This is a genomic window from Agrobacterium burrii (assembly GCF_017313405.1).
Taxonomy (GTDB): Bacteria; Pseudomonadota; Alphaproteobacteria; order Rhizobiales; family Rhizobiaceae; genus Agrobacterium; species Agrobacterium burrii.
The window spans coordinates 171,006-282,922 of sequence record NZ_JAFLNA010000003.1 but is presented as its reverse complement, the minus strand read 5'-3'; the positions used below and the strand labels follow the sequence as shown (position 1 = coordinate 282,922).

The 111,917-nt window shown below is 60.2% G+C and carries 117 protein-coding genes, 1 tRNA gene and 1 pseudogene (1 of these 119 only partly in view); 63 read left to right on the top strand and 56 right to left on the bottom strand.

The features are described 5' to 3' along the window. Positions 1–439, top strand: partial view of a polysaccharide biosynthesis UDP-hexose transferase UppJ gene (gene uppJ / locus JZX89_RS08095; protein WP_207133753.1) — the 3' portion only. Its footprint begins 506 nt before the window's first position; 439 of the gene's 945 nt are visible here — the last part of the coding sequence; its start codon lies beyond the left edge, outside the window; the stop codon is at positions 437–439. Between the two features lie 24 nt (positions 440–463). On the opposite strand, the gene JZX89_RS08090 is transcribed toward uppJ, so the two are convergent. Both JZX89_RS08090 and uppL read right to left on the bottom strand, forming a co-directional pair. Then, complete coding sequence (locus JZX89_RS08090) at positions 464–709, bottom strand: hypothetical protein (RefSeq protein ID WP_149899931.1); 246 nt, start codon at positions 707–709, stop codon at positions 464–466. A gap of 226 nt (positions 710–935) precedes the next feature. Beyond that, entirely contained in the window at positions 936–1,730 is a 795-nt protein-coding gene (uppL, locus tag JZX89_RS08085; protein WP_174373642.1) for a polysaccharide biosynthesis UDP-hexose transferase UppL, read from the bottom strand. 246 nt (positions 1,731–1,976) lie between these two features. On the opposite strand from uppL, the gene JZX89_RS08080 reads away from it, so the two are divergent. Beyond that, a complete protein-coding gene (locus JZX89_RS08080; RefSeq protein ID WP_174373270.1) occupies positions 1,977–2,186 on the top strand; it encodes a hypothetical protein in 210 nt (69 codons plus the stop codon). 19 nt (positions 2,187–2,205) lie between these two features. Here JZX89_RS08080 and uppM read toward each other — a convergent pair whose 3' ends face one another. Then, a complete protein-coding gene (gene uppM / locus JZX89_RS08075) occupies positions 2,206–3,831 on the bottom strand; it encodes a polysaccharide biosynthesis protein UppM (protein WP_207133752.1) in 1,626 nt (541 codons plus the stop codon). A 258-nt stretch (positions 3,832–4,089) separates the two neighbouring features. Here uppM and uppO point away from each other — a divergent pair, with 258 nt between their 5' ends. The 5 genes from uppO to JZX89_RS08050 all read left to right on the top strand — a co-directional run bounded on the left by uppO (position 4,090) and on the right by JZX89_RS08050 (position 7,103). Next, entirely contained in the window at positions 4,090–5,505 is a 1,416-nt protein-coding gene (uppO, locus tag JZX89_RS08070) for a polysaccharide biosynthesis phosphomannomutase UppO (protein WP_207133751.1), read from the top strand. Positions 5,506–5,541: 36 nt separating this feature from the next. Continuing rightward, positions 5,542–5,838 carry a nucleotidyltransferase family protein gene (locus tag JZX89_RS08065; protein WP_149899929.1) on the top strand — a complete coding sequence of 99 codons (297 nt, stop codon included), beginning with the start codon at positions 5,542–5,544 and terminating at the stop codon, positions 5,836–5,838. Beyond that, the gene (locus JZX89_RS08060) at positions 5,838–6,191 is read left to right on the top strand and encodes a HepT-like ribonuclease domain-containing protein (RefSeq protein ID WP_149899928.1); all 354 of its coding nucleotides are present in this window, start codon (positions 5,838–5,840) and stop codon (positions 6,189–6,191) included. The genes JZX89_RS08065 and JZX89_RS08060 overlap by 1 nt, the downstream gene beginning before the upstream one ends. Positions 6,192–6,294: 103 nt before the next feature. Then, on the top strand, positions 6,295–6,696 hold the full coding sequence (locus JZX89_RS08055) for a group II truncated hemoglobin (protein WP_207133750.1): 402 nt from the start codon (positions 6,295–6,297) through the stop codon (positions 6,694–6,696). Next, the gene (locus JZX89_RS08050; protein WP_153516527.1) at positions 6,693–7,103 is read left to right on the top strand and encodes a DUF423 domain-containing protein; all 411 of its coding nucleotides are present in this window, start codon (positions 6,693–6,695) and stop codon (positions 7,101–7,103) included. Before JZX89_RS08055 ends, JZX89_RS08050 begins: the two co-directional genes overlap by 4 nt. 6 nt (positions 7,104–7,109) lie before the next feature. Here the strand turns inward: JZX89_RS08050 and JZX89_RS08045 are convergent, their stop codons facing one another. The 3 genes and pseudogenes from JZX89_RS08045 to JZX89_RS08035 all read right to left on the bottom strand — a co-directional run bounded on the left by JZX89_RS08045 (position 7,110) and on the right by JZX89_RS08035 (position 8,594). Continuing rightward, positions 7,110–7,394 (bottom strand): hypothetical protein, encoded by a 285-nt coding sequence (locus JZX89_RS08045; RefSeq protein WP_207133749.1) that lies wholly within the window; start codon positions 7,392–7,394, stop codon positions 7,110–7,112. After that, positions 7,375–7,698: pseudogene (locus JZX89_RS08040) on the bottom strand (DUF2325 domain-containing protein); the annotation flags it as partial. The pseudogene JZX89_RS08040 and the gene JZX89_RS08045, both read right to left, overlap by 20 nt. Before the next feature lie 254 nt (positions 7,699–7,952). Further along, positions 7,953–8,594 (bottom strand): TetR family transcriptional regulator C-terminal domain-containing protein, encoded by a 642-nt coding sequence (locus tag JZX89_RS08035; RefSeq protein WP_149899924.1) that lies wholly within the window; start codon positions 8,592–8,594, stop codon positions 7,953–7,955. A gap of 260 nt (positions 8,595–8,854) precedes the next feature. Between JZX89_RS08035 and JZX89_RS08030 the strand changes: the two genes are divergently transcribed. The 11 genes from JZX89_RS08030 to JZX89_RS07980 all read left to right on the top strand — a co-directional run bounded on the left by JZX89_RS08030 (position 8,855) and on the right by JZX89_RS07980 (position 22,445). Beyond that, entirely contained in the window at positions 8,855–10,102 is a 1,248-nt protein-coding gene (locus JZX89_RS08030; protein ID WP_207133747.1) for a Zn-dependent hydrolase, read from the top strand. A gap of 188 nt (positions 10,103–10,290) precedes the next feature. Next, a complete protein-coding gene (locus tag JZX89_RS08025) occupies positions 10,291–10,719 on the top strand; it encodes an endonuclease domain-containing protein (protein WP_174373264.1) in 429 nt (142 codons plus the stop codon). 2 nt (positions 10,720–10,721) lie between these two features. Then, positions 10,722–12,179, top strand: coding sequence for a dihydropyrimidinase (gene hydA / locus JZX89_RS08020; protein ID WP_207133746.1), 1,458 nt, complete (start codon positions 10,722–10,724; stop codon positions 12,177–12,179). Between the two features lie 2 nt (positions 12,180–12,181). Then, on the top strand, positions 12,182–12,619 hold the full coding sequence (locus JZX89_RS08015; protein ID WP_153516524.1) for an NUDIX hydrolase: 438 nt from the start codon (positions 12,182–12,184) through the stop codon (positions 12,617–12,619). Continuing rightward, positions 12,616–13,410: an ABC transporter ATP-binding protein gene (locus tag JZX89_RS08010; protein WP_207133745.1), complete on the top strand. Its 795-nt coding sequence runs from the start codon at positions 12,616–12,618 to the stop codon at positions 13,408–13,410. The genes JZX89_RS08015 and JZX89_RS08010 overlap by 4 nt, the downstream gene beginning before the upstream one ends. 249 nt (positions 13,411–13,659) lie before the next feature. After that, the gene (locus JZX89_RS08005; protein ID WP_153516522.1) at positions 13,660–14,535 is read left to right on the top strand and encodes an ABC transporter permease; all 876 of its coding nucleotides are present in this window, start codon (positions 13,660–13,662) and stop codon (positions 14,533–14,535) included. Further along, positions 14,532–15,404 carry an ABC transporter permease gene (locus JZX89_RS08000; RefSeq protein WP_207133744.1) on the top strand — a complete coding sequence of 291 codons (873 nt, stop codon included), beginning with the start codon at positions 14,532–14,534 and terminating at the stop codon, positions 15,402–15,404. The genes JZX89_RS08005 and JZX89_RS08000 overlap by 4 nt, the downstream gene beginning before the upstream one ends. Positions 15,405–15,425: 21 nt before the next feature. Continuing rightward, positions 15,426–16,418, top strand: coding sequence for an ABC transporter substrate-binding protein (locus tag JZX89_RS07995; protein ID WP_149899918.1), 993 nt, complete (start codon positions 15,426–15,428; stop codon positions 16,416–16,418). 364 nt (positions 16,419–16,782) lie between these two features. After that, complete coding sequence (locus tag JZX89_RS07990) at positions 16,783–17,976, top strand: efflux RND transporter periplasmic adaptor subunit (RefSeq protein ID WP_207133743.1); 1,194 nt, start codon at positions 16,783–16,785, stop codon at positions 17,974–17,976. 13 nt (positions 17,977–17,989) lie between these two features. Beyond that, positions 17,990–21,310, top strand: coding sequence for an efflux RND transporter permease subunit (locus JZX89_RS07985; RefSeq protein ID WP_153516518.1), 3,321 nt, complete (start codon positions 17,990–17,992; stop codon positions 21,308–21,310). A 445-nt stretch (positions 21,311–21,755) separates the two neighbouring features. After that, positions 21,756–22,445, top strand: a complete 690-nt coding sequence (locus JZX89_RS07980; RefSeq protein ID WP_207133851.1) for a Crp/Fnr family transcriptional regulator — start codon at positions 21,756–21,758, stop codon at positions 22,443–22,445. A 71-nt stretch (positions 22,446–22,516) separates the two neighbouring features. Here the strand turns inward: JZX89_RS07980 and aidB are convergent, their stop codons facing one another. From aidB to urtE, 16 genes are all read right to left on the bottom strand, one after another. Beyond that, positions 22,517–23,341 carry an AidB family quorum-quenching N-acyl homoserine lactonase gene (aidB, locus tag JZX89_RS07975; protein ID WP_207133742.1) on the bottom strand — a complete coding sequence of 275 codons (825 nt, stop codon included), beginning with the start codon at positions 23,339–23,341 and terminating at the stop codon, positions 22,517–22,519. Positions 23,342–23,344: 3 nt separating this feature from the next. After that, complete coding sequence (ureG, locus tag JZX89_RS07970; protein WP_046797824.1) at positions 23,345–23,956, bottom strand: urease accessory protein UreG; 612 nt, start codon at positions 23,954–23,956, stop codon at positions 23,345–23,347. A 262-nt stretch (positions 23,957–24,218) separates the two neighbouring features. After that, a complete protein-coding gene (locus tag JZX89_RS07965; RefSeq protein ID WP_207133741.1) occupies positions 24,219–24,890 on the bottom strand; it encodes an urease accessory protein UreF in 672 nt (223 codons plus the stop codon). 3 nt (positions 24,891–24,893) lie between these two features. Beyond that, complete coding sequence (gene ureE, locus JZX89_RS07960; RefSeq protein WP_207133740.1) at positions 24,894–25,376, bottom strand: urease accessory protein UreE; 483 nt, start codon at positions 25,374–25,376, stop codon at positions 24,894–24,896. A gap of 146 nt (positions 25,377–25,522) precedes the next feature. Continuing rightward, on the bottom strand, positions 25,523–26,059 hold the full coding sequence (locus JZX89_RS07955) for a peroxiredoxin (protein ID WP_153516515.1): 537 nt from the start codon (positions 26,057–26,059) through the stop codon (positions 25,523–25,525). A 163-nt stretch (positions 26,060–26,222) separates the two neighbouring features. Further along, a complete protein-coding gene (locus JZX89_RS07950) occupies positions 26,223–26,855 on the bottom strand; it encodes a TIGR02117 family protein (RefSeq protein ID WP_207133850.1) in 633 nt (210 codons plus the stop codon). A gap of 45 nt (positions 26,856–26,900) precedes the next feature. Beyond that, entirely contained in the window at positions 26,901–28,610 is a 1,710-nt protein-coding gene (ureC, locus tag JZX89_RS07945; protein ID WP_207133739.1) for an urease subunit alpha, read from the bottom strand. A 4-nt stretch (positions 28,611–28,614) separates the two neighbouring features. Continuing rightward, on the bottom strand, positions 28,615–29,259 hold the full coding sequence (locus tag JZX89_RS07940; protein WP_207133738.1) for a Urease operon accessory protein: 645 nt from the start codon (positions 29,257–29,259) through the stop codon (positions 28,615–28,617). A gap of 5 nt (positions 29,260–29,264) precedes the next feature. Then, a complete protein-coding gene (locus JZX89_RS07935; protein WP_207133849.1) occupies positions 29,265–29,687 on the bottom strand; it encodes a lysozyme inhibitor LprI family protein in 423 nt (140 codons plus the stop codon). Between the two features lie 3 nt (positions 29,688–29,690). Further along, on the bottom strand, positions 29,691–30,047 hold the full coding sequence (locus JZX89_RS07930; RefSeq protein ID WP_149899908.1) for a GFA family protein: 357 nt from the start codon (positions 30,045–30,047) through the stop codon (positions 29,691–29,693). 1 nt (position 30,048) lies between these two features. Then, on the bottom strand, positions 30,049–30,354 hold the full coding sequence (locus tag JZX89_RS07925) for an urease subunit beta (protein ID WP_153516512.1): 306 nt from the start codon (positions 30,352–30,354) through the stop codon (positions 30,049–30,051). A gap of 20 nt (positions 30,355–30,374) precedes the next feature. Beyond that, positions 30,375–30,632, bottom strand: a complete 258-nt coding sequence (locus JZX89_RS07920) for a DUF1272 domain-containing protein (protein ID WP_153516511.1) — start codon at positions 30,630–30,632, stop codon at positions 30,375–30,377. Positions 30,633–30,642: 10 nt separating this feature from the next. After that, on the bottom strand, positions 30,643–30,945 hold the full coding sequence (locus JZX89_RS07915) for an urease subunit gamma (RefSeq protein ID WP_006315002.1): 303 nt from the start codon (positions 30,943–30,945) through the stop codon (positions 30,643–30,645). A 110-nt stretch (positions 30,946–31,055) separates the two neighbouring features. Beyond that, entirely contained in the window at positions 31,056–31,907 is an 852-nt protein-coding gene (locus JZX89_RS07910; RefSeq protein ID WP_207133737.1) for an urease accessory protein UreD, read from the bottom strand. Then, positions 31,814–33,067 (bottom strand): CE1 family esterase, encoded by a 1,254-nt coding sequence (locus JZX89_RS07905; protein ID WP_207133736.1) that lies wholly within the window; start codon positions 33,065–33,067, stop codon positions 31,814–31,816. Before JZX89_RS07905 ends, JZX89_RS07910 begins: the two co-directional genes overlap by 94 nt. A gap of 254 nt (positions 33,068–33,321) precedes the next feature. Beyond that, positions 33,322–34,017 (bottom strand): urea ABC transporter ATP-binding subunit UrtE, encoded by a 696-nt coding sequence (urtE, locus tag JZX89_RS07900; protein WP_207133735.1) that lies wholly within the window; start codon positions 34,015–34,017, stop codon positions 33,322–33,324. 236 nt (positions 34,018–34,253) lie between these two features. Between urtE and JZX89_RS07895 the strand changes: the two genes are divergently transcribed. Then, positions 34,254–34,538: a GIY-YIG nuclease family protein gene (locus JZX89_RS07895; protein WP_207133734.1), complete on the top strand. Its 285-nt coding sequence runs from the start codon at positions 34,254–34,256 to the stop codon at positions 34,536–34,538. Between the two features lie 149 nt (positions 34,539–34,687). Here the strand turns inward: JZX89_RS07895 and urtD are convergent, their stop codons facing one another. The 5 genes from urtD to JZX89_RS07870 all read right to left on the bottom strand — a co-directional run bounded on the left by urtD (position 34,688) and on the right by JZX89_RS07870 (position 40,373). Next, positions 34,688–35,449, bottom strand: coding sequence for an urea ABC transporter ATP-binding protein UrtD (gene urtD, locus JZX89_RS07890; protein ID WP_207133733.1), 762 nt, complete (start codon positions 35,447–35,449; stop codon positions 34,688–34,690). 4 nt (positions 35,450–35,453) lie between these two features. Continuing rightward, entirely contained in the window at positions 35,454–36,626 is a 1,173-nt protein-coding gene (urtC, locus tag JZX89_RS07885; RefSeq protein ID WP_207133732.1) for an urea ABC transporter permease subunit UrtC, read from the bottom strand. After that, the gene (urtB, locus tag JZX89_RS07880; RefSeq protein WP_207133731.1) at positions 36,623–38,236 is read right to left on the bottom strand and encodes an urea ABC transporter permease subunit UrtB; all 1,614 of its coding nucleotides are present in this window, start codon (positions 38,234–38,236) and stop codon (positions 36,623–36,625) included. Before urtB ends, urtC begins: the two co-directional genes overlap by 4 nt. A gap of 286 nt (positions 38,237–38,522) precedes the next feature. Then, on the bottom strand, positions 38,523–39,812 hold the full coding sequence (gene urtA, locus JZX89_RS07875; RefSeq protein ID WP_153516504.1) for an urea ABC transporter substrate-binding protein: 1,290 nt from the start codon (positions 39,810–39,812) through the stop codon (positions 38,523–38,525). Between the two features lie 354 nt (positions 39,813–40,166). Continuing rightward, complete coding sequence (locus JZX89_RS07870; RefSeq protein ID WP_207133730.1) at positions 40,167–40,373, bottom strand: DUF2735 domain-containing protein; 207 nt, start codon at positions 40,371–40,373, stop codon at positions 40,167–40,169. Between the two features lie 481 nt (positions 40,374–40,854). On the opposite strand from JZX89_RS07870, the gene JZX89_RS07865 reads away from it, so the two are divergent. The 5 genes from JZX89_RS07865 to JZX89_RS07845 all read left to right on the top strand — a co-directional run bounded on the left by JZX89_RS07865 (position 40,855) and on the right by JZX89_RS07845 (position 47,972). Beyond that, positions 40,855–41,889, top strand: a complete 1,035-nt coding sequence (locus tag JZX89_RS07865) for a glutamine synthetase beta-grasp domain-containing protein (RefSeq protein ID WP_153516503.1) — start codon at positions 40,855–40,857, stop codon at positions 41,887–41,889. A gap of 157 nt (positions 41,890–42,046) precedes the next feature. Then, positions 42,047–42,817, top strand: a complete 771-nt coding sequence (locus JZX89_RS07860; protein WP_207133729.1) for an SDR family oxidoreductase — start codon at positions 42,047–42,049, stop codon at positions 42,815–42,817. 31 nt (positions 42,818–42,848) lie between these two features. After that, positions 42,849–46,247, top strand: coding sequence for a hybrid sensor histidine kinase/response regulator (locus tag JZX89_RS07855; RefSeq protein ID WP_207133728.1), 3,399 nt, complete (start codon positions 42,849–42,851; stop codon positions 46,245–46,247). Next, on the top strand, positions 46,244–47,173 hold the full coding sequence (locus JZX89_RS07850) for a response regulator (RefSeq protein WP_207133727.1): 930 nt from the start codon (positions 46,244–46,246) through the stop codon (positions 47,171–47,173). Before JZX89_RS07855 ends, JZX89_RS07850 begins: the two co-directional genes overlap by 4 nt. Before the next feature lie 265 nt (positions 47,174–47,438). Continuing rightward, the gene (locus JZX89_RS07845) at positions 47,439–47,972 is read left to right on the top strand and encodes an AAA family ATPase (RefSeq protein ID WP_207133726.1); all 534 of its coding nucleotides are present in this window, start codon (positions 47,439–47,441) and stop codon (positions 47,970–47,972) included. A 203-nt stretch (positions 47,973–48,175) separates the two neighbouring features. Here the strand turns inward: JZX89_RS07845 and JZX89_RS07840 are convergent, their stop codons facing one another. The 6 genes from JZX89_RS07840 to JZX89_RS07815 form a co-directional block, all read right to left on the bottom strand. Further along, positions 48,176–49,294, bottom strand: coding sequence for a branched-chain amino acid ABC transporter substrate-binding protein (locus JZX89_RS07840; RefSeq protein WP_153516498.1), 1,119 nt, complete (start codon positions 49,292–49,294; stop codon positions 48,176–48,178). 117 nt (positions 49,295–49,411) lie between these two features. Next, a complete protein-coding gene (locus JZX89_RS07835; RefSeq protein WP_149899890.1) occupies positions 49,412–49,765 on the bottom strand; it encodes a DUF6867 family protein in 354 nt (117 codons plus the stop codon). A 170-nt stretch (positions 49,766–49,935) separates the two neighbouring features. After that, positions 49,936–50,664, bottom strand: a complete 729-nt coding sequence (locus JZX89_RS07830; protein WP_153516497.1) for an ABC transporter ATP-binding protein — start codon at positions 50,662–50,664, stop codon at positions 49,936–49,938. Next, the gene (locus JZX89_RS07825; protein WP_149899892.1) at positions 50,664–51,554 is read right to left on the bottom strand and encodes an ABC transporter ATP-binding protein; all 891 of its coding nucleotides are present in this window, start codon (positions 51,552–51,554) and stop codon (positions 50,664–50,666) included. The genes JZX89_RS07830 and JZX89_RS07825 overlap by 1 nt, the downstream gene beginning before the upstream one ends. Continuing rightward, a complete protein-coding gene (livM, locus tag JZX89_RS07820; protein WP_149899893.1) occupies positions 51,554–52,951 on the bottom strand; it encodes a high-affinity branched-chain amino acid ABC transporter permease LivM in 1,398 nt (465 codons plus the stop codon). The genes JZX89_RS07825 and livM overlap by 1 nt, the downstream gene beginning before the upstream one ends. 4 nt (positions 52,952–52,955) lie before the next feature. Then, positions 52,956–53,858, bottom strand: coding sequence for a branched-chain amino acid ABC transporter permease (locus tag JZX89_RS07815; protein ID WP_046797796.1), 903 nt, complete (start codon positions 53,856–53,858; stop codon positions 52,956–52,958). Positions 53,859–54,191: 333 nt separating this feature from the next. Between JZX89_RS07815 and cysQ the strand changes: the two genes are divergently transcribed. The 4 genes from cysQ (at position 54,192) to JZX89_RS07795 (ending at position 57,335) form a co-directional block, all read left to right on the top strand. Then, positions 54,192–54,980, top strand: a complete 789-nt coding sequence (gene cysQ, locus JZX89_RS07810; RefSeq protein WP_153516494.1) for a 3'(2'),5'-bisphosphate nucleotidase CysQ — start codon at positions 54,192–54,194, stop codon at positions 54,978–54,980. A 340-nt stretch (positions 54,981–55,320) separates the two neighbouring features. After that, a complete protein-coding gene (locus tag JZX89_RS07805) occupies positions 55,321–56,364 on the top strand; it encodes a DUF2793 domain-containing protein (RefSeq protein WP_207133725.1) in 1,044 nt (347 codons plus the stop codon). 191 nt (positions 56,365–56,555) lie between these two features. Further along, a complete protein-coding gene (sciP, locus tag JZX89_RS07800) occupies positions 56,556–56,831 on the top strand; it encodes a CtrA inhibitor SciP (protein WP_004430042.1) in 276 nt (91 codons plus the stop codon). A gap of 222 nt (positions 56,832–57,053) precedes the next feature. Then, positions 57,054–57,335, top strand: coding sequence for a GNAT family N-acetyltransferase (locus JZX89_RS07795; protein WP_174373236.1), 282 nt, complete (start codon positions 57,054–57,056; stop codon positions 57,333–57,335). 248 nt (positions 57,336–57,583) lie between these two features. Here the strand turns inward: JZX89_RS07795 and JZX89_RS07790 are convergent, their stop codons facing one another. Together JZX89_RS07790 and JZX89_RS07785 are read right to left on the bottom strand one after the other, a co-directional pair. Further along, positions 57,584–57,787: a DUF1059 domain-containing protein gene (locus JZX89_RS07790; RefSeq protein WP_142840532.1), complete on the bottom strand. Its 204-nt coding sequence runs from the start codon at positions 57,785–57,787 to the stop codon at positions 57,584–57,586. Between the two features lie 286 nt (positions 57,788–58,073). After that, positions 58,074–58,424, bottom strand: a complete 351-nt coding sequence (locus JZX89_RS07785; RefSeq protein ID WP_149899887.1) for a flagellar export protein FliJ — start codon at positions 58,422–58,424, stop codon at positions 58,074–58,076. A 479-nt stretch (positions 58,425–58,903) separates the two neighbouring features. On the opposite strand from JZX89_RS07785, the gene ctrA reads away from it, so the two are divergent. Together ctrA and JZX89_RS07775 are read left to right on the top strand one after the other, a co-directional pair. Continuing rightward, a complete protein-coding gene (gene ctrA / locus JZX89_RS07780) occupies positions 58,904–59,608 on the top strand; it encodes a response regulator transcription factor CtrA (protein ID WP_006314973.1) in 705 nt (234 codons plus the stop codon). A 139-nt stretch (positions 59,609–59,747) separates the two neighbouring features. Further along, entirely contained in the window at positions 59,748–60,263 is a 516-nt protein-coding gene (locus JZX89_RS07775) for a GNAT family N-acetyltransferase (protein WP_207133724.1), read from the top strand. A 71-nt stretch (positions 60,264–60,334) separates the two neighbouring features. Here the strand turns inward: JZX89_RS07775 and JZX89_RS07770 are convergent, their stop codons facing one another. From JZX89_RS07770 to chpT, 3 genes are all read right to left on the bottom strand, one after another. Next, positions 60,335–61,381, bottom strand: a complete 1,047-nt coding sequence (locus tag JZX89_RS07770; protein ID WP_207133723.1) for an alpha/beta hydrolase family protein — start codon at positions 61,379–61,381, stop codon at positions 60,335–60,337. 106 nt (positions 61,382–61,487) lie between these two features. Beyond that, positions 61,488–62,027: a GNAT family N-acetyltransferase gene (locus tag JZX89_RS07765; protein WP_207133722.1), complete on the bottom strand. Its 540-nt coding sequence runs from the start codon at positions 62,025–62,027 to the stop codon at positions 61,488–61,490. A gap of 87 nt (positions 62,028–62,114) precedes the next feature. Then, complete coding sequence (chpT, locus tag JZX89_RS07760; protein WP_149899883.1) at positions 62,115–62,762, bottom strand: histidine phosphotransferase ChpT; 648 nt, start codon at positions 62,760–62,762, stop codon at positions 62,115–62,117. Positions 62,763–63,013: 251 nt separating this feature from the next. Between chpT and JZX89_RS07755 the strand changes: the two genes are divergently transcribed. Both JZX89_RS07755 and JZX89_RS07750 read left to right on the top strand, forming a co-directional pair. Continuing rightward, entirely contained in the window at positions 63,014–63,610 is a 597-nt protein-coding gene (locus JZX89_RS07755) for a DUF1134 domain-containing protein (protein ID WP_174373231.1), read from the top strand. A gap of 310 nt (positions 63,611–63,920) precedes the next feature. Next, positions 63,921–65,156, top strand: a complete 1,236-nt coding sequence (locus tag JZX89_RS07750) for a coiled-coil domain-containing protein (RefSeq protein WP_207133721.1) — start codon at positions 63,921–63,923, stop codon at positions 65,154–65,156. A 280-nt stretch (positions 65,157–65,436) separates the two neighbouring features. Here the strand turns inward: JZX89_RS07750 and JZX89_RS07745 are convergent, their stop codons facing one another. Continuing rightward, complete coding sequence (locus JZX89_RS07745; protein WP_207133720.1) at positions 65,437–66,297, bottom strand: TrmH family RNA methyltransferase; 861 nt, start codon at positions 66,295–66,297, stop codon at positions 65,437–65,439. Then, complete coding sequence (locus tag JZX89_RS07740) at positions 66,287–66,679, bottom strand: hypothetical protein (protein WP_207133719.1); 393 nt, start codon at positions 66,677–66,679, stop codon at positions 66,287–66,289. The genes JZX89_RS07745 and JZX89_RS07740 overlap by 11 nt, the downstream gene beginning before the upstream one ends. 38 nt (positions 66,680–66,717) lie before the next feature. Between JZX89_RS07740 and JZX89_RS07735 the strand changes: the two genes are divergently transcribed. The 3 genes from JZX89_RS07735 to rpoH all read left to right on the top strand — a co-directional run bounded on the left by JZX89_RS07735 (position 66,718) and on the right by rpoH (position 69,921). Beyond that, a complete protein-coding gene (locus JZX89_RS07735; RefSeq protein ID WP_149899878.1) occupies positions 66,718–67,740 on the top strand; it encodes an RluA family pseudouridine synthase in 1,023 nt (340 codons plus the stop codon). A 286-nt stretch (positions 67,741–68,026) separates the two neighbouring features. Further along, positions 68,027–68,851, top strand: a complete 825-nt coding sequence (locus tag JZX89_RS07730) for a class I SAM-dependent methyltransferase (protein WP_207133718.1) — start codon at positions 68,027–68,029, stop codon at positions 68,849–68,851. Positions 68,852–69,018: 167 nt separating this feature from the next. Then, positions 69,019–69,921, top strand: coding sequence for an RNA polymerase sigma factor RpoH (rpoH, locus tag JZX89_RS07725; RefSeq protein WP_149899876.1), 903 nt, complete (start codon positions 69,019–69,021; stop codon positions 69,919–69,921). Between the two features lie 304 nt (positions 69,922–70,225). On the opposite strand, the gene JZX89_RS07720 is transcribed toward rpoH, so the two are convergent. Both JZX89_RS07720 and JZX89_RS07715 read right to left on the bottom strand, forming a co-directional pair. Further along, a complete protein-coding gene (locus JZX89_RS07720) occupies positions 70,226–72,517 on the bottom strand; it encodes a hypothetical protein (RefSeq protein ID WP_207133717.1) in 2,292 nt (763 codons plus the stop codon). Between the two features lie 70 nt (positions 72,518–72,587). After that, on the bottom strand, positions 72,588–73,886 hold the full coding sequence (locus tag JZX89_RS07715) for an adenylosuccinate synthase (protein ID WP_207133716.1): 1,299 nt from the start codon (positions 73,884–73,886) through the stop codon (positions 72,588–72,590). Positions 73,887–74,127: 241 nt separating this feature from the next. On the opposite strand from JZX89_RS07715, the gene JZX89_RS07710 reads away from it, so the two are divergent. Then, on the top strand, positions 74,128–75,015 hold the full coding sequence (locus JZX89_RS07710) for a DMT family transporter (RefSeq protein WP_207133715.1): 888 nt from the start codon (positions 74,128–74,130) through the stop codon (positions 75,013–75,015). Positions 75,016–75,069: 54 nt separating this feature from the next. On the opposite strand, the gene JZX89_RS07705 is transcribed toward JZX89_RS07710, so the two are convergent. After that, positions 75,070–75,603 carry a transglutaminase-like cysteine peptidase gene (locus JZX89_RS07705; RefSeq protein ID WP_207133714.1) on the bottom strand — a complete coding sequence of 178 codons (534 nt, stop codon included), beginning with the start codon at positions 75,601–75,603 and terminating at the stop codon, positions 75,070–75,072. A gap of 673 nt (positions 75,604–76,276) precedes the next feature. On the opposite strand from JZX89_RS07705, the gene JZX89_RS07700 reads away from it, so the two are divergent. Then, positions 76,277–76,861: a transglycosylase SLT domain-containing protein gene (locus JZX89_RS07700; RefSeq protein WP_153516481.1), complete on the top strand. Its 585-nt coding sequence runs from the start codon at positions 76,277–76,279 to the stop codon at positions 76,859–76,861. Between the two features lie 73 nt (positions 76,862–76,934). Here JZX89_RS07700 and JZX89_RS07695 read toward each other — a convergent pair whose 3' ends face one another. The 5 genes from JZX89_RS07695 to JZX89_RS07675 all read right to left on the bottom strand — a co-directional run bounded on the left by JZX89_RS07695 (position 76,935) and on the right by JZX89_RS07675 (position 81,201). After that, on the bottom strand, positions 76,935–77,549 hold the full coding sequence (locus JZX89_RS07695; RefSeq protein ID WP_207133713.1) for an alpha/beta hydrolase: 615 nt from the start codon (positions 77,547–77,549) through the stop codon (positions 76,935–76,937). 256 nt (positions 77,550–77,805) lie between these two features. Continuing rightward, entirely contained in the window at positions 77,806–78,750 is a 945-nt protein-coding gene (locus JZX89_RS07690; RefSeq protein ID WP_207133712.1) for a VOC family protein, read from the bottom strand. Between the two features lie 164 nt (positions 78,751–78,914). Further along, entirely contained in the window at positions 78,915–79,991 is a 1,077-nt protein-coding gene (locus JZX89_RS07685) for a DUF2218 domain-containing protein (RefSeq protein ID WP_207133711.1), read from the bottom strand. 70 nt (positions 79,992–80,061) lie between these two features. Beyond that, a complete protein-coding gene (ung, locus tag JZX89_RS07680; protein ID WP_207133710.1) occupies positions 80,062–80,775 on the bottom strand; it encodes a uracil-DNA glycosylase in 714 nt (237 codons plus the stop codon). Between the two features lie 30 nt (positions 80,776–80,805). Beyond that, positions 80,806–81,201: a VOC family protein gene (locus tag JZX89_RS07675; RefSeq protein WP_149899867.1), complete on the bottom strand. Its 396-nt coding sequence runs from the start codon at positions 81,199–81,201 to the stop codon at positions 80,806–80,808. A gap of 253 nt (positions 81,202–81,454) precedes the next feature. Between JZX89_RS07675 and JZX89_RS07670 the strand changes: the two genes are divergently transcribed. Continuing rightward, a complete protein-coding gene (locus tag JZX89_RS07670) occupies positions 81,455–81,811 on the top strand; it encodes a YbaN family protein (RefSeq protein ID WP_207133709.1) in 357 nt (118 codons plus the stop codon). A gap of 11 nt (positions 81,812–81,822) precedes the next feature. Here the strand turns inward: JZX89_RS07670 and JZX89_RS07665 are convergent, their stop codons facing one another. From JZX89_RS07665 to JZX89_RS07655, 3 genes are read right to left on the bottom strand one after another with little or no spacing between them, the layout of a single operon-like run. Further along, positions 81,823–82,605 carry a heme ABC transporter ATP-binding protein gene (locus JZX89_RS07665; RefSeq protein WP_149899865.1) on the bottom strand — a complete coding sequence of 261 codons (783 nt, stop codon included), beginning with the start codon at positions 82,603–82,605 and terminating at the stop codon, positions 81,823–81,825. Continuing rightward, a complete protein-coding gene (locus tag JZX89_RS07660; protein ID WP_207133708.1) occupies positions 82,602–83,690 on the bottom strand; it encodes a FecCD family ABC transporter permease in 1,089 nt (362 codons plus the stop codon). Before JZX89_RS07660 ends, JZX89_RS07665 begins: the two co-directional genes overlap by 4 nt. Then, positions 83,687–84,580 (bottom strand): heme/hemin ABC transporter substrate-binding protein, encoded by an 894-nt coding sequence (locus JZX89_RS07655; RefSeq protein WP_207133707.1) that lies wholly within the window; start codon positions 84,578–84,580, stop codon positions 83,687–83,689. Before JZX89_RS07655 ends, JZX89_RS07660 begins: the two co-directional genes overlap by 4 nt. A 196-nt stretch (positions 84,581–84,776) precedes the next feature. Between JZX89_RS07655 and hmuQ the strand changes: the two genes are divergently transcribed. From hmuQ to JZX89_RS07610, 9 genes are all read left to right on the top strand, one after another. After that, complete coding sequence (gene hmuQ / locus JZX89_RS07650) at positions 84,777–85,124, top strand: heme-degrading protein HmuQ (protein ID WP_149899862.1); 348 nt, start codon at positions 84,777–84,779, stop codon at positions 85,122–85,124. Between the two features lie 10 nt (positions 85,125–85,134). Further along, the gene (gene hutX, locus JZX89_RS07645) at positions 85,135–85,659 is read left to right on the top strand and encodes a heme utilization cystosolic carrier protein HutX (protein ID WP_149899861.1); all 525 of its coding nucleotides are present in this window, start codon (positions 85,135–85,137) and stop codon (positions 85,657–85,659) included. 193 nt (positions 85,660–85,852) lie between these two features. Further along, positions 85,853–86,239 (top strand): hypothetical protein, encoded by a 387-nt coding sequence (locus JZX89_RS07640; protein ID WP_236776570.1) that lies wholly within the window; start codon positions 85,853–85,855, stop codon positions 86,237–86,239. Between the two features lie 141 nt (positions 86,240–86,380). Beyond that, complete coding sequence (locus tag JZX89_RS07635) at positions 86,381–86,920, top strand: DUF2975 domain-containing protein (RefSeq protein WP_149899860.1); 540 nt, start codon at positions 86,381–86,383, stop codon at positions 86,918–86,920. Between the two features lie 9 nt (positions 86,921–86,929). Continuing rightward, on the top strand, positions 86,930–87,172 hold the full coding sequence (locus JZX89_RS07630) for a helix-turn-helix domain-containing protein (protein WP_174373217.1): 243 nt from the start codon (positions 86,930–86,932) through the stop codon (positions 87,170–87,172). Positions 87,173–87,255: 83 nt separating this feature from the next. Then, the gene (locus JZX89_RS07625) at positions 87,256–88,032 is read left to right on the top strand and encodes a YbaY family lipoprotein (RefSeq protein ID WP_207133706.1); all 777 of its coding nucleotides are present in this window, start codon (positions 87,256–87,258) and stop codon (positions 88,030–88,032) included. A gap of 205 nt (positions 88,033–88,237) precedes the next feature. Beyond that, on the top strand, positions 88,238–89,122 hold the full coding sequence (gene purU / locus JZX89_RS07620; RefSeq protein WP_149899857.1) for a formyltetrahydrofolate deformylase: 885 nt from the start codon (positions 88,238–88,240) through the stop codon (positions 89,120–89,122). Positions 89,123–89,167: 45 nt separating this feature from the next. Continuing rightward, on the top strand, positions 89,168–89,464 hold the full coding sequence (locus JZX89_RS07615) for a type II toxin-antitoxin system RelE/ParE family toxin (protein WP_149899856.1): 297 nt from the start codon (positions 89,168–89,170) through the stop codon (positions 89,462–89,464). Positions 89,465–89,468: 4 nt separating this feature from the next. Then, entirely contained in the window at positions 89,469–89,774 is a 306-nt protein-coding gene (locus JZX89_RS07610) for an addiction module antidote protein (protein WP_149899855.1), read from the top strand. 12 nt (positions 89,775–89,786) lie between these two features. Here JZX89_RS07610 and JZX89_RS07605 read toward each other — a convergent pair whose 3' ends face one another. Beyond that, entirely contained in the window at positions 89,787–91,181 is a 1,395-nt protein-coding gene (locus JZX89_RS07605) for a sensor histidine kinase (protein ID WP_207133705.1), read from the bottom strand. Further along, the gene (locus tag JZX89_RS07600; protein ID WP_046801523.1) at positions 91,178–91,858 is read right to left on the bottom strand and encodes a response regulator; all 681 of its coding nucleotides are present in this window, start codon (positions 91,856–91,858) and stop codon (positions 91,178–91,180) included. Before JZX89_RS07600 ends, JZX89_RS07605 begins: the two co-directional genes overlap by 4 nt. Positions 91,859–91,939: 81 nt before the next feature. Here JZX89_RS07600 and JZX89_RS07595 point away from each other — a divergent pair, with 81 nt between their 5' ends. The 12 genes from JZX89_RS07595 to JZX89_RS07540 all read left to right on the top strand — a co-directional run bounded on the left by JZX89_RS07595 (position 91,940) and on the right by JZX89_RS07540 (position 102,217). After that, a complete protein-coding gene (locus tag JZX89_RS07595) occupies positions 91,940–93,007 on the top strand; it encodes an ABC transporter substrate-binding protein (protein ID WP_246670627.1) in 1,068 nt (355 codons plus the stop codon). A gap of 444 nt (positions 93,008–93,451) precedes the next feature. Further along, positions 93,452–94,396 (top strand): Bug family tripartite tricarboxylate transporter substrate binding protein, encoded by a 945-nt coding sequence (locus JZX89_RS07590; RefSeq protein WP_149899852.1) that lies wholly within the window; start codon positions 93,452–93,454, stop codon positions 94,394–94,396. Next, positions 94,393–94,887, top strand: coding sequence for a tripartite tricarboxylate transporter TctB family protein (locus JZX89_RS07585; protein WP_153516468.1), 495 nt, complete (start codon positions 94,393–94,395; stop codon positions 94,885–94,887). The genes JZX89_RS07590 and JZX89_RS07585 overlap by 4 nt, the downstream gene beginning before the upstream one ends. A 106-nt stretch (positions 94,888–94,993) precedes the next feature. Further along, positions 94,994–96,511: a tripartite tricarboxylate transporter permease gene (locus JZX89_RS07580; protein ID WP_149899850.1), complete on the top strand. Its 1,518-nt coding sequence runs from the start codon at positions 94,994–94,996 to the stop codon at positions 96,509–96,511. Positions 96,512–96,641: 130 nt separating this feature from the next. After that, positions 96,642–96,902 carry a hypothetical protein gene (locus tag JZX89_RS07575; protein WP_174373212.1) on the top strand — a complete coding sequence of 87 codons (261 nt, stop codon included), beginning with the start codon at positions 96,642–96,644 and terminating at the stop codon, positions 96,900–96,902. 262 nt (positions 96,903–97,164) lie between these two features. Continuing rightward, the gene (locus JZX89_RS07570; protein WP_174373211.1) at positions 97,165–98,100 is read left to right on the top strand and encodes an ABC transporter substrate-binding protein; all 936 of its coding nucleotides are present in this window, start codon (positions 97,165–97,167) and stop codon (positions 98,098–98,100) included. A 76-nt stretch (positions 98,101–98,176) separates the two neighbouring features. Next, positions 98,177–99,142 (top strand): ABC transporter permease, encoded by a 966-nt coding sequence (locus JZX89_RS07565; RefSeq protein ID WP_149899848.1) that lies wholly within the window; start codon positions 98,177–98,179, stop codon positions 99,140–99,142. Beyond that, complete coding sequence (locus JZX89_RS07560) at positions 99,135–100,103, top strand: iron chelate uptake ABC transporter family permease subunit (protein ID WP_207133704.1); 969 nt, start codon at positions 99,135–99,137, stop codon at positions 100,101–100,103. Before JZX89_RS07565 ends, JZX89_RS07560 begins: the two co-directional genes overlap by 8 nt. Next, positions 100,100–100,858 (top strand): iron ABC transporter ATP-binding protein, encoded by a 759-nt coding sequence (locus JZX89_RS07555; RefSeq protein WP_207133703.1) that lies wholly within the window; start codon positions 100,100–100,102, stop codon positions 100,856–100,858. Before JZX89_RS07560 ends, JZX89_RS07555 begins: the two co-directional genes overlap by 4 nt. A 122-nt stretch (positions 100,859–100,980) precedes the next feature. Then, a complete protein-coding gene (dps, locus tag JZX89_RS07550; protein WP_149899845.1) occupies positions 100,981–101,469 on the top strand; it encodes a DNA starvation/stationary phase protection protein Dps in 489 nt (162 codons plus the stop codon). 80 nt (positions 101,470–101,549) lie between these two features. Next, positions 101,550–101,786 (top strand): hypothetical protein, encoded by a 237-nt coding sequence (locus tag JZX89_RS07545; protein ID WP_207133702.1) that lies wholly within the window; start codon positions 101,550–101,552, stop codon positions 101,784–101,786. 356 nt (positions 101,787–102,142) lie between these two features. Then, positions 102,143–102,217, top strand: a tRNA-Gly gene (locus JZX89_RS07540). A 151-nt stretch (positions 102,218–102,368) separates the two neighbouring features. On the opposite strand, the gene JZX89_RS07535 is transcribed toward JZX89_RS07540, so the two are convergent. Together JZX89_RS07535 and JZX89_RS07530 are read right to left on the bottom strand one after the other, a co-directional pair. Further along, positions 102,369–103,202 (bottom strand): aldo/keto reductase, encoded by an 834-nt coding sequence (locus JZX89_RS07535; RefSeq protein ID WP_207133701.1) that lies wholly within the window; start codon positions 103,200–103,202, stop codon positions 102,369–102,371. 65 nt (positions 103,203–103,267) lie between these two features. Further along, on the bottom strand, positions 103,268–104,449 hold the full coding sequence (locus JZX89_RS07530; protein ID WP_207133700.1) for an MFS transporter: 1,182 nt from the start codon (positions 104,447–104,449) through the stop codon (positions 103,268–103,270). Positions 104,450–104,608: 159 nt separating this feature from the next. On the opposite strand from JZX89_RS07530, the gene JZX89_RS07525 reads away from it, so the two are divergent. After that, positions 104,609–105,508 carry a LysR family transcriptional regulator gene (locus tag JZX89_RS07525; RefSeq protein WP_207133699.1) on the top strand — a complete coding sequence of 300 codons (900 nt, stop codon included), beginning with the start codon at positions 104,609–104,611 and terminating at the stop codon, positions 105,506–105,508. Between the two features lie 9 nt (positions 105,509–105,517). Here JZX89_RS07525 and JZX89_RS07520 read toward each other — a convergent pair whose 3' ends face one another. Beyond that, entirely contained in the window at positions 105,518–106,417 is a 900-nt protein-coding gene (locus tag JZX89_RS07520; protein WP_207133698.1) for a LysR family transcriptional regulator, read from the bottom strand. A gap of 134 nt (positions 106,418–106,551) precedes the next feature. Between JZX89_RS07520 and JZX89_RS07515 the strand changes: the two genes are divergently transcribed. The 3 genes from JZX89_RS07515 (at position 106,552) to JZX89_RS07505 (ending at position 111,902) form a co-directional block, all read left to right on the top strand. Next, positions 106,552–107,349, top strand: a complete 798-nt coding sequence (locus tag JZX89_RS07515) for an alpha/beta hydrolase fold domain-containing protein (protein ID WP_153516459.1) — start codon at positions 106,552–106,554, stop codon at positions 107,347–107,349. A gap of 53 nt (positions 107,350–107,402) precedes the next feature. Continuing rightward, positions 107,403–108,593: an efflux RND transporter periplasmic adaptor subunit gene (locus JZX89_RS07510; protein ID WP_149899838.1), complete on the top strand. Its 1,191-nt coding sequence runs from the start codon at positions 107,403–107,405 to the stop codon at positions 108,591–108,593. Positions 108,594–108,707: 114 nt separating this feature from the next. Continuing rightward, the gene (locus JZX89_RS07505; RefSeq protein WP_149899837.1) at positions 108,708–111,902 is read left to right on the top strand and encodes an efflux RND transporter permease subunit; all 3,195 of its coding nucleotides are present in this window, start codon (positions 108,708–108,710) and stop codon (positions 111,900–111,902) included. The last annotated feature ends 15 nt before the right edge of the window (positions 111,903–111,917 follow it).

Genomic DNA, 111,917 nt, shown 5'->3' with positions numbered 1-111,917 from the left:
TTCACGGAAAGTTTTCGAAAGCTTGCCGAAACCGGAATTCGACGTGCGGTTCAATTTCCTCGGCGGCGGCGATATGGATTTCTTCACTCGCTGCCGCAAGGCCGGTTTCAAATTCGCCTGGAGCGCTCAAGCCCTCATCATCGAATATGTGCCGGAAAACCGCATGGCGCCGCGCTGGATCATGGAGCGCTCGCTCAGAACCGGTATCATCAATTACAGCATCGACCGCGCTCGCCGTCCCGGCCTCAAGGGCGGACTGCTGCTTGCCGCCAAAAACATCGTCAGCCTGGGCCTGTCGCTTATCCGCGCCGTTGCCGCTTTCCTGAAAACCGGAGCGCTGCTGCCCGCCACCCATCCGCCGCTAATGTCCATCGGCCGCGTGATGGCGAGCCTCGGCATCACGCTCACGCCCTATAAGGCGCCGGTGAAAAAGGCCTGATACCCCTGATTACGGGCGCCAGTGTCAGCCCAGCGTTTTTTCCCTGCCCAGCGAAATCGTATTCATGCGCTTCTGGAAACCGAGGGAGGAAAAGACGGCTGCAAGGATGAGAAGCGGAACCAGAACCGGCCAGAAGAAACAAAGAACGATACCGGTCACCCGATAAAAATCCCAATCCCTGTCGCGGCGGGCGCCTTCAATATAGGTCATGGCGAGAGAGGTAACGGTGCCAATCCCATAAACAAAAAGAGAAATGGACGTAATGACCATTGCTGCCCTCAAATATCTCTGATTCGAATAAATTTATAATATTTCCCCAGTGTAACGCCGTTGCGGCCAGTTGCAACGAATTTCAGCGGCGAGACGCATTGTTTCAATACGTTAGGGTGATCTCATATAGATTGGCGAACGCGGCTTTCAAAAAATCCGCTGAACAGTCAAAACTGAGAAGGGCAAAACCGAGGACGGCGAAACTGCCGTTTTCCTCTCCGCCTTGTCAGCGTCCCGAAGCCCGGTAGCTGTGTTTCAGAAGCGAATATATAGCGATCGGATTGGTCAGCAGGTAACGTTTGCCGAGACGTCTCGGCTCAAGCATCGCCCGGTAGAGCCATTCCAGCCCCATATCCTGCATCCATTGCGGCGCGCGGCTGTTCTTGCCGGCGAGAAAATCAAACAGGCCACCGCAGGTCTTGACCACGGCAATGCCGGAAAGCCTGTCCAGATTGCGCGAAACGAAGCGTTGCTCCAGCGGAATGCCGAAACCGACCCAGAGAATATCGGTCTGCGATGCGACGACATCGGCCAGGATCGCCTCTTCTTCGTCCCGGCTGAAATAACCGTTGCGTCGCCCGGAAAAAACCAGACGCGGATAAAGCCTCTGCATTTCCTCGACTGCGGCGCGGTTGACCTCTTCGGAGCCACCGAGGAAATAAAACCGCGCGCCCGTCTCTTCGGCCCGGCGGGCAACCGCGTGGACGAGATCCGTCGTTGCGACGCGTTCGCGCAGCGCACTCGGGCAGAACTTGCGGGAAAAGATTACCAGGGACATGCCGTCGGCGTGAATCTGGTCCGCCTGCCGCAGCATGGCGTCAAATTCCCTGTCGTGATGGCAGAGCGCGATGACCTGACCGTTCGCCGAGGTCGAATAGAACGGCCTTGCGCCGGCAGCGCGCACGCGCACCGACCGCAGGATGAAATCCTCAGCCGTTTCTTCAATCGTCACGTCAGTGATGGGTAAAGCCGCAAGCGGAATGACGGGCCAGGTCTTGTTCGGCCCTTTCGCATCCGGCATTTCGCTCCCTGTCATAATCTGTCCGGTGTCCAAGATAGGCATCGTTTCATTGTTATAGTCACACATATGCTTAGAGTATAAGGCTTCAAACACTACGAAGAACTATCATTAATATTTTTATAAACCCGCCGCTTGAAGTCGACAATTTACACGCCCGCAGGTTGAGACCGCTCTTTCCGCCTATTCCGGTTTGCCCACCGATGGGTTAAGGAACCGCGAACCCACACCACAGAAAAGGTCAAGGCCATGGAAACTATCTCGATCGACAACCGCGGCGATTTCGGCCTCTGGGCAATAGAACGGGCAAAGGAAATCGTCGCCAACGAAGCGTCCGATCTCGCCGTTTCGGTGCGCGACGGCGACGAGGCCGGCATTCGGGATGCGGGCAATGCGCTGGGTGCCGCCATCGCCGCTGCCCTGCTCGAAGTTTATGACGGTCTGACGTCGGAAGAATAAGCGCCGCGGGTCAGCCCCGTCAGGCGTAGCGCGCAGCACTTTCATCGTGATCGTTGCGACGCAGATAACCCCAGAGCCCGAGCGCCACGGCAATGCCGAGACCAAGGAAAAGACCGCCTGCGCCACCGGCAATCAGGAAGGTCAGCTTGCCCGGCGGCCAGCTTCTGGAATTCGGCGCAACGGGCTGCGAAATCACCCGCACATTGGTGGAATCGATCGACTGCTGTTCGGCAAGCTGGCGTGAGCGGGTGAGATAGGTCTCGTAGATTGCGGCGGCCGAATTGGCGTCGCGCTCCAGATCCCTGAGCCGCACCTGCGCCTCGTTATCGGTGAAGACGTTGGCCCGTTCCGCCACCGCCTTCAATCTGAGGGCATCAAGCGAGGAGCGGGCCTCGGCGACATTTGTCTTGGCCGCCTGCAGGATGCGCCGCGCTTCATCCGCCATGCCGCGTTCCAGCATGGCGCGCTCCGCCCCTGCGGTTGCCAGGCGCGGATGCCGCGCACCATAGGTCAGCGTCATCGCGCCGATCTGCTGCTGCAGGGTGCTATATTGCGCACGGATGGTGTTCATGGTCTGGCTATCGAAGATGGCGTCGCTCTGCGTGCGGTTCTGGGCAATCGCCGCTTCCATCTGCTTCAGACGTGATTCTTCCTGAATGACACGCTGCTGTGCCGCAAGAACCTGCGCATTCAGTTCGCCGGAGGCGAGATTGCTGACCAGCTGGCCATTATTTTCCTGCAACCCGTTTTCACGACGGAAATCCGCCACCCGTTTTTCGGCAACGGTCACGTTCTCACGCATTTCCTCAAGCCGCTTTTTGAGATCGTCGACAACGCGCTGGCTGCTGTCGGAGGTCGTCTGGAACAACTCGCTTTCAAAGGCTTTGACGATGGCCTTGGAAACCGCCACGGATTTTTCCGCGTCGTTGGTCCAGACCGACAGCGTCACCACGAAGGAACGCGGATCGCGTTCCGCCGCTACCCGGTCGCCGAGGGAACGGAGCGCGCCCACCCGGTTGTCGCCATCTTCCGGCTTCGACGAAAACATCGCCTTCAGCCGGGCAAGCGGCGGCGGATTGATGAATTCGCCGTCCTGATCGAGTTTCAGCTCATCCACCACCCGTGCCAGCACGTTGCGCGAGGTGATGGTGCGCAGCTTGCTTTCCACTTCGAGGATCTGGGTGTCGCGCTGCTGGCTCGGCGAAAACACGCCGTCATTGACGACGTTGAGATTGGAGGGATTAACGACGATATCCGTATAAGCGGTGTAACGCGGCGGCGTCATGGAAGCATAGGTAAGCGCGGCGGCGACGCAGAGAATGATCGCCAGCACAATCCAGACAATGCCGTTCCGCAGCCAGATGATCACATCGTCCACACCGATCCTGTCGATATGCTTCAGGCCCGGCAGTGCGGTCGCCAGATTACCGGTCGGCGAGGATGGTTTCACCGGCTTCTCGGCCGGGGTCGGCTCGGCGGCGGCGACCGGTTTCGGCTCCAGATGCTCTTTCAGCACCGTGCGTTCGAAAACCTCGTCCTCATCCACCAGATCGTCCAGCAGGGAACCGTGGGGTCTGGCGGCGGGCGCCGTTTTTTCATCAAGCGGACGTGCCTGCTTATGTCCCGCCTTTTGAAGCCTGTACATTAGCCAATCCAACTCGAATGAACCACAAAAAAGGCCGGCAACATATGGTTTCCATCGTCGCCAGAGCCGCTATCGACAGACAAGTTTAAATATGACGGGTGAATTTTAGGTTACCCGCTTCATCCCCGTAATCATCGCCCATTCGTGGCCGCCATGAAAGAGATGATTGACCTGAATGGATCAATACGGTTCTTTCAGCCGTTATATTTTTATATTATCCATTTGAACCTCAAAGATTTTATCGAAACGGAGTTTGGCATGAGCCTGAAATTTGGAACGAGCGGCCTTCGTGGTCTCTCTGTCGATCTGAAAGGAAAAGCCTCGGCCGTCTATGCGACGGCATTTGCAAGGCACCTTCTCACATCGGGTCAGGCAAAGGCCGGCGACCCCATTCTTGTGGCCCGCGATTTCCGCGACTCGAGCCCGGATGTTTCCGCCACCTGTATCGCCGCTCTGAAAAAGGCCGGTCTCACCCCGCTCGATTGCGGCACGGTGCCGACACCGGCTCTGGCGCTTTACGGCCTGTCGCTGAAAGCAGGCGCGCTGATGATCACCGGCTCGCATATTCCGGCCGATCGCAACGGCATCAAATTCTATCGCCCGGACGGCGAAATCGACAAGCAGGATGAAACGGCAATCGCCGCCCTTGCAGTCGAAGTCGAAGCGGAAGGTGTGAGTGACGAGGCCGCGACGGCGGAAGACCATTCCGCAATTGCAGCCGAACTGTTTTACGAACGCAACATCGCGCTGCTGCCGGAAAAGGCGCTCTCGGGCCTCAAGATCGGCGTTTACCAGCACAGCACCGTGGCGCGCGATCTCTTCGTCGACGTTCTCGCCCACTATGGCGCCGACGTCGTGGCGCTCGGCCGCTCGGAGACCTTCATTCCTGTTGATACCGAGGCGGTCTCGCCGGAAACGCTCACGCTTCTCAAGAAGTGGGCGCCGGAACATGGTCTCGATGCCATCGTTTCCGCTGACGGCGACGGCGACCGCCCGCTGCTTGCCGATGAAAACGGCGTGCCGCTGCGCGGCGACCTGATCGGGCTTATCACCGCGAATTTCCTCGATGCCGGCGTGGTCGTCACCCCCGTCACCTCCAATTCCGGCATTGAAGCCAGCGGTTCCTTCGAGGTCGTCCGCACCAGGGTCGGCTCGCCTTTCGTCATCGCCGGCATGGCAGAGGCGCTTGCCGCCGGCAGAAACGGCGTCATGGGCTTCGAGGCCAATGGCGGCCTGCTGACCGCTTCCGCCTTCACCCTCAACGGCAGGGCAGTCTCGCCGCTGCCGACGCGTGACAGCTTCCTGCCGGTTCTCGCCGTGCTGCTTCTGTCGGCCGAGCAGAAAAAGCCGCTGTCGGAGATCGCCGCCGCCTATAATCTGCCGGTCGCCGCCGCCGATCGTCTGGAGAATTTCGCCCAGGAAAAAAGCGCCGCCCTGATGACGCATCTGCGCGCTTCGCGCGACAATCTTGAGGCTTTCCTCGCTCCGGTCGGCAAGGTCAAGACGCTCAGCGACATCGACGGCCTGCGCGTGGCGCTCACCGACGGCAGCACCATCCACTTCCGCCCTTCCGGCAACGCGCCCGAAATGCGCTGCTACGTCGAAGCCGCCAATCAGGACGAAGCCGAAACGCTGCTGAACAAGGGGCTCGATCTCATCCGCAATTTTGGATGAGTGGATGGCGCATGCGGGATGATATAAGCTGAACGCATGAAGAGAACGGACGCGATCAGAAAACTCAGGCGACACGCCCATGCGGTGAAAAGCATGGGCGCAACGTCGCTCTATCTTTTTGGATCGACGGCCCGCGATGAAGCCCTTGGCTCAAGCGATCTGGACATCTTCATCGACTATGATCCGGACCGCCGTTTCTCATTGCTCGATCTCGTCGGTATCAAGCAGTTTCTGGAAGAAGAGTTGGCGGTGGAAGTGGACGTGACGACACGCAACAGCCTCCACCCGCTGCTTCGCAATGACATCGAACAATCCGCAGTCCGGATATTTTGATGATTAAACGCAGGGTCGGACCAGTTCTCTCCGAAATTCTGGAGGCCATAAACGGCATTGAGACCCACACCGCAGGCCTGTCACTTGCTGATTTCCAGCAGAATTGGCTCCTCAAGCTTGCTGTACAGCGTGCCTTGGAGATCGTTTCCGAGGCATCACGGCACATTCCGGAGGACTTGCTGGACCTCGCACCGGACATTCCATGGAAACAAATTCGCGGGATCGGCAATATTCTCCGCCATGAATACCACAAGATCGCGGACGATGTGGTTTGGGCCGTGGTTACCGAACATGTCGCACCACTCAAAATCGCCGTTCAGGCTATTCAACGATCCATCAGATCCGAAAACTGAGGGGTCTATCGGCACAATGTCCCAAATGTCGCATCCCGCCTTTCCCTGTTGCTCTTCCCGCTTGAGAAAGCGATAAGGACCGCAGGGCCAGAAGAGGCGGACGATGAGCGGCGAGACCACTACCCTTTATGAAGCGATCGGCGGCGATGCGACCGTCAAGGCCCTGACCCGGCGCTTTTATGAATTGATGGCCACCCTGCCGGAGGCGGCGCATTGCCGTGCCATTCACCCGGCCGATCTTTCCGGCAGCGAAGCGAAGTTTTACGATTATCTGACGGGATATCTTGGCGGACCGCCCGTCTATGTCGAGAAACACGGCCATCCAATGTTGCGCCGCCGCCATTTCGTCGCGCCCATCGGCCCTGCCGAGCGGGACGAATGGCTGCTCTGCTTCCGCCGCGCCATGGACGAGACCATCGAGAACCCGAAGCTGCGCGAGATCATCTGGGCGCCGGTGGAGCGGCTGGCCTTTCACATGCAGAACCAGGAGGCGGACAGCCCATGAGCAATTCAAGCGTGAGCAACGGAAGTTCGACAGGCGCAACAGTGCCGCGCGAACGGCTGCGATCCTTCATTTTGCTGCTGGGCGGTTTGCTCGGGGCTGCGGGCGTCATGCTTGCTGCCGCCGCCACGCATACCGGCGAGACCTATATGCTGGGCAATGCCTCGGCCATGGCGCTGGCGCATGCCCCGGTGCTGGTGGCGCTCAATATCGGCGCGGACCGTATCAGAACCGCCATTCCGGCGGGCCTGATCCTCGGGCTTGGTACCGCGATCTTTGTCGGTGATCTCGTCACAAGGCATTTTTCCGGCCACAGCCTGTTTCCCTTCGCCGCCCCCACGGGCGGCCTTGGCATGATTGCCGGATGGCTCGTGCTCTGCGCCGGGGCATTTTTGAAGCCGAAAGGCTGATCGGCCTTAACGCCGCGTCCAGCGAAATGACAGGATGTTGCGGCCGCCTTCAGCCGCTTCGCCGAGCGCGAAAGACGGCGTTTCGCCGGGTTGGCGGGTGCGTAGATGGGGAAAGGTCACCACATTGCTGTCGGCCGCCGCACGGTTGCGCCGCTCCCGTTCGCCGACGATCTCATACATGTCCGTCAGGGCCGGATCGGCGGCATGTTCGGCCATCTTGTGCAGCTCCACGCGGCAGGCTTCTGCTGCCGCGGGCTCATCATCATGGAAATTATTGCGCTCGTCGCTCATCGCTGGAGGTCCGTTCATTCATGGTCTGCAGCGCCCGCTCCAGACTGGATTTGCTGCCATTGCGCAGCGGAATGAACGTCTTGCCGAATTTCTTGCAACCCGACTTCACCCGCAGACACGCATCGTGGCTGATACAGTCGATGGGGCAGAAAACGCAGTCGACGGAGGGGAGAACGGTATCGATGCGCGACACCGCTTCACGCAGGCCGCCATCGTGATGGATCAGCTCGGCGCCGAAATTGCTGGCGATCTGGCGAAGATGCGCAACCTGACAGTCACGGCCGCCGACATAAAGAAAGCTTTTCGGGCCGGAAGGCTGCTGTGCGACCACGTCCCTTTCAGGTTGTGGCGCGCCAATAGCCTGCTTGCCGCCGCGTCCGGCCTTCTTCTTTTCCTTGCGTGCCATTCCCTCACCTGCCGGTTGATTTTTCATGCCCCGGACGTTCGGGATAGCGGCACCATAATAAAGATGAGTTTTAGAGTAAAGTATAAAGGTGATCATTTTCCTCATGTTTTGACGCAAAACATCGATCACATATTCGCGAGAACCCGTCCCGCTTAGCCGTTTAGCCGCAATCCACCCATGAAAAGCTGCTCCAGATGCCGGGCCGCATCTTCAAAACGGCCATCCCCGCCGTGTCTGTCACCCAGCACCGCCCGCACCTGCACATCGAAATCCGCATAATGCTGGGTTGTCGACCAGATCGAAAAGATAAGATGGTAGGGATCACATTTGGCGATCCGGCCGGCCTTCATCCACGCGCGGATCACCTCGGCCTTTTCATCCACCAGTTGCTTCAGCGGCCCTTTCAGCTCATCCTCGATATGCGGCGCGCCCTGCAGGATTTCATTGGCGAATAGCCGGCTTTCACGCGGAAAATCCCGCGACATTTCCAGCTTGCGGCGAATATAGGAACGGATCTCGCTTTCGGGATTGCCCCCGGCATCAAAAGCCCTGAGCGGATCAAGCCAGGTATCCAGCACCCGTTCGATGAGCGCGCGATGCATCGCCTCCTTGGTGCGGAAATAATAAAGCACATTCGGCTTGGACATGCCGGCCGCCTCGGCAATCTGGTCTATGGTGGAACCACGAAAGCCATTGATGGAAAAGACACTGAGCGCTGCCTCGAGGATAGCTTCCTGCTTTTCCTCCTGAATGCGGGTCCGCTTCTGTGTTTTCGCTGCGCGCGGTATGGCCATTCTCTGCTCTCTGTTTCTTTTCGATGCAATTGCCGCTACAGTATGATTAAAAAATAATCGACGCGTACAGTTTGGGCAAAATTAGTGCGATTCGTCACAAAAGTCCCTTGCTGACGTCATCGCAAATTTGCATTGTTTACCAGCCGGTCAATTTATCCATCATCGCCAGCACAAGGCAATGGCTGTTATCTTAGCCGGCAAAAACGGGAACGGCACAAGCTTTGCTTCGATAAAAACAAAACAGGTGAGGACGACACTTCATGGCGGCGGGTAAGAACTTGACGGTCAATGGCGACCGTCTGTGGGACAGTCTGATGGACATGGCGAAGATCGGCCCCGGCATCGCCGGCGGCAATAATCGCCGCACACTGACGGATGAGGATGGAGAAGGCCGCCACCTGTTCAAGCGCTGGTGCGAGGCGGCGGGCCTGACGCTTGGCGTCGACCGCATGGGCACCATGTTCGCTACCCGCCCCGGCGAGGATCCGGACGCGCTGCCCGTCTATATCGGCAGCCACCTCGACACCCAGCCGACCGGCGGCAAGTTCGATGGCGTGCTTGGCGTGCTGGCCGGGCTGGAGGTGGTGCGCAGCCTGAACGATCTCAATATCAGGACCAGACACCCGATCACCGTCACCAACTGGTCCAACGAGGAGGGCGCGCGTTTTGCGCCCGCCATGCTGGCATCGGGCGTCTTTGCCGGCATCCACGATCTCGATTACGCCTATAGCCGCACCGATACTGACGGCAAGACCTATGGCGACGAACTGAAGCGCATCGGCTGGCTGGGCGAGGAAGAGGTCGGCGCGCGTAAAATGCACGCCTATTTCGAATACCACATCGAACAGGGGCCGATCCTCGAGGCGGCGGAAAAACAGATCGGCGTCGTCACCCATTGCCAGGGCCTGTGGTGGCTGGAAGTGACGCTGACCGGCAAGGAGGCCCATACCGGCTCCACCCCGATGGCCATGCGCGTCAATGCCGGCCTTGCCGCCGCCCGCATTCTCGAAAAGGTGCAGGAAGTAGCCATGGCCCACCAGCCGGGCGCCGTCGCCGGCGTCGGCCAGATGATTTTCACCCCCAATTCCCGCAATGTGTTACCGGGCAAAGTGGTTTTCACCATCGACCTCAGAACCCCCTCGCAGGCGAAACTCGACAGCATGCGCGCCATTTTCGAACGTGAGGTGCCCCAGATCGCCGAAGAACTCGGCGTCGGCTGCACCATCGAGGCCATCGGCCATTTCGATCCCGTCACCTTCGATCCGGTGCTGGTCGGCCGCGTGCGCGAGGCTGCCGAAAAACTCGGCTACAGCCACATGGACATCATTTCCGGCGCTGGCCACGATGCCTGCTGGACAGCGAGAGTCGCCCCCTCCACCATGATCTTCTGCCCCTGCGTGGACGGGCTTTCCCACAACGAGGCGGAAGAGATTTCGCAGGAATGGGCAAAGGCCGGTTGCGACGTGCTGCTGCATGCGGTGCTGGAGACGGCGGAGATCGTGGAATGATCGTACCCACGATGGCAGGCCCCCTCATCCGGCCCTTCGGGCCACCTTCTCCCCGGCGGGGAGAAGAAACACGCGGCAGTGTTTTCGCCCCTCTCACCCACGTCGCAAAAACCTGCGACGGTGCCTCACATTTCTTCTCCCCGCCGGGGAGAAGGTGGCCCGAAGGGCCGGATGAGGGGGCAAGGGTCATGGCCGATCACATCGGTAAAAAAGCATCGAAGCGCCATTCCGGCAAAACCACCCAGGCCCGAAAGCTCCGCCATGACGAAACGGATGCCGAATACCGCCTTTGGTACGAACTGAAAAACCGGCGGCTAAACGGCTTCAAATTCAGTCGGCAAGTTCCTCTCGGCCCTTACATCGCCGATTTTGTCTGCCGCGAAAAAAAGCTGATCGTCGAACTGGACGGGTCGCAGCACGCCTCTTCCACGCACGACCGGCAACGAACGCTCTGGCTGAACCGCGAGGGCTATGCGGTTCTGCGCTTCTGGAACCACGAAATTTTCGAAGAGCCCTCCTCGACGCTCAACACCATCCTCGCCGTCCTGAACGCCGAGAGTTTCCTGCCTGATCATCCCGACCGTTATTCGCCAGCCCTCGCTACCGGGAACACGTAACAATGACCGCCACCATCATCAAAAACGGCACCATCGTCACCGCAGACCTGACCTACAAGGCCGATGTGAAGATCGAAGGCGGCAGGATCACCGGGATCGGCCCAGATCTGACGGGCGGCACGATCCTCGATGCCACCGGATGTTACGTCATGCCCGGCGGCATCGATCCGCATGTGCATCTGGAAATGCCGTTCATGAGCACCTATTCCGCCGATGACTTCGAGAGCGGTACGCGGGCGGCGCTGGCCGGTGGCACCACCATGGTGGTGGATTTCTGTCTGCCCGAACCGGGGCAATCGCTTCTCGACGCGCTGCAACGCTGGGACAACAAGGCGACGCGGGCCAATTGCGATTATTCCTTCCACATGGCCGTCACCTGGTGGGGCGAGCAGGTCTTCAACGAGATGAAGACGGTGGTTCTGGAAAAGGGCATCAATTCCTTCAAGCACTTCATGGCCTATAAGGGCGCGCTGATGGTGAATGATGACGAGATGTTCGCCTCCTTCTCGCGCTGCGCCGAGCTGGGCGCCATTCCCTTCGTGCACGCGGAAAACGGCGATATCGTCGCGCAGATGCAGGAAAAGCTGATGGCGGAAGGCAATATCGGCCCCGAGGCCCACGCCTATTCGCGGCCGCCCGCCGTTGAAGGCGAGGCCACCAACCGCGCCATCATCATTGCCGATATGGCCGGCGCGCCGCTGTATGTCGTCCACACCTCCTGCGAGCAGGCGCATGAAGCGATCCGCCGCGCCCGGCAGAATGGCATGCGTGTTTATGGCGAACCGCTGATCCAGCACCTGATCCTCGATGAAAGCGAATATGCCAGTCCCGACTGGGATCACGCCGCCCGCCGGGTCATGTCGCCGCCCTTCCGCAACCGCCAGCATCAGGACAGCCTCTGGGCGGGTCTGGCGTCAGGTTCGCTGCAATGCGTGGCGACCGATCATTGCGCTTTCACCACCGAGCAGAAACACTTCGGTATTGGTGATTTCCGCAAGATACCCAACGGCACCGGCGGGCTGGAGGATCGCATGCCGCTGCTCTGGACCCATGGTGTGGTGACCGGACGTCTGACGATGAACGAATTCGTCGCCGTCACCTCCACCAACATCGCCAAGATCCTCAACATCTATCCGAAAAAGGGCGCGATCCTCGTTGGCAGTGATGCCGATATCGTTGTCTGGGATCCGGCACTGAAAAAGACCATCAGCGCAGCGAGCCAGCAATCGGCCATCGACTACAACGTGTTTGAGGGACAAAAGATCAGGGGGCTGCCGCGCTTCACCCTGTCGCGCGGTCTCGTCAGCGTCGAGGAGGGCAGCATCGAAACGCAGCCGGGCCACGGCCAGTTTATCCCCCGCGATCCCTACCCCGCCGTCAGCCGGGCGCTTTCCACCTGGAAAGAACTCGTTTCGCCGCGCCGGGTGGAACGCAGCGGCATTCCGGCATCGGGCGTGTGATCATGAACACTGAAGCAAAACGTGAAATCATCATCGCCGCTGCCGTTCTTTTAAACGAGCGGCGGCAGATGCTGGTGGTGCGCAAGCGCGGCACCACGCAATTCATGCAACCGGGCGGCAAGATCGACCCGGGCGAAACACCACAGCAGGCGCTTCACCGCGAACTTGCCGAGGAAATCGGCCTGACGTTGCCAGACCATGCCGTTCGTTACGAAGGTGTCTTCCGGGAGGAAGCCGCCAATGAGCCGGGGGCCGACGTCGTTGCCCATGCTTTTATAGCCAGACTTCATACCGAGGTTCTGCCGCAGGCGGAAATCGAGGAAGTGCGCTGGCTCGATCTCGACGCCAAGCCCGATCTGCCGATCGCCAGACTCACCGAAACCCGCATGCTGCCATTGGCGCGCGCGGCCCTGACGGAAAGCGAAACCAAGCCACGATGAAGCCGGCCTCCCCCTATTCCGTCGTTTCCGCCAAAAATCTCGGCCTCACCTTCGAAACGGGGGATGGCCCGGTACATGCGCTGTCCAATGTCGATCTCGAAGTCGGCAAGGGCGAGTTCGTCTCCTTCATCGGCCCGTCGGGTTGCGGCAAGACCACCTTTCTGAGGGTCATTGCCGATCTCGAAAAACACACATCGGGAGAGATCACCGTCAACGGCACGACGCCGGAAAACGCCCGGCGAGACCGATCCTACGGTTATGTCTTTCAGGCGGCAGCACTTTATCCCTGGCGCAGCATCGAAAAGAACATCGCTTTGCCGCTCGAAATCATGGGTTACACCAAAGCCCAGCAGCGCGAACGCATTGAGCGTACGATGGACCTCGTCAACCTCAACGGTTTCGGCAAGAAATACCCCTGGCAACTCTCTGGCGGCATGCAGCAACGTGCCTCCATCGCCCGCGCGCTCGCCTTCGATGCCGACCTGCTGCTGATGGACGAACCCTTCGGCGCGCTCGACGAAATCGTCCGCGATCATCTCAACGAACAGCTGCTGAAACTCTGGGATACGACCGGCAAGACCATCTGCTTCGTCACCCATTCCATTCCGGAAGCAGTGTATCTCTCGACGAAAATCGTCGTCATGTCGCCGCGGCCGGGGAGAGTGACCGATGTGATCGAATCCACTTTACCCAGGGAGAGGCCGCTTGAGATCAGGGAAACGCCGGAGTTTCTGGCGATTGCGCATCGTGTGCGTGAGGGGTTGAAGGCGGGGCATAGTTATGAGGGGTGATGCTGGAAACGAGGCCGTTGCGGCAAGTGCTACCCCCCTCTGTCCTGCCGGACATCTCCCCCACAAGGAGGGAGATCGGCAAGGAGCGCTACCAATGCTCTTTCCACAGGCGTTGAGATGGCCGAAACATCGCCGCGAGTCGATCTCCCTCCTTGTGGGGGAGATGCCCGGCAGGGCAGAGGGGGGTAAGCCTCACCCACAGGTCACCGCTAATCATCACCCTCGATGCACGCAGCGGAGCGAAAAACAATGACCCTCCTCCGCCACCGCCTCCTCCCCATCCTCACCGTCCTCCTCGCCATCCTCATCCTCTGGCACATCGCCGTCATCTATCTCAACATGCCCTTCGCCCGCGATCAGGCCACCCGCGCAGGCCAGACATTGAGCTTCTCACAACTCCTGCCGCAAACCTTCGCACAGGAACGCCCGGTCCTCCCCGCCCCCCACCAGATTGCCGCCGAACTGTGGGACACCACCGTCAACAAGGCGATCACCTCCAAGCGCAGCCTCGTCTATCATGCCGGCGTCACGCTTTCGGCCACGCTGCTCGGTTTCGCCATCGGTGCGGTCCTCGGCATCCTGCTTGCCGTCGCCATCGTGCATAACCGCGCCATGGATCGCTCCGTCATGCCGTGGATCATAGCCAGCCAGACGATCCCCATCCTCGCCATTGCACCGATGATCATCGTGGTGCTGAATTCCATCGGCATTTCCGGGCTGCTGCCCAAGGCGCTGATCTCCACCTACCTGTCCTTCTTCCCCATCGTCGTCGGCATGGTGAAGGGGCTGAGAAGTCCCGAAACCATCCAGCTTGACCTGATGCACACCTATAATGCCTCGCCGGGCCAGATTTTCTGGAAGTTGCGCTGGCCTGCCGCCCTGCCCTATCTCTTCGTCTCGCTGAAAATCGCCATCGCGATTGCTTTGGTCGGCGCCATCGTCGGTGAATTGCCGACAGGGGCCGTCGCCGGTCTCGGGGCGCGGCTGCTCTCCGGCTCCTATTATGGCCAGACGGTGCAGATATGGGCGGCGCTGTTCATGGCAGCCGGTGTCGCCGCCCTATTGGTCTCCATTATCGGCATCGCCCACGCCGCCGTGCTGAAAAGAATGGGAGCAAGACCATGACGAACCCCGGCTGGTTTATCGGCGCGATCCTGTTCTGGCTTGCCGCCTGGGCCGTGAACGAATGGCTGGTGCGCCGCAGGTTCTCCGCGCCCGCCGCAAAGCGCATCAGCGACATCGCCGTGCCGCTGCTTTTCGGACTTGCCCTTTTGGCGCTCTGGGAAGGCATCGTGCGCGGCTTTGCCGTGCCGCCCATCCTGCTGCCGGCCCCCAGCGCCATCCTAGCCCGTCTTCTCGGCTCTCTGCCGATCCTCTGGGCGGATTTCCGCCAGACATTCCTTAAATCCGTGCTGACGGGCTATGTGCTCGGCTGCGGCCTCGGCTTCATCGTCGCCATCCTCATCGACAGATCGCCCTTCCTCCAGCGCGGGCTGCTGCCCATCGGCAATTTCGTCTCCGCTCTGCCGGTGGTCGGCGTCGCCCCCATCATGGTCATGTGGTTCGGCTTCGACTGGCAGTCGAAAGTGGCCGTCGTCGTCATCATGACGTTTTTCCCGATGCTGGTGAACACGGTGCAGGGCCTTGCCGCCGCAAGCCACATGGAGCGCGACCTGATGCGCACCTATGCCGCCGGCTGGTGGCCGACGCTGATGAAACTGCGTCTGCCCGCCGCCTGGCCCTTCATTTTCAATGCACTGAAGATCAACTCCACGCTGGCCTTGATCGGCGCCATTGTCGCGGAGTTCTTCGGCACACCCATCGTCGGCATGGGTTTCCGCATTTCGGCGGAAATGGGCCGCAGCAATGTCGATATGGTCTGGGCCGAAATCGCTGTCGCAGCGCTCGCAGGCTCCGGCTTTTATGGTCTGGTGGCGCTCGCAGAGCGGGCCGTCACCTTCTGGCATCCGTCCGTCCGTGGGGGACGAACGTAAATAACGAAAAAGGGAACAGCGATGAAAATGAAACTAGCATCCATGCTTCTGGCCGGCGCGTCACTGATGACGGCGGTGAATGCGCAGGCCGCCGACAAGGTGACCCTGCAGCTGAAATGGGTGACCCAGGCGCAATTTGCCGGTTATTACGTCGCCAAGGACAAGGGCTTCTATGAAGCCGAAGGCCTTGATGTCGACATCAAGCCGGGCGGCCCGGATATTGCGCCGGCACAGGTTCTGGCCGGTGGCGGTGCTGACGTGATCGTAGACTGGCTGCCATCCGCACTCGCCACCCGTGAAAAGGGCGTGCCGCTGGTCAACATCGCCCAGCCGTTCAAATCCTCTGGCATGATGCTCACCTGCCTCAAGGAAACCGGCATCACCAAGCCTGACGACTTTAAGGGCAAGACGCTCGGCGTCTGGTTCTTCGGCAATGAATATCCGTTTCTGTCATGGATGGCGCACCTGAAAATCCCGACCACCGGCGGGGCTGATGGCGTCACCGTTCTCAAGCAGGGCTTCAACGTCGATCCGCTGTTGCAAAAGCAGGCCGCCTGCATTTCCACCATGACCTACAATGAATACGGGCAAGTCCTCGACGCCGGCATCAAGCCGGAAGACCTCGTCACCTTCAAATATGAAGATGAAGGCGTGGCGACGCTGGAAGACGGGCTCTACGTTCTCGAAGACAAGCTGAAGGACGCCAAATTCAAGGAGGACATGGTCAAATTCGTCCGTGCCTCGATGAAGGGCTGGAAATGGGCGGAAGAAAACCCTGACGATGCCGCCGGTATCGTTCTCGAAAACGACGCCTCCGGCGCCCAGACCGAAAAGCACCAGAAGCGGATGATGGGCGAAGTGGCAAAACTGACTGCCGGTTCGAAAGGCGCGCTCGACAAGGCGGATTATGATCGCACCGTCAAAACCCTGCTCGGCGGCGGGTCCGATCCTGTCATCACCAAGGAACCCTCCGGCGCTTACACCACCGAAATCACCGATGCGGCGCTGAAATAGTCAAATCGAACCCGAAAGCAGGGAACGCGCGGCCCTGTCCGCGCGTTTCTTTTTTCACTGGTAACCTATTTGACCAATTACAATATCCAGACCTATACAAAAATGTATATCAACCATCGTGGCTATGCGGATTGATTTGCACGACAACAACAATTAGAGTCCGCCCCACAAGACTGCCAAATTTGATCTTGTAGAAAAAGCACAAGGGCAATGTGCTTAAGGTTCGCGTTGAGGGGCGTTTGAATCGGGAGGATCGAAAAGGAAGTATTGTGATCCCTTGTTTCACATTCGCTATCGCATGACCTATTAAAACACGCCTTACGGCTGCAGGACATGCGATCGGATATTGCGCGAGCCAAGACACATGCAGCATAAATTTATCTTCAACCGCTTTGTTTTACTCCTTCTTTCCGCAACGGCACTGCCTTTTTCGGCTGCCGCCGAAGGCGAAGCGCAGGCACCGGCCAAACAGCAGAATCTGCCCTCCATCATCGTGGCGCACGCCGCAAAACGCGATCTCGTCGACCGCATCATCGCAACAGGCACGATCCGCCCCGTGGACGAGATTTACGTCCAGCCGCTGGTTGACGGCCTATCGATCGATACGCTGAATGCCGATATCGGCGACCGGGTGGAAGCCAATGCGGTTCTGGCCGTGCTCTCCTCCGACAGCCTTGTGCTGCAGAAGAGCCAGCTTGAGGCCAACAAGGCCAAGGCCGAAGCCTCCGTCACCCAGTCGAAGGCGCAGGTGCTGGAAGCGCAGGCCAATCTCAACGACGCTATCCGCCAGCGAGACCGGGCCGCCAAGCTCGGCCAGAGCGGCTCCGGTTCCGTCTCCGAGACGGAAAAGACCGAGGCTGCCGCCCAAGTGGCGCAGGCCCGGCTCGAGGCCGCCAAACAGGCCGTTTCCGCTGGCGAAGCAGATATCAAGGTCGTTGACGCGCAGATCGACGACATCGATCTGAAGCTGACGCGCACGGGCGTGAAAACCCCCGTGGCCGGCATCGTCTCTGCCAAGAACGCCAAGGTCGGGGCCATTGCCAGCGGTTCCGGCAACCCGCTTTTCACCGTCATCAAGGATGGTGCGATCGAACTCGTCGCCGATCTTTCCGAAACCGATATTCAGAAGGTCAAGGCCGGCCAGAAAGCCTATTTGACGGTTGCCGGCGGAACCCAGAAAATAGAGGGCAAGGTGCGCCTCGTTTCGCCGACCGTCGATCCGACGACGCGCCTCGGCTCCGTGCATGTGGTGCTGCCGGAAAACAGCCCGGCACGATCCGGCATGTATGCCAGCGCCGAGATCATCGTCGAAGAGACGAACGCGCTTGCCCTGCCGCTATCGGCCGTCACCTCCGGACGCGAAGGCTCGACCACCCGCAAGGTGGAAGGCGACGTCGTCAAGCAGGTGAAGATCGAGACCGGCATAGAAGACAGCGGTTTTATCGAAATTGTCAGCGGCCTTACCGCTGGAGACAAGGTTGTCGAGAAAGCTGGAGCATTCGTGCGTGATGGTGACCGGATCCGACCGGTCGAGGCCCAGACGGCTGCGTCCAACTGACTGAGGGAATGAAATGAACTTCTCCGCATGGTCAATCCGTAACCCGATTGCGCCGCTTCTCGGCTTCGCGCTTTTGATGATCCTCGGCATGCAGGCCTTCAAGACCCTGCCGATCACCCGTTTTCCGAATATCGACGTTCCCGTCGTTGCCGTCACCGTGACCCAGAGCGGCGCTTCGCCCTCCGAGCTGGAAATGCAGGTGACGAAGGAAATCGAAGACGCCGTCGCCGCCATCAGCGGCGTCGATGAAATCCAGTCCACCGTGGTCGACGGCCAGTCGACGACAACGGTCGTCTTCCGCATCGAAAAGCCGACGGAAGAAGCGGTTCAGGACACGAAGGACGCCATCGACAAGATCCGCAGCGATCTGCCCTCCGATATCGAAGTGCCTGTCGTCAGCAAGATCGACGTCGAAGGCCAGGCGATCCAGACCTTTGCCGTTTCTTCGCCGAACATGACACTCGAAGAACTGTCCTGGTTCGTCGACGACACGATCAAACGCTCGCTGCAGGGCCAGTCCGGCATCGGCAAGGTCGACCGTTACGGTGGTGCGGACCGCGAAGTGCGTGTTTCGCTCAGCCCCGAAAAGCTCGATGCCTACGGTATCACCGCGAGCGAGGTGAACAGCCAGCTGCGCGGCACCAACATCGATCTCGGTTCCGGCCGCGGCCAGATCGGCGGCAATGAGCAGACGATCCGCACGCTCGGCGATACGCGCGACGTGACGCAGCTTGCCAACACCACCATTGCGCTCTCCAACGGCCGCTTCGTCAAGCTTTCCGAACTGGGTACGGTGGCCGACACCTATCAGGAGCAGAAATCCTTCTCACGGTTCAACGGCAACCCCGCCGTCACCTTCTCAGTGTTCCGCTCCAAGGGCGCAAGCGAGGTCTCGGTCGCCGAAACCGTAGCGGAAAGCCTCGAAAAGGTCCGCAAGGATCATCCGGAAGTCTCGATCCAAATGGTCGACGACGCCGTCTATTTCACCTATGGCAACTACAAGGCGGCGCTGGATACGCTGATCGAGGGCGCCATCCTCGCCATCATCGTCGTCCTGCTGTTCCTCAGGAACTGGCGCGCCACGCTGATTGCCGCCGTGGCGCTACCGCTTTCCGCGATCCCGACCTTCTGGATCATGGACCTGATGGGCTTTTCGCTCAACCTCGTCAGCTTCCTGGCCTTGACGCTCGCCACGGGTATTCTCGTGGACGACGCCATCGTGGAAATCGAGAACATCGCCCGCCATATCAAGATGGGCAAGACGCCGTATCGGGCAGCACTGGAGGCCGCCGACGAAATCGGTCTCGCCGTCATCGCCACCAGCTTCACCATCATCGCCGTCTTCGTGCCGGTGTCGTTCATGCCCGGCATTCCCGGTCAGTACTTCATCCAGTTCGGTCTGACGGTTGCCTTCTCGGTGTTCTTCTCGCTGGCGGTGGCCCGCCTCATCACGCCACTGATGGCGGCCTATCTGATGCGCGCCGAAGACGCGATGGACGACCATCATGACAATGACGGCCGGTTGATGAAGGCCTATACGCGCATGGTTTCCGCCACCACCCGCAAATGGTGGGCACGTTACCTGACGCTCATCGGCGCCATCGGCTTCCTCGTTGCCTCCGTCATTCTTCTCGCCGGCGTTCCGGGCAGCTTCCTGCCGCCGGACGACGCCTCGCGCGTGACGCTTTCAGTGGAACTGCCGCCCAATGCGACGCTGGATGAAACCGACCGGACAACGACCGAGATCTTCCATGCCATCCGTGACATCAACGGCGTGGAAAGCGTCTTCATTCTCGGCGGCGCGTCGCCCAAGGGCGATCTGGAACTTCGCCGCGCCACCGTCAACGTCATCCTCCAGCATATCGACCACTCGCTTCTGAAGGTGCTGGTCAACAAGGGGCTGGGCTCCATTCCGCTCATCGGCCAATATCTTCCGAAGGTGGAAGAAAAGGGCCGCATCCGACCGCAATGGGATGTGGAACGGGATATCTTCGCCAAGGTCCGCACCATTCCGGATGTGCGCATCATCAAGCTGAACGACCGTGCGGAACGCGAGCTGAGCTTCAACTTCCTGTCGTCGAACGAGAAGGACCTGAACGACGCCGTCGGCATTCTCGAAAGCCGCCTGCGCGCCTCGCCCATCCTCGCCAATGTCAGCTCGGAAGGCGCATTGCCACGTCCGGAATTGCAGATCCGCCCGCGCAAGGATGAAATCGCCCGCCTCGGCATCACGCCGCAGCAGATTTCGCAGACGGTTCGCGTCGCCACCATCGGTGATATCGATGCGCTGCTGACGAAGATCTCGCTCGATGACCGGCAGATTCCGATCCGCGTACAGGCGTCCATCGATACCCGCCGCGATCTCGCCACCATCCGCGCCCTGAAGATCAAGACCGCATCCGGGTCGCTGGTGCCGCTCTACAGCGTTGCCGATATCGACTATTCGGAAGGTCCAAGCTCGATCAAGCGCAACGACCGCAACCGCGTCGTCTCCATCGGCTCCGACGTGCCGTTCGGCACGGCGCTCGATACATCGACGGCCGAGTTCAAGCGGATCGTGGCGGAAACCAAATTGCCGGCAAGCGTCCGCCTGGCGGAAAGCGGCGACGCCAAGGTGCAGGGTGAAATGCAGCAGGGCTTCGTTAACGCCATGCTGCTCGGCCTGCTGCTGGTGCTGGTGGTGCTCATCCTGCTGTTTAAGGATGTCATCCAGCCCTTCACCATCCTGTTCTCGCTGCCGCTCGCCATCGGCGGCGTGGCCGTCGCGCTCATCATCACCCAGAACGCGCTGTCCATGCCGGTTCTCATCGGTATCCTGATGCTGATGGGCATCGTGACGAAGAACGCCATCCTTCTGGTAGACTTCGCCATCGAAATGCGCCGTCATGGCATGGAACGGGTGCAAGCCATGATCGAGGCCGGCCGCAAGCGCGCCCGCCCGATCATCATGACCTCCATCGCCATGTCGGCGGGCATGCTGCCTTCGGCACTCGGCGTCGGCGAAGGCGGCTCGTTCCGCGCGCCTATGGCAATCGCGGTCATCGGCGGCATCATCGTCTCGACCGTGCTGTCGCTGATCGTGGTTCCGGCCTTCTTCCTGATCATGGACGACCTGTCGCGCCTGCTCGCCCACCTCTTCGGCCGTTTCGTCGGCAAGAAGGAAGAGGAGGAAGAGGCCCTCTCCAATGAGAAACTCTCGGAGATCGCCCGCGAAAACAGCCTGGCGCTCTCCTCGCTGGAGGCCCGGGTCGCCGGCATGGAAAAGGGCTCGGGAGACAAATCCAGCGACAGGGGCAGCAATATATTGCGGCTGCCGCCGCTTGCTGCGGAGTGAAGCTTGCAAAATGAAGATTGAAACGCCGGGCCTTGTGCCCGGCGTTCTTATTTTGCGCAATGCGTCGCCGCTTGCTTCTTCTCCCCGCCGGGGAGAAGGTGGCCCGAAGGGTCGGATGAGGGGGCAACGGCAGAGATTTACGGGGAGCTTGCCCCCTCATCCCGCTGCCGCGACCTTCTCCCCCTCGGGGAGAAGAAATATGCCGTACTCGCCCGCTCCATATTTAACCTTCTGTCTGGAGCACGAGTGGCCCGGCCATATTGCCAAAGCCCGTTTGATCGAAATCAATTCGCTTTTCAGGTGAACTGCTAATCTCCCTCGCATCGGGAATTGCCGGTCGAAGGATAATGCGATGAGTTCTTTGCAGATAGGCGTGAGAGAGACGGAACATCCCCGGTTTCGTATCGCTGCGGACAGCCCGGCAAAAGGTTTGAGCGGGAGCCGGATGGACGTGAACAAGACCGTGAAGCTGAGCAACAGGGACAGGAACATTCTGCTGCGCGCGCCCTTGATCGGGATAGCGGATGACGCAGTGGCGTTGAAGCTGATGGAGGCGGCGACCATCATCAATGTCAACGCCCGCCATGTGCTCTTCAAGGAAGGCGAAGCGGCGCAGCATTTTTATTGCGTTCTGTCGGGTTATGTCCGCCTTTACCGGCTGGACAGGCATGGGCGCGAGGCGGATGTGCGCGTCAGCGGCCCGGGCGATACGTTCAACGAATGCCTGATTTTCGGCAGCGACAGCTATCGTTACAGCGCACAGGCGGCGGAAAGCTGCACGGTGGCGCGTTTCGAGCTCGCGAGAATCCGCACGTTGATCGATCAGGAACCGGCAATCGCCAAGGCCGTCATGCGCTGCCTTTCCAACAGCCTGCTCAGCACCATGGATTGCATCGCCAACGACCGGCTGCAGACAGCACCACAACGCGTCGCCCATTATCTCATCAATCAGGGCCCGCGCGACGCGACATCCTTTTCGATGCGGCTGCCATTCCAGAAAAGCCTGCTTGCCGGCAAGCTCGGCCTTGCGCCGGAAGCTCTGTCGCGCGCCTTCTCGGCCTTGAAAAAATCAGGCGTCACCGTGCGTGGCCGCATCGTGCAGGTCAATGACGTCGCGGCATTGAAGCAGATCTGAAGATAGCGGGAGAGGAAGAAGGGCGGGATGCCAGCCGGCAGCCCGCCTTTCGCCGTTCCGGAAAGGGCAGATCAGCCCGGCTGCGGCACAAAGCAGAAGCCATCGCCCTGCCGTTCAATATGGAAAAACCCGCCGAGATGGCCACCGGACACCAGCCAGCCGTGATCGGCCGCCTCCGCCAGCGCCGCAAGACGGGTGGCATAGGCAAGTTCGGAATCGATATCGTAAACGAAAGCGATTGCAGGATCGTCCGCCTGCAATCCACTCACATGCAGCACATCACCCCACAATAACAGCCGGTTATCACCGCTGCCGATGAGATAGCCGGCATGCCCCGGCGTATGGCCGGGCATGGCGATCGCCTCGATATCCTCGGCAATCATGCCCATGGGGATCGGCCGCAGCATGGCACCACAGATATCGAGCAGTCGGGAGGCGAGATCGAAACCGCCCTGCCGGGCAGGCGGCAGGCTCTTGCGGGCATCCGCACTGGTGAAAAAGCCGAGATCGGCCTCCGGCAACCATATTTCCGCATTGGAAAAATAGGGCTTTTCGCCATCAATGAGGCCAAGCGCATGATCGCCGTGAATATGGGTGAGGATGACACGCCTCACATCGGCCGGCTGAATACCGGCGGCGATCATCGCCGCGCGGGCATGGCCATAGGCGGCACCCCAGGCCGTGCCGCAACCGGCATCGACCAGCCAGATGCCATCTGGCCCGGAGAGCGCGAAACAATTGACGTCCACATCCACCGTCTCGCCTTCAAGCCCGTCGAGAACCGCGGCCAGCGCCGTCTCGCCCTGCCGATGGATGAGATGGCCGACGGGCGCCTTGTAAACGCCATCGACAAAACGGGAGACAGCATAGGGGCCGAAATGAAGAGACGTATTCATGGCTCAGAGACCACCCTGTTCTTTCAGGAAACCGACGATATGCTCCACCCCATCGCCCCGCTTCATATCGGTGAAAACGAAGGGCATGGCATTGCGCATGCGGGTCGCATCATTGTCCATGACAGTCAGATCGGCCCCGACATAGGGGGCCAGATCCTTCTTGTTGATGACCAGCAGGTCGGAGCGGGTGATGCCCGGCCCGCCCTTGCGCGGAATCTCCTCGCCCTGGCAGACGGAGATCACATAGATGGTGATATCGGCAAGATCGGGCGAAAAGGTCGCGGCGAGATTGTCGCCGCCGGATTCGATGAAGACGACATCAAGATCGGGAAAGCGGGCATTGAGCCCGGCAATCGCCTGCAGATTGATCGTCGCATCCTCGCGGATGGCGGTATGCGGACATCCGCCCGTCTCGACGCCGACGATACGTTCCGACGGCAGCGCCTGCATGCGCACCAGCGCCTCAGCGTCTTCCTTGGTGTAGATATCATTGGTAACGACGGCGACGGAATAATCAGCGCTCATCGCCTTGCAGAGCTTTTCCGTCAGCGCCGTCTTGCCCGAACCAACCGGCCCGCCAATGCCAACGCGCAGCGGGCCATTGCCCGATTTCATGCCCGATTTCACGACTGTGTTTCCTTCACTATGCTTCGGTCCTGTCTCACCATATCTCCTCCGCTTATCGCTTCAAGATAAGCAAGAACCGTGCCGCCTGTTTCTTCTCCCCGAGGGGGAGAAGGTGGCCCGAAGGGTCGGATGAGGGGGCAACCCCAGCGATAGATCGAGAGCTTACCCCCTCACCCCGCTGCCGCGACCTTCTCCCCCCTCGGGGAGAAGAAACAAGCGGCATACACTCGCTCCATCGATGCCGTAGCTTTCAAGAACGGAAAAGCCGCGTGCCCTGCATCTCGTGGCGCATCGCCGCCGTATCGGCAAGGATCGTGGCGCTGCCAAGGTCATCGAGCGTGGATTGCGCAGCCCGCGCCGCCATCTCCGCAATCACCGCCTCGCTTGCGGCCAGAATAGCGACGCCATCCTTCTGGCCTGCCACGCCGAGGCGGATGCCGGCCGAAACCAGTTGCGAGACCCCGGCATGTGCGAAAGCGGCAAGCGTTTCCTGAAGCGGCACCGCATGCGCAGCGGCCACGGCCCCGACGGCGACAGGATATGGACACTCCTTCGGCAATAGTTCCAGAACCGCATGCGGCCATGCGCCGGCAGCGGCAACGAAGGCATCACCCAGGAGCACCGTTTCGCGATATCGCTCCGCCGAGCCGGCCAGCGCCCGCGCCAGGGTGGCCGTTTCATTCAGGGCGGCGGCATCGGTGCCCCTGCGCCAGCCTTCCGCCAGAAACACCGCATCGTTCCACAGGCTGCCGTGGCGCAAAAGCGTCTCCACCCAGCCGCCCAGTTCAGCGGCATCACAGACACGCCGGTCCTCGACCGCCTTTTCCAGCCCGCCGGAATAGGAAAAACCACCGACCGGAAAGGCTGGCGACAGCCAGGCCATCAGCCGCAGCAGCGCGGCAACGCCGCGATCCTCGCTCACGGATCAGCCGTGATCGTGATGGTGGCCATGGTCATGCCCATGGGAATGACCGCCATGGGCGTGATAGGCGCCACGAGCCGGCTGGAAAGGCTCTTCCACCTCACGCACCGTGGCACCGAGACCTTCGAGCATGGCGCGGATGACGTGGTCGCGCAGGATGAGGATACGCTCCTCCTCGATCTGCGCGGCAAGATGCCGGTTGCCCAGATGCCAGGCAAGCTCGATCAGGTGAAGCCGATCCTTCGGCGTGATTTCAAACAGCTTCTCAGCTGCGGCCCGAACCTCGATAAGATCACCGTTTTCCACCACGAGAAGATCGCCATGGGCAAACAGCACGGCTTCCTTCAGATCGAGCATCACCATCTCATCATTTTGCAGATGCAGCAGCTTGCGGCGCAGATGCCGCTGGTCATGCGCCAGCGTGACATAACCGGAAGGCTCGTCGCCAGGGGTTCCGGCGGGATGGTAAGAGGTAACGCGCAGCATGGGATGATCCGTTCGAAAACTGTCTTGGGGTTTCGATTTTTGACGGATAGGCGGAGGGATTTCAAGAAGCGATTTCGGGGCACGCGTGCCTCGGAAAAAGGAAAAGCCCGGCATCGCTGCCGGGCCTTCACAAAATAACAAACCAATCAGGCCGCAGCGCGGCTTTTCAGGTTTTCCAGAATGTTCTGCGGCGAGGAAACGCCGTAAGGGTCGGATTCGCAATTGTCCTGATAGCCCTCTTCCTCGAACCACTGCTCGACAAGACCGTCATTGATGACGGCGGCGTAACGCCAGGAGCGCATGCCGAAACCGAGATTGTCCTTGGCGACCAGCATGCCCATCTTGCGGGTAAACTCGCCCGAACCATCCGGAATGACCTTGACGTTTTCGAGGTTCTGGCCCTTTGCCCAGGCATTCATGACGAAGGCATCGTTGACCGACAGGCAATAGATTTCATCGACGCCGAGCGCTCGGAATTCACCCGCCAGCTTTTCAAAATCGGGCAGCTGGAAGGTCGAGCAGGTCGGCGTGAAGGCGCCGGGCAGCGAAAACAGGACGACCTTCTTGCCCTTGAAATAATCGTCGGAGGTCATGTCCTGCCAGCGGAACGGATTGGGGCCGCCAACGGCCTCGTCACGAACGCGCGTGCGGAAAGTTACGGCGGGCACTTTTTTGCCGAGCATGTCTTTTCTCCTGATCTGTCTCAATCTGATGTTTTACGCGGATCGCTTGGGATCAATCCGCGCGGAATTCTTTTGCCGCTTCCATACCGCAAGATGCGCTGCGGTGCAGCATAAAAATCGGATTTAAGTCATCGAATGTACGAAATGCGGCATCGGCGAGGGATCAATTGTGGAGATCGACCGACCAGCGCAACAGCGACGGCAAGGGCGTCCACCAGCCGGTTCGAATACCGGCCTCGCGCAACATGGCGGCCGACCACGTGTTGCAACCGGCCAGCGCATTAAACCAGCCATTCGCCTCGAAAAACGCGTCCGTCAGACCATAGGCGGCACCGGGGACGAGCTGAACCTTGCCACCGTTTCTGAGGAAACTTGCCCTGATACCCGCGAGAAGGCGCTGATAACCGGCTTCAGAAATACGAAGCCGTTTCACTCCGGCCAGATCGGCGGGAAAATCCCCCGTCACATCGACATGCATCACCGATTGATCCAGCGTAAACGAGCGCAGCACCGGCATCGGTTTCAGATCTGCCCATGTAGGTGTCTGTATGTAAAACGACCGGCCACCCCAGCCGAACACCAGAGTGGCAGCTGCGGGATGGTTGACGGCAATACCGCCTTCCTGCAACTCGGAAAACACCCGCCGCAGATCGTCATCCACCGGCAGGGCAATGTCCGTATGGATCGGGTTGGACAATAGCAGGATTTCGCGATCCCTCACGCCGCTTGCATCATCGGCGAAAAAGGGGCGCGGCACCACAGTGCCGAACACAAGAAGCAGCACGATCAGCAGCATACCACCGCCGATCCATCTGAGGACAGTTCTCAACGCCCCGCCCCGTTAAAACAGGAAATAACGCTGCGCCATCGGCAACACGGTGGCGGGTTCGCAGGTCAGCAATTCGCCATCCGCCCGCACTTCATAGGTCTCGGGATCAACCTCGATATGCGGGGTGAGTGAATTGTGGATCATCGACGCCTTGGAAATGCCGCCGCGCACGTTCTTCACCGCCAAAAGCTTCTTGGCGACGCCGAGGCGCTGGGCAAGGCCAGCATCCAGCGACGCCTGTGATACGAAAGTAACCGAGGAATTGGTGCGCAGCTTGCCGTAAGCCGCAAACATCGGCCGGTAGTGCATCGGCTGCGGGGTGGGAATGGAGGCATTGGGATCGCCCATGGGTGCAGCGGCAATCGAACCGCCGAGCAGCACCATCTCCGGCTTCACGCCGAAAAAGGCCGGGTTCCACAAGACAAGATCGGCGCGCTTGCCGACTTCGATGGAGCCGATCTCATGGCTGACACCCTGGGCGATGGCCGGGTTGATGGTATATTTGGCGATGTAGCGGCGCACACGGAAATTGTCGTTTTCGCCGGTCTCTTCTTTCAGGCGGCCGCGCTGACGCTTCATCTTGTCGGCGGTCTGCCAGGTGCGGATCGCCACTTCGCCGACACGGCCCATGGCCTGGCTGTCCGACGAGATGATCGAAAACGCGCCGATATCATGGAGAATATCCTCCGCCGCAATGGTTTCCTTGCGGATGCGGCTTTCGGCAAAGGCGATGTCTTCCGGAATGGACGGCGACAAATGGTGGCACACCATCAGCATGTCAAGATGTTCGGCCAGCGTGTTGACGGTATAAGGCCGCGTCGGGTTGGTGGAGGACGGAATGACGTTGGGATTGCCGCAGACCTTGATGATATCAGGCGCATGCCCGCCGCCCGCACCTTCGGTGTGGAAGGCATGGATGGTGCGGCCCCTGATGGCGGCGACCGTGTCTTCCACGAAGCCGCTCTCGTTCAGCGTATCGGTGTGGATCATCACCTGCACGTCGTATTCGTCGGCCACCGTCAGGCAATTGTCGATGGCGGCGGGCGTCGTGCCCCAGTCCTCATGCAGCTTCAGCGACGATGCGCCGGCAAGGATCATCTCTTCCAGCGGTGCGGGCAGCGAGGCATTGCCCTTGCCGGCCAGCGCCAGATTCATCGGAAAAGCATCGAAGCTTTCGATCATCCGCTCGATATGCCATGCGCCGGTGCAGGTGGTGGCGAGCGTGCCATGCGCGGGGCCGGAGCCGCCACCCAGCATGCAGGTGATGCCGCTCATCAGCGCTTCCTCGATCTGCTGCGGGCAGATGTAATGGATATGCGCATCCATACCGCCGGCGGTCAGGATCCTGCCTTCGCCGGCGATCGCTTCCGTAGAGGGACCGACGATGATCGTCACGCCCGGCTGCGTATCCGGGTTGCCGGCCTTGCCGATGGCGTGGATGCGACCGTTCTTCAGGCCCACATCCGCCTTGTAGATGCCGCTATGGTCGACGATCACCACATTGGTGATGACCGTATCGACAGCACCCTCAGCCCGTGTTGCCTGGCTCTGGCCCATGCCGTCGCGAATGACCTTGCCGCCGCCAAATTTCACTTCCTCGCCATAGGTCGTGTGGTCCTTCTCGATCTCGATGAAGAGTTCGGTATCGGCAAGACGTACCTTGTCACCAACGGTCGGGCCGAACATGCCGGCATAGGCGGCGCGGGAAATCTTGTAAGGCATGGGCTCAGGCTCCTTGGGATGCGGAGAAAATCGATGTGCGAGAAATTCGTTTGAGCCGGCCCTTGCCCGCAAGGGCTTCGACCAGCTGTTGTTCGGCGGCAAATGGGTGACCGCTCCAGCCCTGATGGCCGAAACCGGCAATCGCCACCTCATCACCATCGCCGCTCACACTCTCAAGAACATGGGCGATGGCGAAAAGGCCGGTGCTGGGGCAGACATAGGGCGCGGGCGTATAGGCTTCGAGCGCCACATCCAGCCTTTCGTGCAGGCCGCCCGGAATAACGATGTGGCTCTTGCCGGTTTCTCGTGCGATGGCGGCAAAGCCAGCGGTATAATCGGCGCAGAAGTCGGTCAGTTCCGGCCAGCGCCGGCGAATATCCGGCTCCATTTCGGCAAACTTTGCGGCATCGCGCACCGACCAGATGGCAGCAGCATGCCGCACCCCGTCGCTCTCGCGCCAGTCGGCGCCTTCAGTCATCTCGCGACCCGGCCGCCCGGTGTTACAGACGGCCACCACATCGGTGCGTGTGCCGCCAGGCCCCAGAGACCGGCAATCATTAAAGCGGATGACGATGTCGGAACGGTCGATGAAATCAGCCGCACCCGGCGGCAGTTCCCCGTTTCCGACAATCGTGATGCGCCGCCCCATGCCGTTCAGAAACCCTCGGCAAGCTGGCGCAGTTCTTCGGCGCGCTTGCCGCTCAGATCGGCAAGGCAGGAAGAGATCAGCATCGGTTCCATCGAGCCGCCGCGCGCCTGAAAGCCGGAGAGCGCGCAATTGGCATCCCGAAACGCCACCCAGGCGCGCTGCGCAGTCACCAGAGCGTCAGTCGCACCCTTGCCGCTTGCATCCGCCGTCTTGTCACGCTCGGTGAGCAGCTTGCGCAGCTTCTGATATTCGGCGTTCAGCTGCTTGTCGGCCTTTTCATAGTCCTTGCCGGCGCAGATGGTCATGTCCGCCTGCGTTTCCGGTGCCTTGCAATCCGGTTCGTTCTGCGCGGCAGCCGGCATCGAAAAGCCGGCGGTGACGGTAAGCAGCACAGCCGCCAAGAAAAGATTTTTCCGTCTCTCAATCATCATTCAGGCCGCCGCGCCGTCAAAAGCCTGCGGCTTCAGCGCCCGAGGATCAACGCCATCAAGACAATTGGCGTTCACCGCCACCATCGGCGTTCCATCCGGCCCATCGGCATAAGCAAAGCTTTCAATGCCGCAGGTGGAGCAGAAAAGATGATGGATTTTATGTTTGTTGAAGAGATATTCGCTCAGCTTGTCCTCGCCGGAAAGCAACGTGAATTTCTCACGCGGCGCAAAGGCCAGCGTGGAACCCAGACGCTTGCAGCGCGAACAATTGCAGACAATGGTATGATCGAGATCGGCATCGACCTCGAAGCTGACGTCGCCGCACTGGCAGCTTCCATGATAATGCGCACTGGCCATCTTATAACCTCCCCATGACCTGTTGACGAAAACCGTAAACCTCACGCTTGCCGGAAAGCGGCACCAGCGTTACTTCACGCTTCTGGCCGGGTTCGAAACGCACCGCCGTGCCTGCCGGAATATCGAGACGCATGCCGCGCGCCTTGTCGCGCTCGAAAATAAGCCCGGCATTGGTCTCGAAAAAATGGTAGTGACTGCCCACTTGCACCGGCCGGTCGCCCGAATTGGCCACTTCGATCGTCACCGTCGGCTGGCCGGCATTGAGTTCGATGGTGCCCTCTGCGGTAATGATTTCGCCTGGCTTCATGGTGCTCTCCCTTGTCTGTCTCAGGCGGCGGTCGCGGCCGCGCAGCCTTCGGCCTTCAGCACGCGCTTCGTTGACGCCGGATTGTTGACGAGCTTTGCCGTCGGGCGGACCGGCCTGCGAACCAGCTCACCGCCGCAATTCGGGCAGGCGCCTTGAAGCACATCCGTCACACAATCAACGCAGAAGGTGCATTCGAACGAGCAGATCATCGCATCCCGGCTGTCGGGTGCAAGATCACGGTCGCAGCATTCGCAATTGGGCCTCAGTTCCAGCGCCATGCCTTCCCCCTCACCGGATCGGTTCGTGAACGGTCACCAGCTTGGTGCCGTCAGGAAACGTCGCTTCCACCTGCACATCATGGATCATTTCGGCAATGCCTTCCATCACCTGATCGCGTGAAATCACATGCGCACCGGCTTCCATCAGGTCGGCAACGGCGCGGCCGTCACGGGCGCCCTCGACGACGAAATCGCTAATCAGCGCAATCGCTTCGGGATAGTTGAGCTTCACGCCGCGCTCCAGCCGGCGGCGCGCCACCATGGCGGCCATGGAAATCAGCAGCTTATCTTTTTCTCTTGGGCTAAGGTTCATCGTCGTCCCGCAGCTTGCGCACCTGCACCGCAAACCACTGAGGGTTTCGGGGAACAGGTCCGACTTGTTTGACAGACCCCGGAGGTCGCCTGTCGCGGGCGATCCGGAGGTTACAGATTCCAGACTTTCGGCACTGGCGCGCCGTTTCGCAAGAGCGAAATGATCGGAAAAAGCAATTTTCTGAGGGAGAAACCGTCTGCCGCAGAGACACGCACGACAAGCTTGCCCTGCCATTCGCTGGCACCGCCGCTTTCACCGGCAATAGCCCGGATTTTAGGCAGAAGCGCCTCGGAGAGAGGCCCGATATAAAGCAGCGTCGCAAAGGCCACCTGCCCGGCCAGAACCGCCGTCTTCGCGGTCAGCTCCGCCACCTCGCCCGCAAGCAGCAGCTCTTCGGCATGCACCAGCCTGCCGCCATGACGAATGCGCCAGCGGTCGCGGAACAGGCCATGCGTCATCGCCTCGCCCATGGCTTGACGCCCGAGCAGCACGGCTTCGACGGCGATGAATTCGGAGGAGGCGTCGAGATCGGCTTCCAGCCTGCGGGTCAGCGACGCCCGGTCGAACAGAATGGTTTCCTGCGGCAGCCAGTGCAATCTGGCGCCCGGCCCGGCCGAAACGCGGGCGGTAACGGTGGCTGTGCCTGATGATGCCTTATAGACCTTCTCGCAGGCCTGCGTTGTTACCACCAGCGAGGTGCCTGCAGCGGCCGTGGCCTGCCATTCTATTTCGTCTCCGCCGGTCAGCCCGCCGGAGGAGTTGATGAGAATGGCTTCCATCTCATTCGAAAACGTATCCGGCAGGCGGATTTTGGCGCAGCCTTCCTGAAACAGCTGGTCCAGCCGGCTGCGCCCTTCGACGGCCTTGGTTACAATGCGTCCTCTGCCACGGGCGCGCTGCTGCCGGACAGGTTCAGCGTCTTCACAACCGGAAGGGCCGATGGCTTGCTGTTGCTGCTGCACGCGGTCTCCGATGTACTTGCGGAAGCGGACGAGGCCTTGGCGCCACAATCCTTCTTGACGACGGCGTCCACCACCAGCTGCCCTTCCGTATTGCGGAAGAAATCCCACATTCTTTCGGCCGCATCAACCGTGCGCATCACTTCGCCTGTGGGCATCTTGCGCTCCACGGCCGGTTCGGCCTTCGGCGTCTGCTCGCCACCGGGCTTGCGGGTAACCACGGCGCTCGCGGCCAGCACTTCCGCCTTCATGGTGGCGCGCGGCCAGGCATGGTCCCAGTTTTCGATGACATAGGACTGAATGCGCGCACCGCCCTTGCAGACGTCATAGGAATTAACGGTAAAGCTCTCGCCCGGCTTGCTTTTCGCGCCGCCCTTGCAGCCATCCATTTCGGCCCAGCGCTTCAGCGCCGTCTCGCCGCCATATTGCCAATAGGACTTGCCGCCGCCCTGATAGGGATTGGCAGGGTCCTTCAGGCCCGCAAAAGCGATGATCGACATCGGCCGCGCCGGCTGGCAGCTTGCCGCATCCGGTCCCCATTTGCCTTCGGTCTCCAGCGGATAACCGGCGCGCAGCGATGCGACAAAGCCGGCAGCGTTAAAATCCTTGGCTCCGGTGCAGATGAATTGCGACAGCATGCGCCCGCCACCGGAATAACCGGAACCGTAAAAGCGCTCTTCATCCACACAGAATTTACCCTTGACCATGTCAATCGCATTGCGAATGAAACCGACCTCATCCAGCCCGCCGGGACGCGTGGTAACGCCCGGCACGTTCCAGGCATGGGTGCCGGGCAATTCGCCGTTCAGACTGCCGGCCAGCGCCACCACCATCAGACCATCACGTTCGGCGAGCTTGTCCCAGCCGCTGCGGTTCAGCTGACCGTGCGGATTGCTGTTGGAGCCATGGAAATCGAAGACCACCGGCAGCGGCTTTTTTCCGTCATAGGCGGAGGGAACGAAATAGACGCCGTCGCGTTTCTGACCGTTAGAGAGAATGGAAAAATCATGCCGACCTGGCTCCATGCCGGGTCCGGGAAGTTGACCGCAGGTCGATGCCGACGCTGCGACACTGGCGCTCGCACATATCACAAAGCCCAGAATCAGGGTGCGGGCGGAGCGGAACAGCCGGGCGGCCCGGCCAAGGGCAAAGTCTTGATGCATTGACACGCCTTTATTGGCACTATGTCTCCGACGATACGTCGGAGGTGCATGGAATGTAAGGGATCAACTGTCGCGGCGTGCGAATAGACTTTTCCTGTGTCTCGCATGCAGCATTTGCGCTGCCAATATCACAGGCTTTTATTCAACGAAATACTAAAATTGCGCATAAAAGCCATGCTCAGGCGCATAGGCTTTCAAAATATTAATCGGCCGTTCGCACGCCGTGATCGGCGCGCGGCATTTTTAGTCTCGATTTATACTGTCAAATGACGCCGCGCTTCCGGTGTATCCAGCGTTTCGGCCAGCCCCTCATGCACGATCTCGCCGCGGTCCATGATGTAGACGTAATCGGCAAGCTCACGGCAGAAATCCAGATATTGCTCGACCAGCAGGATCGCCATGCCGGTGGAATCGCGCAGATATTTGATCGCCCGGCCGATATCCTTGATGATCGACGGCTGAATGCCCTCGGTCGGCTCATCGAGCACGAGGATTTTCGGCCGCGTCACCAGCGCCCGGCCAATGGCAAGCTGCTGCTGCTGGCCGCCGGAGAGATCACCGCCGCGCCTACCCAGCATGGTTTGCAGCACCGGAAACAGGCTGAAAATATCGTCAGGAATGAAACGCTCCTTGCGCGGCAGCGGCGCATAACCGCTTTCAAGGTTTTCCTGCACGCTGAGCAGCGGAAAGATCTCCCGCCCCTGTGGCACATAACCGACGCCGCGCTTGGCCCGGTGATACGGCGCCAGCCCATCCAGCGGCGAACCGCCAAAGCTGATCGAGCCGGCACTGATGGCGTGCTGACCGGTGACGGCGCGCAAAAGCGAGCTTTTGCCGACGCCGTTGCGGCCAAGAACGCAGGTGATCTTGCCCATCTCCGCATTGAGCGAAACGCCGCGGAGCGCTTGGGCTGCGCCGTAGTGGAGATTGATGTTTTCGACTGTTAGCATGGTGCCACCTGTAGCTTCATCGGGGAGCGGATTGTGGATCTTCGGGTCAAGCCCGAGGATGACGTGGCTAGGCGCGGGACGGAAAACGACGCCACCACATCGAGATTTCGCGCTGGCTGTGGGACGTCAGGGTGCAAAAATGTTCGTGCAACATTGCAGGTATAAGCTCCAGACGTAACCACACCCCACCCGTCATCCTCGGGCTTGACCCGAGGATCCACCTCCAGGAGCCCACCATGACCGGCTTCGTTTATATCGTCACGAGCGGCAGACACGGAACGCTCTATATCGGCGTCACGTCCAACTTCGAGCAGCGAATCTACGAACACCGCGAGGGCCTGACGGAAGGTTTTACCAGTCGTTATGGATGTACGCGCCTCGTCTGGTATGAGGAGCATATGAGCATCGGCACGGCCATCCAGCGGGAGAAATCGTTGAAGCGCTGGTATCGCGACTGGAAAATCAAGCTGATTGAAGATTTTAATCCGGAATGGCGTGATCTTTATGAGGAGTTTGGCTGAGTGCTTGGGGGTGGATCCTCGGGTCAAGCCCGAGGATGACGGCGGAGAATGGGGCACTGCTGACAACATACCCCCTGCCGTCATCCTCGGGCTTGACCTGAGGATCCACAGCGGCAAACGCCCAAATGTCCTTGTGACACCCCCCTCCATCACCGACCCAGATAATTCTCGATCACCTTCGGATCGCTGGACACGAAATCGATCGACCCTTCAGCCAGCACCGAACCTTCGGCAAGACACGTCACCTTCACGCCCAACTCGCGGATGAAGCCCATGTCGTGTTCCACCACCACCACCGAACGGGTCTTGGCGATTTCCTTCAACAGCACCGCGGTTTCGGCCGTTTCCGCATCCGTCATGCCCGCCACCGGCTCGTCCACCAAGAGCAGCTTCGGCTCCTGCGCCAGCAACATGCCGATCTCCAGCCACTGTTTTTGGCCGTGCGACAGGTTGGCGGCGAGATCGCCACGGCGGTGGCTGAGGCGCACGGTGGCGAGGATTTCCTCGATGCGCGCCTTGTCCTCTCCGGTCAGCCGGTAGAATAGCGTGGCGAAGACGCCGCGTTTGCGGTTCAGCGCCAGTTCCAGATTGTCCCAGACGGTGTGGCTTTCAAACACCGTCGGCTTCTGGAATTTCCGGCCGATGCCGAGCTGGGCGATATCCGCCTCGTCCTTTTTCGTGAGATCGATGCTGTCTTCGAACAACACCGTGCCCGTATCCGGCCTCGTCTTGCCGGTGATGATATCCATCATCGTCGTCTTGCCCGCGCCATTCGGGCCGATGATGGCGCGCAGTTCACCCGGCTCCACCACGAAGGAGAGGGAATTGAGCGCTCTGAAACCGTCGAAGGAGACGGAAACACCGTCGAGATAAAGCAGGCTTTTGGTTCTGTTTTCGGAAACCGTGTTCATGGGCTTACTCCGCCGCCTGTTGCGCCACCGCGCTGTCATTGCCCGGATGCTCACCGGCGCTTGCCGCCCGCGCAACCCGCTTTTCGCGTCGTCCGGCCAGATAATGCTGCACCGTGCCGACGATGCCCTTGGGGAAGAACAGCGTCACCGCGATGAACAGACCACCCAGCGCAAACAGCCAGAATTCTGGAAATGCCCCGGTGAAATAGCTCTTGCCGCCATTGACGAGAATAGCGCCGATGATCGGCCCGATCAGCGTGCCGCGCCCGCCGACAGCCGTCCACACCACCACCTCGATGGAATTGGCGGGCGAAAATTCGCCGGGATTGATAATTCCCACCTGCGGCACGAACAGCGCGCCGGCAATGCCCGCCATCATGGCCGAGACGACGAAGGTGAAGAGCTTGATGTTTTCCACCCTGAAACCGAGGAACCGCACCCGGCTTTCCGCGTCACGCACGCCCACCAGCACCTTGCCGAATTTGGAATTGACGATGCCCGACGCAATCAGCAGCGACAACGCCAGCATGACGGCCGTCATGGCAAAAAGCACGGCCCGCGTGCCATCCGCCTGCACGGAAAAGCCGAGGATATCCTTGAAATCGGTCAGCCCATTATTGCCGCCGAAGCCCATGTCGTTGCGGAAGAAGGCGAGCAGCAAGGCATAGGTCATGGCTTGGGTGATGATGGAGAGATAAACACCGTTGACGCGCGAGCGGAAGGCGAACCAGCCGAACACGAAGGCCAGCAGCCCCGGCACAACAATCACCATCAGCGCCGCAAACCAGAACATGTCAAAACCCTGCCAGAACCACGGCAGTTCCTTCCAGTTGAGGAACACCATGAAATCAGGCAGCACCGGATGGCCATAGACCCCGCGCGTGCCGATCTGCCGCATCAGATACATGCCCATGGCATAACCGCCGAGAGCAAAGAAGGCGGCATGGCCGAGCGAGAGAATGCCGCAATAACCCCAGACGAGATCGAGCGCGAGCGCCAACAGCGCATAGGCCAGATATTTGCCCAGCATCGACATGATATAGGTCGGGATGTGCAACGCGCTGTCTTGAGGCAACAGGAGGTTGGAGGCGGGCACCAGCACGGCAATGGCGAGAATGATGCCGATGGCAATGGAAATGCGGCGATCGAGCGCGCGCAGGAGGAAGCCGGTAATCATGCTTCGATCGCCCTTCCCTTAAGTGCGAAGAGACCGCGCGGCCGCTTCTGGATGAACAGGATGATGAGGATGAGCACGAGGATCTTGCCGAGCACGGCGCCCACCGTCGGCTCCAGAAACTTGTTGAGCACACCGAGCGACAGCGCGCCCACCAGCGTTCCCCAGAGATTGCCGACACCGCCGAACACCACCACCATGAAACTGTCGATGATGTAGCTCTGACCAAGATTGGGCGAGACATTGTCGATCTGCGACAGCGCCACCCCGGCAAGGCCGGCAACGCCGGAGCCGAGCGCGAAGGTGAAGGCATCCACCCACGGCGTGCGGATGCCCATGGAAGACGCCATGCGGCGGTTCTGGGTCACGGCGCGCATCTGCAAACCGAAGGCGGAGCGCTTCAGAAGCACCAGCAGCGCGAAAAACACCGACAGCGAGAAACAGACGATCCACACCCGGTTCCAGGTGAAATTGAGATAACCGACGCTGAAGGAGCCGGACATCCAGCCGGGGCTGCCGACTTCCCGGTTGGTCGGGCCGAAGATGGAGCGCACGCCCTGTTGCAAAAGGAGCGATATGCCCCAGGTGGCCAGCAGCGTTTCCAGCGGCCGCCCGTAGAGATAGCGGATGACGCCGCGCTCCATCACGAGACCGACAAAAGCCGTCACCAGAAAGGCGGCGGGCAGCGCGATGGCCAGCGACCAGTCGAACAGGCCGGGGAAATGCGAACGGATAACCTCCTGCACCATGAAGGTGGAGTAAGCCCCGATCATCACCATTTCGCCATGCGCCATATTGATGATGCCCATGACGCCGAAAGTGATGGCAAGGCCGATGGCGGCAAGCAGCAGCACGGAACCGAGCGACAGGCCATACCAGATATTCTGCACGTAATCCCAGAAGGCGAGCGCGCTTTCGATGCTGGAAATCGCTTCATCGACATCGGGCTTCAGGCTCGGATCGACCGATGGCGTCGCCGCCATCAGGATACTGATCGCATCGCGCCCGCCAAGCTTCTTGATGGTGGCGATCGCTTCTTTCTTTACCTCGAGGGGGCGGTCGGAGGAGAGCAGCGAGACAGCCCGCGCCTCCTCCATCCGGGTCCGCACCTCGTTGTCAGTTTCCTTTGATATGGCCGTTTCCAGCAATTCGAGATTTTCAGCGCTGGGGGCCTTCAACACGGCGTCTGCCGCCGCAAGCCGCACGGATTTTTCCGGGCTGAGCAGCGTCAGCCCGCCAAGGGCAGCGCGGATGGCGCGGCGCAGAGTGTTGTTGACCCTGATCTTGGAAACGGCAGCCTTCGGTGCTTCGCCGGCGCTTTCGCCGGTCAGCGGATCGACAAGCGTGAAGCTGGAGCCGGCGGGCTTGGTCATGAAAACGAGATTGTCGGATTTGCGCACGTAGAGATCGCCCGCAGCGAAAGCCTCCAGCGCCGGAACCACGCGAGCGTCGCCGGTGGCGGCGATCTGCCCGATCAACACTTCGGCCTGCTTGAAATCAGCCGTGCCGAGCGCATCGATCAGCGCCTTCGGATCGCTTTGCGCGATGGAGTGGGATGCGATCCCCATGGTGAGCCAGAAGAAAACAGCTCCGAGAAAAGATCGGATGGTCATGTGAGTTCCTTGGAGCGGTTTACGACAGGGCGGTTAGTGTGGCGCGATTTGCGTATGCGGCTTACCCCCCTCTGCCCTGCCGGGCATCTCCCCCACAAGGAGGGAGATCGGCAAGGGGCACTCGCATCGCTCTATCTCGACCGAAGAGAAATGCGAGACATCGCCACTTGCCGATCTCCCCACCTGTGGGGGAGATGCCCGGCAGGGCAGAGGGGGGCACGCTTGTTCAGTTTCCAACCATCGAAGCACCGCCCCCACCAAAGGGAGCGGCACCCAACCCCGCTAATCAGCTACCCTTACCACCGCACTTACCCGTGGCCACATTGAAGTTCCCGCAAGACATCGGCTTCCTCCAATCCGAAATCAGATCCTTGGAGTCCGGCAGATAATCCGACCACTCATCACCCACCACCTGTGGGGTCTGCTGCACGATCTCAAACTGACCATCGGCCTGGATTTCGCCGATCAGCACCGGCTTGGTGATGTGGTGGTTCGGCATCACAGTCGAATAGCCGCCCGAGAGGTTCGGCACGGAAACGCCGATGATCGAGTCCAGCACCTTATCCGTATCGGTGGTGCCGGCGGATTCGACGGCCTTTACCCAGGCGTTGAAGCCGATATAGGCGGCTTCCATCGGGTCGTTGGTCACGCGCTTGTCGTTCTTGGTAAACGCATGCCAGGTCTTGATGAACTCGGCATTAACAGGAGCATCAACGGACTGGAAGTAGTTCCAGGCGGCAAGGTGGCCGACCAGCGGTGCAGTATCGAGACCGGCAAGCTCTTCTTCACCCACCGAGAAGGCGACGACAGGAATGTCTTCCGCCTTGATGCCCTGGTTCGCCAGTTCCTTGTAGAACGGCACGTTGGCGTCACCATTGATGGTGGAAACTACGGCGGTCTTCTTGCCGGCCGAGCCGAATTTCTTGATGTCGGACACGATCGTCTGCCAGTCGGAATGACCGAACGGCGTGTAGTTGATCATGATGTCCTCTTCCTTGACGCCCTTCGACATCAGGTAGGCCTTCAGGATCTTGTTTGTGGTCTGCGGATAGACATAGTCCGTACCGGCCAGAACCCAGCGCTCAACACCTTCGGTGCTGGCGAGATAATCGACAGCCGGAATGGCCTGCTGGTTGGGAGCGGCACCCGTATAGAAGATGTTGCGGGAGGATTCTTCACCCTCATATTGCACGGGGTAGAAAAGCAGCGAATTCAGTTCTTCAAACACCGGCAGCACGGATTTGCGCGACGACGACGTCCAGCAGCCGAAAACGGCGGCGACCTTGTCCTGCGAAATCAGCTGGCGGGCCTTTTCGGCAAACAGCGGCCAGTCGGAAGCCGGATCGACCACGACGGCTTCGAGTTTCTTGCCGAGCACGCCGCCCTTCTTGTTCTGCTCGTCGATGAGCATTAGCATGGCGTCCTTCAGCGTCGTTTCTGAAATCGCCATGGTGCCGGAAAGCGAATGCAGCACGCCGACCTTGATCGTATCGTCAGCGGCGAAAGCGCCGTGGAAGGCGGTGGTGGACATGATCGCGCCGAGCAGCGCAGCGCTAAGCGTCTTGCGGAATATCATCGGAAGAACCCCTCTCCTTGTTTAGCCCCTGTCGGGGCCTCAGCGGCATCGTTGACCGCTGCTGGAGGGGACTATCGGTCTCACTGATGCCAAACCGTATACGTCAATTGACGTAGGCTGGGTGGCGAAAGCTGCAGGGAGGGGTGTTTGGGATTAAACCAGAAGAACGTTCACATATGAACGAGCGGCTTCCGCTTGTTTCTTCTCCCCGCCGGGGAGAAGTCCGCGGCAGCGGGATGAGGGGGCACGGGTGCGGTCAATCGCTGGCGTTGCCCCTCATCCGACCCTTCGGGCCACCTCTCCCCGGCGGGGAGAAGAAATGCGCGGCGACGTCTCAGATCAGGAATGCGGCCATCAAGAATGCGGCTTGCCGTCCCGCTCTTCATCCCGGATCGCATCATCATGATACCAGGAGCCAAAATCCACATGCGGCTCCCGTGCCTGACGCTCAAGCTCGCTAAGCTCGCTATTGTGGAACTTGGAAAGGCCCGCGCGCCCGCCGACCGGGAATTGATAGATCGTTGCCGTCTCGCGATGAAAGCCAGTTGCCATTTCGATCATCTCACTTTGGTTGCATCGAAGCACTTTGTTCAGGAAGCAAACCCACAAAGACCGGATTCGCTCCGTTTGATTAAAAAAAAATCACGTTGCGAAAAATATAGGCATTAAACGGCCAATCAGCAAGAAAAACCATTCCGAAAGCGCCGGTTTTTGGGGCAAATGCCGATCCATCGCGCGCAATCGAAATCACTGCACCGCAGCAGGGCATTTGAGGGCAAGGAGCCGGCTATCTATAAGGATTCAATGATGAAACTTGAGGGACGAATTTGCCTGCTGCGGCGCAACAAGCGGAGAAGGGAGCGGTAATGCGATGGGCTTGAGAAAGAGCCGCTGAAAGATTTTTCGAATAAATCGTCGGATATCGCCAATCTGGCACGCGGCATGCATCTAAGGGGTCAGCCCTTGAACGCGAATGTGCTTCCGGTGGCAAACGCCACGGCAAGCCTCAAGGCTTCGCATTGTTACCTATGAGAGGTTCGTAATGACTAAGTTCAAACTCGAGTACATCTGGCTGGACGGATACAAGCCGGTCGCAAACCTGCGCGGCAAGACACAGGTCAAGGAATTCGACGAATTCCCCACGCTCGAGCAGCTGCCGCTTTGGGGTTTTGATGGTTCGTCCACCCAGCAGGCTGAAGGCCATTCGTCGGATTGCGTGCTGAAGCCCGTCGCGATCTACCCCGACCCGGCCCGCACCAACGGCGCGCTCGTCATGTGCGAAGTCATGATGCCCGATGGCGTTACCCCGCATGCCTCGAACAGCCGCGCCACCATCGTCGAGGACGAGGATGCATGGTTCGGTTTCGAACAGGAATATTTCTTCTATCAGGACGGCCGCCCGCTCGGCTTCCCTGAGCAGGGCTACCCGGCTCCGCAGGGTCCGTATTACACTGGCGTCGGCTTCAAGAACGTCGGTTCGGTTGCCCGCGAAATCGTTGAAGAGCACCTAGATCTCTGCCTCGAAGCCGGCATCAACCACGAAGGCATCAATGCCGAAGTGGCCAAGGGCCAGTGGGAATTCCAGGTATTCGGCAAGGGCTCCAAGCGCGCCGCCGACCAGATCTGGATCGCCCGTTACCTGCTGCTGCGTCTGTGCGAACAGTACGGCATCGACGTGGAATTCCATTGCAAGCCGCTCGGCGATACCGACTGGAACGGTTCCGGCATGCATTGCAACTTCTCCACCAAGTTCATGCGCGAAGTTGGCGGCAAGGAATATTTCGAAGCCCTCATGGCCGCTTTTGCCAAGAACTGGCAGGAACACATCGACGTTTACGGTCCGGACAACCATCTGCGCCTGACCGGCAAGCACGAAACCGCGCCGTGGAACAAGTTCTCCTACGGCGTGGCAGACCGTGGTGCCTCGATCCGCGTTCCGCACTCCTTCGTCAACAACGGCTACCGTGGTTACCTCGAAGACCGTCGTCCGAACTCGCAGGGCTGCCCTTACCAGATCGCTTCCGTCGTTCTGCAGACGATTGCAGAAGTGCCGCTCGCAAAGTCGGCTGCTGCCTGATAATCCAAGACATGGCGTCGCCCAACCGGGCGACGCCATTTTTGTGTCCAGCGAACGGACAGGCCGGACAGGCGACCTTTCGCCCCCTGCCCCGCGCGGCATATTCTTCCTTCGCAAACTCCAAGAAGTTGCAGCACGTCAAGCAAGAAGGTGAGCGATGGGCATTCTCCAGAAATTCTCTCTCGAAAACCGCATCGCCGTCATTACCGGCAGCGGCCGTGGTCTCGGTTTCGAAATCGCCAGCGCCTTTGCTGAGGCAGGTGCGCATGTGTGGCTGACCGGCCGCAACCCCGAGACGCTGCAACAGGCGGTCGACACGCTTCGCCAGGTCGGCGGAAAAGCCGACTACGCCGCTTTCGACATCGCCGATACCAAAGCCGGCAGCGCTCTTGTCCGCCGTATCATGGACGAATTCGGCCATCTCGATATTCTCGTCAACAATGTCGGCGCGCGCGACCGCCGCCCGCTTGCTGAATTTAATGACGAGGACGTGCTGGAGCTGATCCGCACCGACCTCACCTCCTCCATTTCGCTGTCGCGCGACGCGGCCGAGGCCATGAACACCAATGGTTACGGCCGCATCATCACCATCACCTCCATTCTCGGCCATATCGTCCGGCCGGGGGATGCGATCTATCCCGTCGCCAAACAGGGGCTGACCGGGCTGATGCGGGCGATTGCCGTGGAATATGGCGCGCGCGGCATCACCAGCAACGCCATTGCGCCCGGCATGTTTGCAACAGAAACCAATGCCGCCCTTGCCGAAAACCCTGACATGGTCGCCTTCGCCAAGCTGCGCGTGCCGCTGGAGCGCTGGGGCCGGCCGGATGAAATCTCCGGTGCGGCTTTGTTTTTGGCCAGCGATGCGGCCTCCTTCGTCAACGGCCATGTGCTGACGGTGGATGGCGGCATGTCGGTGCGGCTGTGAGAGGCCCGTTGCGGAAAGGTGCGCGATAGGCATGGCCGCACGGCAACGCATCATCCCCGTCAGGCGCGAATATAACCGCTGGGTCGCCAACCAGACGCTGGAAGATTATGCGCTGCGCTTCACCGCCAAAAGCGCCCGGCAATTTTCCTCAAACCGCATTTCCCACACCGCCATCGGCGCGATTTCTTTTCTGGCGCTGGAAGCCATCGGCGGCGCGATCACGCTGTCCTACGGCACCACCAACGCCTTCTATGCCATCATCGTCGCCGCCATCGCCATGCTTGCCGTCGGCCTGCCGATCAGCCGTTATGCCATCCGCCATGGCGTCGATATCGATCTTCTGACGCGCGGCGCGAGCTTCGGTTACATCGGCTCCACCATCACTTCGCTGATCTATGCCGCCTTCACCTTCATGCTCTTTGCCATCGAGGCGTCGATCATGTCCGGCGCGCTGGAACTGGCGCTCGGCATTCCGCTCTGGATCGGCTACATCATCTCCGCCGTCATGGTCATTCCGCTCGTCACCCATGGCGTGCGGCTCATCAGCCGTTTCCAGATCATCACCCAGCCCTTCTGGATCGTGCTGAACGTTTTGCCCTTCATCTTCATCGCCTTGATGGACTGGGAGAAATACGATCTCTGGCGGGCCTTTGCCGGTATTCACCATGCCTCCGGCCCGCCGGGCACAGTCGCGGATTTCAATCTGGTGGAATTTGGCGCGGCCTCCGCCGTCATTCTGGCGCTGATGTCGCAGATCGGCGAACAGGTGGATTTCCTGCGCTTCCTGCCAGCCGAAGGCCAGAGCCGGTTTCGCCACCGCATCGCGGTGTTTCTGGCCGGGGCCGGCTGGGTCGTCGTCGGCGTGCCGAAGTTGCTCGCCGGCTCCTTTCTCGTGGTGCTCACCTTCAGTTCCGGCGTCTCGGTAGACCGCGCCGCCGATCCGGCGCAGATGTATCTCACCGCCTTCGGTTACATGATCCCCAACCAGACGGCGGCGATGCTGCTGATGGTTGCCTTCGTGGTCGTGTCGCAGCTGAAAATCAACGTCATGAACGCCTATGCCGGCTCACTCGCCTGGTCCAACTTCTTCTCCCGCCTCACCCACAGCCATCCCGGCCGCGTTGTCTGGCTGGTGTTCAATGTGGCGATTGCGCTGCTGTTGATGGAACTCGGCATCTACCGCCTGCTGGAAGAAACGCTCGGCATCTTCTCCATCATCGCCATGGCGTGGCTCTGCACCATTTCCGCCGATCTTTTCATCAACAAGCCGCTCGGCCTTGCCCCGCCGGGCATCGAATTCAAGCGCGCCCATCTTTACGATATCAATCCGGTCGGCGTCGGTTCCATGGCGCTTTCGGCCACCATTGCGCTGATGGCGCATTTCGGCACTTTCGGTCCGCTGGCCGCCTCGCTGGCCCCCTATCTGACGCTCATCGTCGCCTTCATCGCCTCCCCCGCCCTCGCCTTCGCCACCAGGGGCAAGTTCTACCTCGCCCGCAAGCCGCGCCAGCAATGGCGTGAAGAAAGCAGCATCACCTGCTCGATCTGCGAACACCCGTTCGAGCCGGAGGACATGGCGTGGTGCCCGGCCTATGCCGCGCCGATCTGTTCGCTCTGCTGTTCGCTGGACAGCCGCTGCCATGACATGTGCAAGCCGAAGGCCAAGCTCAACTATCAGGTCGCCACCGTCGCAAAGACTTTCCTGCCACGGCAGCTGGTGGCAAAACTCGCCACCCGGCTGGGGCGTTACGGCATGGCGGCGGCCATTGCCGTCACCGCCATTGGCGGCATATTGGCGCTCATCGCCCATCAGGTCGGCACCGCATCGCCGACAACGGCTGATGTGGTCAACCGCACCATCCTCATCGTGTTTTTCGTCTTTGCCGTCATCGCCGGCATCGTCTGCTGGTTCCTCGTTCTCGCCCATGACAGCCGGGTGGTGGCGGAAGAGGAATCCTCGCGCCAGAACACGTTGCTGCTCAAAGAAATCGCCGCCCACAAGAAAACCGACGCCGCCCTTCAGGATGCCAAGGAAACCGCAGAAGCCGCCAATCGCGCCAAGAGCCGCTATGTCGTCGGCCTCAGCCACGAATTGCGCACGCCCCTCAATGCCGTTCTGGGTTACGCCCAGATCCTCGAACGTGACGACACCATTCCCCCACCCCGGCAATCGGCCATCCGGGTCATCCGCCGCTCCGCCGATCATCTCTCGGGCCTGATCGACGGGCTGCTGGATATCTCCAAGATCGAGGCGGGCCGCCTGCAGGTCTATTCCAACGAGATCAATATCAAGGATTTCCTCGACCAGATCGTTGATATGTTCCGCCCGCAGGCGCAGGCCAAGGGGCTGGAATTCCGCCATGAGCGCTCCTCCGCTTTGCCGCAATATGTCCGCACCGATGAAAAAAGGTTGCGCCAGATCCTCGTCAACCTGCTCTCCAATGCCATCAAGTTTACCGATGAGGGAGCCGTCACCTTCGATGTCGCCTATCGCAGCCAGGTGGCAAGCTTCACGGTGTCCGATACCGGCCGTGGCATTGCCGAAAAGGACCTCGCCCGCATCTACGAGCCCTTCCAGCGCGGAGAGGCCGAAAGCGTGCGGCCCATGCCGGGCCTCGGCCTCGGCCTCACCATAACAAGGCTTCTGACCAATACGCTCGGCGGCGAGATTTCCGTCTCCAGCGAAAAGGACGAGGGTTCCACCTTCCGCGTCCGCCTCATGCTATCAGCCGTCCACCGGCCAAGCACGGCACCCGCGCCGGAAAAAACCATCCGCTCCTATTCCGGCCCGCGCCGCACCATCGTGGTGGTGGACGATAATGAGGATCACCGCGAGTTGATGCGGCAGGTGCTTTCGCCACTCGATTTCGTGGTGCTGACCGCCCAGAGCGGCCCCGAATGCCTGACCCTGATCGAAGGTGTGAAGCCCGACCTCTTCCTCATCGATATTTCCATGCCCGGCATGTCCGGCTGGCAGCTCGTGACGAAGCTGCGCGAAGCCGGCCAGACCGCCCCGCTCATCATGCTCTCAGCCAATATCGGCGACGGGACAGTTGCGGGCGCGGGAGAGGACAATCACAACGACGCCATCGCCAAGCCGGTCGATATCCGCCACCTTTGCGACAGGCTCGCCGTGCATCTCGGGCTCAAATGGATTTACGAGGCCGACCTGCCCCCGGCACCTGTCCCGCAGCCAGCACCGCAGATCATCCACCCCGGCGCAATCCATATCAAGGATTTGCAGCGGCTCGGCGAAATCGGCTACATACGCGGCATCGAGGCGAAACTCGCCGATCTTGCCCGCAACACGGAAAACCTGCCCTTCACGCAGGAACTTGGCGCCTATGTGCAGGCCTTTGATCTCACCGGTTACGCCGATTTTCTCAAGCGATTTTCTGACGACAACAACAGGGGAGACGGCACGGCATGAGCGGTCAGGCGACAGCGGCTCCAAGAGACATCGTCCTGCTGGTGGATGACAGCCCGGAAGCGCTGGGGTTCCTGACCGATGCGCTGGAACAGTCAGGCTTTTCCGCCCTCATCGCCACCTCGGGACAGGCCGCGCTGAACATTGCCGAACGCATCACACCCGATATCATCCTGCTCGACGCCGTCATGCCATCCATGGACGGTTTCGAGACCTGTCGCCGCCTGAAAGCCAATGCGGCGGTGGCGCAGGTCCCCGTCATTTTCATGACCGGGCTGACGGAAACCGAACATGTGGTGCGGGCGCTGGAGTCCGGCGGCGTTGATTATCTGACCAAGCCGATCAATATCGACGAGTTGCGCGCCCGCATCCGCGTGCATCTCTCCAATGCCCGCTCGGCCCAGAGCGCCCGCGTCGCGCTGGATGCCGCCGGCCGCCACCTGCTCGCCGTTCGCGCCAATGGCGCCATCCACTGGTCAACCCCGCAGGCGACAAGGCTCGTCAATGCCGCCACTGGCCGCGATGACGGGCTGGAGATCGTCGTTACCCATATTTCCGGCTGGCTGAAGGACAGGGCGACGGTGGATTCCGCCCGCGATACACCGCTGACGATCACCGAAGCCGGGCGGCCCGCTTTGCAACTCTCCTTCCTCGGCGCCATGGGACCGGACGAATATCTCTTCCGCCTGACTGCCGCCAACGAGAAATCCGACGACCATCTGCTCAAGGAGCACTTCGCCCTGACGACGCGGGAATCCGAAGTGCTGCTATGGATCGCCAAGGGCAAATCCAACCGCGACATCGGCGAAATCCTCGGCCTTTCCGCCAGAACCGTGAACAAGCATCTGGAACAGATCTATGTGAAGCTCGGCGTCGAAAACCGCGCCTCTGCTGCGGTCAAGGCGGCGCATGTTCTGCATCAGGGGTGAATTTCGGTGCGTGATGCGTTAGGCTCCTACTGACATCCCCCGAGTAGCCGCTTCCGGGCGAGCGCGCGCCGCTTGTTTCTTCTCCCCGCCGGGGAGAAGGTCGCGGCAGCGGGATGAGGGGGCAAGCTCTCAGTTTATCTCCGGCGTTGCCCCCTCATCCGACCCTTCGGGCCACCTTCTCCCCGGCGGGGAGAAGAAATACGCGGCCCCCATATCCCCCAAAAATCACCACAGAGCCACATACCCCCGAAACAGGAATCCCCCCATGGATCGCTTCATCATCCTTTCCGGCTGCTCCGGCGGCGGCAAATCCACCCTGCTTGCCGAACTTGCAAGGCGCGGTTTCGCCACCGTCGAGGAACCAGGCCGCCGTATCGTCATCGAAGAAACCCGTAACAACGGCACCGCCCTGCCCTGGATCGACATTGAAGCCTTCGCCCGCCGCGCCATCGCCGTTGCACTCGAAGACCGGCAAAAGGCGCCGCCGGAAGGCCTCGTCTTCTTCGATCGTGGCCTGATCGACGCCGCCTCCGCGCTGCGGCATGTCAGCGGCGATGCCTTCATCGATACGTTACGCCGTGCGCACCGCTACAACAGGCTGGTTTTCCTCACCCCGCCTTGGCCGGAAATCTACCGGGGCGATGGCGAGCGCAAACATGATTTCGATTCGGCCATTGAGGAATACGAGCGCCTGCTCACGGACTATGCCCGGCTGGATTATGAAACGGTGATAGTGCCGAAGGTGCCGGTATCGGAGCGCGCCGAGGTGGTGCAGGAGCGGTTGGCGCAAGCCATCTGAAAGATGACATAGTATCTTCACCTCCATCACGCCGGCCTTGGGCCGGTATCCAGCCGGCATGCGTCTGCTTGGTGGAGGGAGGCCTCACCGCCCAAGGACTTGGGCTGGCTTGATGCCGACATGACTGAGGTCGGGAGGCTTTACATCGAAAACAAAAAAGCCCGGCATCGCTGCCGGGCTTCGATCGTGTATCGCAGAAGGGCTTAGCTGCCCTGCTGGATGTAGGTGAACTTGCCGTCCGGACCCTTCTTCCACTCGTACATGACGTAGCCGGGAAGCTTCGGGTCGCCCTTCTCGTCGAAGGAGATGTCGCCGAGCGCCGTCGGGAAGGTGCCCTTCTTCAGAGCTTCGGCAACCTTTTCCGGCTCAATGGAGCCGGCGGCCTTTGCCGCGCCTGCGATCGACTGCAGGGCTGCGTAGGAGTAGAGCGTATAGGCTTCCGGGTTGAAGCCGGCGGCCTTGAACTTCTCAACCAGCTCCTTGTTTTCCGGGCGCAGTGTCGGATCGGGGCCGAAGGTGTTGAGCGTGCCTTCGACGGCGTCGCCGGCGATGGAAGCCAGTTCGTTGGAGACGATGCCGTCACCCGAAATCAGCTTCGCCTTCAGGCCCTGATCGGCCGCCTGGCGGATGATCAGACCGGCTTCGGTGTGCAGGCCGCCCCAATAGATGACCGTAACACCGGCTTCCTTCATCTTGGAAATCAGCGCCGAGAAGTCCTTGTCGCCGACATTAACGCCTTCATACATGACTTCCGTCACGCCGGCGGCATTGGCTGCCTTCTTGGTTTCATCGGCAAGGCCCTGACCATAGGGCGTCTTGTCGTGAATGACGGCGATCTTGGCGTCCTTGAAGTGGTCGGCCAGATACTTGCCGGCAATGCCACCCTGCTGGTCGTCACGACCGCAGGTGCGGAAGGTGTTCCACAGGCCGCGCTCGGTAAAGACCGGGTTGGTTGCAGCCGGCGTCACTTCGAGAATGCCGTTTTCGGCATAAACTTCGGAAGCCGGAATGGAAACGCCGGAGTTGAAGTGACCGATGACGAATTTCACGCCGTCGGCAACGAATTTATTGGCAACCGAAATACCCTGCTTCGGGTCGGATACGTCGTCGCCCAGCACGATCTTGATCTGCTCGCCATTGATGCCGCCGGCGGCATTGATGTCTTTTGCAGCCTGTTCGGCACCCTTCTGGATCTGAGCGCCAAAAGCAGCGTTCGGGCCGGTCAGCGGTGCGCCGACAGCGATCACGACATCGGCCCAGGCCGAACCGCCGAAGGCGACCATGGCGGTCAGCGCGACAGCGGAAAGAAGAGACTTCTTCATTACTTTACTCCCAGTTCCTTGGATGGGTTGATTGCAAGGACCTGTTCGGTACCCACCTTAACCGAACAGAAACCGTTCCACTCTGACGAGCATTGTGCAGCCGGAAAAATCCGCCTGTCAATCTTTCTTCTTGTAGGAAAATGCCGACGTCCGGTCGTAAAGCCAATAGTAGTTATTGACCATCTGGCTCGCCCGGCGCATGCGGAAACCGATGCTGGAAAAGACCAGAAGAAGAGCGACGTCAAACACGTAGTAGAAGCCGTTGATGAACGGCCCGTTGAAGAGTGCGTAATGCAGGAAGCGCATCACGAGCCCCAATGCCAGCGTGTAGATCACCACACGCGTATAGTCGCCCCAGCCATCGGCGACGGATCTGCCCGTGCGCCACGCCGTCCAGAAACCCAAGAGAACAACCAGTGCGCGCAGAACATAACGCACGCCGTTATCGGTTTCGAAAAAAAGGCCCTGCATCTCTTTCCCCATCAGTGCCGGGCGAAAACGCCCGCGCCCTGCCTTGTCTGTCGTCCCGCCGTTTTGCCGGTGGGCATTTTATTGTTTGCGTCCCGCCATGGTCCCGAAGGTTTAGGCTGAACACCGTTTGCAGTCTTGCGCCGCAAAATTTCCGGCGCAAGTAAAATCTTTCAGTGCCGTCCGCCTTCGAGATAAGCGGCGCGCACCTGCGGATCGGCGAGCAATTCCTTGCCCGAACCGCTCATCGTCACGCGGCCGTTGACCATCACATAGGCGCGGTCGGAAAGCTTCAGCGCGGCAAAGGCGTTCTGCTCCACCAGAAAGACGGTCAGCCCTTCCTCCTGGTTGAGTTTCTTGATCGCCGCGAAAATGCCCTTGACGATCAGCGGCGCGAGGCCGAGCGACGGCTCGTCGAGCAGAAGCAGCTTCGGCCGTGCCATCAGCGCGCGGCCGATGGAGAGCATCTGCTGCTCGCCGCCGGAAAGCGTGCCACCACGCTGGCTCTGGCGCTCCTTCAGGCGCGGGAACATCACGAAAATCTTCTCGACGTCTTCCTTGAAATATTTCAGGTTATCGAGATTGGCGCCCATCTGCAGGTTTTCCAGCACCGTCATGCGCGGGAAGATCCGGCGGCCTTCGGGTGACTGGGCGATGCGTTTGCGGGCGATGAGATGTGTCGGCAGCTGGGTAATATCCTCGCCGTCGAAGATCACCTGGCCGGCACGGGCCTGCGGGCTGCCGCAGATGGTCATCATCAGCGTCGATTTGCCGGCGCCGTTGGCGCCGATCAGGCTGACGATTTCACCCTTGTTGACTTCGACATCGACACCGGCCAGAGCGCGGATATTGCCATAATAGGTTTCGACACCCTGAACTTTGAGAAGCGATTCACCGGACATCAGGCCGCTCCTCCGTCGAGTTCTTCCGCAATCACGTCTTCCACTTCATCATCCTCGACACCCAGATAGGCGGCGATGACCTTCGGGTCGTTCTTCACATGGTCCGGGGTGCCGTCGGAAATCTTCTGGCCATATTCCAGAACCACCACATGGTCGGAAATCTGCATCACCACCGACATGTCGTGCTCGATCAGCAGCAGCGACGTGCCTTCATCGCGGATGCCGCGCAACAGTGCATTGAGCGCCAGCGATTCCTTCGGGTTGAGACCGGCGGCCGGCTCATCAAGGCACAAAAGCTCCGGCCCGGTGCACATGGCGCGGGCGATTTCCAGACGGCGCTGCGCGCCATAGGGCAGATCGCCGGCCGGGTCGTCGGCGCGGTCGGTCAGATCGGCCTTGTCCAGCCAGTATTTGGCCTTCTCGATCGAACTTGCGACCGCCCTTTTATAGGCGGGCAGGCCGAGAAGACCGAGAATGGTGTAACCAGAGGCCTTCATCAGCGCATTGTGCTGTGCCACCAGCAGGTTTTCCAGAACCGTGAGGCCCGAAAACAGGCGGATGTTCTGGAAGGTGCGCGCCACCTTCGCCTTCTTGGTGATTTCGAAATCCGGCAGGCGCTCGAGAAGATGCGCCTCGCCGCTTTGCTGGCGCATGGTGATCATGCCCATCGTCGGTTTGTAGAAACCGGTGATACAGTTGAAAACCGTGGTCTTTCCAGCACCGTTGGGGCCGATCAGCGCGGTGATTTCGCCGCGCTTCGCCTCGAAGGAGAAGTCGTTGATGGCCATGAGGCCGCCGAACTTCATCGACAGATGTTCGACCTTGAGGATCGTGTCGCCAGTCGTATTGCCAGTGGTATTGGATGTCATGTTCATCGTTCCGGAAGCCATCAACCGTGACCTTCCTTGGTAAAGCTGCCGGACACGGCCTTGCGCTCCCGAAGGAAGGCCGTAGGTTCACGCGAGCCGACGAAACCGCGCGGCTTGAACAGCATGACGATAACCATGGCGAGGCCGAACAGCAGCATACGATAGAGTTCCGGCGTGAAATCAGGCCCGAAGATGTGCTTCAGGAATTCCATTTCGCGCAGAAGCTCCGTGCCGCCAACCATGACGAGGGCGGCGATGGCGATGCCGGTCAGCGAGCCCATGCCGCCGAGAACCACGATGGCGAGGATGACGGCAGACTCGAGGAACACGAAGCTTTCCGGAGACACGAAACCCTGACGCGCGGCGAAGAATGAACCGGCAAAACCGCCAAACATCGCGCCCGTCGCAAAGGCGGTGAGCTTGGTGATGACGGTATCGATGCCGAGCGAACGGCAGGCGATCTCGTCTTCGCGCAGCGCTTCCCATGCGCGGCCAATCGGCATGCGGCGCAGCTTGATGGTGACGTAAGCCGTCAGCATGCACAGGAACAGGATCACGTAGAACAGGAAGATCTTGTAATAGGCCGATGACATCGACAGGCCGAAAACCTTGGCGAAGTTGTTCGGCGCGCCGACATCGAAGGACCAGATGCCGAAGACCGAGGCCTTGGCGATGCCCGAAATGCCGAAAGTACCCTTGGTCACCGCCGTCCAGTTCAACAACACGAGACGGATGATTTCACCGAAGGCAAGCGTGACGATCGCCAGATAGTCGCCGCGAAGCCGCAGAACCGGAAAGCCGAGGATGATGCCCCAGAAGCCGGCGAGGATGCCGGCAAGCGGCAGAAGCACCCAGAAGGACAGGCCGAAATAGCTCGACAGCAGCGCATAGGAATAAGCGCCGACCGCATAAAAGGCCACGTAACCGAGATCGAGCAGACCGGCCAGCCCAACGACGATATTGAGACCCCAGGCCAGCATCACATAGATGAGGATCTGGATGCCGAAATTGTCGACGTATTTCAGCGAGCCCTGAAAGCCGAACAATTGCACTGCTATGACAGGATAAAGCAGCAGCAGCGCCAGCGCCAGCTTCAGGAAGTGCTTGTGAAAAAAGCCCTTTTCCTCGGAGATTTCCAGAATGCCGGTTTTCGCCTTGGCAAGCCTGCGGCGATCCATGGACGGCTTGAAAAAGCCGACCACGAGGAAACGGCCGATGGCGGCGACAGCGACGAAGATCGCCAGCAGCCCCCAGCGGGTGCCCCAGATCAGCTGGTTGTTGATGTCCTGATAGGTGATGATGCCGATATAGAGAATGAACATGCCGAACGAGATGACGCCGGCAATCAGCCCCTCCTTCACAGCCGTCGCCATCAGGCTCGGGCTGGAAGCGGCATTTTCGGAAGCGATATTGGTCATGGGATCACACCTTCTCGACTTCCGGACGACCGAGAATACCGGTCGGCTTGAAGATCAGCACGAAAGCCAGGATGCCGAATGCCGCGACGTCCTTGTAGGCGATGGAGAAATAGGCCGACCACAGCGATTCGATCAGACCGATCAACAGGCCACCGAGAACGGCGCCCGGAAGCGAGCCGATGCCGCCGAGAACGGCCGCGGTGAAGGCCTTGACGCCGGGAACGAAGCCGTCGCTGAACGAAGCCACGCCATAATACATCAGGTACATCGTACCGGCGACGGCAGCGAGCGCCGCACCCATGATGAAGGTGATGGAGATCGTCTTGTCGACATCAACGCCCAAAAGGGCGGCCATCTTTCGGTCCTGTTCGGTGGCGCGCTGCGCCCGGCCGAGCGGGGTCTTGTTGACGATATACCAGAAGGCGAACAGCAGAACGGAGGTAACCACCATGATGATCAGCTGCTTCAGCGATACGGTGATGGCGCCGAAGTGATAGCTTTCCGTCACCATCGACGGGATCGGCTTGTTGCGCGGACCCTGTGTCACCTGAATGAAGTTGGACAGCGCGATCGACATGCCGATGGCGGTAATCAGCGGCGCAAGACGGAAGGAGCCGCGCAGCGGCCGATAGGCGACGCGCTCGATCACCCAGTTCCACAATCCGGTCATCAGCATGGCGACGACCATCATCAAAAGCAGAAGAAGCGCCACCGGAATGCCGGCGAAAAACGATGTTGCAATCAAAAAAACGATCAGCGCGGCAAAGCCGCCAAGCATGAAAATATCGCCATGGGCGAAGTTGATCATGCCGATAATGCCATAAACCATCGTATAGCCGATAGCGATGAGGCCATAGATCGATCCAAGAGTCAGCCCGTTGATGAGCTGCTGGATAAAATACTCCATGTCTTTCCCCCGGGTATGGCCTCAAATGAGCCACGCCTCGTTATGTTAATTATCGGGGGAACCCCTGCGAGCATCCCCACTCCCAAAATGCATATCGTGTTCGTTAAAAATGTGAAGTCAAAAACGGGCGATCCTGCACAAAATTTGGAATTTCCACATGGACTGCCCGTTTCCCGATCAAAAGAGCCATGATTTTGGCAGGAAGTGCTGAAAAAATGACATCGGAATGCTTATTTTAGTCTTGTCTACCGCCATTATTTGACGGGCGACGGGCAAAGGAGTAGCGACATTGAGGATCGAAAGATCCCGGCACGGGATGGCAACGGCAAAGAGATGATCGACATATTGACGAAAGCGGCGCTGGACGCCGGGCAGGCGATCATGGCGGTCCATCGCGCCGGCCCGCATGTGTCGTACAAGGATGACTGCTCGCCGGTGACCGAGGCTGATCAACGCGCCGAGACGATCATTCTTGCGGCGCTGGCGACCCATTTTCCTGACATCCCGGTTATCGCCGAAGAGGCCGTCTCAAACGGCATCCAGCCGGAAACGGGCCAGGAGTTCTTTCTGGTTGATCCGCTTGACGGAACCAAGGAATTCATTTCCGGCAAGGACGATTTCACCGTCAATATCGCGCTCATCCGCAATGGCGTTCCGGTTGCCGGCGTGGTTTACGCGCCCTGCCGTGGACAGGCGTGGACGGGCGAAGGTAACGAGGCCGAAAAGCTCGCCATTTCCGGGCAAGGCGCGATCCTTTCGCGCCACCCCATCCGCGCACGCCAGCGAGGCGCTTCTCCCGTCGCGCTCATCAGCCGCTCGCACTGTACGGCGAAGACGGAAGCTTTCGTGGCCGAACACGGGCTGAAAGACTGCATTTCCGTCGGCTCCTCGCTGAAATTCTGCATGCTGGCCGAAGGTGCTGCCGATATTTACCCCCGCTTCAGCCGCACCATGATGTGGGACACAGCAGCCGGCGACGCCGTGCTACGCGCCGCCGGCGGCCGGACGCTCGATTGCGAAGGCCGGCTGCTTGCCTATGCGGTGAGGGGCGATGGCGAGGATGCGCTGGCCAATCCGGATTTTATTGCTGAAGGCGCGATGGCGGTGGAAATCGCGCCATAACTGAAGGGGTGATCGGGCAGGTTTGTTCGCTTCGGCGTATGCGGCTTCACCCCCCTCTGCCCTGCCGGGCATCTCCCCCACAAGGAGGGAGATCGGCAAGAAGTGCTACTGCCGCTTCATTCTCAAATGTCGAGATGGCCGGAGCCTCGCCTCGAGTCGATCTCCCTCCTTGTGGGGGAGATGCCCGGCAGGGCAGAGGGGGGTAAGCCGCAAACGCCGAGGCCGTAGAGCCCGGAAAACATCACCATCAACAAAAAATAATCTCATCCCCACTCATCCCCGCCCCGCCAAACCGCATCAAACTCTCTCGCAAATGCCCCCCGAGCGCGAAAGAGACACCATGACGGACCAGACGGCGAAACTTCACCTTCCCTATATCCTGCCCTCGCAGGCACAGAAACACGTGACCCACAATGAAGCGCTGCAAAGGCTCGATGCGATCGTCCAACTCACCATCAAGGCCACCGTCACCGCACCACCCGAAAATGCGGCGGAAGGAGACTGCTTCCTCCTCTCCGCAGATGCCGCCGGCGAATGGGCCGGCAAAGCCGGAAAGCTTGCCTTCCGGCAGGACGGCGCGTGGCTCTCGATAACGCCGCAGCCCGGCTGGTCCGCCTGGTTTGCCACTGAGGGCAAATATCGCCTCCTGCGGGACGGCGCATGGCGGGACATGCCCTTGCCCGCCGCAGGCAGGCTCGAAAGGCTGGGTATCGGCACGGATGCCGACGCCACCAACCACCTAGCGCTCGCCTCCCCCGCCAGCCTCTTCACCCATCCGCCGGAAGACGGCAGCCACCGCCTGACGGTCAACAAGGCGGGCAAGGCCGATACCGCCTCGCTGCTGTTCCAGACCGGCTGGAGCGGCCGGGCGGAAATGGGCCTTGCCGGCGATGACGGGTTTTCAATCAAGACCAGCGCGGACGGAACCTCCTGGCACACGGCACTTCTGTGCAGCGGCGACGGGCGGGTCTCGATGCCCAACCGCCCGCTCGCTGTCGCCGGCCTGCCGGCGGGCACGACGAAGCCCGCCAACGGTTCGGCGGCGGGTTTTTCGCTGCTGTTCGTCAATGAGGGCGGTTTTGCTCTTGGCGATCCGGTCGGCGCGGGGGGCGGAAGGGAACTCGTCGCTCCCGCAAAGGGTCTCTATCTGGCCATCCTGTCGCTTGCCGTGGTTTCCTCGTCCGGCCACCGCGTCTCGCTCTCCGTCAATGGCGCAGCGGGTGTCTTCGGCATCGCCGGCAACACATCGAATACGGGCACCTCGCAATCGGCTAACTTCATCCTTCCCCTCAACGCCGGCGACCGCCTGCGGCTGCAACATGAAGGATCGGCCGAATTTACCCAGGGCAACGGCAAAACGTGCCTTTCACTTGCAGCGCTGTGAGGAAAACAACCGACAGACGACAAAAATTGCGATTTTTGGAAAAATTTTTTCCCGGCAAAATAAGGCGACTCGAACAAATCAGGCGAAACCGTTCAAATTCTTAATAAATTGTCACGACCTGCTTAGGCAATTTTTAAAGGTACGGGGCTAAAGTTCCCGTCATATGGTCTTGAGTTTGTATAGAGTGTCCAATGACCGAAATGATACGCCCACGAGTTAAATATGTCATCGGCCCCGATGGCAGCCCTCTGACGATCGCGGATCTTCCGCCTGCCAATACCCGACGCTGGGTCATTCGCAGAAAGGCGGAGGTGGTTGCAGCGGTACGCGGAGGACTGTTGAGCCTCGAGGAAGCCTGCGAGCGTTATACGCTTACCGTTGAAGAATTCCTGTCCTGGCAGTCCTCGATCTCCGATCATGGCCTTGCCGGCCTGCGCACCACGCGCATTCAGCAATATCGCCACTGATATTGCGCCGGCGCGGCAACGCGCCCAGACCGAATTATCAAAATGCTCCGTCGGATTTTCGACGGAGCATTTGGTTTGATTTCGGATTTCCCCGCATAGCATGCCAGTCCCACGGTAAAATGATTGTCGCCGGTTTGTGTCCGCTGCGTTCGCTTTCCCGCTGTTTCAATTCAGGCGCAAGCCGTTACAGTGGCAAAAACGAACAGCAAGGAGGCGCACATCATGGATATCAAGACAACCGAAACCGGATCGCACGGCGAATATTCGGCAACCGTCGATGGCCATAAGGCCGAGATGACCTATTCGCGCACCTCCCCTTCCCTTATCATTATCGATCATACCGGCGTGCCCGATGCCTTGCGCGGCAAAGGTGTCGGCCAGGCTCTCGCCGCCCACGCGATCGATGAGGCCCGCAAGGGCGGTTGGAAAATCATTCCGCTTTGCCCGTTTTTCAAGGCCCAGACGCTGCGCCATAAAGAATGGGCGGATGTCATCCAGGGATAAGGGCGCTTAATTCTGTAAAAGGGCAGAATATTCGCAAACGTCACGGCATATTTCTTCTCCCCGAGGGGGAGAAGGTGGCCCGAAGGGTCGGATGAGGGGGCAACGTTGCCGAATATTTCTACCCTTGCCCCCTCATCCCGCTGCCGCGGACTTCTCCCCGGCGGGGAGAAGAAACAAGCGGCATACGCGCCGGTCTCTCGCAACCCTTCCCATATTGCGTCATTCATAAATACGCGTCGGGCTTCCCGTCACGCCACCTTCAGCGGCGGCGTCCCCGCATGCATGCTGTGGCGAACTTCCTCGCGAAATTCAGGCGTATCCTTGGCCCCATGCACCGCCACGGCATGGTGCACCGCTGCCTCCATCAATTCCTCCGGAGAATCGGCGGAGATGGCGATCGTGCATTTGCTGTCACTGGGGAATTCGCGGCAATCAATATATTGGCGGGCCATTTTTCCCTCCCTGCCATAGCCGTGCGCGCCCGCTTGAGGCGCGCACGCAAAGCCTCCGGCTCACGGTCGGAACCCCCTTAAATTACGCCTTTCCCCACCCCCGGACAATAAAAATCAGGCGACGCCGTCCCGCGGAAAGACGCGGAGCATCGCGCCAAAACAAAAGGCCGCCCTTTGCGGGGCGGCCTTTCAAAAAAACGCATGCCGTCCCGTCATTGAAAGCCGCCTCCTGATCCACCGGCAGCCGTCAATGAGGACGATCATTCGTCCGATTTCGCGCCAGTTGTCAGGCGCGGGCGCGGATTGCTCCGTCGCGGTTTTCGAGGGCAGCGGCCTTTTCATATTCGGCCTGCACTTCTTCCAGCGAAGCTTCGGCGGCTTCCTGCTGGGTCTTCAGCTCCCGAATGGAGACCTGAAGATTATCCGCACGCTGGCGCGCGGCCTTGGCAAAGGTCGGATAGGCAAAATGCGAGGGATCGGTAATCCCCGATTTGCTCTCTTCCAGCGAGATCTGATGCACCAGTTCCTTTGCCATCCGCTCGAATTCGGACATCATCTGCTGCAACTGGTTAAGTTGCCGACGTTTTTCGTTGACCTGAAATTCCTTCAGGCGAACCAGGCTGTCACGCGACTTCATACGCAATACTCCATGGATAGCGAGACCCGGATCAAAAAGGCACTATGCCCCCCTGATCGGCCCGTTTAACCCGCCCGTCATTCCGCAAAGGTTAATCCCTGTGCCGGAATGATTCCTAAAAGTTACCCGACGTTAATAAAAAACCACCGTCGTTAACCTTTCGTTTACGGGCATCGTTAATGATAAACACGATCATTTAAGGGTCGGTAAATGCCAGGTCCAAAAAATGGGCCAGACGATGTAAGAGTCGATTGAATCACTTAGCGAGAAATCCTCACGTTAAGCTTCAATTTTGGCGATGGTGGATTCACGTGCAAAAACAGCGAAATGCCTTCTTTGCTTAATAAATTCGATACACCTTGCCAAAGGCAATTAGAATTTGTTAACCATTTGGTGGCAGCCTGCAAATCAGGCAACGTCTGGATCCGCATCGCGCGAGGCAATGTTTTACCGGTTCGCGGGCGGCAAAGGGGATAATTATGCGGGTTCTACTGATTGAAGACGACAGCGCGACAGCGCAGAGCATTGAACTGATGCTCAAGTCGGAAAGCTTTAACGTCTACACGACCGACCTCGGCGAGGAAGGCGTGGACCTCGGCAAGCTCTACGATTACGACATTATTCTTCTCGACCTCAACCTGCCTGACATGTCGGGTTACGAAGTCTTGAGAACCTTGCGCCTTTCCAAGGTCAAGACGCCGATCCTCATCCTCTCCGGCATGGCCGGCATCGAGGACAAGGTGCGCGGCTTGGGCTTCGGCGCCGACGATTACATGACGAAGCCGTTCCACAAGGACGAGCTTGTCGCCCGCATTCACGCCATCGTCCGCCGTTCCAAGGGCCATGCGCAGTCGGTCATCTCCACCGGCGAACTGATCGTCAATCTCGATGCCAAGACGGTTGAAGTGGGTGGCCAGCGCGTTCACCTGACCGGCAAGGAATATCAGATGCTCGAGCTGCTTTCGCTGCGCAAGGGCACGACGCTGACCAAGGAAATGTTCCTGAACCACCTTTATGGCGGCATGGACGAACCGGAACTGAAGATCATCGACGTCTTCATCTGCAAGCTGCGCAAGAAGCTGGCAAACGCCGCAGGCGGCGCGAACTACATCGAAACCGTCTGGGGCCGCGGCTATGTTCTGCGCGAGCCTGACGGCGCTGCGGAATTCCTCGAAACCGCCTGACCTCTTATCGAGACAGGACAGTTTTAAAAGACCCGCTGGCGACAGCGGGTTTTTTGTTGTGCGTCACGGCCGAAACATGCCCGCTTCATTCAGACGCAACAGAAAGCGCATATTGGCACTCCCAAAAAGGACGAATGCCATGAACCACCCTATCCCCACTCTCAAAACCCAACGCCTGACATTGCGCTCGCAGACCATGGCGGATTTCCCCGCCTATCTGGCCTTCATGGCCTCACCGCGCTCTCTCGGTGTCGGCGGACCCTATGACCTCTGGAAAACCTGGGGCGTTTTTTGCCACGATCTGGCCAACTGGCACTTCTTCGGACACGGCGCGCTGATGATCGAACTTGGCGAGACGGGTGAATGCATCGGCCAGGTCGGCATCAATCACGGCCCGCTATTTCCCGAAAAGGAACTGGGCTGGCTGCTTTATGACGGCCACGAGGGCAAAGGTTATGCCGCCGAAGCCGCCATATCGCTGCGCGGCTGGGCTTTCGAAATCCTGCAGCTGCCGACGCTGGTGAGCTACGTATCACCGCAAAACAGCAAATCCGCTGCCGTTGCCACGCGAATCGGTGGTTCTCTCGACCCGTCTGCGCCGCGCAGCGACCCGGAAGATCTCGTTTTTCGATATTACCCACTCAATAAGGCTTGAAAGATCGGGACGCCGCGCAAGACCGAAAAGTTTCAGCGAGGCGTCCCCCATCTATCAGGCGCATAGCCTTATTAGCGCAGTTTCTCTTTGAGAAAGCCGCCGATTATCTCCGCGATTTGCGCGTGGATTTCAGCGCGGCCCCTGCCCCCGCCATCCCGGCACACGAAACCTTCGCCCGGTGACAGCGCCTCAACGATTTTTTCACCATTGGCTTTGCAGAGCTGCATGAAGCTGAAGTGGCTGGCATCCGGTATTTCCCGATAGACCGTCGTGGTTTTTGGCAGATGCCGGGCGATATAGTCGGAATCGGCCCTGATCGCGGCGATCTCGGGCGTCTCCACACCGGCAGCCAGAACCAGAACCGGCACGTCCACACCCTCAAGCGTTTCCGGCAGAAACCCGGCAGCCGGGCCGAGATCAAGCGCAATGGCCGCGCGGATGCGAACATCCCTCATATCCATCGAAAGGCGCGGATCAGCCTTGCCACCGCCAACAATGCCAACCTTGGCCAGGAGCCGGGGCGCCTTGCATTGCGGTGGCGCTTTCTCCGCATTGCAGCCCTTCAAGGCAAGTTCGGCGCTATAACGGCCTCCCACCAGTTCCATAGCGGTCCAGCCGCCAAGGGAATGGCCAATCACGGCGATGCGCGTCCTGTCGATCTCGCCGGCAAGCTGATTATCCCCAAGAAGTGCCGTCAGCGTTCTGCCGATATCACGCGGCCGCTCCCATAAGGGGACGATCTCGGCAGCATTTTCCTCGGTAAATGATTCGCCCTGATGATCCGGCGCGGCCACGACATAACCGTCCTGCGCAAGCTCCCCGGCAAGCCAGTTCAGATTGTGCCAGCTTCCGCCAAACCCGTGCGACAACAGCACAAGAGGACGAGAACCGGCTGGAATGGAAGCATCCGGTTGGACCTCAAGACCGTAAAGGGCAGCGTTTTCACCCACGACCTCGGTTTTTCCCGATGGAATGGCCGGATACCATAATGAGACATTGAGTGCTCTTGCACCGGCATCATCCGGCAATTTGATCTGCCTGAAACCGATGGTGCTTTCCGCCATCGCGGCGGGGGCAAGGGAGAAGATGACAATTGTCGCCAGAAGAAAATTGCGCATGAGGTGCTCCAGGAGTTGGTATGCACCAACCCCTGGCTCAAACCGCCGCCGCCCGAGACCTCAAACGGGTTTCAGGACGGACTGAAACACGATCAAGGCAGCGCCTTCACCCGCTCACCTGACTGCCGCCCACACGCTCGAAAAGCCGGATGGGGTGTTCACGGAACACCGTCTCGCGGAATGGCCGAAAGCCGAATCGGGCAGCAATGGCCAATGAAGGGCTGTTCAGCGGATCGATCATGCAGACCGTCCGCGGCGAAATTCCACTGCTGTCGAACCACCGTGTTGCCGCTTCCACCGCCTCGGTCGCGACGCCCTTGCCGTTCAGTTCTCCGTCGATTTTCCACATCGCCTCGGGCGCAGTATCGAAATCAGCGCCGTTTCCGCGGCGCATATGGGCAAAACCCACCTCGCCGACGATGCGCCCCGTGGCAAGCTCTTCCACCACAAAGGGGCCGAATCCATAAACGGACCAGTGGCCGATAAAGCGTAAAAGCCGGGCAAAGGCGAGTTCCGCATCCAGCGGCGCAATCGAGGTAAGCCCTTCGATCGGTGGAACATCCGCCCCCCAGAATGCGCGATAAAGCGCTTCATCCCCGATGGCGTGCGGCCGAAGGATGAGACGGGCGGTTGTCAGACGAACCATGAACGCGCTCCCCAAAAAGAAAAAAGGCCGGCGCGTCGGCAGACGCAGCCCCAGCCTTTTCGCAAAATCACGTCCGCAATTGAGCGGTCACTCGGCAGCCATCTTTGCGGTAAAGACGATGCGATCTTCATGCACCTTGTATTCCACCGTCATATTGGCCTCTTCCGCCAGAAGCAGCGTGTAATAGGGCTGCACGGAATGCGCGTCGACAGCCTCTTCCAGCCGGCCTTCGTAAATTTCCACGAACTTGGCCGGCACGCGCATCATCCGGCCCTTGACGGCGATTTCGAACCTGGCGTCACCGTCAGGGTTTTCCAGCACCACATCCACATTGCCGCCGCGCGGGATTGCGCCATAAGCGACGAGAAACAGGTTGAGCAGCAGTTTGACACGATTTTTCGGCACGATGGCGCGCGGACCGCTCCAGCTGACTTCAGCCTTCTTTTCGGCAGCGGCAAAATCCTGCGCAGCCTTTTCAGCTTCGCCGGTATCGATGGAAGCGCCGGCGGAACCGGAAGCGCCGAAAGCAAGCCGGGCAAATTTAAGCCGCACGGATGCGTTAACGGCTGAGGTGCGGATGAGATCGAGCGCATCGTCATCCGTACCGCCCTCGTCCAGCAATTCGAGGCCGTTATTGATGGCGCCGACAGGAGAAATCACATCATGGCACACACGACTGCACAAAAGAGCCGCCAGATCGGGACCGGACAGCGTGATATTGAGTTTGCTCGTCATAAAATTCTCTCCTGCGCAAGGGAGGCGCGGACGGTGTGGAAATTGTTAAGCCATAATGACACCATATTTGGTAAACCGATTGTTAATAGGATGGTTTCAAAATGCCAAATGCCTTAACAGGCCACATTGGAGCCCCGTGTATCCGTCAGGATGCACGACAGATGCTGTAGAACTTTGACTCTACGCATCGGCCCTTGCGAAAATCGATTCGGTTTTTCGGGCTGATGCGTTAACGAAACAGACGGACGGACATGACGATGCGCCTTACGAAAACCCGCACCATTGCACGCCTCGGACTGGGAAAGATTGTCGCGCTCCTTGCGAGCCTTTTGATGTGGGTCGCACCGGCCTTTGCCCAGACCAGCGATCAATATTCCATCCAGGAAGTCGTGGACGCAGGCCACGGATTCTTCGGTGAAACCACCGGCGGCCTTGCCAAGGTGGTGGAGCGCGCCTTCCAGCAATACGGACTTCCGAACGGTTACATTCTCGGCCAGGAAGGCTCCGGCGCCTTCGTTGCCGGCCTCACCTATGGCGAAGGCACGCTTTACACCAAGAATGCCGGCCAGCACCCGGTCTTCTGGCAAGGCCCGTCGCTCGGGCTCGATTATGGCGGCCAGGGCACCCGCGCCATGATGCTGGTCTACAACCTACCATCGGTCGATGCGCTTTACCGCCGTTACGGCGGCGTCAGCGGTTCCGCCTTCATCGTCGCCGGCGTCGGCATGACCTATCTGAAAAGCAGCGACGTGACGCTCGCCCCCATCCGCACCGGCATCGGCGCGCGCCTCGGCATCAATGTAGGTTACCTGAAGCTCACCCAGCAGCCGACCTGGAACCCCTTCTGATTCGCTGAGGTCTAAGCGGAGCTAAGGGTGGTCTATAGGATGAAGCATTGCGGCAGCTTTCTTCTCCCCGCCGGGGAGAAGATGGCCCGAAGGGTCGGATGAGGGGGCACCGTCGCCGTATCTCACGACCCTCGCCCCCTCATCCCGCTGCCGCGACCTTCTCCCCGGCGGGGAGAAGAAACAGGCGGCAACCTCCCGCCCTGCTAATTGCCTAGGGAGACCCCTCCCCACGGTTGCAATAATAGCGTAACGTGCTTTCGCGCTCCTCTTTCCGAATGCGCGCGTATCTGAGTTTCGGAGACTGTCCCGCGTGATCGAATATGCCATTCTTTTCGGATTGGGTTTTCTCACCGCAACCCTTTTGGCCCTGTTGATCGCGCCCGCGATCCACCGCCGCATTGTCGCCTATACGGAAAACCGCCTGCGCGCGACCATGCCCATCAGCCCGCAGGAAGTCCGCGCCCAGAAGGATATGGCGCGCGCGCTTTACGCCGCCGAAAACGCCAAGGTCCGCCAAGAACTGGATACCGAGCGGGAGAAAAACACCTCGCTGCGCCTCGCCAACGAAGCCGCCTCCAGCGATGCCTATCGCCTTGGCGAACAGAACCGCGGCTTTTCGCTGAAAATCGAGGAATTGACGCTGGAAATCGGCGAATTACGCGCCGCCCTCGATACCAGCGAAGAACGCGCCAATGCGATTGCCACGAACCTGACGCAACAGGAACAGGCCGCCAATGAGCGCGCCGCCCAGATGTCTGATCTCACCGCCCGCCTCACCAATCTGACGCGCGAGCTGGATGACACGAAAATCACCTCTGCCACCCGCGATCTGGAAGCCGAGCAGGCAAAACAGAGCGCCACGCGTTTTCGCAAGGAAGGTGAGACCGCGACCCGCGAATTGCAGGATGTGGCGGCCCGTAACAAGGAGGCCATGACGGCGGTTGCGCGCGAAAGCCGCAAGGTCACCCGACTGGAAGACCAGGTCGCTACCGTGATGGCGAAAAATGCCGATCTCGATACGATGCTGACGCTGCGCAATCAGGAAGTCGCCCGCCTCAAGGAACAGCTTGCGGCAACCGGCGGTCGCGCCAACGACATGATCATTCGCCTGCCGAACCCGGCCGTGCCGGTCGAGAAAGCAGCGAGCCAGTTGCCACCGGCAGCCCCTGCCGCAGCCGAGGCGCCCGAAACCGTACCCGTCGTTGCGGAGGACGTGGCGCAGGCGGTGACGACAGAGGAGGCCGCAGCCTCCGCCGTGGTTGAGCCAACGGCACCGTCGCCGGAAGGCCTGGAACAGGAAATCGAGGATATCCGCAATCAGGGAACGGCGCTCACCGAACGCCTGCTGAATGTGCGCGGCACCGGCAATGACGAGCCGATCCGCCGCGAAATCGCGAGGATCGCCGCCAGGATGATCGCGCTGACGGCGGCACAGGAGGGTGAGAAATCGCCTATTCCGGGGTTGCTGGCCAAGGCCTCTGGTGCGTCAGGGCGCGATAGTCTTGCAGTGCGGGCGGGTGCGTTGATGGGGAAGCGGGAACAGTAAGGCTGGTGGGTGCGAGATAGTCCGCCTCAGTGGGTGCGGCTTACCCCCCTCTGCCCTGCCGGGCATCTCCCCCACAAGGAGGGAGATCGATACGCGGCGAGGTTTCGACCATCTCAACATTTGTGAATTCGGCGATCTCGACATTTAAGAATGAAGTGGCGGTCGTGCGTCTTGCCGATCTCCCTCCTTGTGGGGGAGATGCCCGGCAGGGCAGAGGGGGGTGAAGCGGCATACACAGAGTTAACTGTAAGCCTCCTCGGCACACATCGATGCCGCCCGATCACACCCGCCCCATAACCCCCGCCATCTGATAAAGCGCCAGCCCCGAAGCCGTACCCGCATTCAAACTATCCAGCTGCGGCGATTGCGCAATCCGCGCGGTATGAAACCGCGACAGCACCGATTGCGGCAACCCCTCACCTTCCGTGCCGATAACCAGCGCCATCCGCTCGGAACGGGAAATATCGCGGATTTCGGTCTCGCCGTTCGGAGACAGGCTCCAGATCGCAAATCCGGCCTCGGACAGCCGCTCCAGCATCTCCAACGCACCGCCGCCGCGGTGATAGGGCACCGACAGCACCGAACCGACGGAAACCCTGAGCGCCTTGCGATAGAGCGGATCGCAGCACGTCTCGTCCAGCAACACCGCATCGGCATAAAACGCCGCCGCATTGCGGAACATCGCGCCGAGATTGTCGTGGTTGGAAATGCCGCAGCCCACCAGCACCAGCGAAGAGGCGGGAAGCGCTGCCGTCATTTCCTCAAGCCCGCGGTCGTGAACCCGGCGGCCGAGCGCCAGAATGCCGCGATGCAGGTGGAAACCGACGATACCATCAAGCACCGGCGCTTCGGCAACATAGACGGGAACATCGGCCGGAAAATCGGCAAGAATATCGGCGACGCCGGCCAGCCGGTTTTTGAGGATGAGAATGCTCTCCGCCGCAAAGGCGCCACCCGCCTTGTGGGCGGCGGCCAGCATGCGCAGCACCACCGTGCCTTCGGCGATGAAGCGCCCCTGACGCCCGGTCAGGTCGCGCTCGCGAATATCTCGAAAGGCGGCGATGCGCGGATCGGCCGGGTCATCGACCGGAATCAGCGCCCGCCCATCCAGCAGCACACCCTCGTTACCCTCACTGGGCATCAACAGTCACATCGGCCAGAAAACGGCCGGCCGCGACGTTGAAGACCAGCGCCTTGCGGGTGCCATTGGCAAGCCTGCCGTAAAACAGCATGTCGCCGCCGGAATAGCTGACATTGTCGATCACAAAGCCCTGCGGCAGGCTGGCGGTGACGGCCAGCGGGCCGTTGCCGGTGGGAACGGCAAGATTTGGCGCAGCACTCTGCGTTGCAACGGTTTTCGACGGCCCCATCGCCTTGTAGACAACCGCGCCGAAGACGGCCATAAGGCTGATAAACATCACGGAGCCCGACACGATCTGCAAACGGATCATCTTGCGGCGAACTTTTTCCACGGCCGGATCAAGCGGCTTGTCTTCCTGTTCGTCTGGCTCGATCTGCGTCATCGGGTTCCCTGAAATGCTGATGGATCGGAAAAATAACAATGAACGACCCCTTTAAACAAGGCGGAGACGCAAGGAAAGTCCTGATTGCCGGGGAAGACGCCGAAGGCCGCATAGATGTGTGGCTGGTGGGCGAAGTTGGCAGCGACCTGTCACGCAGCCGCCTGAAAGCGCTGATCGAACAGGGCGCGGTTCTGCTCAATGGAACGCCCGTGACCGAGCCGAAAAAGAAGGTGCATCCGGGCGATCGCATCGAAATCGTCATGCCGGAGCCGGAAGACCCTGAACCCAAGGGCGAGGACATTCCGCTGGTTGTGGAATATGAGGACGAAGACCTGATCGTGCTGGTCAAGCCCGCCGGTCTCGTCGTGCATCCGGGTGCCGGCAACTGGACGGGAACACTGGTCAACGCCCTCATCCACCATTGCGGCGACAGCCTTTCCGGCATTGGCGGCGTCAAGCGCCCCGGCATCGTGCACCGGCTGGACAAGGAAACCTCCGGCGTCATGGTCGTGGCGAAAAACGATAATGCCCACCGTCATCTCGCCGCACAATTTGCCGATCACGGCCGCACCGGGCCGCTGGAACGCGCCTACAAGGCCGTCGTCTGGGGCCGCCCGCGCACGCTGCGCGGCACCATCGACGCCGCACTCGGCCGTGGCGCCGACCGCACCAAACGCACCGTCAAGCGCGAGGATACCGATGACGCCCGCGAGGCGATCACCCATTACGAGGTGATCGAACGGTTCCACGAAAAGCCAGATGCATCCTGCCTCGCCTCCATGGTGGAGTGCCGTCTGGAAACCGGCCGCACCCACCAGATCCGTGTGCACATGGCCCATATCGGCCACCCGCTGATCGGCGATCCCGAATATGGCGCAGCCTTCCGCACCAAGGCGAACCTGCTGGAAGAACCGGCGAGATCCACCGTCAACCGTTTTCCACGACAGGCGCTGCATGCCTATCTGCTGGCCTTCGAACACCCCCGCACCGGCGAGGTGATGGAGTTCGAAACCGATATGCCTGACGATATGCAAGAGCTGCTTGAAGCCCTGCGCAGCTGAAAACTGGTATGGCGCGGTCAAAAAAACCGCGCCATGTATCTCGCCGGAAGTCCCGGATAATAAAAAAAGATTAGCGGATAGCGATATTCCGCAGTCGGTCCTTTTTGTAGACCGCCCCAATTTCGCTTCAATCGTCGCACCTCCTCGGCCCCGGAAAGCTTGCAACCGCTCCGGTGAACGCCGTGTCCGCATGCCGAGCTTGCCGAATAACCGACGCTGCAAGCAACGCCGTCCGTTCGATGCTAAAGCCTCAGCGGAACCGGCATGATGACGGGATCTATCGCGCATGAATATCGAAGACCGCCGGTTCATATTTCAGGATCTACGCAGCATAGAAGGTTATATCGACCCGCCCGACGCGCTTGTGTTCAAGGCGCTGCTGCAGGCGCAGACAAGAGACGGCCTCAAGGGCGGCATGGCGGAAATCGGCGTCTATTACGGCCGTTCCTATTTCCTGCTGCGCAAATTCGCCCAGACGCAGGAAAAGGTGCTGGGCGTCGATCTGTTCGATCTTGATCCGCCCGAGGATGGTAGCCTCGACCAATATGAGCGGCTTATGGAAAACGGCCGCCGGCTGGGTTTTGCCATGGATGAGAACCTGATCATCAGGGGCGACAGCACCCGGCTGGCTCCCGCCGAGATCACCGCGCGCATCGGCCCGGCGCGTTTCTTCAGCATCGATGGCGGCCACCACCTGCATCACGTGCTGGCGGATGCGAAACTGGCGATGGAGGTCATCGCACCGCACGGCGTCATCGTCTTCGACGATACTTTCAACCCCGCCTGGCCGGAGGTGACGGTGGCCGTCGCCGATTTTCTGCGCACCCATGGCCACAGCCTCGTCTGCTTCGGCATGACCAAATATAAAACCTATGTCTGCCGCCGGGAATTTCACGCGACCTACGCCAACGCGATCACCGCTGACCCTGATTTACAGGCGCTTGGCCGTGGGGAAACGCAATTTCTCGGCTCCAATGTCGTGCGGCTGCACAATCCCATGCGCCGGCGGGTGATGTATGAGTTGATGGTCCGCTCCGGCCTTGGCGGTTTTTCGGAACGAATCTACCGTTCGAAAGTTAAACAGGTCAGAGACAATGCTGTCGGCACATAACAGAGCTGTGAACACAGCCGTCGCTTGAAACGCGGCGGGTGCATACATATTTGTTACATGGGTTCGTGCGGGGTCGGTAACGACCCGCAGCTTACGGTGTGCCTCGGGGCGGGTGATTGCCAGCCCAAAGAGGGTGCCGTTCCAGACCATAGATAAGGGGGTGCTTTATGGCCCGCAATAGTTTGCCTACGATTACGGCCGGTGAAGCCGGTCTCAACAGATATCTCGACGACATCCGCAAATTTCCGATGCTGGAGCCGCAGGAAGAGTACATGCTTGGCAAGCGTTACGCCGAGCATGGCGACCGCGACGCCGCTCATCGGCTCGTCACCAGCCATCTGCGTCTCGTTGCCAAGATCGCCATGGGTTATCGCGGTTACGGCCTGCCGATCGGCGAAGTCGTGTCCGAAGGTAATGTCGGCCTGATGCAGGCGGTCAAGAAGTTCGATCCGGAACGCGGTTTCCGTCTGGCCACCTATGCCATGTGGTGGATCAAGGCTTCGATCCAGGAATATATCCTGCGCTCGTGGTCGCTGGTGAAGATGGGCACGACCGCCAACCAGAAACGCCTGTTCTTCAACCTGCGCCGGCTGAAAGGCCGTATCCAGGCAATTGACGATGGCGATCTGAAGCCGGAACACGTCAAGGAAATCGCCACCAAGCTGCAGGTTTCCGAGGAAGAAGTGATCTCGATGAACCGCCGCCTGCATGGCGACGCATCGCTGAACGCGCCGATCAAGGCCTCCGAAGGCGAATCCGGCCAATGGCAGGACTGGCTGGTGGATGACCATGAAAGCCAGGAAGCCGTGCTGATCGAGCAGGACGAGCTGGAAACCCGCCGCCGCATGCTGGCCAAGGCCATGGGCGTGCTGAACGACCGTGAACGCCGCATCTTCGAGGCCCGCCGCCTTGCGGAAGACCCGGTGACGCTGGAAGAACTCTCCTCCGAGTTCGACATCAGCCGCGAACGCGTGCGCCAGATCGAGGTGCGCGCCTTTGAGAAGGTGCAGGAAGCGGTGCAGAAGGAAGCGCTGGAAGCCGCGCGCGCCTTGCGCGTGGTGGATGCTTAAACGGCCCTTGAAACGCTGATCAATGTAAAGCCCGCAGATCGCAAGGTCTGCGGGCTTTTTGTTTGCCCAACGCATGGTTGCGGAGAGCCGGTGGGCGTTGCCCCCTCATCGCCTCGCTGCGCTCCGGCACTTCTCCCCGGCGGGGAGAAGAATTTGCGGCGGCGTCTCATTCCGCGTCAAATGTCAGGGACTATGTCTGAAGGCGCAATCGGGCGCGGCAGTTTCTTCTCCCCGCCGGGGAGAAGTGCCGGAGCGTAGCGAGGCGATGAGGGGGCGAGCTATCGGTGGAACGCCCCCAAGATCATCACTGACCGCCGGCAGCAGGTGCAGCCGCCGCCCATTCGCTAAGCGCCTTGTCGAAGGCGGCAATGCCGTCATTGCCCTTTTGCAGGGTCAGCAGCGCGCGGCGGCCATTGCGGTAGGAGACCGGAATATCGATCCAGTTGCGGCTCTTCAGCAGCTCCAGATTGGTCTTCATCGCATCCGGGAAGTCGTTGAGCGCAATCATGTGGAAATCGTCGGTGATCTTGGCCGGCACCGCGATCAGGGCATTGCCGCGATCCTGCTCCGTGCTCTTCATCGCGATACGCTGGACGCTGTCGATCGCTCCGCCTTCAAAGCCGGGCGAAACCGAGAAGACGATCTCGATCAGGTGGCTGGCCGGCAGCGACGGATCGGTGTTGCGCTTGAAGGTGATGAGCGCGCTCAGGCCCCGGCCGGGAACCGTGATCTGACCCTGAACGGTCGGCGATGGCTTGCCCTCCGCATCATTTTCCTGCTGTAGCGACCAGGAAACGCTGCCCTGAATGGCCGTTGGAACGGTCTGGCCCAGCACTTCCTCGTAAAGGAACATGCGGTCACCGGTGGCGGCAGCGGCGGGCTGCTGTGCCGGCGGCGTGCCGGCAGGTGTTCCATTGGGCGTTCCGGCGGGCGCGCCGGCAGTATTGGCAGGAGCCTCACCCGCAGGCGGCGGCGCAACGTTCTGTTCGTAAACCGACTGGCCTTCTGCCGTAACCGGCTGGCCGTTCGCGCCCGGCGCTGGTCCCTCGTCACGCTCGGTCCCGTCAGCCAGAAGCCGCTGGGTGAACTTCGTGCCGGTCACGGAACCATCGTCGCCATGCGTCGGCGCCTGGTGATTTGCCGGCTGCTGCCCGGTGGCGGGCGGCTGCTGGGTTGCCGGCGGCGTCGATGTCTGCGCCTCGCCCGTCGGAGTATTGGCCGGAGGCGTCTGGGTCTGACCGCCATTCTGTGCCGATTGCACCAGCCCGCCGACCATGTCGTTCAGGGCGTCGCGGTTCATCCACAGCGCATAACCGCCACCTGCCAGAAGCCCGGCACCGACAAGGGCAAGCACCAGCGAAGCATAGTTGCGGCGCGGCTTCTTTTTGACCATGTAAGCGGGCGTCGCAGCACCTGCGCCCACGGCGGGCGTATCGTCCGCAGTTGCCCGGCTGGAAGACGACGCGCCGTCATAACCGATCAGCTCGTCCAGATCGTCCCAGGGGGTGCGTTCCTTATTGTCCTTGGCCGGTGTCTGATCACCGAAGGGATCATTGTCGGCGCGCGGCAGAGCCGGCGCGTCCTTGGCCGGAATGGCAATCTCGGTGTCCTGGAAGTAGGACGAGAAATCCTCAACAACGGCAGACTTTTTCGGAGTCGCATCGTCCGTCTGGCGCGGTTCGGAAAATTCATCCTGCCGGCCGAAGACCGGATCGTGATCCACTGCCGCATGGCCGAAGCGGTTATCCGCATCGCGCTTTTCCGGCTCGAAATTCACCGCCGGGTCCTGATAATGCTGCGCGGCATAACCGGCAACCAGCGGGCGCTCGTCCGTCTCGGCACGCACATCGGCATAGTCGTCAGCAGGGCGCACATCATCGTCGGCCTGCGTTTCTTCAAGCTTGCGCCAGTCGTCCTCATCCACGGGCTTTGCCCAATGGGCGGGAACGGACGTGTCTTCTTCGCGCGGCGCGGTCTCGAATTCGCGATCGTGCTCGTCCGCCGAGCGATAGGCCGGTTCTTCCTCCGCACGGGTGAAATAGGTTCCGTGCGTCTCATCGGAAACAACAGGAACTACCGGAGCGGGCGCTTCATAGAGCTCTTCCGGTTCGCGGTCTTCTTCCCGCTGCTCCTCGTAAACCTGCTCATCCTGCTCGGCTGCCGCGGAAACGGGCGCCTCGTGTCGAGGCTCTTCCTCGACGGCGGGTTCTTCATAAGCTGGCTCAGGCTGTGCGATCTCAGTCGCGGCCGGCTCTTCCGCCTCGACAGGCTCGGCGGCATGGGCCGCGCGATCTTCGTCGATATCGTGCTGATGGTAGGGCGCGGGCGCTGCTGCCTCTTCGGCAGTGGAAGAGAATGCATCATCCTCCTCCAACGCCGGAAGCGCCTCGGCATATTCGCTGTCCACCTCGGATATGGCGGCGTCCAGCTTGGCGATCTGCCGGCGCAACAATTCTTCCGGCGGACGTGGCTTCATATTCTCGAGTTGGCGCACAACCGCACTGCGCGCCTTGTCGTAAACCTTCGCCCGGTTTTCGGGAGTATTGCTCGCCAAGCCATCCACGGCCTTGCGAATGACTGCTACAAAATCCGCCATAAGCACTTTCTCGTCGCGGCCGGCGACGTACCGGCCCGATATGGTTTATGAATCTAGATCGCCGAGGACATTAATCCTCAAACGGATCAGTCACAAGTATGGTGTCGTCACGCTCCGGACTTGTCGACAGGAGTGCGACAGGCGCTCCGATCAATTCCTCGACCTGACGGACATATTTGATTGCCTGAGCAGGCAAATCCGCCCATTTTCGGGCACCGACGGTCGATTCTTTCCAGCCTTCCAGCGTGATGTAGATCGGCTCGACCCGCGTCTGCGCGCCCTGGCTTGCCGGAAGATGGTCGATTTCCTGCCCGTCGAGCTTGTAGCCGACGCAGATTTTCAGCTCATCGAGACCGTCAAGCACGTCAAGCTTGGTGAGCGCGATGCCGGTAATGCCGTTGGTGGCGACCGACTGGCGCACCAGTGCCGCGTCAAACCAGCCGCAGCGGCGCTTGCGGCCGGTGACGGTGCCGAATTCATGGCCCTTTTCGCCCAGGAACTGGCCGATTTCGTCATTCAGCTCGGTCGGGAATGGGCCTTCGCCAACGCGGGTGGTGTAAGCCTTGGTGATGCCGAGAATGTAACCCAGCGAACCCGGACCCATGCCCGAACCGGCAGCGGCCTGGCCGGCAACAGTGTTGGACGAGGTCACATAAGGATATGTGCCGTGGTCGATATCGAGCAGCGACCCTTGAGCGCCTTCGAACAGAATGCGTGCACCGGCGCGGCGCTTCTTGTCGAGCAGCAGCCAGACGGTTTCGCTGAACGGCAGGATGCGCTCGGCAATCGAGCCAAGCTCTTCCATGATGGTTTCATGCGCAACTTCGGCAGCGCCGAAACCGCGACGAAGCGCGTTGTGATGCGTGAGAATGCGATCGACCTTGGCGGAAAGCGCCTCCATGTCGGCCAGATCCATGACGCGGATGGCGCGACGGCCGACCTTGTCTTCGTAAGCCGGGCCGATGCCGCGACGCGTGGTGCCGATCTTGGTGCCGCTGTTGGAGGCGGCGTCTTCCCGCATGCCGTCCAGTTCGCGGTGCAGCGAAAGAATGAGGGTGGCATTGTCGGCGATACGCAGGTTTTCCGGCGTGACCTTGACGCCCTGCACTTCCAGACGGCCGATTTCAGCAATCAGCGCATGCGGATCGACCACGACGCCGTTACCGATGACGGCGAGCTTGCCGGGACGCACGACGCCGGACGGCAGAAGCGAAAGCTTGTAGCTGATGCCATCGATGACAAGCGTATGACCGGCATTATGGCCGCCCTGATACCGCACGACGACATCTGCCCGCTCGGACAGCCAGTCGACAATCTTGCCTTTGCCTTCGTCGCCCCATTGCGAGCCGACCACCACAACATTCGTCATTTCTTGCTTTCCTGCTCATGGCGCTTGCGCGCCCGATAACCCGATGGGAAACCCAAACCCGCGAATGTATACTGTGTTGTTTTACGGAAAGCGACCCTGTTTCTTATGGAGAATTTTGCTTTTTCCGTGACAAGGCGCGGATTTCCCGCATTATCTCGCCCCGTGGGGGGCAAGCGCGGGCGCAAGACCGCCATTCACCCCTTAGCCGTTATCCCGCCCCGTGAAGAAGCGAAACATCAGCGTGCCCTCCAAAGCCTACATCGCCCTCATCATCGCCACGCTCTGCTGGGGCGGCAACACCGTTGCCGGCAAACTGGCCGTCGGCCACATCAGCCCCATGGCCTTCACCTTCCTGCGCTGGGTCTTCGCCGTCGCCATCATCTTCGCCATTTCCGTGCCGCAGCTGATCAAGGACTGGCCGGTGGTGAAAAAGCGCCTGCCCTATTTTTTCGTGCTCGGCAGCGTCGGTTACACCGCCTTCAACGTTTTTCTCTACACGGCCCTGCAGCACACCTCGGCCATCAATGCCGCCGTCATCCAGGCCGGCATTCCCATGGTCATTTTCGTCCTGAACTTCATCCTGTTCCGCACCCGCGTGCTGTTCGGTCAGATCGTCGGCTTCTGCCTCACCATATCAGGCGTAGCGCTGCTCGCCTCGCATGGCGATCCGGTCTCGCTGCTGCAACTGGAAATGAATGCGGGCGACGCCATCATGCTGCTGGCCGTGCTGGTCTATGCCATCTACACCGTCATCCTGCGCTGGAAACCCACCGTCGACTGGCGCACGCTGATGGCCATCCCCGCCTTTTTCGCGCTGCTCACCTCCGTGCCGCTGGTCTTCTGGGAAATGTCGCGAGACAACGTCGTCTGGCCGGATCAGAAGGGCTGGGTGCTGGTGGTCTATGCCGCCATTTTTGCGTCACTCATCGCGCAGATCCTGTACATCAAGGGTGTAGAACAGATCGGCGCGAACCGCGCCGGCCTCTTCATCAACCTCGTGCCGGTCTTCGGGACATTGCTGTCAGTTGTCGTCCTCAGCGAAACCCTGCACACCTACCAGATCGCAGCACTCGTCATGGCGCTGGCCGGCATTGCTGTGGCCGAACGAAAAAAATCGCCGGCTCCCTGATCCAAACAGGATCAGGAGAAACCGGCGCAGTCTGGCAGGCATGAAAAAATGGGCTTAAAGCGCGGTTTCGCGCTCAGCAGGAGAGAAGTGGGCATTGCCGAGAACAATGTCGCCCTTGTCGGTGGTAACGATCAGTACTTTTTCGAGCGATCCGTCATTGTTCAGCGAAAAGGCAAGGCGCAGTGCGCTCGAAGACCAGCCGGCACCGGCAAGGGCCGTGCGCTTGATGGCGGCGCAATCACCACAATCGCCAAGGCTCAACGAAGGCGTTGCCGGGACATCGGTTGCGAAACCGGAAAAATAATCATCGAGCGCACCCATGGTGGCGTTCACATCGCGATTGACGCGCAGCAGCTCATCACGGCGCTCGCCGTTGAGCGGCGCGGCAATCGTCGAAACACACTGGCCGGCGGCAAGAACGCAGCCATCGAAACCGCCGGGAGCCGAAACACCGATCTGCGTTACCGCACTCTTTTCGACGGCGGCAAAACCACGGGCAAAACCGGCAGCACCCGCCGCATCGGCATGGGTGGACATGGAAGCAACGACAATTCCGCAGATGGCAGCAGCAATAATCTTCTTCAACATTTCATACCCCGTTTGGCGATCCGCCGGCTTGTGCCGGTCTCGATTTCTGTTTTTGGAAGCGTCTCTTTTCAAAGGCGCTCTCCGTCTGTGATCCCACAATGGCACACGACTGTTTTCGACCGCTTTAAGCCGATTGCTACAATTTTATCGATTTTCATTTTTGTACAGCGATCGCTTTTTATCCAAATATGCGCCGATATCACCGCCCCAATTCGGAAGCAGTGTTGAGAGGCGATAAATGGGCCGCATCGCTGCGGGGTATTGAACGGATGGTTGAGGGTTTGCAGGCGATGCGGCCCCGGTCTCAACATATACGCCGCCCGCCAAACCGGTTCCTGTTTGGAGGATGGACATATGCCGGCCGCCTCAACCGTGACATCGGGAAACTCCCCGGTTTTGGCCGCCTGCCCCGCCCATCTTGCGCCGCGCGCACGCTCAATGATCGGGATGAGGCGATTATAGCCTGATCGGCCGAGACGGGGACGCGCGGGGATAAATGCATCCCAAAAAAGGCGCGCGGCAGAAGCGCAACGCACGTTTTCGCCCCATCCCGGACACAGGAATTTTCAGCGGGTTAACAGGTCCTTGATCGGCAGCATTTGAATTAACCTTGTCTTAAAACCCGACGTTAATGGTTAGCAATTTAAGAATAGCGGAACGAAAGGGTTCCGTTATGCGTGGCGTATTGGCCGTAGTTTTTTTGATGCTCGTTCTTGCCGGCTGCGCCACCGCACCGTCGCAGGTCACCAATGCCTGTGCGATTTTCGAGCAGCGAAACGGCATCTTCAACAACTGGCGACGCGATGCGAAAGCGGCTGAACGGGAGTTCGGCGTGCCCGTGCCTGTCATGATGGCGACGATCTATACCGAATCCGCCTTCCGCCCCTATGCGCGGCCGCCGCGCACCAAGCTCCTGGGCTTCATTCCCTGGACGCGCCAGTCCAGCGCTTATGGTTATGCCCAGGCGCTGGATGGCACATGGAGTGTCTACCAGCGTGAAACCGGCCGCCGGGGAGCAAGCCGCACCGATTTCACCGATGCCATCCACTTCGTCGGCTGGTATCACGCCAAAAGCCGCCGCGAAAACGGCATTTCGCTGAACGACCCCTATAATCTCTACCTCGCCTATTATTCCGGCCATGCCGGTTATGCCAAGGGCAGCTGGCGCAACAATTCCGCCGTCCAGAAGGCCGCCCGCCGCTCCGCCAACATGGCACTGCGTTACGAGGCGCAATTGCAGCAATGCGGGTATCGCTGAGGCTGGTGAGAAGAGGCTCGCTGATGTGGAGCCGAAGCCCCCCACCCGGCGTAAAACGCCGATAGTGCAAGTGTTACTCCCCGTAAACCGCCAGAAATTCCCGCACAGCATCGATCTCGCTGGAGCGGATTTCATGCCCGCCCGGATGCCATACCGTTCCCACGGTTCCACCCTGCGCCTGAAGGCTCCGTTCCAGCGCTGTCGTCAGCGGTACCGGGCAGATCGGATCGCGCTCTCCCGCCGTGATCAGCACCCGGCGTGACGATTTGGCCTGAGAAATCTTAGGCTCGAACGGGATCAGCGGATGCATCAGCACCGCCGCATCGAAAAGCTCGGGCTGTTCGATCAGCACATTGGCGAGAATATTCGCGCCGTTGGAAAAGCCGAGACCGATGATTGGCCCGGACTGGTAATGCTCACGGTTCGCCTTGACGAAATCGGCCATCTTCACCGTTGCGCGGGCAAGATCGGCCAGGTCGTAAATGCCCTCGCCCGTGCGCCGGAAGAAACGCGCCGCGCCATGTTCGGACACATCGCCGACGGGTGAGAGGACGGTGGCCTGCGGCAATAGCCGTGCGCCGAAATCAAAGAACTGGTTCTCATCGCCACCCGTGCCATGCAGCACGAGGAAAAGCGGCGCGCTGGCCGCACCAGCGCGGGATTTGTGGAAATAGGTGTCCTTGGTCATGGGAAAAATCCTTTCTGGAAGGAAGAGGTTCAGCGATACCCCGCGGCTTTTTTCAGCCAGGCGGAGCAATCATGTTGAGCGAGCGAGCGCCGCTTGTTTCTTCTCCTCGCCGGGGAGAAGGTCGCGGCAGCAGGATGGGGGGGCAAGCTCTCGATCTATCGCCGGCGTTGCCCCCTCATCCGACCCTTCGGGCCACCTTCTCCCCCTCGGGGAGAAGAAATACACGGGAACGTCGTGCCAAGCGCAATCGAGCGGATTAAACCGCCTTCTCATCACCCAGCGGCTCCAGCTGCTTTTCCAGCTGGGCGCGCAGATGCGCATGCTGGCTCGGCAGCTTCAGCGCCTCGCCGAGATGAGCGGTGTCCTCGTCGCGGTCGAAACCGGGTTCGTTGGTGGCCACCTCAAACAGCACACCGCCGGGGGTGCGGAAATAGATCGCCCAGAAATAATCGCGGTCGATGACAGGCGTCACCTGATAACCCGTATCCATCAGCGCCTTGCGCACTTCCAGCTGCGTCGCCCGGTTTTCAACCGCAAAGGCGATGTGGTGTACGGACCCTGCACCCAGCCGTGCGCCGGAGATATTCGGCATGGTTTCGATGTCGATGACATCAGCACCATTGCCGCCCGGAATGCCCAGACGCAAAACGCCGTCCTGACGGTCCACTTCCTGATATCCCATGAATTTCAACAGCTCGGCGGTCGCCCCTTCATCGCGAAGACGCAAGGAGGCACCCTGAAAACCATGGATCGCCTGATCTTCGCCAACGCCGTTACCGGTCCATTGTGCGCGGGCATCATCTCTGACCTCGACCAGCGCAAAACCGTCTCCGTCAGGGCCGGCAAAATGCAGACGTTTGTTGCCGAAGGCTTCATCGGCCTTCAGGCCATCCACGCCGGCCTTCGAAAGACGCTCCTGCCAGTAGCCGAGCGAGCCTTCCGGAACGGAAAACAGCGTCGAGCCCACTTCGCCGGTGCCGGGACGGCCACGGGCAATATGCGGGAACGGGAAATAGGTCATGACGGAGCCGGGCGTGCCGAGTTCATCGCCATAATAGAGGTGATAGACGTCAGGCGCGTCGAAATTGACGGTCTTCTTCACCCGGCGCAGGCCGAGCGTATCGGTGAAAAAGCCATTATTCTCGCGCGCACTGGCCGCCATTGATGTGACGTGGTGCAGGCCCTTGATCTGGTTGAGCATGATAAACCCCTTTTCGCCTTGGCAGGCCTCGCAATCGGGCCCGCTTTGTTCATGGCGTAAAGATGGGGTAAGAGCTGCGTCAGGCATAGACCCGCAACAGGAACGGATTGTTCCCGATCGGTGAACAATAAAATCGACTGTTCAATCTGTCGCGCAGGGCGACATCAATGATCGTCGGCAGCGCCCATGGTCCAGTAACCGACAGAGCGCAGCGACGCCTTCGGGAAAGCGATCTCGTCGGTCAGGAAAGATTTTGCCGCCCTCGCCTCGGATTTTTCGCAGGCGACGAAGACATGCAGGCCCTCGTGGTCCGCACTCCAGGCGTGGTCGCGCAGCGCCTTTTCGATGAGGCCGGAGGTGCCGGCAGGCTTGCCGCGACGATAAAGCCATGTCCATTCAACATTGGCGGCGCAGACAATCTCCTGCCGCTCGGCCTCGTCGTCAATTTCGGCGTAGACGCTGAGCGTCTTGCCGACAGGCATTTCGGCTGCCATGCGCAGCATCACCGGCAGCGCCGTTTCGTCACCGGCAAAGACGTAATGCTCCGCTTCCGGGCAAGTGCCGCTCGGGCCGATGATGCCGAGAACATCACCCGGCTTTGCCGTCGCGCCGAAGGTTGCGCCCGGCATGTCATCACCCTCATGCATGACGAAATCGATATCCACCTCGCCGCGACCAATATCGCCGGAACGGATGGTATAAACGCGCCGCATCAGAAGATCGTCGCCGGCCGGCCAGACGATGGCGCCGGTGGGTGCGAGATAGGGCCAGACCGGTGCCCGGGCCTGATCGGGCACCAGAAGCAGGCGCACATGCATGCCGCCGGTCACAAGTCTTTCGATACCGCTTTCAACCGATACCACCAGCCGGCGCATATGCGGCGTGAGGTTATAGGCGCGGGCAACCCTGCCGATGAAGAGATTGGGCAATTCACGCTGATAGGCCCCATGGCCGCTCCAGCGGAAATCCAGCCCCGTTTCGCCGGAAAACTCGACAATATGCTCGGCCACCATGGCCTTCACCGACATCAGGATATGTTCGGAAATGCAACTGACCCGCGCGGCAAAACGGCCACCTTCGGCGCTGAAGCTGCCATGGCCATATTCGGTCTTGAAGCGCACCGTCGGCCCCTCTCGCTCCATCTCCATATGCTCGGAAAAATGATCTTCGAAAGCGTCAACGATCGACAGCGGATCGGGCAGCGAGACGGAGGTTTCTGCAGACAGGAGAGACACGGGCATAATCCTTCACTTTATAGTCCGGTTATCTTTAATCCCGACAACCGCAAAGCGTAAAGGTATTTATGAGTATCTAAAGAAGGTTTTTATCGCTTCCCGCCGTTTCCGGCAACTGCCAGTCGATCGGCTGGCGACCGTGGGAGACGAGAAAGGCATTCGCCTTGGAAAAATGACCATTGCCGAAAAAGCCGTTATGGGCCGAAAGCGGCGAAGGGTGCGGAGAGCGCAGCACCAGATGTTTTTTCTGGTCCACGAAGGCCGCCTTTTTCTGGGCATAGGAACCCCAGAGCAGGAACACCACATGGTCGCATTCGTCATTGACGGCGCGGATGACGGCGTCGGTGAACTTCTCCCAGCCTTGCCCCTGATGTGAGGCGGCGCGGGATTCTTCCACCGTCAGCACGCTGTTGAGCAGAAGCACGCCCTGTTTCGCCCAACTCTCAAGAAAACCGTGGCCGACCGGGCGGATGCCGAGATCGGCCTGCAATTCCTTATAGATATTGACGAGCGACGGCGGAATGCGCACGCCGGGCTGAACCGAAAAACACAGGCCATGCGCCTGGCCCAGCCCGTGATAGGGGTCCTGCCCCAGAATGACGACCTTCACTTCATCCAGCGGCGTCAGATCTAGCGCCCGGAAATATTCGGCGCCCTTGGGAAAGATGCGCTTGCCGGCAGTTTTTTCGGCAAGCAGGAAGTCTTTCAGCTTGAGCATGTAGGGGCTGGCGAATTCGGCGGAAAGAACGCGTTTCCAGCTATCCCCAAGTTTGACGCCTGCCTCTGCCATGCCCGCCTCTCCCATGATCTTTTCTCTAACCTATTTGAACCGGTTGCCGCGCTGCAATACCTCGATCTTGTAACCATCCGGGTCGCAGATGAAAAAGTATTTCGCGAAAGGCTGGCCCTTGTGTTCGGCCTCAATGATCTTGCCGGGAGACAGGCCGATCTCGGTGAAGCGCTGATGCTCCGCATCCACATCGGCAACGCTGACGGCGAGATGGCCGTAACCATCACCCAGCGCATAGGGCACTTCGCGCGCCCGGTTGACGGTCAGCTCCAGCTCGAAATCGCCCTCGGCATTGCTGAGATAAATCAGCGTGAAATTCTCGAACTCGGCGCGTTCCGCAATCTCAAGCCCGAAAGCCTGTTTGTAAAATTCCACCGAACGCTTTTCGTCCAGCACCCGGACCATCGAGTGGATCAGCTTGGCCATGGTGTTTCCTTCTTCTTAACCCGTGGTGGTCCGGTTATGCTCCGGACATCGCGGCCCAAGGGGATAAAGACTGAGCGTCGCGCTTTCAACCCTAAAGGCGACCTGCGACGGCGCGTAACGGTTCGATCACGCCAAATGTGATGGCAAAAACCGCCGGTTTTCCCGGTCTGGCGAGGGGCCTGCGGCAACAAGGCTCGCGGTTTTCTCACACCCGCTCTATCATGAGTAGATAAGTCATGATACCGGCATAGCCATGCGCCTTCTGTACCTCTGTCTTGGCTGGCTTATGGTCGCGACCGGCATTGTCGGCGCGTTTCTTCCCGTTTTGCCCACCACGCCGTTTCTGCTTCTGGCGCTCTGGTGTTTTTCCCGCTCTTCGCCCAGGCTCGAGGCATGGCTTCTCAGCCACCCCAGATTCGGCCCTTCGCTTCGGCGTTGGCGCGAACGCGGCGCAATTGCCCGCAAGGCCAAGATCGCCGCGCTTTCGGCCATGACGGTGAGTTACGCTGCCTTCTGGTTCCTGAGCGACCCGCCGCTTCTGCGCGCGGTGATCGTCGGTGCCGTCATGCTCGGTTCGGCGCTCTTCATCGCCACCCGCCCGGAAAGCTGAGCGGTTTTCTCCTAGCGATGCCGCGACTGCGGCAGAACGTAAGGAATATGCCGCGCCGGCAACCGGCCGACGACGCCGCCAATACCATAGACCCTTGCAATCGTCTCATCGCTGATCGTGTCGAGCGAGGGACCGCTCGCCGTCACCTGACCGCCATGCATGACGATAAGTTGATCGGCAAATTCCGCCGCGAGGTTAAGATCATGCAGGATGGCCAGCACCAGACCGCCACCGGCTGCGAAATCGCGAGCCGTTTCCAGGACTGCGATCTGGTGGCCGATATCGAGGCTTGCCGTCGGCTCATCGAGAAACAGCGCCCGCACCTCGCCGTTTTCCACCGGAAAAGGCACCTGTGCCAAGGCGCGTGCAAATTGCACCCGCTGCTGCTCGCCGCCCGACAGCATGTTGTAGGAGCGCTGCTCGAAACCCCTCAACCCGGCCTTGGCAAGCGCCCGGCGGGCCTGTTCATCCGGTGCACGCGAGCCTTGCGCCACCGCCCCCATGCGCACGATTTCAAACGCGGTGAAAGGAAAGGCAAGTTGGGTATTCTGCGGCAGCACGGCGCGCAGGCGGGCAAGCTGCACCGGCTTGAACAGCGGCAGGGCGATGTCGTTATAGGTAACCGAACCATGCTCTGGAGGCAGCTCACCGCACAGAACCTTCATCAGCGTGGATTTACCCGCACCGTTTGGGCCGATGATGACATTGACCTTGCCCGGTTTCAGGTCGACGCTGACGTCGTCCAGCAAGCGGCGACCGGAGCGGATGAGGGTGATGTTTTCGGCCCGGATCATGACGCGTTCCGCATGGAAAAGCCGCCGCGCCCAAGCAGCAGGAACAGGAAGACCGGCGCGCCGATCAGCGCCGTGACGACGCCGATGGGCAATTCCGCCGGTGCCGCCACCGTTCGGGCGAAACTATCGGCCAAAAGCAGCAATGCGGCACCACCCAGCGCCGAGGCCGGCAGCAGGAAGCGATGTGAAGGACCAATGGCAAGCCGCAACAGATGCGGCACGACGATGCCGACAAAACCGATGGAGCCAGCCGCCACCACACTCGCCCCGCAGGCGGCGGCAACCGCCAGGATGACGATCCGCTTCAGCCGCTGCACCGGAATGCCCATGTGGAAGGCAGCGGCATCACCCAGAATCAGCGCATCCAGCCCGCGTGCGACGAAGGGAATGATGGCAAGCACGACGATGATGAACGGCAAGGTGGCGAGCACCTTGGCGGGCGTCGCCCCGCCGAGCGAACCGAGCGACCAGAAGGTGATGTCGCGCAACGCCCGATCATCGGCCATGAAGATCATCAGCCCGGTCAGTGCACCGCTGATTGCCGCAACAGCAATACCTGCCAGAATAAGCGTGGTGGTGGAGGTGGCGCCGTCCTTCGTAGCGATCAGATAAAGCACCCAGGTGTTCAGGAGCCCACCGAAAAACGCCATCAGCGGCAGAAAATGCGGGCCGAAAAACACAGCGACCGTGGCAAGCGCACCTTCCCCGAGAGAAATGGCGGCAACCGCAAACAGCGCGGCACCCGAGGTGACGCCGACAATGCCGGGATCAGCCAACGGATTGCGGAACAGGCCCTGCATCATCGCACCGGAGACGCCAAGCCCCGCGCCGATCAACATGCCGAGCGCCGTGCGTGGCAGGCGCACCGCTTCGAGAATGATTTTGTCACGGGCGTCGAGCTCAGCCGCACCGCCGGTAAGATAGGCGAAGAGTTCAGAAATGCCGACGCCCGTCGGGCCGCTGACAAGCGACACACCACAGGCAAACAGCAGGATGCCGACAAGCACGGCAAGCGTGACGACCCCCTGCCGGGATCTGTCGCCGGCAACCCTGCCCTCAGCGGAACTCAAGGCGGCAAGGCTCACGGCTTTACCGTCTCCGGGTAAAGCTTGGCTGCCAGCTCACGGCCGGCAGCCGGCGTGCGCGGACCAAAACCGATGAGGTAAAGCCCGTCCATGCTGATCAGCGCCTTTGCAGCGGCGGCCGGCGTGGACTGGAAGGCGGGCAGCGCAAAAATCTCGGCCGCCTTGGCGGCGTGGTCGCCGCGCGCCATCGTCAGCACCACATCGGGTGCGGCGGCAATGACCGCCTCATCCGTCAGCGGCTTGTAACCGCTGATTTCCTGAGCGGCATTGATGCCGCCGGCCATTTCGATGATCGCCGCGGCTTCCGTATCCTTGCCCGCCGCCATGACGCGGCCGCCGGCGCTGGAGAGCACGAAAAGAACGCGCTTCCTGTTCTTTTCAGAGACAGTCGAAACATCCTTGGCAAGCGCATCGAGCCCGGCTTTGGTTTCAGCAGCCAGCGCCTTAGCCTTGTCAGAAAGCCCCACGGCCGCGCCGATATCCTCGATCTTCTTCGGTATCGCATCGCCGCTTGGCGGCGTATCGACGGTGACGAAAGGCACCGCACTGGCCTTGAGAATAGCAACGACATCCGCCGGGCCGGAGCCGTCCTCGGAGAGGATGAGATCCGGTTTCTGCGACAGAATGCCTTCCGACGACAGCGCCCGCATATAGCCGATGTCAGGCTTGGAGAGCGCATCAGCCGGATAGCTACTGGTGCTGTCGCGCGCCACGATACGGTCCTGCGCACCCAGCGCATAGAGGATTTCCGTCACCGTTCCGCCCACCGCAACAATACGTTTCGCCTCCGGATTACCCTTGTCCGAAGCCGTGGCAGCCGGCGCGGCAAAGGCGATTGCGGCGGGCACAAGGGCGGCGAAAACAAGCGGGCGAAGGCGAAAATTCAACATGGCGTTATCCTGAAACACGACCAAACACGGGCGGGCGCGGCTTTGCCCGCACCATTTAACTTGAGTTATTTGCACATGTTTATGAGCCGCGCAATCAATAAGTGGAGTAATTTTGTTCGCTTTGTCGTGAGCCTCTTCCCAACGTCGCCGCGGCTGGATATCCTGACTGAAACAGGAAACTTAAAGGGAGAATTCCATGTTTATCGCAATGAACCGTTTTCGCGTCGTACCGGGTTACGAAGAAACCTTCGAATCCATCTGGCGCGAGCGCAAATCGCACCTGAGCGAATTGCCGGGCTATATCGAATTCCACATGCTGAAAGGCCCGAAGGCGGACGACCACACGCTCTATGCCTCGCACACGCTCTGGGCCACCAAGGACGATTTCCTTGCCTGGACGAAGTCCGAACAGTTCCGCGCTGCCCACGCCAAGGCCGGCGAAAACCGCGGCAAGGTCGAATATCTTTCCGGCCCGCATTTCGAAGGTTTCGACGTCATCATCCATGAAGACAAGAATGGCGAACGCCGTTCGATTGCCGCCTGAGACCCGCCCGATGAGCATTGCAGCCCAAAAGACCGACGACGACAGGCAGGCCCGCGCCGCCGCCGCCCTTGCCGAAAAGCCTGACGGCATCGTCGAAGCCATCGCCGCCAAGGCCGAGGTAACGCCGGCCGAAATTCTGGCGATCCTGCCGCAAGGTGCGGCCGTTTCCGCTGCCGCTGATCAGTTCGACGCGATCTGGAACGAGATGCGCGGCTGGGGCGAAGTCCTGATGATCGTGCAGACCGGCGATATCGTGTTTGAAGTGCCCGGCCACCTGCCAGAAGGCACGGAAAGCCATGGCTGGTTCAACATCCACGGCGACAGCCCGATCGGCGGTCACATCAAGAAGGACAATTGCGCCACGATCACCTTCGTCGATCGCGGTTTTCACGGCCGCCGCTCCTGTTCCGTCTGGTTCATGAATGCCGCCGGCAGCGCCATGTTCAAGATTTTCGTCCGCCGCGACGAAAACAAGGAATTGCGGGCCGAGCAGTTGGCGAAGTTCGAAACGCTGCGGGACGGTTTTCGCGGTTGAGGCTTCTGGGAGGCCGCCACGGTAACGGGGTGGCCTCTCTCGCGGTCCGCTGGTGATCAGCAACGAACGAAACAATGACATAGAGCAATTAATTATCGTTTTACGATAAAAAATATTGCAAAATCGATATTCCTGATCGAGATTGGCCGTCGTCGGCCGAGCCGGTCGTCATTTGTACAAAGGAATTTCGATAATGAAGAAATTACTTGCCATCGCTGTGGCGAGCGCCCTGCTGCAAGCCTGCATTTTGTTGGTTCCCGCCCAGGCAGCGGGTGGTCAGGACCCCGCTGCGGCGGAACGCACCTTGCGGACCGTTCTTGAAGAAGCGCGTAGCGGCAGCCTCAACCTTTCGCGCTTCGAAGACGATATCGTCGCCGACGTCAGGGCCAATGCGGGCGCGGTTTCCGGAGACCTGAAACGCCGTGGCAAAGTGACGGCTGTGCAGTACCTTGGAAAAGAGACGACCGAAGCGGGCGATCTCCATAAATTCAAGGTTACCTTCGAAAAGGGCCAGATGCTCTGGTCACTCAGCCTCAACGGCCGGGGCCAGATCACCAATATCGACATGCAAGCTCGATAGGCCTAACCAAGCATGCTGGCGGGAGAGGGTGCAACCCTCCAGCATGCGTAACAGGATTTCGGCGCAGGGTGCGACCTCGATTGACGTTATAAATTTATCGCCCTACATGAATTGGAGGAACAGGAACCACGGGATCACCTGATGACCGACCCCTCCGTCAGCCACCGCATAGCGCGTGTCAGCCGTATGCTGATATGCCTCGCCTTCCTTCTCGCGAGCCTCCTCATCGCCAGCTATGCCGCCATGTGGACGGATACGGAAAGCCTGCGGGAGGTGATCGAAAAGCAGATCCTGCCGCCCGCCACCCCTTACCTGCTGACGGACTTCGTTCGCTTTTCCGGTTTCGTCATCGGGCTTCTGCCGCTTCTGGCAGCACTCGGGGGCCTGTGGTTCGCCACCCATCTTTTCCGCCTCTTCGAAAGAGGCGAGATATTCACGCAGGCCTCGGGCAAGAGACTGATCCATATCGGGGTTGCCCTCACAGCACTCCTGCCGGCGCAGATCATCATGACCGGGTTGGCGTCCTTCCTCCTGACGATGGGCAATCCGGTGCCGAGCATCTCCTTTTCTTTCGAGAGCACGCAAATGCTTGCGGGCTTTGCCGGCGGTCTGCTGATTGTGGTGGGCTGGGTGCTTGGAGAAGCGGCGCGCATCGCTGACGAAAACCGTGAATTCATCTAGGAAACGCCCGTGCCGATTATCGTCAATCTGGATGTCATGCTTGCAAAACGGAAAATGCGCTCGAAGGAACTCGCAGCCCGTATCGGCATCACGGAACAGAACCTGTCGATCCTGAAATCCGGCAGAGCAAAAGGCGTGCGCTTCGAGACCCTGGAAAACATTTGCCAAGCGCTGGATTGCCAGCCCGGCGACCTTCTCGAATACAGGCGGGACGCTCTTGCCCTGGCGGAAGATACCGAGGACGAAGCCTGAAGCACGCGAACAGACACCTTTGGTTCATCGCCCGTTCAGTGCCGTTTTCTATCATCCGCTGAAATTCGAACGGAGCAAGCACCATGAACGACCGCCAGCCTCTTCTTTCGCGCCGCAGTTTTGCCGGGCTTCTCGCGCTCGCCCCGCTTTTTGCGGCGAGCGGTGCGGCGGCCGCACCGGCAAGCCTGCGCGGCAGCGTTTCCTATCGTGAGCGCATCGCTCTGCCGCCGGGCGTGACCGTGACCGTGCGCCTGATCGACGTTTCGCTGGCGGATGCGCCATCGCAGACGATTGCTGAAACCACCATCCGCCCGCGCGGACAGGTGCCGGTGCCCTTCGTGCTGCGGTATGACGACCGCGATATCCGCGCCCGCCGCTCCTATGCGCTGAGCGCCGAAATCCGTGACCGCGACCGGCTGCTTTTCACCACCACCCGCCGTTATTCCGTGCTGACCGGCGGCCGTGACGATACCGATCTCGTGCTGGAACGCGTTGGGGCAAATCCGGGCAGGCCGGAGCCGGAAGCCGGTATCGATGGGCGCTGGCTGGTGCAGGACATCCGTGGCGAGCGGGTTCGCGGCCGCCGTGAGGCGACGCTGGAAATTTCCCGCGAGGGCCGCGTGTCAGCCAATGTCGGCTGCAACGGCATCGGCGGCGAAGTGAAAATCAGCCGCAACCGCGTCGATTTCGGCCGGATGATTTCCACCCAGATGGCCTGCGCCCCGGATATCATGCGCCAGGAACGGCAGTTCATCGAAGCGCTGGAGGGCGCGCGCTCCTTCCGGCTGGAGCCGCGCCGCGGCACGCTGGAGCTGATTGACGGCCGCGGCCGCCCGGCCATGCGCCTGCGCCGCGCCTGAAGCCGGTAACCACCCTGTCGCAAGCGCCCGCCGCCGTGCTGGCCGTGGAACATTCCATGTCGCTTCCGGCACGGCGCGGGTGCCTTTCCCGTTTTATGACTTTGGCTGCGTTCGTCTTGGCGCTTTGCTCTGCCGCCAAGCTGCGTTATGGAACGCGCCAAACAGCGCCGGTTCATGCCGGCGCGATGTCTTTGAGGGAAAACGCATGACATCCTATGTTCTGACCGTAGCCTGCAAATCAACCCGCGGCATCGTCGCCGCGATTTCCGGTTATCTGGCGGAAAAAGGCTGCAACATCGTCGACAGTTCGCAGTTCGACGATTTGGAAACCGGCAAATTCTTCATGCGCGTCTCCTTCATTTCGGAGGAAGGCGCGTCTCTTGAGGCCATCACCGAAGGCTTTCAGCCGGTTGCGAAAAAATTCGGCATGGCGTCGGATATCTATCCCGATGGCCAGCGCATGAAGGCGATGCTGATGGTGTCGCGTTTCGGCCATTGCCTCAACGACCTTCTCTACCGCTGGAAGATCGGCGCGCTGCCCATCGACATTGTCGGCGTCGTCTCCAACCATTTCGATTATCAGAAAGTGGTGGTCAACCACGACATTCCCTTCCACCACATCAAGGTTACGAAGGAAAACAAACCGAAGGCCGAAGCCCAGCTTATGGACCTGGTCGAGACCAGCGGCACGGAACTCGTCGTGCTCGCCCGTTACATGCAGGTTCTCTCCGATGACCTATGCCGCAAGATGTCGGGTAAAATCATCAACATCCACCACTCCTTCCTCCCCTCCTTCAAGGGCGCAAACCCTTACAAGCAGGCCTATGAGCGCGGCGTGAAGCTGATCGGCGCAACGGCCCATTACGTGACCGCCGATCTCGACGAAGGCCCGATCATCGAGCAGGACACCGTGCGCGTCACCCACGCGCAATCGGCCGAAGACTATGTCTCGCTCGGCCGCGATGTGGAAAGCCAGGTGCTCGCCCGCGCCATCCACGCCCATATCCACCACCGCACCTTCATCAACGGCAACCGCACCGTGGTCTTCCCGCCAAGCCCGGGAAGTTATGCTTCCGAGCGGATGGGTTGATGCGTCCGTCATTGACGGAGTGACAACCATAGTTTACATTTGGCCATGCTCACGATCCGGGAAACAAGCGAGTTTGCCGATTGGCTGGCGGGCCTTCGCGATCTGCAGGCGCGCGCCCGCATTGCACGGCGCATTTACAGGCTGGCAGATGGCAATCCCGGAGACGTAAAGCCGGTCGGCGAAGGCGTCAGTGAGCTCAGGATCGATCTTGGACCCGGATATCGGGTCTATTTCATCCGGAACGGCGATGTCGTGATCATATTGCTGTGCGGTGGCGACAAGGCATCCCAGTCCCGCGACATTGCCAAAGCCAAGAAACTGGCCAGAGCGCTCAAGGAATGAGACCATGCCACTTGTGACACGCGATTACGATGCTGCCCGCTATCTTGATAGTGACGAAGCACTTGCCGCTTACATAGCAGACGCCACTGAGAGCGGCGACGCACAGGAGCTTGCCCACGCTCTCGGCGTCGTGGCGCGGGCCAAGGGCATGACTGATCTTTCGAGACAGACCGGCCTTCCCCGTCAGACTTTGTACAAGGCGCTCAGCGGTGAAGGAAATCCTGAACTGGCAACGATTGCCAAGGTGGCCGATGCCTTAGGCTACAGACTTTCCCTGGTAGCGAAATCATCCGCGGATACAGCCGCCTGACAAGCCCGCACCCTACGATGCCTTCTCCGTTACACCAAACACCACCCGCGCCCTCAGCCCGCGCCCGTCCGCACCATCCTCCAGCATCAACCGCCCGCCGAACAGCCCGGCGATCTCCTCTATGATCGCAAGGCCGAGGCCCGCGCCGGGGGCGGCGTTGGCTTCGCCGCGGGCGAAGCGCTGGCGCACTATCGCGCGTTTTTCCGGTGGAATGCCGGGGCCGTTATCTTCCACTTCCAGCCAGACAACGCCCGCCTGCTTGCCGACACGGACGGTGACTTCCGCGCCGCGGCCGGCATAGTTGAGGGCATTGCCGACGAGATTGCCGATCAGCTCACCGATGAGGAGCGGCTCGGCGCGAATGAACGCCTCACCCTCGCCTTCGAAACCGAGATCGATACCGGCGTCGGCCGCGCGCGGCACGAAATCGGCGGTTACGTTCTGCGCAACGGCCACGAGGTCTATCGCGGAAAAATCGTGTTTTTCGCTGGAGCCGGCGGCGTCGATATTGGCCATGCGCAGAAGCTGGGCAAGGATATGTTCGGCATGCGCCACTGACGCGCCGCCCTTCAGCGCCGCCGCCTGGGCTTCCTCAAGACTTCCCGCGCGGGCGGAAAGCGCCAGCTGGGTGCTGATGATGGCAAGCGGCGTGCGCAGCTGGTGGCTGGCATTGCCGGTGAAATGCCGGAGCGCATCCAGCGCCGATTGCAGCCGCACCATGAAGGAATTGACAGTCTCCACCAGATTTTCCACCTCCACCGGCACGGATTGGCGGATGGGGTGCAGGTCGTTGGGGCTGCGCTCGGCAATGGCTTCGCTGAGCCGGTAAAGCGGCCTGAGAGAAATCGTCACCGCGATCCAGACGATGATCGCCGCCCCCACGATCATCAAAAGCAGGCGCAGCGCCGAACGCAGGATGATCGCTTGCGCCAGCTGGCTGCGGGCAATCGTGGTTTCGGCGACCGTGACGGAAAAGGGCACGGAATTGATGCCGGTGGAGGCGAAACGGCGGATGGCGGCGATGCGGATCGGCTCATCGCGGAACACGGCGTCCCTGTAGGCGGGCGTATCGCCGGCCGGGTTTTCCACCGTCGGCAGGTTCTGGTAACCGGTGAGGAATTGCCCGTTCGGCCCGTCGACCCGGTAAAACACCCGGTCCTGTGCCGCCGATGTCAGCATTTCCAGCGCCACATAGGGAATGTCCACTTCCAGCGAACCATCTTCGGCCACCACCACCCGCTCAGCGATGGCGAGCGCCGAACCGGACAGCACCCGGTCGGAGACGACATTGGCGGTGTTGACCGCCTCGCGCCAGGTATCGGTGAGCGCAATGCAGCCGATGATGGCGGTGGAAATGAGAAGCCAGCCTAAAAGTCGCCGCCTGAGCGAATAGGCGGCCTGTCTCATTCAGCCATCTCCGGCAACTTTTCCAGATAATAACCGATGCCGCGCGCCGTCTTCACCGTCAGCCCGTGGGGAGCAAGCCGCTTGCGCAGGCGGCTGACATATTGCTCGATGGCATTGGCGGAAATATCGTCATCGAAGCCGGTCAGCGACTGCACGATCGCCTCCTTGGCGACCACCTTGCCTGCCCGCATGAACAGCACTTCCAGCAGCGCCACCTCGCGTGCCGGAATATCGAGCGGGCGACCATCGGCCGAAAAGGTGCGCGATGTAAGGTCGAACAGCACCTTGCCGAAACTCAGCGCGGAGGAGCGCAGGCCGGCATTGCGGCGCAGCAGCACCCGCACCCTTGCCTCGAATTCGGTAATGTCGAACGGCTTGATCATGTAATCGTCGGCGCCGAGATCGAGCCCCTTGACCTTTTCTTCCGGCGTGCCGCGTGCGGTCAGGATCAGCACCGCCGCCTTGTCCTGGCGCGAACGCATGGAGCGCAGCACCTCGATGCCGTCCATTTCCGGCAGGTTGAGATCGAGAATGACCAGATCGAAATTTTCCGCCGCAATCGCCGCATCGGCGGAAGCACCATCGGAAACCACGTCCACCGCATAGCCGCTGCCGCGCAGCAGTGCTGACAACCCTTCCGACAGCACCTGATTGTCCTCGACCAGCAAAATACGCAAATCTTCCTCCTGCAGCATTGCCGAGTTTAACCAAGCCCTTACCGCTTGTGAATGGCAAGCACCTGCGGCATGATCTTTTCCATGCGTATCTGTCTTCTTCTTTGCCTCTGTCTTTGCATGGCCTCGCCCGCGCTTGCGCAGGTTGCCGTATTTCCGGCCCCATCAGGCAAGGCGGATGCGCAAACGCTGGTGGTTTATTCCTCTCTGGATGAACCTTTGGCAACGCCGATGATCGAGGGTTTCCAGAAGGCCAACCCCGATATCGCCGTCCATTACGAGGATATGCTGACGGGCGAAATCTACGACCGCATCGTCAAGGAAACCGATGCGGGCAAAGAGACCGCCGATTTCGCCTTTTCCTCCGCCATGGATCTGCAGGTAAAACTGAGCAATGACGGTTATGCACAACGCTCGGATCTCGCCATGAGCGCCCGCTGGCCCGCCTGGGCCAACTGGCGCAACACCGCCTATGCGCTGACCTTCGAGCCAGCGGTCTTCGTCTATCACAAGCCGAGTTTCACCACCGAAAAACCACCCTCCACCCGCGCCGAATTCGTGAATTATCTCGAACGCCACGCAAAAGAGGTGCATGGCCGCATCGCCACCTATGATATTGAGCGCTCCGGCGTCGGCTTCCTGTTCATGTCAAGGGATCAGGAGCAGTTCGGCGATATTTGGAGCGTCATCAAGGCCATGGGGGCGGCGGGCGTGAAGGTCTATTCCACCTCCTCGGCCATTCTGGAGCGCGTCTCGGACGGGCGCTTCGTGCTGGGTTATAATATTCTCGGCTCCTACGCCGCGGACTGGGCCTCGCGCCATCCCGATGTCGGCATCGTGCTGCCCAAGGATTATACCGTCGTCATGTCGCGCATCGGGCTGGTGCCGGAAGCCGCCGCCAATCCCGAACTCGGCCGCCGGTATCTCGAATTCTTCATGTCCAAGGAAGGCCAGACGATCATGGCCCGGCAATTGCAGATTCCGGCCGTCAGCCCGGAAGTGGCTGGCGAAAACACCGCCAACACCATGCAGGCCATCCACGGCGCGCAATTGCGCCCCGTCCCCGTCAGTCCCGGCCTGATGGTCTACCTGGACCAGGTCAAGCGCAGCCGCCTGATCGAACGCTGGAACGAGGCGCTGCGCTCGCAGTAGGGTTGAGAATGCCGCGTGCTGGAGTTCTCCTCATCCCTGTGCTTGTCACAGGGATCCAGCCAGCCCAAGTCCTTGGGCTGAGAGGAGTCCTTCCGTCACGCAGACGCGCGCCGGCTGGATTCCTGTGACAAGCACAGGAATGAGGGTGGAGTGAGCGTCCAAAGTACAAAGCAAACTCGCACCACACACCTCTGTGGACGTCCGGCAGAAATTAATAGAGAGTAAATGCGCAAGGACTTGCGTAGCGTCAGTTAGATGACAGCTTTTTATGGTGCTCTGCAATTCTTCTTCATTCCGTGGAGGCGGAAGAAGATGCGGGAGGAAATCTTTAGGATTGCCATGGCCCACGCTGAGTTCTCAGCGCCGGCACGGATGCGCCTTGATTCCCCTTCCGCATAAACGAAAAACGACGCCCAAAAGGGCATCCTGAGGAGGGTTTTCTAAGTGAAACATTTTCTTATCGGCACATTTCTGGCAGGCGTGATCGCGCTTCCGGCGGTTGCAGCGGACTACACCATCATTGCCCCGGCTAACCCCGGCGGCGGCTGGGACCAGACCGCGCGTTCCCTGCAGACCGTGCTGCAGGAAGAAGGCATTTCCAAGAGCGTTCAGGTGCAGAACGTACCGGGCGCCGGCGGCACCATCGGTCTTGCGCAGTTCGCCAGCCAGCAGAAGGGCAACCCGAACGCCCTCATCGTCGGCGGTTACGTGATGGTCGGCGCGATCCTCACCAACAAGGCGCCCGTCACCCTCAATGAAGTGACGCCGATCGCCCGTCTGACCGGCGAATATGAAGCCATCGTCGTTCCGGCTTCTTCGCCGCTGAAGACCATCGGCGACCTCGTTGACCAGCTGAAGAAAGACCCGGGCAGCGTGTCCTGGGGCGGCGGCTCTGCCGGCGGCACCGACCATATCGCCGTTGGCCTCATTGCCAAAGCAGCCGGCGTCGATCCGACCAAGATCAACTACATCGCTTATTCCGGCGGCGGCGAAGCGCTTGCCTCGATCCTCGGCTCGCAGGTCACAGCCGGTATTTCGAGCTACGGCGAATTCGAAAGCCAGGTCAAGGCGGGCACGCTGCGTCTGCTCGCTGTTTCCAGCGAAGAGAAGCTGGAAGGCGTTGACGCACCGACGCTGAAGGAAAGCGGCCTTGATGTCGTCGTCCAGAACTGGCGCATGATCGCCGCTGCTCCCGGCCTGACGCCGGAACAGGAAAAGGCCGTCAGCGCCGATATCGAGAAGCTGGCGAAATCCGCCAAGTGGCAGGAAACCCTGAAGACCAAGAGCTGGATGGACACCTACCTTTCCGGCGACGAGTTCAAGGCACAGCTTGCCAAGGACACCGCCGCCACCGAAACGATCCTCAAAGACATCGGACTGGTAAAATGAGCCAGGGTTCCAACCCTTCACAACATCAAAAGCGCCGCCCTGATTGGGCGGCGCTGGCGATCGCCGTCTTCCTCGTCCTCATCGCCTGCGTGATCTTCTGGGACAGCGCCCGTCTTGCCAGCGTCACCGGTTATTCGCCGGTTGGTCCGGCAACCGTGCCTTACGCCATCGGCTTCTGTCTTGTCGGCCTGGCGCTCTGGACAGCCATCGAGGCCTGGCGCGGTGATTTTCCCGAACGGGACAGGCAGGAAATCGCTCCAGTCGTCTGGGTCATTGCCGGTCTCGCCGCGCAGATGCTGCTGCTTAATGTAGCCGGCTTCTCCATTGCCACGGGTCTGCTGTTTGCCTTCACGGCGCGCGCCTTCGGCAAACGCAAGCTCTGGTTCTCGATCCCGGTCGGTATCGTGCTGAGTTTTGCCATCTGGGTCGTTTTTGCGCGGTTGTTGCAGCTTTCGCTGCCCGCCGGGCCTCTGGAACGGCTGTTCTTCTAACAGCCATTCCAGCCAAATTCGGGATCACAGGAAACCGCCGGCACGCGATGACGCGAAAGCCAGCCATTCCGCCCGCCCTTCTGCTCGACTTGGGGGACATCTGTCCATGAGTACCTTTGAATTCCTTCTGCACGGTCTTGAGGTTGCCGCCCAACCCATGAACCTGCTCTATGCGCTGATCGGCGTCACGCTCGGCACCGCCGTCGGCGTTCTGCCCGGCATCGGGCCGGCTTTGACGGTCGCGCTGCTTCTGCCCGTCACCTACCGGCTTGATCCGGCCGGTTCACTCATCATGTTCGCCGGCATCTATTATGGCGGCATGTATGGCGGATCGACCACCTCGATCCTGCTCAACACGCCGGGCGAAAGCGCCTCGATCGTGACAGCACTCGAAGGCAACAAGATGGCCCGTGCGGGCCGTGGCGGCCCGGCATTGGCCACCGCCGCCATCGGCTCCTTCGTAGCCGGCCTCATCGCCACCATCGCGCTTGCCTTCGTTGCACCCTACATCGTCAAGCTGGCGCTGGTCTTCGGCCCGCGCGAATATTTCGCGTTGATGGTGCTCGCCTTCGTTACCGTGTCTTCCGCTTTCGGGGATTCGGCGCTGCGTGGCCTCACATCGCTGTTCATCGGTTTTGCGCTTGCCATCGTCGGCATCGACCAGCTGACCGGCCAGACCCGCATGAGCTTCGGCATTCCAGACCTGCTCGACGGCGTGGAAGTCACGACGCTTGCGGTGGCCATGTTCGCCATCGGCGAAACGCTGTTCATCGTCGCACAGGGCAATAGCGGCGACGAAAAGGTCGAGGCGGTCAAGGGTTCGGTCTGGATGAGTGCACAGGACTGGGCGCGCTCGTGGAAACCCTGGCTGCGCGGCACGTTGATCGGCTTCCCCATCGGCGCGATGCCTGCCGGCGGCGCTGAAATCGGTACCTTCCTCTCCTACGCCACCGAAAAGAAGCTGACCAAATATCCGGAAGAATTTGGCAACGGCGCCATTGAAGGTGTTGCCGGCCCGGAAGCCGCCAACAATGCGTCCGCTGCCGGTACACTCGTGCCGCTCTTGACGCTCGGCCTGCCGACGACGGCAACCGCCGCCATCATGCTTGCCGGTTTCCAGCAGTTCGGCCTGCAGCCCGGCCCGCTGCTGTTCGCCACCAATCCGCAGCTCGTCTGGGGCCTGATCGCCAGCCTGTTCATCGCCAATCTGATGCTGCTGGTGCTCAACCTGCCGCTCGTTGGCCTGTGGGTGAAGCTGCTGACCATTCCGAAGCCCTGGCTTTATGCCGGCATCCTGCTGTTTGCCACGCTCGGCACCATCGGCGCCAACCCGTCGGTTTTCGAACTCGGCATGCTGCTCGCTTTCGGCATCCTCGGCTACGTCATGCGCATCTTCGGTTATCCGATTGCCCCTGCTGTCGTCGGCCTGATCCTCGGCCCGCTTGCCGAACAGCAGCTTCGCCGCGCACTCGCCATCGGTCAGGGCGACCCGACGGTGCTGCTCACCTCACCCATCGCCGTCGGCCTGTTCGCTGTCGCGGCAGCCGCCTTCATCATCCCGCTGATCATGCGCATCCGCGGCCGTGGCGAGGTGCTGTCGCAGCTTGCCGCCAACGAGGACTGAGAAACCAAGAGCCTCCCAAGGCAACTGGCCCCGTATCTTCGGATACGGGGCTTTTTTTATTCACGGCCACGGGGGTGTTTGACACAGTCGCGGCCGTGATATGATCGCTATCCAAACCTGGGAGAAAAACATGCGCACGATCGCGATCATGATGGTTCTGGCCCTTGCCGGCTGCTCCACCGCCGCCCCCGACGTAGAACCCATTCCCGGCAGCATCACCTATGGCGGACAGCCCCGCACCAAACTGACCAAATCCCCCATCGGCAGCACCCTCAGCAACGAATTCGTCATGGACGACGGACGGTTTGCCGTGGAAACCTATCGCGTGCAGCCGGACCGGTCGCTGAAGCTAGAGAGGCGCGAAATTGTTGGTGACTGGCCACCGGATTGAGGCGTGCGGACACAGGCCGGGTTAGCGACGCGAGTGAAAACGGTGCTTCCGTAATCCTCGGGCTTGTCACGAGGGTGACGTCCGGAGAGATTGTAAGCCATGCTCTCCCGCTCACACATTTCCCGCTCACCGCAATTCAGAACCGTTCTAAAACATATTTTTGATTTCCGCCGACCTTGCCAATAAAGCTGATAGCGAACATCAAGTTAAGCCGACGGAAAGCTTTCCGCCGGTCCGGAACCATATTGCAAGGGACATATTCGTGGCCATCAACTTCACCTTCCCCGTTCGGCTGCTGGCGGCAGCGGCCTTCAGCCTTGGCGCGATGACTGCGGGCGCGCAGGAAATGACGATCAAGCACGCACAGGGCGAGACCGTCCTGAAAGCCGCGCCGAAGAAGGTTCTGGTTCTGGATATTCCCTCGCTCGACAATCTCGATGCGCTGGGTGTCGAACCCGCCGGTGTCGTCGGCTCCAACCTGCCGGCCTATCTGCAGAAATATGCCGACGGCAAATATCTGAAGGTCGGCACGCTGTTTGAGCCCGATTACGAGGCAATCAATGCGGCTGAAGCCGATCTCGTCATCGTCGGCGGCCGTTCGCGGGCGAAATATCCCGATGTCGCGAAGATCACGCCCGCCATCGACATGTCGATCGATTCCAAGGAATTCATCAACAGCGTCAAAGGCAATATCACCAAGCTCGGCGATATCTTCGGCAAGCAGGAAGAAGCGAAGAAGCTCGACGCCGCCCTCGACGAAAAAGTCGCCAGGCTGAAAGAAATCGCCCCAAATTCCGGCACGGCGATGATCCTCCTGACCAATGCCGGCAAGGTCGGCGTGTATGGCCCAAGCTCGCGCACCGGCTGGCTGCACACCGAAATCGGCTTCAAGCCGGTCGCCGCCGACATCGATGACCGCTTCGACCGCGGAGACGTCGTATCCTTCGAATATCTGGCCGAGGTCAATCCCGAATGGCTGTTCGTGATCGACCGTGATGCCGGCGTCGGCCGCGCCACGGACCCCGGCAAGGCCGCCGCACAGGTGCTGGATAACGAGCTGATCCACCAGACCAACGCCTGGAAGAAAAAGCAGATCGTCTATCTCGATCCGCAGGCGGCCTATATCGTCAGCAGCGGTTATACGGCGCTCAATACCCTGCTCGATCAGGTCTACAAGGCCGTCTCCGAGAAGAAGTAACCCCTGCCGAATATCATCAGAGCTCCCGATGGCTTGAGGCCGCCGGGAGCTTTCGCCTTTTCCGGAAACTGCCAACGTGAAGTCCCTTTCACTGATATCAGCCCTTATTCTGGCCTTGACGCTCGCCATCGTCAGCCTGTTCGTCGGCGTGAGCGACGTTTCGCTCGCCACGCTCTTTGCGCCGGAAACGAGCACGGACTCATTGCGCGTGCTGCTCGTCAGCCGTATTCCGCGCACGCTGGCGCTCATATTGGCCGGAAGCTCGATGGCGATTGCCGGTCTCATCATGCAGATGCTGGTGCGCAACCGCTTCGTGGAACCTTCGACGGCCGGCACGACCGAATCCGCCGGCCTCGGCCTTCTGGTCGTCACCCTGCTTGCACCCGAAACGCCGATCTTCGGCAAGATGCTGGTGGCAGCCGTTTTCGCGCTCGCCGGCACTGCACTGTTCCTGCGTATCCTCAGACAGGTGCCGCTGCGCGACGTGCTGCTGGTGCCGCTGATCGGCATCATGCTCGGCGGCGTCATTTCCGCCATCACCACATTCTTCGCCTATCGTTTCGATCTCCTGCAATCGCTCGGCGCGTGGATGACGGGCGATTTTTCCGGCGTGTTGCGCGGCCGCTATGAATTGCTGTGGGTCGGTTTCATCTTCGCCATCGCCGCCTATCTCGCCGCCGACCGTTTCACCGTGGCCGGCATGGGGCGCGGCTTTACTACCAATCTCGGCCTGAATTACCGCCGCGTGATGGCGCTCGGCCTCACCATCGTTTCGCTCGTCAGCGCCGTCGTCGTCGTCACCGTCGGCATGATCCCCTTTCTAGGACTGATCGTGCCGAATGTCGTCAGCCTGATGATCGGCGACAATATGCGCCGCTCGGTACCGTGGGTGGCAACGCTTGGCGCGGTCTTCGTTCTCACCTGCGACATCATCGGCCGGACCGTGCGCGCGCCATACGAAGTACCGATCGGAACCGTGGTCGGCGTCATCGGCAGCGGGCTGTTCCTCTATCTCCTGCTGCGGAAACGCCACCATGCGTGAGAGACATCCCGACCGGCGCGCAAAAACCGTTCTGCTCTTGCTTGCGGCAGTCGCGCTCATCGCCATGGCCGCATTCATGACGCTCGGCGCGAAAGGAAGCTGGAGTTTCGTGCTGCCGTTCCGCGGCATCAAATTGCTGTCCCTCTTGCTGGTGGCCTATGCCATTGCCGTCTCCACCGTGCTGTTCCAGACGGTCACCAACAATCGCATCCTCACCCCTTCGGTGATGGGTTTCGATTCGCTTTATGTGCTGATGCAGACCGGGCTGATCTTCGTCTTCGGCTCGGCAACCGTTGTCATGATCGATCCGCAGCTGAAGTTCATTGTTGAAACCGCGCTGCTCGTCACCTTTTCCGCCCTGCTCTACCGCTGGCTTTTCGTTGGCGCAGAACGCAGCCTGCATCTTCTCGTGCTGGTCGGCATCGTCTTCGGCGTCTTTTTCCGCAGCCTCTCGGGCTTCATGCAGCGCGTGCTCGATCCGAACGAATATACGGTGCTGCAGGACGTGCTCTTCGCCAGCTTCAACTCCATCGACCCCACGCTTCTGACGATCTCGGCAATCATCATCGGCGTCGTGACCATCATCGGGCTGCGTCTCATGCACACGCTCGACGTCCTGTCGCTCGGCCGGGCAACAGCCATCAGCCTCGGCGTCGACTATAAGCGCACGGTCACGGTCATCCTCGTGCTGGTCTCCGTGCTCGTCGCCGTCTCAACCGCGCTCGTCGGCCCGGTCATGTTCTTCGGGTTGCTGGTCGCCGCCCTTGCCCATTATCTCACCGGCAACAGCAAACATGCCTATGTGCTGCCGGCGGCGATCCTCATCGCCATCATCTGCCTCGTCGGCGGCCAGGTCGTGCTGGAGCGGGTCTTCGCCTTCGATACGGCGCTTTCCATCATCATCGAATTTCTGGGCGGTATCGTCTTTATCGGTCTTATTTTGAAGCGGGGTGCGCGATGATCATCGCCAGTCAGATCAGCAAATCTTATGGCGACACGCTCGTCGTCGACGGCGTGTCCGTCTCCATCCCGACAGGCGGCGTCACCTCGATCATCGGGCCAAACGGGGCGGGAAAATCCACGCTGCTTTCCATCGTCGCGCGGCTGATGTCCATGGACGCAGGAACCGTGACGGTGGACGGTTTGGATGTGACCAAAACCCCATCCGATACGCTGGCAAAACGCCTCTCGATCCTGCGGCAAGACAACCACATCTCCTCGCGCCTGACGGTGCACGATCTCGTCGGTTTCGGCCGTTACCCCTATTCCAAGGGCCGCCCGACCATAGAGGACAAGGTCCATATCGACCGGGCGCTGGAATATCTCAATCTCGAACCGCTGGCCGGCCGCTTTCTGGATGAGCTTTCCGGCGGTCAGCGCCAGCGCGCCTTAGTAGCCATGGTTCTGTGTCAGGATACGGATTATGTGCTGCTTGACGAGCCGCTCAACAATCTCGACATGAAACACGCCTCCAGCATGATGAAGATCATGCGCAAGGCAGCCGACGAATTGAAGAAGACCGTGGTTCTGGTGCTGCACGACATCAACTTCGCCTCCTGGTATTCCGACACCATCATCGCCATGCGCGAGGGCCGTATCTGCCATCAGGGACCGGCGGAAGAAATCATCCGGCCGGAGATTCTTGGGGATATCTACGACATGCCGATCCGCGTCGAGAACATAGACGGCCGGCGCATCTGCCTGTTTTACGAATGACATGATGATTGCGCAGGATTTTTGCCGCCGCAGTGCTTAACATGGAACAGGGCCACAGGCCCGGACGTTAATCGACAGACTTTTCCAAAGCGGCATTCCGTCCGCAACTTCAGGAGACATCGATGAAGACGCACAAGACGAAGAACGATCTGCCTTCCAACGCGAAATCGACAGTGATCGGCATTCTGAATGAATCGCTGGCCTCGGTGATCGACCTTGCGCTTGTCACCAAGCAGGCGCACTGGAACCTGAAAGGCCCGCAATTCATCGCCGTCCACGAGCTTCTCGACACGTTCCGCACCCAGCTCGACAATCACGGTGACACGATTGCCGAACGCGTCGTGCAGCTTGGCGGCACGGCGCTCGGCAGCCTGCAAGCCGTCTCTTCGACGACGAAGCTCAAGGCCTATCCGACCGATATCTATAAAATCCACGACCATCTCGACGAATTGATTGCCCGTTATGGCGAAGTCGCGAACATGATCCGCAAGGCGATCGACGATTCCGATGAAGCCGGCGATCCTACAACCGCGGACATCTTCACCGCCGCCTCACGCGATCTCGACAAATCGTTGTGGTTCCTCGAAGCGCATGTGCAGGAAAAAAGCTGAGCCGCGACGGTTTCCAATGGGCTCAACACAGCAAAGCGCCCGAGAGTTTCGGGCGCTTTTTTTGTGAAATGATGCCATCAATGGCGGCGCAGAACCGCGAGCCCTATGTCGCGCAACATCTCATGATCCAGAATGCCGCGCTGGGCGCTGCGGATCAAAATTGCTGCACACTCATTGGCAACATGGCTGCTGCGATCCTGAAGGCACTCGAAACAAACACCATCGAAAATATTCTGCAGATCGGTGATCTGTTCTGGCGACAATTGTGCGCCGACTCTTTCAAAAGCTGCGTACGACAAGGCTCATCCTCCCGATGATGATATGCCAAGTATCGTTTCTTTTTTTCGTGGGCATCAATTTTGTACACCCGAACGAATCACTTGTCGAATCAGATTTTAACCAAATGTAAACAGGTTATTTTCTGCACTATCGGTCATCCGTGCGCCCTTTGCCGTGGGAATAAAGATCAGCCGAAACAACGCTTTCGCCCGCACCTGACTGCGTCTGGCGTCGCCTCCGACGCGTCCCTTCTAATAATGCAGCAGCCGGAAGGATTTCCACCGAAACCGTGAAAGAAACTATTGCATTCCAAAATCGATTGAGCGATATAGCACCCGTCGCCGAACTTCGGCGGTCCGCAGTCCAGCGAACTACCCCGGACCAGCGGTTTTGAGCGGGTGTAGCTCAGGGGTAGAGCACAACCTTGCCAAGGTTGGGGTCGAGGGTTCAAATCCCTTCGCCCGCTCCAGTTTTCCGAGATAAGCAGAGAAGATTTGCGCAGATTGTCGTGCCCGGTGGTCATCTTGGCAAGTCCAAACGTGTGACCATTTTCGGCATTCGTGGCGGTTTCCCGCACATGCATGAAACCGGGAGGAGTTACCCCTCCCGGCCGTCCTAACTCAGGCAGCTTCATCCCACACGGGCGCCAGCCCATCCGGCGATACGATGCGGCCATCCGGCTTGGCGAGAGCGCGGATCGCCGCCATTTCATCAACCGACAGCGCAAAATCGAAGATCGCGAGGTTCTCATCGACGCGGGCTTCACTGACGGTTTTGGACAGGGCAACAACGCCCTTCTGCTGCACCAGCCAGCGCAACACCACCTGCGCCACCGATTTGCCCCGACTTGAGGCGATATCCTTCAGCAGCGGATCGGCAAAGACCTTGCCGTCAGCCATGCCGTAATAACCGGTGACCGACATGCCAGCTTCTCTGGCAGCCGCCATCACCACATCCTGATCGATATAGGGATGGTATTCGATCTGGTTGGTGACCATCGGCGCTTTTGAGAGCTTCACCGCTTCAGCCATCAGCGCCGTATTAAAGTTGGAAACGCCGATATTGCGGACCTTGCCAGCCTGCCGGACCTCGTTCAGCGCGCCGATCTGCTCGGAAAGCGCCACCACCTCGTTCGGCCAGTGCAGAAGCAGCAGATCGAGATAATCGGTCTTCAGCTTTTTCAGGCTCTCATCGACCGAGGCGAGGAAGGCATCGTGCCGGTAATTCTCAACCCAGACCTTGGTGGTGAGGAAGATATCGCCCCGCGCCACGCCGGAGGCGGCGATGGCCTCACCCACTTCGGCCTCGTTGCCGTAAATCTGGGCGGTATCGATATAGCGGAACCCGGCTTTCAGCGCATGCGGAACGATGCGCAGGACATCCGGGCCGGGAATGCGGAAGGTGCCGAAGCCGAGCGCCGGAATGGACGCGCCATTGGCGGTAACATCAAACATATATTTTCTCCTGTTGAATTGCCCGGCCAGTCCCAGGGAAATGACCGGGAATTGATGTAAAAAACTTAAGCCGTCTTCAGCGTCAGCGCGGCGCGGCGATCAAGAGCGCTGCTCCAGAGGGTGAGCAACAGGGCGACGGTGACGAGGATGGCGCCGACCCATGGGGTTGCGGCAAGACCCATCGGCGATTCCACCACCAGACCGCCGAGCCATGCGCCGATGGCGATGCCGAGGTTAAAGGCGGCGATGTTGAGCGCCGATGCAACGTCAACCGCACCGGGACGATGTTCCTTAGCCAGTTGCACCACATAAAGCTGCAGGCCGGGAACATTGGCGAAGGACAGGAAACCGAGAGCCACCAGCGTGATGAGCGTCAGCACCGGCGAGACGGCGGTGAAGGAAAAGACGAGCAGCACGATAGCCTGCGCCAGGAAGAGGCCGATCAGCGCCTTGACCGGGTTGTGGTTGGCGATCTTGCCACCGCCGATATTGCCGGCCGCAATGGCAATGCCATAGAGCACGAGGATCAGGCTGACGCTTTTTTCCGAAAAGCCGGTAACATCCTGGAGGATCGGCGACAAAAAGGTGAAGGCGACGAAGGTGCCGCCATAACCGAGCGCGGTCATGGCGAAAACGATGAGCAGGCGGCCGGAACCAAGCACACGGACCTGATCAAGCAGGCTGGCAGGCGGCGCCTTCTTGAGTGTGTTCGGCAGAAGGGAGGCAATACCGAGGAAGGCGATGACGCCAAGCCCGGCAACAACCCAGAAGGTCGCACGCCAGCCGAAGACCTGGCCGATATAGGTGCCGAGCGGAACGCCGGTGACGATGGCAACCGTCAGACCCATGAACATCATGGCGATTGCCGAACCGCGACGGTTTTCCGGCACGAGATCGGCGGCAATCGTTGCGCCGACGGAGAAGAACACGCCATGGGCAAAGGCAGCGATGACGCGGGCAACTAGCAACGTCTCGTAGCTGGGAGAAAGCGCCGCGGCGCTGTTGCCGATGACGAACAGGGCCATCAGGCCGAGCAGCAGCGGTTTCCTTTCGATCTTTCCCGTCAGAGCCGTCAGGATAGGCGCGCCGAAGGTGACGCCCAGCGCGTAGACGCTGACGATGAGGCCGGCAAGCGGCAGGGTAATGTGAAGATCGTTTGCCACCGTCGGCAGAAGGCCGACGATGACAAACTCCGTGGTGCCGATCGCATAGGCTGCGATCGTCAGGGCAAATATGGCCAATGGCATGACGAATACCTCTTCGCCCAGCGGGGTCGCGGGCGTTCTGGACAGCGGTGCCGTCCGGTTGGATCAAATCTATGGATGCAATATGGGCGAAGGGGACTTGCATGATAATCGGCGAAAATGGATAAAGGCTTTTGAATTTATTTCACAGGTGGTGCGACAATGGACAATCGGGCCGGAGAAATGGAAGTCTTCGTGGCGACGGCAGAGCTTGGCAGTTTTTCCGCCGCCGGACGTCGGCTAAAGCTGTCGCCCTCGGCGGTGAGCAAGCTCGTCACCCGCATCGAAGACCGCCTCGGCACCCGTCTTCTCGCCCGTTCCACCCGTGTGGTGACGCTGACGCCGGAGGGAGAAGTCTATCTTGTCCGGGCAAGGCGCATTCTGGCCGACATAGCCGAAACCGAGCAGATCGTGGCAAGCGGCGGCAAGGTGGTGCCGCGCGGCCTGCTGCGCGTCAACGCCACGCTGGGCTTCGGCGAACGTTATCTCCTGCCGCTCGCACCCGAGTTCCTTTCGCTTTATCCCGAAATCGAGTTGGATATTTCGTTGACGGACGGTGTCATCAGCCTGATCGAAGAGCGAACCGATATCGCCATCCGCTCGGGCGCGATGGGAGATTCGTCCCTGAAGGCGAGAAAGCTGAAAGAGGTGCGCCGGATCATCGTCGCCTCCCCCGCCTATATCGAAAAACACGGCATGCCGAAGAAACCGCAGGATCTGGCGCAGCACAATTGCTTCAGCTTCAATTTCAGCCGCAGCCTCAATGAATGGCCGTTTCGCGATCCCGGCTCGGCGGAGGTCTATCGTCTTCCCGTCACCGGCAATGTCGCGGTCAACAGCGGCATGGCCATGCGAAGGCTCTGCCTGACGGGATTAGGGCTCGGAAGGGTCGGCGAGTTTCATATCGAACCGGATATCGAGGCCGGCCTGCTCGTGCCGGTGCTGGAGGACTACAATGCCGAGGAGATGGAAGTCATCCACGCGGTTTATGCCGGCCACGAACATCTGGCCGCCCGCGTGCGCGCCTTCATCGATTTCGTCGCCGCAAGGGTCGGGCGTTGATTGACCGCCTCAGACCATGCCGTGCACCAGCTTGGCCAGCCAGTCGACAAAGACGCGCACCTTGTTGGTGACGTGCCGCGTCTGCGGATAGACCACGTAGATCGGCATGGCTTCGCGCTGCCATTCCGAAAGGACCGGCACCAGTTCGCCGCGCGCCAGGTGATCTTTCACCATGAAGATCGGCAATTGCACGATGCCCATGCCCGCCAGGGCAGCATTGAGATAGGTGCGGCTGTCATTGACCGACACCACATAATTCGGGGTCAGTTCGACACTGCGCACGCCATTGTCGAAGGAGGCCGGCATGATCTGGCCGGTGGTGGCATTGAGATAACCCACCGAATAATGGCCCTTCTCCAGATCCTCCGGTTCCTGCGGCATGCCGAAATTTTCGATGTAGGATGGCGAGGCGAATGTCTCGAACCGCAGTTCGCCCACTTTACGGGCAATCAGCGACTGATCGCGCAGCACACCTACCCTCAGCGCACAGTCAACATTTTCGGCAATATAGTCGACCAAGCGGTCGCCGACGCCGAGATCGAGACGGATTTGCGGATAACGCTGGTAAAATTCGCAAAGATGTGGGATAACCACGAGGTCCGCAAAGACACCGGCCATTTCCACCCGCAACCGGCCGGATGGCTGCACCTGCGCGCTGGACATACTGCCATCCAGTTCTTCGATTTCCGACAAAATTTGTGAGGCCCGCTCGTAATAGAGAGCGCCGTCCGTCGTCAGCATCACCCGCCGCGTGGTGCGGTTGAGAAGCGTGGTCTGCAGATGCGCCTCCAGCGCCTGCACCATGTTGGTGACGGTGGTTTTGGGCATGTTCAGCGCGGTGGCGGCGCGGCTGAAATTACCGGTCTCGACGACGCGCGTGAAGACCCGCATGGCGGAGAGCTGATCCATTTAGCTATTATCCGTTTTTTTGGAATAGTGTTTTCATTTTGACGTACTTGATCGTTTTCTCTCGAACAATAATATGAATTTCAGATTTTGCAAATAAGGTGAGCTGTCGATGGCGGCGCACGGGACCGGATCAGATGAACGCGCACTGGGAAAATATCAAACGCTGTGGAGGCTCCGCATCTGAGCTTTCCGTGCGCCGATATGAGAGTGCCGGCCTGTGCAGCCACCCGCCCGTGATCCTTTATCTGCGCGGCGGCTCGTTTCTGGAAAAGGGCGGCAATTGCCCGGAACTTCCGGTGGCGCGAGCGCTGGCGGAAAGCGGCGCCATCGTTGTCGAGGCTGACTATAGCAAGCCGTCCGGCAACGAGTTTCCGATGGTGATCGATTGCGCTTTCGATGCGCTCGATCATCTGAGCCGGGACCGCAAACATTATGGCGGCGCGAAATCGCTGCTGTTCGTGGCCGGCGAAGAGGCAGGCGGCAATGTGGCGGCGGGACTTGCGCTTAAAGCCCGTGACCGCATGCCGGGCAAACTCGCCGGGCAAATTCTTCTGTCGCCCATGATCGACCCGATGATGACGACGGAATCCTTTCGCGACGCGGACAGGATCGGCATGCGTGAACGCTGGGCGGATGGCTGGAGCCATTACCTTGCCAAGGCCTGTGGGTTTTTCCACCCCTATGCCGCGCCCTGCCAGTGTACGCGGCTGAACCGGGTGGCGCCCGCGCTGATCTTTACCGCCGAGGACGATCCTCTGCGCGACGAAACGGTCAATTATGCCGACCGGCTCCTCGCCTCAGGCGTCAGCGTCCGGCAGCATGTATTCCCCGCCGGCGTCGGCTGGACGGGGCTTTATCAAGGAGAGGGCGGCGGATGGGTCTCATCCGTCTGTTCGGAATTCAAGACCTTCGTTGACCAGTTGAGACACTGATACCGCATATTTTAAGACACTGACGGCTCCTGAACCGAGCCAAGGAGAATCCCATGACGCTCAACACAAAGCGCCGGGCCCTGACGGGTGCCGGCATCGGACTTGCCATGTCCGTTGCAGCTGCAGCACTGTTTTTTGACCTGCCCACCAGCCGCGACGCGACGGCAGCCTCCACCCCGGCCGAAACGCCGGCGATCCCCGTCACCGTCGCCAAGGTGGAAAGCCGCGACGTCATGCGCTGGGAAGAATTTTCCGGCCGTCTCGAAGCCGTCGATCGGGTGCAGATCCGCTCCCGCGTCGCCGGCCAGATCAAGGCCGTGCATTTCCGCGAAGGCGCGCTGGTGAAGGAAGGCGATCCCCTCTTCACCATCGATCCGGCCCCTTATCAGGCCGCTGTTGCCGGCGCTGAAGGCCAGGTCGCTTCCGCTGAAGCCAAGGTCAGCCTTGCGAAAACGGAACTCGACCGTGGCCGCAGGCTTTCCGATAACCGCACCATCTCCCAGAGCGATCTCGACCAGCGTCAAAGCTCCTTTGCGGATGCCGAAGCCCAGCTTCGCGCCGCCCGCGCCACGCTGACGACGGCTCAGCTCGATCTCGGCTACACCGAAATCCTCGCCCCGGTTTCCGGCAGGGTCGGCCGCATCGAAATCACCGCCGGCAACCTTGTCGCCGCCGGCTCGACATCGCCTGCCCTGACAACGCTGGTTTCGGTCAACCCGATCTATGCCAGCTTCAACGCCAGTGAAGGAACGGTGGCCAAAGCGCTTGCCGAACTGCCGCAGACGACCGACGCCCTGCCCGCACTCGAACAGATTCCGGTGGAAATCGGCACGCTTTCGGATGAAGGCACGCCGATCAAGGGCACACTGCACCTGATCGACAATCAGGTGGATTCGGCCAGCGGCACCATCGGTGTCCGCGCCGTCTTCGAAAATCCTGATGGCAGGCTGATCCCCGGCCAGTTCGTGCGGGTGCGTATGGGCGAACCGAAGCCAGAAAACCGCATCCTCATCAGTGATCGCGCCATCGGCACGGACCAGGACAAGCGCTTCGTCTTCGTGGTCGATGCCGAAAACAAGGTGAGCTACCGCCAGATCAAGCCCGGTGCACCGGCTGATGGCCAGCGCATCATCGAAAGCGGCCTTGCCGCCGGTGATACGATCGTCGTCAACGGCCTGCAGCGCATTCGCCCCGGTGCCACCATCGCACCGCAGGCGGAAGACAAGGTCGCCACTTCGCAATAATTCCGTCCCGCTTCCCAGCGAGACGCATTCCAGACAGAACCGGCCACAACCGGCGGCACAAAAGCCGCCGGAACGGCCTTTGCATTTCCAAATATACCCGGAGAGGGACTGGATATGAATATTTCCAGATTTTTTGTCGACCGGCCGGTATTCGCTGCCGTGCTTTCGGTCCTGATTGTGGTGGCAGGCCTTCTGGGCATGCGCGCCCTGCCGATTTCCGAATATCCGGAAGTCGTTCCGCCATCCGTCGTCGTGCGCGCCACCTATCCCGGCGCAAACCCGGCCGTTATCGCCGAAACAGTCGCCACGCCACTTGAAGAACAGATCAACGGCGTCGAGGACATGCTCTACATGGGCAGCCAGGCAACGTCCGACGGCGTGTTGACGCTGACCGTCACCTTCAAGCTCGGCACGGACCCGGACAAGGCGCAGCAGCTGGTGCAGAACCGCGTGTCGCAGGCCGAACCGCGCCTGCCGGCGGAAGTCCGCGCACTCGGCATCACCACCGTCAAAAGCTCGCCCGACTTCATCATGGTCGTCAATCTGGTGTCGAAGACCGATGCCTATGACATCACCTATCTGCGCAACTATGCGACGCTGAACGTCAAGGATCGTCTCGCCCGCATCGAAGGCGTGGGTCAGGTGCAGGTCTTCGGCGCGGGTGACTATTCCATGCGCGTCTGGCTCGATCCGCAGAAAGTCGCCGAGCATGATCTCGCCGCCAGCGACGTCTCCGACGCCATCCGCCAGCAGAACGTCCAGGCCGCAGCCGGCGTCATCGGCGCTTCGCCAAGCCCGAATGGCGTCGATCTACAGCTCAACGTCAATGCGCAGGGTCGTCTGACGACACCGGAGGAATTCGGCAACATCATCGTCAAGAGCGGCGCGAACGGTCAGATCACCCGCCTGCGCGACGTCGCCCGCATTGAACTGGGCGCGGCCGACTACACGCTGCGTTCGCTGCTCGACGGCGAGCCTGCCGTGGCCGTTGCAGTGCTTCAGGCTCCCGGCTCCAACGCCATCGAAATCGCCGACAATGTCCGCGCCACGATGGACAATCTGCAGCTGGCAATGCCGGATGGCGTGAAATACGAAATCGTCTACGACACGACGAAATTCGTGCGCTCCTCCATCGAGAAGGTCGTTGACACACTCCTCGAGGCCGTTGGCCTCGTGGTGCTGGTCGTCATCCTCTTTCTACAGACATGGCGCGCCTCGATCATTCCGCTGATCGCCGTTCCGGTCTCGATCATCGGCACCTTCGCCGTCATGTATGCCTTCGGCTTCTCCATCAACGCGTTGACGCTATTCGGCCTCGTGCTGGCCATCGGCATCGTGGTGGATGACGCTATCGTGGTGGTGGAAAACGTCGAGCGAAACATCGAAAACGGGTTATCGCCGCGTGACGCCACCTACAAGGCCATGCGGGAAGTCTCCGGCCCGATCATCGCAATCGCGCTGGTGCTGGTCGCCGTCTTCGTGCCGCTCGCCTTCATCTCCGGCCTTTCCGGCCAGTTCTACCGGCAGTTCGCCCTGACGATCGCCATTTCCACCGTCATCTCGGCAATCAACTCGCTGACGCTCTCACCCGCTCTTGCAGCCCTGTTGCTGAAGGAACACGACGCTCCGAAAGACTGGCTGACCCGCTTCATGGACCGGATTTTCGGCTGGTTCTTCCGCGGCTTCAACCGCGCCTTCGGGGCCGCCTCCAATGGCTATGGCAAAACCGTCGGCGGGCTGGTGACGCGCAAGAGCCTTGTCATGATGGTCTACATGGCGCTGGTCGCAGCCACCTACAGCATGTTCAGCGCCGTTCCGAGCGGCTTCGTGCCGGCGCAGGACAAGCAGTATCTGATCGGTTTTGCCCAGCTTCCTGATGGAGCAACGCTTGACCGGACGGAAAGCGTCATCAAGCGCATGAGCGACATCGCGCTCGAACAGCCGGGCGTCAGCCACGCTATCGCCTTCCCCGGCCTGTCGATCAACGGCTTCACCATCGGCTCCAATTCCGGCATCGTTTTTGCGGTTCTCGACGACTTCGAAAACCGCAAGACGCCGGAACTATCAGGTGGCGCCATTGCCATGCAGCTGAACCAGAAGTTTGCAGGCATTCAGGATGCCTTCATCGCCATGTTCCCGCCGCCGCCGGTCAACGGCCTCGGCCAGACGGGCGGTTTCAAGCTGCAGATCGAGGACCGCGCCGGTTACGGCTATCAGGCGCTCGACGAAGCGACCAAGGCGGTCATCGCCAAGGCATACCAGACACCGGAGCTGGCGGGCATCTTCTCCAGCTTCCAGATCAACGTGCCGCAGCTCTTCGCCGATCTTGACCGCGCCAAGGCCGAACAGCTGGGCGTCTCCGTCAGCGACGTCTTCCAGACGCTGCAAATCTATCTCGGCTCGCTTTATGTCAACGACTTCAACGCCTTCGGGCGGACATACAGCGTGCGTGTGCAGGCGGACGCGCAATTCCGCGCCCATGCGGAGGATATCGGCCGTCTGAAGGTTCGCTCATCCACCGGCCAGATGATCCCGCTTTCGACGCTGCTGAAAGTGGATGCGACAACAGGACCGGAGCGCACCAACCGTTATAACGGCTTCCTTGCAGCCGATATCAACGGCGGTCCGGCACCGGGCTTCTCCTCTGGACAGGCGCAGGCCGCCATGGAGAAAATCCTTGCCGAAAACCTGCCAGCCGGGATCGACTACGAATGGACAGACCTGACCTACCAGCAGATCCTCGCCGGTAACTCCAGCATCGTGGTCTTCCCGTTGGCGCTGCTGCTGGTCTATCTGGTTCTCGCCGCCCAATATGAAAGCCTGACCTTGCCGATCGCGATCATCCTGATCGTTCCGCTCGGCGTACTCGCAGCTCTCACGGGCGTCTGGCTGACGGGAGGGGACAACAACATCTTTACGCAGATCGGCCTTGTCGTCCTTGTCGGCCTCTCGGCGAAGAACGCGATCCTGATCGTGGAATTTGCCCGAGAGCTGGAATTCGAAGGACGAACGCCGCTTCAGGCGGCAGTGGAGGCAAGCCGCCTTCGCCTCCGCCCGATCCTGATGACCTCACTCGCCTTCATCATGGGCGTGGTGCCGCTGGTCATCTCGACAGGCGCTGGTGCGGAAATGCGTGCGGCCATGGGTGTCGCAGTGTTCTCCGGCATGATCGGCGTGACGTTCTTCGGCATCTTTATGACACCGGTCTTCTACGTGCTGGTGCGCAAGCTCTCCGGCAACCGCCCGCTCATCCAGCACAAACAGGAAGAACCGGCCAATTCGGACTACAAGCTCGAAAAGGCCGGCTGACCCAATACTCCCATC

Bases quoted from the DNA above. Each gene is read 5' to 3' on its own strand.
- JZX89_RS08090 (WP_149899931.1), bottom strand. From the start codon at position 709: ATGGTCATTACGTCCATTTCTCTTTTTGTTTATGGGATTGGCACCGTT.
- uppL (WP_174373642.1), bottom strand. From the start codon at position 1,730: ATGCCGGATGCGAAAGGGCCGAACAAGACCTGGCCCGTCATTCCGCTT.
- JZX89_RS08080 (WP_174373270.1), top strand. From the start codon at position 1,977: ATGGAAACTATCTCGATCGACAACCGCGGCGATTTCGGCCTCTGGGCA.
- uppM (WP_207133752.1), bottom strand. From the start codon at position 3,831: ATGTACAGGCTTCAAAAGGCGGGACATAAGCAGGCACGTCCGCTTGAT.
- uppO (WP_207133751.1), top strand. From the start codon at position 4,090: ATGAGCCTGAAATTTGGAACGAGCGGCCTTCGTGGTCTCTCTGTCGAT.
- JZX89_RS08065 (WP_149899929.1), top strand. From the start codon at position 5,542: ATGAAGAGAACGGACGCGATCAGAAAACTCAGGCGACACGCCCATGCG.
- JZX89_RS08060 (WP_149899928.1), top strand. From the start codon at position 5,838: ATGATTAAACGCAGGGTCGGACCAGTTCTCTCCGAAATTCTGGAGGCC.
- JZX89_RS08055 (WP_207133750.1), top strand. From the start codon at position 6,295: ATGAGCGGCGAGACCACTACCCTTTATGAAGCGATCGGCGGCGATGCG.
- JZX89_RS08050 (WP_153516527.1), top strand. From the start codon at position 6,693: ATGAGCAATTCAAGCGTGAGCAACGGAAGTTCGACAGGCGCAACAGTG.
- JZX89_RS08045 (WP_207133749.1), bottom strand. From the start codon at position 7,394: ATGAGCGACGAGCGCAATAATTTCCATGATGATGAGCCCGCGGCAGCA.
- JZX89_RS08035 (WP_149899924.1), bottom strand. From the start codon at position 8,594: ATGGCCATACCGCGCGCAGCGAAAACACAGAAGCGGACCCGCATTCAG.
- JZX89_RS08030 (WP_207133747.1), top strand. From the start codon at position 8,855: ATGGCGGCGGGTAAGAACTTGACGGTCAATGGCGACCGTCTGTGGGAC.
- JZX89_RS08025 (WP_174373264.1), top strand. From the start codon at position 10,291: ATGGCCGATCACATCGGTAAAAAAGCATCGAAGCGCCATTCCGGCAAA.
- hydA (WP_207133746.1), top strand. From the start codon at position 10,722: ATGACCGCCACCATCATCAAAAACGGCACCATCGTCACCGCAGACCTG.
- JZX89_RS08015 (WP_153516524.1), top strand. From the start codon at position 12,182: ATGAACACTGAAGCAAAACGTGAAATCATCATCGCCGCTGCCGTTCTT.
- JZX89_RS08010 (WP_207133745.1), top strand. From the start codon at position 12,616: ATGAAGCCGGCCTCCCCCTATTCCGTCGTTTCCGCCAAAAATCTCGGC.
- JZX89_RS08005 (WP_153516522.1), top strand. From the start codon at position 13,660: ATGACCCTCCTCCGCCACCGCCTCCTCCCCATCCTCACCGTCCTCCTC.
- JZX89_RS08000 (WP_207133744.1), top strand. From the start codon at position 14,532: ATGACGAACCCCGGCTGGTTTATCGGCGCGATCCTGTTCTGGCTTGCC.
- JZX89_RS07995 (WP_149899918.1), top strand. From the start codon at position 15,426: ATGAAAATGAAACTAGCATCCATGCTTCTGGCCGGCGCGTCACTGATG.
- JZX89_RS07990 (WP_207133743.1), top strand. From the start codon at position 16,783: ATGCAGCATAAATTTATCTTCAACCGCTTTGTTTTACTCCTTCTTTCC.
- JZX89_RS07985 (WP_153516518.1), top strand. From the start codon at position 17,990: ATGAACTTCTCCGCATGGTCAATCCGTAACCCGATTGCGCCGCTTCTC.
- JZX89_RS07980 (WP_207133851.1), top strand. From the start codon at position 21,756: ATGGACGTGAACAAGACCGTGAAGCTGAGCAACAGGGACAGGAACATT.
- aidB (WP_207133742.1), bottom strand. From the start codon at position 23,341: ATGAATACGTCTCTTCATTTCGGCCCCTATGCTGTCTCCCGTTTTGTC.
- ureG (WP_046797824.1), bottom strand. From the start codon at position 23,956: ATGAAATCGGGCAATGGCCCGCTGCGCGTTGGCATTGGCGGGCCGGTT.
- ureE (WP_207133740.1), bottom strand. From the start codon at position 25,376: ATGCTGCGCGTTACCTCTTACCATCCCGCCGGAACCCCTGGCGACGAG.
- JZX89_RS07955 (WP_153516515.1), bottom strand. From the start codon at position 26,059: ATGCTCGGCAAAAAAGTGCCCGCCGTAACTTTCCGCACGCGCGTTCGT.
- JZX89_RS07950 (WP_207133850.1), bottom strand. From the start codon at position 26,855: ATGCTGCTGATCGTGCTGCTTCTTGTGTTCGGCACTGTGGTGCCGCGC.
- ureC (WP_207133739.1), bottom strand. From the start codon at position 28,610: ATGCCTTACAAGATTTCCCGCGCCGCCTATGCCGGCATGTTCGGCCCG.
- JZX89_RS07940 (WP_207133738.1), bottom strand. From the start codon at position 29,259: ATGGGGCGGCGCATCACGATTGTCGGAAACGGGGAACTGCCGCCGGGT.
- JZX89_RS07935 (WP_207133849.1), bottom strand. From the start codon at position 29,687: ATGATTGAGAGACGGAAAAATCTTTTCTTGGCGGCTGTGCTGCTTACC.
- JZX89_RS07930 (WP_149899908.1), bottom strand. From the start codon at position 30,047: ATGGCCAGTGCGCATTATCATGGAAGCTGCCAGTGCGGCGACGTCAGC.
- JZX89_RS07925 (WP_153516512.1), bottom strand. From the start codon at position 30,354: ATGAAGCCAGGCGAAATCATTACCGCAGAGGGCACCATCGAACTCAAT.
- JZX89_RS07920 (WP_153516511.1), bottom strand. From the start codon at position 30,632: ATGGCGCTGGAACTGAGGCCCAATTGCGAATGCTGCGACCGTGATCTT.
- JZX89_RS07915 (WP_006315002.1), bottom strand. From the start codon at position 30,945: ATGAACCTTAGCCCAAGAGAAAAAGATAAGCTGCTGATTTCCATGGCC.
- JZX89_RS07905 (WP_207133736.1), bottom strand. From the start codon at position 33,067: ATGCATCAAGACTTTGCCCTTGGCCGGGCCGCCCGGCTGTTCCGCTCC.
- urtE (WP_207133735.1), bottom strand. From the start codon at position 34,017: ATGCTAACAGTCGAAAACATCAATCTCCACTACGGCGCAGCCCAAGCG.
- JZX89_RS07895 (WP_207133734.1), top strand. From the start codon at position 34,254: ATGACCGGCTTCGTTTATATCGTCACGAGCGGCAGACACGGAACGCTC.
- urtD (WP_207133733.1), bottom strand. From the start codon at position 35,449: ATGAACACGGTTTCCGAAAACAGAACCAAAAGCCTGCTTTATCTCGAC.
- urtC (WP_207133732.1), bottom strand. From the start codon at position 36,626: ATGATTACCGGCTTCCTCCTGCGCGCGCTCGATCGCCGCATTTCCATT.
- urtB (WP_207133731.1), bottom strand. From the start codon at position 38,236: ATGACCATCCGATCTTTTCTCGGAGCTGTTTTCTTCTGGCTCACCATG.
- urtA (WP_153516504.1), bottom strand. From the start codon at position 39,812: ATGATATTCCGCAAGACGCTTAGCGCTGCGCTGCTCGGCGCGATCATG.
- JZX89_RS07870 (WP_207133730.1), bottom strand. From the start codon at position 40,373: ATGATCGAAATGGCAACTGGCTTTCATCGCGAGACGGCAACGATCTAT.
- JZX89_RS07865 (WP_153516503.1), top strand. From the start codon at position 40,855: ATGACTAAGTTCAAACTCGAGTACATCTGGCTGGACGGATACAAGCCG.
- JZX89_RS07860 (WP_207133729.1), top strand. From the start codon at position 42,047: ATGGGCATTCTCCAGAAATTCTCTCTCGAAAACCGCATCGCCGTCATT.
- JZX89_RS07855 (WP_207133728.1), top strand. From the start codon at position 42,849: ATGGCCGCACGGCAACGCATCATCCCCGTCAGGCGCGAATATAACCGC.
- JZX89_RS07850 (WP_207133727.1), top strand. From the start codon at position 46,244: ATGAGCGGTCAGGCGACAGCGGCTCCAAGAGACATCGTCCTGCTGGTG.
- JZX89_RS07845 (WP_207133726.1), top strand. From the start codon at position 47,439: ATGGATCGCTTCATCATCCTTTCCGGCTGCTCCGGCGGCGGCAAATCC.
- JZX89_RS07840 (WP_153516498.1), bottom strand. From the start codon at position 49,294: ATGAAGAAGTCTCTTCTTTCCGCTGTCGCGCTGACCGCCATGGTCGCC.
- JZX89_RS07835 (WP_149899890.1), bottom strand. From the start codon at position 49,765: ATGCAGGGCCTTTTTTTCGAAACCGATAACGGCGTGCGTTATGTTCTG.
- JZX89_RS07830 (WP_153516497.1), bottom strand. From the start codon at position 50,664: ATGTCCGGTGAATCGCTTCTCAAAGTTCAGGGTGTCGAAACCTATTAT.
- JZX89_RS07825 (WP_149899892.1), bottom strand. From the start codon at position 51,554: ATGGCTTCCGGAACGATGAACATGACATCCAATACCACTGGCAATACG.
- livM (WP_149899893.1), bottom strand. From the start codon at position 52,951: ATGACCAATATCGCTTCCGAAAATGCCGCTTCCAGCCCGAGCCTGATG.
- JZX89_RS07815 (WP_046797796.1), bottom strand. From the start codon at position 53,858: ATGGAGTATTTTATCCAGCAGCTCATCAACGGGCTGACTCTTGGATCG.
- cysQ (WP_153516494.1), top strand. From the start codon at position 54,192: ATGATCGACATATTGACGAAAGCGGCGCTGGACGCCGGGCAGGCGATC.
- JZX89_RS07805 (WP_207133725.1), top strand. From the start codon at position 55,321: ATGACGGACCAGACGGCGAAACTTCACCTTCCCTATATCCTGCCCTCG.
- sciP (WP_004430042.1), top strand. From the start codon at position 56,556: ATGACCGAAATGATACGCCCACGAGTTAAATATGTCATCGGCCCCGAT.
- JZX89_RS07795 (WP_174373236.1), top strand. From the start codon at position 57,054: ATGGATATCAAGACAACCGAAACCGGATCGCACGGCGAATATTCGGCA.
- JZX89_RS07790 (WP_142840532.1), bottom strand. From the start codon at position 57,787: ATGGCCCGCCAATATATTGATTGCCGCGAATTCCCCAGTGACAGCAAA.
- JZX89_RS07785 (WP_149899887.1), bottom strand. From the start codon at position 58,424: ATGAAGTCGCGTGACAGCCTGGTTCGCCTGAAGGAATTTCAGGTCAAC.
- ctrA (WP_006314973.1), top strand. From the start codon at position 58,904: ATGCGGGTTCTACTGATTGAAGACGACAGCGCGACAGCGCAGAGCATT.
- JZX89_RS07775 (WP_207133724.1), top strand. From the start codon at position 59,748: ATGAACCACCCTATCCCCACTCTCAAAACCCAACGCCTGACATTGCGC.
- JZX89_RS07770 (WP_207133723.1), bottom strand. From the start codon at position 61,381: ATGCGCAATTTTCTTCTGGCGACAATTGTCATCTTCTCCCTTGCCCCC.
- JZX89_RS07765 (WP_207133722.1), bottom strand. From the start codon at position 62,027: ATGGTTCGTCTGACAACCGCCCGTCTCATCCTTCGGCCGCACGCCATC.
- chpT (WP_149899883.1), bottom strand. From the start codon at position 62,762: ATGACGAGCAAACTCAATATCACGCTGTCCGGTCCCGATCTGGCGGCT.
- JZX89_RS07755 (WP_174373231.1), top strand. From the start codon at position 63,014: ATGACGATGCGCCTTACGAAAACCCGCACCATTGCACGCCTCGGACTG.
- JZX89_RS07745 (WP_207133720.1), bottom strand. From the start codon at position 66,297: ATGCCCAGTGAGGGTAACGAGGGTGTGCTGCTGGATGGGCGGGCGCTG.
- JZX89_RS07740 (WP_207133719.1), bottom strand. From the start codon at position 66,679: ATGACGCAGATCGAGCCAGACGAACAGGAAGACAAGCCGCTTGATCCG.
- JZX89_RS07735 (WP_149899878.1), top strand. From the start codon at position 66,718: ATGAACGACCCCTTTAAACAAGGCGGAGACGCAAGGAAAGTCCTGATT.
- JZX89_RS07730 (WP_207133718.1), top strand. From the start codon at position 68,027: ATGAATATCGAAGACCGCCGGTTCATATTTCAGGATCTACGCAGCATA.
- rpoH (WP_149899876.1), top strand. From the start codon at position 69,019: ATGGCCCGCAATAGTTTGCCTACGATTACGGCCGGTGAAGCCGGTCTC.
- JZX89_RS07720 (WP_207133717.1), bottom strand. From the start codon at position 72,517: ATGGCGGATTTTGTAGCAGTCATTCGCAAGGCCGTGGATGGCTTGGCG.
- JZX89_RS07715 (WP_207133716.1), bottom strand. From the start codon at position 73,886: ATGACGAATGTTGTGGTGGTCGGCTCGCAATGGGGCGACGAAGGCAAA.
- JZX89_RS07705 (WP_207133714.1), bottom strand. From the start codon at position 75,603: ATGTTGAAGAAGATTATTGCTGCTGCCATCTGCGGAATTGTCGTTGCT.
- JZX89_RS07700 (WP_153516481.1), top strand. From the start codon at position 76,277: ATGCGTGGCGTATTGGCCGTAGTTTTTTTGATGCTCGTTCTTGCCGGC.
- JZX89_RS07695 (WP_207133713.1), bottom strand. From the start codon at position 77,549: ATGACCAAGGACACCTATTTCCACAAATCCCGCGCTGGTGCGGCCAGC.
- JZX89_RS07690 (WP_207133712.1), bottom strand. From the start codon at position 78,750: ATGCTCAACCAGATCAAGGGCCTGCACCACGTCACATCAATGGCGGCC.
- JZX89_RS07685 (WP_207133711.1), bottom strand. From the start codon at position 79,991: ATGCCCGTGTCTCTCCTGTCTGCAGAAACCTCCGTCTCGCTGCCCGAT.
- ung (WP_207133710.1), bottom strand. From the start codon at position 80,775: ATGGCAGAGGCAGGCGTCAAACTTGGGGATAGCTGGAAACGCGTTCTT.
- JZX89_RS07675 (WP_149899867.1), bottom strand. From the start codon at position 81,201: ATGGCCAAGCTGATCCACTCGATGGTCCGGGTGCTGGACGAAAAGCGT.
- JZX89_RS07670 (WP_207133709.1), top strand. From the start codon at position 81,455: ATGCGCCTTCTGTACCTCTGTCTTGGCTGGCTTATGGTCGCGACCGGC.
- JZX89_RS07665 (WP_149899865.1), bottom strand. From the start codon at position 82,605: ATGATCCGGGCCGAAAACATCACCCTCATCCGCTCCGGTCGCCGCTTG.
- JZX89_RS07655 (WP_207133707.1), bottom strand. From the start codon at position 84,580: ATGTTGAATTTTCGCCTTCGCCCGCTTGTTTTCGCCGCCCTTGTGCCC.
- hmuQ (WP_149899862.1), top strand. From the start codon at position 84,777: ATGTTTATCGCAATGAACCGTTTTCGCGTCGTACCGGGTTACGAAGAA.
- hutX (WP_149899861.1), top strand. From the start codon at position 85,135: ATGAGCATTGCAGCCCAAAAGACCGACGACGACAGGCAGGCCCGCGCC.
- JZX89_RS07640 (WP_236776570.1), top strand. From the start codon at position 85,853: ATGAAGAAATTACTTGCCATCGCTGTGGCGAGCGCCCTGCTGCAAGCC.
- JZX89_RS07635 (WP_149899860.1), top strand. From the start codon at position 86,381: ATGACCGACCCCTCCGTCAGCCACCGCATAGCGCGTGTCAGCCGTATG.
- JZX89_RS07625 (WP_207133706.1), top strand. From the start codon at position 87,256: ATGAACGACCGCCAGCCTCTTCTTTCGCGCCGCAGTTTTGCCGGGCTT.
- purU (WP_149899857.1), top strand. From the start codon at position 88,238: ATGACATCCTATGTTCTGACCGTAGCCTGCAAATCAACCCGCGGCATC.
- JZX89_RS07615 (WP_149899856.1), top strand. From the start codon at position 89,168: ATGCTCACGATCCGGGAAACAAGCGAGTTTGCCGATTGGCTGGCGGGC.
- JZX89_RS07610 (WP_149899855.1), top strand. From the start codon at position 89,469: ATGCCACTTGTGACACGCGATTACGATGCTGCCCGCTATCTTGATAGT.
- JZX89_RS07605 (WP_207133705.1), bottom strand. From the start codon at position 91,181: ATGAGACAGGCCGCCTATTCGCTCAGGCGGCGACTTTTAGGCTGGCTT.
- JZX89_RS07595 (WP_246670627.1), top strand. From the start codon at position 91,940: ATGCGTATCTGTCTTCTTCTTTGCCTCTGTCTTTGCATGGCCTCGCCC.
- JZX89_RS07585 (WP_153516468.1), top strand. From the start codon at position 94,393: ATGAGCCAGGGTTCCAACCCTTCACAACATCAAAAGCGCCGCCCTGAT.
- JZX89_RS07580 (WP_149899850.1), top strand. From the start codon at position 94,994: ATGAGTACCTTTGAATTCCTTCTGCACGGTCTTGAGGTTGCCGCCCAA.
- JZX89_RS07575 (WP_174373212.1), top strand. From the start codon at position 96,642: ATGCGCACGATCGCGATCATGATGGTTCTGGCCCTTGCCGGCTGCTCC.
- JZX89_RS07560 (WP_207133704.1), top strand. From the start codon at position 99,135: ATGCGTGAGAGACATCCCGACCGGCGCGCAAAAACCGTTCTGCTCTTG.
- JZX89_RS07555 (WP_207133703.1), top strand. From the start codon at position 100,100: ATGATCATCGCCAGTCAGATCAGCAAATCTTATGGCGACACGCTCGTC.
- dps (WP_149899845.1), top strand. From the start codon at position 100,981: ATGAAGACGCACAAGACGAAGAACGATCTGCCTTCCAACGCGAAATCG.
- JZX89_RS07545 (WP_207133702.1), top strand. From the start codon at position 101,550: ATGGCGGCGCAGAACCGCGAGCCCTATGTCGCGCAACATCTCATGATC.
- JZX89_RS07535 (WP_207133701.1), bottom strand. From the start codon at position 103,202: ATGTTTGATGTTACCGCCAATGGCGCGTCCATTCCGGCGCTCGGCTTC.
- JZX89_RS07530 (WP_207133700.1), bottom strand. From the start codon at position 104,449: ATGCCATTGGCCATATTTGCCCTGACGATCGCAGCCTATGCGATCGGC.
- JZX89_RS07525 (WP_207133699.1), top strand. From the start codon at position 104,609: ATGGACAATCGGGCCGGAGAAATGGAAGTCTTCGTGGCGACGGCAGAG.
- JZX89_RS07520 (WP_207133698.1), bottom strand. From the start codon at position 106,417: ATGGATCAGCTCTCCGCCATGCGGGTCTTCACGCGCGTCGTCGAGACC.
- JZX89_RS07515 (WP_153516459.1), top strand. From the start codon at position 106,552: ATGAACGCGCACTGGGAAAATATCAAACGCTGTGGAGGCTCCGCATCT.
- JZX89_RS07510 (WP_149899838.1), top strand. From the start codon at position 107,403: ATGACGCTCAACACAAAGCGCCGGGCCCTGACGGGTGCCGGCATCGGA.
- JZX89_RS07505 (WP_149899837.1), top strand. From the start codon at position 108,708: ATGAATATTTCCAGATTTTTTGTCGACCGGCCGGTATTCGCTGCCGTG.